A 111,854-nucleotide genomic window follows, 5' to 3' on the forward strand; every position below is an offset into this window, starting at 1 on the left:
TGGCTCGACAAATGTCGGAGACTCTGGAAAAACTGCGAACGTAAATTACAGAACTCTTTTCAAATGTTTTCTCTTGCCTTTATTCGTCTGCTCTTAAATAGATGCTAAACAGATTCTAAAGCCAGTATGCTTGTAGGCGTTTCCGGCTATGTACTCATCTCCCAGCCGCAGTATACGCTCATCGGCCCGGAGCGCCTGCAGGCCCTTACTGACCTCCCGGCGCACGTCTGAGGCGCTGCCGCCAATCTCAGCGGCAATCTGTTGGTACTGCTGGGACTTGTAAAAGCGTCCCCTTATTACGGCCTCCTGCAATGGTGGTAAGGCCTCAAGCCCCACCTCAAGTTCAGTGTGGTAATACTCCCTTTCGGCAGTGGTGTCGATGTTCTCAAGCTCTCCCGCCGCTTGCGGATCTGGTATCAGATCTCCGGTTTCTACCGGGCTTTCTCCATCTTCCAGGACGGGCGCGTTCATGCTGTCGGCTATGTCCAGGGGATTAACCTTCCGCAGCCCCGTAGCGGCCTTGAAACGGTTCTCTGAGGCGCGTGTAAGGTAGGTGGTAAACTGATACCCTGCTGTGGGCTTAAAGCTCCTTACAGCGTCCAGGAGCGCTAGAAAACACTCTTGCTCAAGGTCTGCCATAGTAACCCCGCGCCGGGTACAGCAGTCTACCCCATAGCGCTTATAAAAGCGGCGGGCAAGCTGGTACAGCAGCCGCTTGACCTGTTCCCACAAGGCCGATATGGCCTCCCGGTTGCCCTGCTGGGCCAATACTGCCAATTCCTCATTCCTCATTGCTCATTGACTAGCACCCTCCATTCTGGTATCATGATAGAGGGCTGCCCTGCTTTCATTCCACTTTTGCTACACCGTTCTCTAACAGATGACAGCGCCATTTTGCGCCGTCCGCATAGGCCCTGCACCCCAGTTGGTATATGAGCCTTACCCCAGGTGTGTCCAGCACCTGCTCCAAAGGCCCACCGGCTTTCGCGCTCAGTTCCCTAACCTCTGCGTCAAAATCTACCGCAAATGGGCTTGGCTCCCCAGCGGTTCCCATTCGGTAGCACTCGCAAAGGAATTGGCCCACTTCTCTTGCAAAATCCTGTTCACTGGGCAAATTGTATTGGCGTAGTTTTCCCCGCCGCTTGCGCACTACTCGTGCATAGTGGGCCAAAATCCTCCGCATAGCGGCGTGGTACTGCCGGGGCGGCAATGCCAGCTTTAGGACAGCCTGCCACAACTTGGCCCGGTCTGCCCACCCCCCCCGCTTTCTGGGACAAAGGTCAAGGCGCGCTGTATCACCTCGGGAAAGACCGCAAACACCGCGCTTACCGCTTTTGCCAGTTCGCCCTCCAGCAGCCAGGTCTCCATTGTGAATGTCCAGCAACCGATGTGCATTACCGGGACAGGGTATAGTTCTCGAACCTGTGTTTCGTCTAGCTCTATGATTCTCTGGTTTTCCATACGTTCCCCCTTCAACTCCTTTCGCTCCGGGAAAGCCCGGAATTGTATGCGTCCATGTAATAATCCTGCATCAACTCTGCTATCTCCCCGGCATCCTGCCGCCCGAACTGCTTGACCGACCAGGCCAGAAAACACTCCCAGTCTGCCGCTGGACGTCCGGCCTTGCGGTCCTCTCTGCCTTTTCTGTCAAAGGCAGAGGCCATGTCATCAAACAGCGCCGCCCATCTGTGGGCTTCAGGGGACAGCTTTTCCCCGGTCGCTTCCGTATACTCGCTAAGGATTTCCGAGGGGTACACGAACATAATAGGGCCGTTGTCTAATCTTTCCATTGCGTTTTCCTCCATTTTTCTGTTGACTTCCCCCTCTCTGGGCTGGTATACTCTACTTACCAGCCCATTTAAGGGGGACTGCGGGCCTTTATGCAGCGCTTTTGACCGGGCGGCGGCATAAAGGCTTTTTCTTATGCCCAAACTTAGGCAAATTACGGATAGAAGACCATGTGGTTTTCCTACTCGCCTATGTTAGAGGTATAATTTCCCTCTGGCGATGGTGCGTGTTCTATTCCCCCGATAGTTATCGAGGATTTTTTACTTAAAATAGCTTTCCGCATAGATTGACTGCGCCACTCTCTTTCCGCCTCGCTAAGTATGCGGTTGGGGGTAATCTTCACCCATCGTTTTGGGATGGTGCAGACCAACGCCCCGCTATAGTCGCGGGTTTCATCTAAGACGCACTCTCGGGGACGTTCCTGGGCCAGTTGGCTAAGTTTCCGCCGTAAGGCCGGGTTGTACGTGTAAACACTGGCGGTGGCATCTTCCTCGTTAAAGTTTATGATGGTTTCTTGCTCGTACCTTGTAAGACGTGCCATAATTTTAACGCTCCTCTCTTCGAGTTTGATGGCGTATTGCCTGGATTCATGCCCACACTGGGGGCTATCGCCTCCTTTTCAAGTCCAGCCTCTAAAAGCGGCAGGGCTTGGTAGAATCCCCATCCCGCCCATATTCCCGCCGCTTCCCCCGGGCTGTGAGTATAGTATAGCATATCGAATGCGATATATCAGCACGGTATATTTGCTAAATATCGAATGCAATATATATGCAACCTGTATATTGCATTCAATATAGAACTGTGGTATAATAGGGACAAAGAAAGGAGGGCGGCAATCATGACGGCAAAAGAAGTTCTGAATTTAATTGACTGGCTGCGCAAACAGGGGTTTGACAATGACAAGATTGTAGAGTGCCTGGAGAGTGTGGAGGGAAGAACACGGATCACCTTCGCAGAAGAAAGCAAAGAGCAGGAGTAAGGCATAAGGGGGCGGGGTGTTCCCGGCCCCTTTTTGCGGCATAATGGGGACAATAGAAGGGAGGCTAAATAAATGCCAGCGTCAAAAGCGCAGCAGAGAGCCGTAAGCAAGTACATGAAAGAAAATTATGACGTTTTTCAGATACGAATGCCCAAAGGCCGCAAGGCCGTGATACAAGCCCACGCCCAGGCTCAGGGCGAAAGCGTCAACGGCTTTGTGAACCGGGCTATAGACGAAACGATGGACCGTGATAAAGGAGGTACAGACCATGAGTAACAAAGAACAGTGTGTAGCCCTGCTGGACGATTTCACAGAGGCCCAGCTTGTCAATGTGGCAGCTATGCTAAAGACCATGAGGCAGGCCATAGCAGACGCGCTGGACGGTGAGACCCCCAACGCCACAACCATAGCCGCCCTGATGGAGGGGGACGAGATGCTCAAGAAAGGCACCGGCCAGCATTTCCAGGGGAGCGCCGAGGAGTTCTTTGCCATGCTGGACGGGGAGTCGGACGATGCTGACGATTAACGCCACCGCCCAGTTCAAGCGCGACCGCCGCCGGTGTATCAAGCGCGGGTACAACATGGGGCTGCTGGCAGCGGCGGTAAATACGCTTATCATTCCTGCCGCTTTGCCTCCCCAGAATCGCGACCACACACTTTCTGGCAACTGGGCAGGCCATCAAGAGTGCCACCTGGCCCCGGACTGGCTGCTTATCTACCGGGTGGAGGGTAACGCGCTCATGCTATACCGTACCGGCACACACTCCGATCTGTTTGGCTGATAGTCTGAGAGGGATGTCTACTGAAATGGACACCTCCTCTCTTTTTGCCTGTAATGGCCCTCTAAGGCGTTTTAGCCTTTTAATGGTAACTTTCCTTGCCTATGACTTGCAAACGCCTTGTAGGCCCTGCTAGAGGCCTCTACAGCGATTCCTGCAAGATTGTAGGATTTGTGTGGGTTGAGCGCATACAGCCCAAAGGAGGGGCGCACCTGAAATGCGAACAGTGATAACCATTTTACCAGTATCGATTTGAAATCGAAGTATTAGCCCCAGCTTGTGGGGACGGGCCCGGAATTCAGTTCCCACCACCTCCACAAGGGGGCCTTTCCCAACTTCTCGGGAAAGCGGCGGGGGCTCAGTCCAAATCTGGGCCCAGCGGTTCAACATTTCTCAACCGTTATTTTCCGTTATCTCCGACCTTACCTTTTGCTAACAACCTCAAGTTTTCCCAAGTAGTTCCCCAGCGAAGCGAAGTGGCTTTTTTCCAAAATTTTCTCATGCAAAAGAAACATGGGTCTCTTTTGCCCCGCAGTGGGTACCGGGGCCGGGTAGTACCTACGACCGGGGGCCTCTATCTCCTGCCGCTTGCGCTACCTGTCCAGCTGGGCCTCAAACCACTGCTTATCCATCCACAGCTGCCTTAGCTCTCCACCTGGCTCGGTCTCCGGCATCTCCCACAGCGCTGTTAGCTTGTAGCCGCGCTGGGAGAGTTTCTGCTGAATGTCTGCCAGCAGCACATCATCCCCGGCCTCGGGGTTGTGCCAAACGGTCACTTCCTCGTTAAAATCCTCCCCGGCGGCATCGTGATAATCTGTCCACAACCGCCTCTTTACATGGTCTATAGGGGCCATCATTTTGTCTATCACTTTCTCCCTCTTTTTGTATGCGCAATTCATGAAAAGCCTCCATTTTTTGAGTTTTCCCCCACAGTGGGGGGAGGCTGAAAAGCCAGTGTTTTCTAGGTGTGGTCCGACGTGGTCCGGGTTTTACCGTTACCCTCTACGCGAAGAACGATTTTTTTACCACTGGTACAAGTCGGACCACGCCGGACCACACCCGGTCAATCACTCTAATTCTTCAAAATCTTTTACGATAAGTCTATATCCGCAAATCATTGCCAGCTTAGAGGAATCCCTGCCCGAACCTTGTGGACGTTTCTTCCTGATTGTAGCGAAACCCTCAAGCCCCCGCTTGAAGTTCGTCATACTCTCATACTGCTGGCCGTTGTCCCGGCACCAGTCCTGGTATGCGCTGTATACCGCCGTTGTGGTCGCCTCTGCGCGCGGGTCTGCCTCCAGGCAGTCCTCCACAAATCGGGTCAGCTTGTCGCTGTCGTGGCGGTACTCTGCCGTAGCCGCAAGCACGGCCTCCGGCGGGTCAAAACCTGTTTCCTGCATGAGCCAAAGGCCCTCTAAACACCAGTTCAGAACCCCGGAAAGCTCCTTTAACAGGCGCTTTTTGAGGGTTTTGTCCTGTTCCTCAGGCTTAAAACGCCGGTTAAAGGGAATAACTTTCACCCGTCCGGAGTTAAAAATGGTAACATCGTTTGCCCGGGGCAGGTAGTTGGTGTTGATGAATAGCTTGAACTGGGGCTTATACTCAAAGCTGTTCTCATGGAGATACCGGGCCGTAATGGTATCGTTCCCGGTGAGGGTCTTCACCCGGGCGGCGTTCAATACCATGCCCTTGTCCGGCTCCGACACATTTACCGCTCTGGCTCCCGCCAGTTTTGCCAAATCCTCACTGGGGGCCCCGCTGTCCCATCTCTGCTTTAGGGCGAAGGTATCGGCCCCTGCCGCTTTGCCATAGCCGCCCATCAGGGCCATGAAGGTCTCTATCACCGTAGACTTGCCGTTTCTGGTGGTGGGGCCGTATAAGAGGAAAAGGCATTCCTCGGACGTGTCGCCGGTCAGGGCGTAGCCCAGGGCCTTTTGCAGGTAGGCGATAAGGTCCTTATCTCCCTGCATGACCTCTGCCACAGTCCGCTCCCACAACTCTGCTCGGGCCTCAGGGTCGTACTCTACCCCGGCAATGGTCGAGAGCATATCAGCAGGAGTGTGGGCATGGAAAGACCGGGTAAGCAAGTCCAGTGTGCCGTTTTTGCAGTTGAACAGGTAGGGGTCGCTGTCGAAGTCAGAAAGCTGTACCGGGTACACGCTCTGGGCGTCTTTCAGCACCGTTTCCCGATAGTGCCGAGACTGCCATTTATAGGCGAATTTATGGTACTCGTCCCGCTTGGTCCCCTCGGGCAGGCTCAGGGAGTAGTCAAGCAGTCCGTCTGCCAGCCGCTTGCAGTACTCCATCACCTTGACATTGCCGGTGTCCGGCTCCCAGAGCTTGCCGGTATAGACGTACCAGAGCTTCCGCTCAGGCGAGTACCGGGCCACGGCCTTATACCAGTCCGCAAACAGATTGCCGTTGCCCAGGTCCGTCCAGGCATAGCGGTCGTTGTCCTCGGGGTGAAGGTCTGCCAAAGAAAAACCTTGTGGGCTTTCCTCTGGCGCGTCCGCGAAGTCAATGGCCGCCGGTTGCCTAAACCCTGCCGCTTTTTCCGCGATTTCGCGGGAGCGAATATCGAAGTATGCCCGGGGGTTATAGCTGTCCCGGCAACCCCTTATGGCCTGCTCTATGGTAAGCCTCCCGTAGGTGCTTCCCGCGGTGGGCCTGTCCCACTTCTCCCGCATAAGCCCGGACTGCCTAAAAAGGCTGTCCATGCGCTGGGGGTCTTTGCCCGTCCAGAACGCCAACATATTGCAAAGTGCTAGGTCGGCCTCCGAGCGGGACTGGTAGGCGCGGATGTCCCCCGCCCATAGGGCGGAGAATAACCTGCCGCTTTTGCTCTGCTGGATTTTGGCTATCAGCTCTGCGTCCTCGATGTCCACAAGGGTGGGGCTTGAAAGCGGCAGGGGGCCGTTAGGGTCTTTAGCCCGCTCCCTTACCATGTACTTTTCCAGCACCCGGGTAAGCTGTTCGCTCCTGTCCTCCAGGCCCTTGCCGGGGGTCAGGGTATCGCCGGTGACGGTGACATACTTGTTGGTTGCCCCGGCTATGTAGCACTCAAGGCCCAGCTTTTGGTTGTTTATGTAATACCGGGCCTTGTCGTACTGAAAGCCGGGGGCATAGAACAGAATCCGCAGCCCCCGCCCGCTGGGAGAGCGTTCGGTATAGCTGTCCACCATGCCCACAATGTCCTCTGCCATTGGAGAGAGCGCCCCGGCCTCGTCTATGCAATGGTCGATGTCTAGAGCGCCCAGGTCCCCGAAAACGCCCACGCCCAGGCCCCGGTACTTGGGCAGGGCCGCAAGGGCAGTGTGGAAGTCGGAGAAGGTGCCCGGGTCGGTAGACTTGACCCCCCGGCCTGTTTTGGGGTCGTATGGTATCTTTGCACCCTTGCCCTCTCCTTTGGGGCCAATGAGCCCCCGGCAGCAGAACAGGCAACTTTCCCGCAGCGCAAGCGGCAGGTTTTCAGCTATTATCTTGTCTTCCATGATACTCCCCCTCTATTATTCCTGCCTCTCTCTCGATCTCCTTCTTGCCCACATGGAGAAAGGCAGAAATTGTAACTTGTACCCCAGCCGCTTTTGTGGTACAATCTTTGGTAGAAATAGCTGACCCCTGAAAGCTTGCTGTTTCTTTTGCCTGTCCAGGTGTTCCAGCACCCGGATGGGCTTTCTTTTTGTCACTCATCTTCTTTCCCTCCCTGTTCCAGCGCGTCCAGCTTTTCCAGCAGCCGGGGGATGTTCACAAGGTATACTGTCCCCGACTTCACGTGCGGGACGCTCCCATCTTTGCAGCCGTTGCGCAGGTAGTACATGGAGAGGCCGGTCACTTTCGCGGCGTCCTTGATTTTCATGAACGGGGTATGTTCCATTACTCCGCCTCCTTTCTCAAACGCTCAATGATTGCCAGCGCCTGCCGCCGGGTTTCCTCTGGCAGCTCGTGGTGCAATTTACGGGAAAATGAGCAGTCGTTTATCCCCAAACCTTCGGCTACCTGCCACAATTTGACCCCTGCCGCTTTTGCAGCCTGTCTTACCTCTTGATTTGCCATAGCTGGTTACCTCCTTGAAAATTGTTGTTGACCTATGTCTAAATTCGTGGTATACTTCTATTGTAAACAACAAATGCAATAATGTCAATGTTTATGGGCACATAATTTTTATATTCAACAAATATATGCACAGGAGGGCTGATATGGGAACTCTGTCAACATTCGCGGGTCGTTTCCGGGAATTACGAGAGGAATATGGGTTCAAGCAGGCGGAAATGGGAGAAGAACTGGGGGTGAGCCGGGGCACGATAAGTTTCTATGAGAATACCGACCGGACCCCTGATATTGAATTTGCGGCCCGGGCAGCAAAATTCTTTGGCGTATCTGCCGATTATCTTTTAGGCTTAACTGATATTCGTAGTGTAGATTCTGATATTCGGGCGGCAGGCGACTACACTGGGCTCAATGATAAAAACCTGGAGTGGCTCCATATCTGGGCGGGATATGACAACCTCACGGCCAACTGCTTATTTGGCAGCGCCAATTTTCAATCAGCATTGGCCGAATGGAGGGAGTGGCGAAATCTAACCTTCTTGAGCCACAATGCAAAGGACAGCTCAGCAGCGGCCAAGCTGGAAAGAGACGCCGATGTAGCATGGGCAAGGGCACGGCGCTTTTTTGACAAAGTAATGACGGATGAAGAATCTATCATTATGCGGGTAACTGCTGAAAATATGGATGAACTGGAAAAGGCAGCTATAGAAATTCTCGGTTTAATGAAAAAGGAGGATTCATAATGCCCAACATTAAGGAAATGCTGACAAAAGACGGCAGACGGTTCTACAAAATCCGGGTGAGCCGTGGCCGGGAAAAGGGCTATCTCTCCACCCGCTGGTACCCGCCTGAGGGATGGAGCCGGAAAGCCATAGAGCGGGAGCTTGCCAAGCAAGCCGCAGAGTTTGAGCGCAAAGCCCAGGCCGGTGAGGTAATCAGCCGGGAAGAACAGGCCAGAATAGACCGCCAGCAGGCCATAGAGGCGGCGAAGATAAAGACCTTCAGGCAGTACGGCGAGGGGGTATTTATGCCCACAAAGGCCGTTACCATGAGCGAGAATGGCCGCAGCACCTACCAGGGCATACTTGACCGCTGGATATACCCGGCCCTGGGAGAGCTGAAACTGCCTGAGATTACCCCGGCAGAGATAAGCGCCCTGCTGCTCTCTATGCAAGCGGCAGGCAAGGCCCAGGCCACTTGTGTTAAGGCGTACACAGTGCTCAAGTCTCTTTTCAAAATGGCCCATCTCGCAGACCTCATAGACCGCAACCCGATGGACAAAGTAGAGCGGCCCAAGCCCCGCAAGGATGAGATGAAAAAGCCCGCCGAGGCAGAGAGCTACACGGCGGGGGAGTTAAAGTATATTCTTGACTGTTTGGAGCACGAGCCGCTCAAGTGGCGGGCCTATATGTCGCTGCTGATAGATACCGGGCTACGCCGGGGGGAGGCGTGTGGGCTTAAATGGGAGTGTGTAGACCTAGACGCTGGAAAGCTTACCATAGCTGGAAACCTCTGTTACACGCCCGCTAAAGGGGTTTACATGGACACTCCCAAAAGCGGCAAGACACGGACTGTGGATATAGCGCCAGGCGTAGCGGTTCTCTTACGAGAGTTACGACAAGAGCAGGCGGCAAAGGGGCTCTCCCACTTTGTCTTTAACCGAGACGGCAGCCCTGAACCAATGCATCCACAAACGCCTACCCGTTACATGAAGAAGTTTGCCCAACGATATGGCATAGAGGGGCTGCACCCTCATAAACTTCGTCACAGCTTTGCGTCCGTAGCCATCACCAACGGCGCAGATGTGGCAAGCGTCAGTGAAAAGCTGGGCCATAGTGATAAGGCTGTCACGCTGCGGATGTACACCCACGCTGACGAGGAAAGCATCAAGCGGGCGGGAGATATCTTCCAAAGCGCTTTGGAGGCAGCAGAAAATGGAAAATAGGCAATCGGTATCTGGAGAGCGTATGGGTTTTGGTATGGGTTTCTTGGTCTGCATCAAAAGCAGTGATAAAAAGAAAACCCCCAGAAACCTTACAGTTTCTAGGGATTCTTCTGGAGCTGCTATCCAGATTCGAACTGGAGACCTCATCCTTACCAAGGATGTGCTCTACCACCTGAGCCATAGCAGCATGAAAGTTCGCCACAGACCTCAACGGCCTAGAACGAACTATTTGGCGACCCGGAACGGGCTCGAACCGTCGACCTCTAGCGTGACAGGCTAGCGTTCTAACCAACTGAACTACCGGGCCTTCCCGCGCCTAAATCACTTCAAGCGACGATCATAATTATACGACATTTTCCCCTATTTGTCAAGGGGGTTTTCAAGAAATTTTCGAAACCCCAGCACAGGCGCTGGACCATTTATCGCGAGGTCTCCGCTGCCGACTCGGTCGGGGCAGAACAATCGCCACTGGCAACCTTCCCCGGCAAAGCTACGCCCCCGCCAGTGCAAACCCTTCACCCAGCCAACACATTCTTCCGCCTGCTTCCGCCCAACGCCAACGATGCACTTTTTAGCCGCGGAGTCATTTTCCCCCAGCTCACTCGCCAGTGTAAACCATTCGCTTAGCCAATACGGGCAGGGCAACGCCAGCATCACCCAGAGAGACGCGCTGGCTCGGCTAAACGCTGCCACCGGCAAGTGAGCCCAACCCCCCGCAACGAATCCTGCATAGCGCCAAAGTTAAATAATGGCGTTTTCGCCCTCTTTTTTCAGGTACTTCTGAATCGAGATCACGCCCCCCATAATGCCGAACAAGGCCCCTGCCAGAATATAAACCCCATACAGGGCAAGGGTATAGGGGTATATGTCAATGATGTCCAAGAACGCGACAATACCATATACAGCCTCCACGGCCTTATCATATCCCAAATACAGCACTGTGGCCGAAATCGCCCCAGAAAACACACCGATCAGGACGCCCTCTACAATAAAGGGAATGCGCACAAAGCCGTTGGTGGCCCCGACAGATTTCATAATATTAATCTCCATCCGACGGGAAAATATCGTTACCTTTAAGGTGTTTGAAATGATAAACAGAGACACTACCCCCAGCACCACCAGAATGCCCAGGCTACAGTACCGTACCAGCCGGTCCAGGTTGCTAAGCATGCCAGCCACCTTCCGCAGGTCGTCGGTTTTGGCCACGCCCTCTACGTTGTGCAGGGCAGCAATGGTCTCGTCATAACGGCTAAGGTCCTGCATGGAAATTTTGTACACATCCGGCAGGGGGTTGTCCTGGCCCTGCAAGGCCTGAAACAGGTTGCCGTCTCCGCCCATGTCCGAAATGGTCTCCCGCAGGCCCTCTTCTTTGGGCACAAAGGTGCACTCTGTAATATTGTCCAGGCGGCGCAGCTCCTCCCCCACCTTCACAGCGGTCAGGGCAGGCAGGCTCTCGTCCAGGTACACGTTAATCACGTTGTTTCCCTCTATTGAGCGCATGGTGGAGGTAAGGTTTAGGGAGAGCAGACCCGCGATGCCGGTCATCAGCAGGCAAGAAATTAGCACGCACACCGAGGCAAAGCTCATGGTGCGGTTCTTCCACAGGCCCTTCACGCCCTCTTTAAACAGGTATCCCATACTGTGCAGGCCCATCTCATTTTCCCTCCTTTTCATCCCGGCTGCGACCCTCTAAAAGCTCCTGGGGCAGGTCCTCCGCCGCGTCAATATCCATCAGCTCCTCTTCGTCCTCGTCGTAATAGGGCTCGGGGGTAAGGGCCTCCAGCAGGGTGGGCTCGTCGTCCTCTTGGTATTCTTGTCGATACGGGCCCTCTGGCCCAGGCTCCTGCTCCTGGGGAGGCGCTTCCTCAGGGAAAGCCTCTTGGAACTCCTCCAGCACCTCCTGCTCCTGGGGGGCCTCCTCGTAGCCGGGCTCTTGGCCATCGTATTCAGCATAATCGTCATCCGCTTCCGCTGCCTGGCGGGCGGCGTATTCTTCCGGCGGGGCGTAGCTATCGGCCATATCGTTGGTGTCCGCCACAATTTGACCGCTGTGGATTTGGATAATCCGCTTGTGAAAATGCTTTACCAACGAGTGCTCGTGGGTCACCATCAGCACCGTGGTGCCCCGGCGGTTGATTTCGTTAAGCAGGTCCACAATCTCAAAGGACAGGGCAGGGTCTATGTTCCCTGTGGGCTCGTCCGCAATGATCATCTCTGGGTTGTTTACCAGAGCCCGGGCCAGTCCCACCCGCTGGCGCTCGCCGCCAGAGAGCTCGGTGGGGTAGTGCTTCGCCTTGTGTTGCAGCCCCACCAGGCTTAGGATATAGGGCACCCGCTTTTTGATGGACCGGGGCGAAGCCCCCACCACACGCATAGCAAAGGCCACGTTGTCATATACCGTCATGTGGTCAATCAGGCGGAAGTCCTGGAACACCATGCCCATTTTCCGGCGCACATAGGGAATCTTACCCTTGCGGATGCGGGAAATATCCATACCGTCCAGGATAATCTGCCCAGAGCTGGGGCGCTCTTCGCAGGTAATGAGCTTTAAAAAGGTACTTTTGCCCGCACCGGAGGACCCAACGATGAACACGAACTCGCCCTTCTCCACCTTTAGGTCAATGCTGTGAAGAGCCTCGGTCCCGTTGTTGTAAACTTTGGAAACATTCTGGAACTGTATCAAAAAATCACCTCTTGTGGGCCATGGGACCCTATCCCACCCCCTGCTTAGGGGACTTTTTGAACCCCTAAGCACCTTCAAAAACTTTTCCTCCGATTTTTTTCGGAGTCCAACTACAAAGCCCCTGTCCTGAAACCGTCAGCGGAACAGGCGCTTTTGGAGCCCAGAGCTAGGCCGCCCCGGGTCCTTATTTCATGGCACTGTTGGTGAGGTAGCGCTTTACCATCAGAGCTACCTTAAACACAATGGCGTCCTCAAACTCTCGCAGGTCCAGGCCAGTGATCTTCTTGATCTTCTCCAGCCGGTAAACCAGGGTGTTCCGGTGCACAAACAGCTTGCGGGAGGTTTCGGACACATTTAGGCTATTCTCAAAAAACCTCTGGATGGTAAATAGGGTCTCATGATCCAGAGAATCAATGCTGCCCCGCTTGAACACCTCTTTTAGGAACATCTCACACAGGGTGGTGGGCAACTGGTAGATCAGCCGGGCAATGCCCAGGTTGTTGTAGCTGACAATGTCCGTGGCCGTGTCAAACACCTTGCCCACTTCCAGGGCCGTTTGGGCCTCTTTAAAAGACCGGGCCAGGTCCTTAATGTTGTACACCACAGTGCCAATGCCCACCGAGCAGTGGGCGTAGAACTCGCCGGTAAGGGTATCTACAATGGACCGGGCCAGCTTGTCAATATCCCGCTCCTCAATATTCCCTCGAATCTCCTTGACCAGGGCAATATCGCTCTCGTTGATATTGATGACAAAATCCTTGTTTTTGTCCGGGAATAGGTTTTGCAGCACCTCAAAGGCAGAGACATCGTTTTTATCGCTGACCTTAATGAGCATGCAAACCCGGCTAACGTCCGCGTCAAAATGGAGCTCGTGGCTCTTTAAATAAATATCTCCAGGCAGAATATTATCCAGAATTACATTTTTAATAAAATTTCCCCGGTCATATTTTTCGTCGTAGTACTGTTTAATATTACTAAGAGCCACTGCTAAAATGCGCACATAGCGGCGGGCGTCGGGGTCTCCGCCCGAGACAAAGGCCGCATAGCCTGGCCGCAGGCGGCTGCCGAAAGCCTTGAAGGTATAGTTATTCACCACACAAATTTCGTCTGTGGTCATAGCCTCCATAGCGGCCTCGTCATAAACGTCCCCCACAGTGGACAGATCACTGGAGGCAATGATGATTGAGGACTCGTCTATTACGCCAATAGTGCGGTCGATGGCGTCGCTCATCTGATGAATGACGCCTTGAAACAGTCTGTTAGACATACTCTTCCCCCTTTAAGTTTATGGGTGCTCATCCTATTTTACATAATTCTAAGCAATATTTCAACCTTTTTGACGGATTTTTTTCAAAAAAACCTGAATTCATCCGCGGCCCTATCAAGGCCTTATGGGAGGAATTAATGCGCTTTTAGACATATCCAGGCAGATTTTCCCTCCCCATAGCGCTTTTCTCGGATGCGCCCCCTAGCAGGGCCTCTTCGGCCGGGGGCAAATGCACCCCTATATACCAGGCCAAAACCCCAGGCTTTTCCCACCCCACGGAGTCAGGAGACGGGCCTAAAACTTCGCCCATCATCCTTTAAAGGCCAAACTAAAAAAACCGGGGACTCCCAGCCGCTAATATGCAGCTGACAGCCCCCAAAATATGGCAAGTTAGTTTTTAGTTCAGAACAGTGACTTCGGTCTCTTTGTCGAAAATGTGCATCTTGTTCAAGTCGAAAGCAACCTTGCACTTATCGCCAGGCTTGGCGGTGGAGGTGGGCTCCACGCGGGCGGTTACGGCACTGCCCTCACAGTTCAAGTACAGGTAGGTCTCCGCACCCATTAGCTCGGTCACTTCCACGTCACAGGTAACATGGGCACCGCCCACCTTCTGGATGAAGTCCGGCTCGTCATGTACGTCCTCGGGACGGATGCCAAACACAATATCCTTGCCCACATAGTTGGCCAGGGTGGTGCCCTCGGCCTTCTTGGCGGGAACCGTAATGGTGCAATTGCCAAAGGTAACGGTAAAGTCGTTGCCGTTCTTGCCCAGCTTGGCGTCGATAAAGTTCATCTGGGGAGAGCCCATGAACCCGGCTACGAACTCGTTAACAGGATACTCGTACAGGTTCTGAGGCGTGTCCACCTGCTGGATGAAGCCGTCTTTCATAACCACAATGCGGTCGCCCATGGTCATAGCCTCGGTCTGGTCATGGGTAACATAGATAAAGGTGGTGCCCAGCTTGGTGTGCAGCTTGGCAATCTCGGTACGCATCTGGGCGCGCAGCTTGGCGTCCAAGTTGGACAGGGGCTCGTCAAGCAGGAACACCTTGGGGTCACGGACAATGGCGCGGCCCAGAGCCACGCGCTGACGCTGGCCGCCGGACAGAGCCTTGGGCTTGCGGTCCAGCAAATGGGCAATGTCCAAAATGCGGGCGGCTTCTTCCACGCGGCGCTTAATCTCATCCTTGGGGGTCTTGCGCAGCTTTAGACCGAAAGCCATGTTATCAAAAACAGTCATGTGGGGGTACAAAGCGTAGTTCTGGAACACCATGGCGATGTCGCGGTCCTTGGGGGCGATGTCGTTGGAAAGGGTGTCGCCAATGTACAGCTCGCCTTTGCTGATCTCCTCCAGACCGGCGATCATGCGCAGGGTGGTGGACTTGCCGCAGCCAGAGGGGCCAACCAGAATAATAAACTCTTTGTCGGCGATCTCCAGGTTAAAGTCCGTAACAGCCGTAACTCCTCCCGCGTAGATCTTATAAATATTTCTTAAACTCAAGCTTGCCATATAGCTTTCCTCCTGTTTCAGACTCCACCCCCCCCAGAAGCCCGCTTTCGCCTGTGTGCCGTCATCCTTTCATCCACGCCGCCCTCCATAAGAGAACTTGAGCGGCCAGGGAAACAGCTGATATGTAGCGCTAAGCATTGGGAGTGGGTCTAAATTGATTTACCAATATTATAACAGAAAATAGTGCTGGAGGATAGTCTTGAATTACCCAAATATTTTCCCCCATATTTATTAGCATTTACCAAAAGTAAAAATCTGATTGGTGATTCTGTGCAGTTTTTTGGATAATCTCTCATGGCGCATAGGTAGTAGCGGCGTCCCTTTCCACCCCCCTATCTTGTATTTTCCGCCTCAGGGCCCTCTGCCGCCTGGCCCAAAAAAGTCTTTGGCCTTTTAGGCGGCAGGGCTGCGGCGTAAAAGTTTCTGTCAACTTGGTTTACCCATAATTTCTTATGCTGTTTTTCACATTATCCCCAGAGTTTTCCACATCAATCGGTGGGGAATTGGTCCAAAACCTCCCCGGCGGTACTTTCCGCCCCGGTTTCTGGGGCGGAACTCTCCACAGTTTCCACCGGATTTTCCACATTGCTAACCTCCGCGCCTGTCTCGGCCTGGCTGCTTTGGGGCGCGCCACTGTTTACATAATCACTTTCTTCTCCGCTTTTGGGTTCGCTGGCGGCGGGCTGGGTGGCCTCTGGCTGGGGGGTAGCCTCTCCATAGCGGGCGCTGTCCCGGGCAAAGCCGTGCATAAAGCCGTCCACCTCGGCGCAGGCCAAGTCGCCGCCAATGACCAGCCGCCCATATACCAGCAGAGTGGCGTATACCTCGGTCTCCCCAGGATAGTTGGTAATATGGTACTTATACTGGGTGCAGACCTCCCCGGCATAGGGGGCCAGGTCAAAGCCCTGGGCCTGCTGCATGGCGTTATAGTTCTGGTACACGTCGTTAAACTGGGCGGGGATCATCACTTCCCGGGTCTCGGCAGGCTGGGGGTCTGCCTGCCAGCCAAAGGATTGCAGGTAGGCCAGGCGCTCTTCGTTGGTCTCGCCAAAAACCTGGGCCGGGGCGGGCTCTTCTCCCCCGTCTTTGCCCCAGCGCAAAAAGACACAGGCGCCCACCACAGCGGCGGCTAGTACTAAGAAAGCCAGCATTCGTTTTTTGTTTGCTTTTAATGATACGAACATAGTCATCGTTCCTCCCCTGTAGGTTCCTGGGACATATATATGAAAGAAACGGGATGGCTATGTTTTTTTCTCAAAAAGGCGCCGGGGCCCTTGGTCTTTCTGCTTTTTTAGCCCTCTATAAACTCTGTTTCCAGGACAAAATCCTCCTCACAACATTCTGTTAACCAGAAGTCTTGCCCTCCATGCTCTAGTTTTTGGCTATGAAAAAAGCAGGGCCCCGGGGCCTTTGCCAGCCGCGGCTCTGGCCAAAGAGCGCAAAAGGCCGTTTGGGTAATGCCCTGGGCCATGCCCATGCCGGTCAGCTTCATATGGCTCTCCTTGGCAGTCCACAGCCGGGTTAGGGCGCTGTCCCGGTCTGTCCGCTCCGCAATCAGGGCCGTCTCCTCTGCCGTGCAGATACGCTGGGTCAGGGCGGCCGAAAACACCCGGCAACGCTCCACGTCCACCCCCACGGGGCTGTCCTCTACCGCGCAAACCGCCAGGCCCCGGGAGTGGGAGATATTAAAGCAGAACGCGCCGCTCTTTAAAAACGGCTTGCCGTGGGGGCCAAGGGCTAGGGCCTCTTTTATGTCCAGGGGAAGCGCTATCCCCCGCCGCCGGGCCGCCAGGCGCAAAAGCTCCCAGCCGGCCCTTCGTTCCGCAGCGGGGCGGGCCTTTCGGTCCAGGTCCTCGGGCAGGCGCTGGATGTACACCAAGCAGACCACTCCTTTCCTTGGTATGGATGCTATTTTAACACATCTTCCGCCTCCGCGCAAGGCCAGAAACCAGAGGACAAGGAACCCACACCGCAGAATCAACATAATTTCCCTTTATATCACTTACATTTTTCATATAAGCATTCGTCATATCCGCTATTTTATTCCCATTAATTTCGTCACCCGCTCTTCTTGACTTTAAGCTCACTCTAAATAGTATAATCAGCCTTAAAGAAACCACCAGGAGGGAATGGGTTTGACCATTAAAGAAGTAAGTGAGAAATACCACATTAGCCAGGACACCCTGAGGTACTACGAGCGAGTGGGCATGATTCCCCGGGTTACCCGGTCCTCGTCCGGCCACAGGGACTATCAGAGCGGAGACCTAGGCTGGGTGGAGCTGGCCAAGTGCCTGCGCAACGCCGGGCTGACTGTGGAGGCTATTGTGGACTATGTGCATCTCTCTCAACAGGGGGAGGACACCATTCCGGCCCGGCTGGAGCTTTTGAAGCACCAGCGTCAGGCCCTGCTGGACCAGCGGGGGCAGATTGAAACCGCCCTAGAGCGGCTGGACCGGAAGATTGACATTTATGAGAAGAAGATTTGAGCGCTCCCTGGCTTTGCCGTCCCATTGCTTTTTTCTTCGGGATTCGCTATAATGAGAAAAAAGTCTTTTGGGGAGGAACCATGAAGAAACTTGTCATATTTATTTACGCCGTCCTGGCCGGGGTGGCCATCTCCATTGGCGGGGCGGTCTTTCTCTCGGTAGAGGACCGGGCCGTGGGCGCGGCGCTGTTCTCTGTGGGCCTGTTCGCGGTGTGCACCCTGGGCCTGAACCTCTTTACCGGCAAGGTCTGCTATGTATTTCAGAACCCGCCCGGCTATGCCCTGGACTGCGGGCTCATCTGGCTGGGCAATCTGGCGGGCACGGTACTGGCGGGGGGCGCCCTGCGCCTGACCCGGCTGGCCGCCCTAGTAGACCGGGCCCAGGCCCTAAGCCAAGCCAAGCTGGCGGACGGACCCCTAAGCGTGTTTATCTTGGCGGTATTCTGTAACATCCTCATCTACCTAGCGGTCGAGAGCTACAAAAGCAGCCCCCACCCTTTGGGCAAGTTTTTAGGCCTGTTCCTAGGGGTGGCCGTGTTTGTGGCAGCGGGGTTTGAGCACTGCGTGGCCAACATGTTCTACTTCACCGCCGGGGGCGCGTGGAGCCCCCACGCCCTTTTATGGGTGCTAATTATGACCGCCGGCAACACGGCGGGCGGGGTGCTGTTTCCCCTGTGCGGCAAGCTGAAGGAAAAACTGGAAAAGCGGCATCCTTAGGAACAGCCCCCATTGGCGGCTCAACACAAAAAGCGAGGCAGGGAACCCACCCTTGTCTCGCTTTTTATAAGCCGAGAGGTCTATACACCCCAAAGTTTTTACAGCTCGCGCCCCATATTTCGCCAAATTGTCAATTGGTTTTACTCCTGTAAATTGTTACAATGAGGTTCCTCGAGGGAAATCCCACAGGAAAGGAACTTGCCTTATGACAGAACAGGAACGCCTATTGCGCGACCTGCAAGCCCTGGGAGTATGCCCCGGCGACGCGGTACTGGTTCATTCTTCTATGAAAGCTTTGGGAACGGATTTGACCCCTTGGGAGGTCCTTGACTGCCTACAGGAGGCCCTGGGCCCAGAGGGAACCCTGCTGCTGCCCGCCCTGACCTTTGACAACGTAACCCCCGAGTCCCCGGTTTTCGACTCCTCATCCACCGAACCCTGTGTAGGGCTTCTCCCCCGGACCTTCTGGCAAATGCCCGGGGTGCTGCGCAGCCGAAACCCCACCCACTCGGTTTGCGCCCGGGGGCGGCTGGCCCATATCCTCACCCATCCGCACGCTATGGATAACCGGGCCATAGGGCCCCACTCGCCCTTTATGCTGCTGCCTGTGCACAGGGGCAAGCTGCTATTTATTGGCCCGGTGCTGCACGCCTGTACCTTTATGCACGGGGTAGAGGACATTGTGCGCCCACCCTATCTGCAAGAGAAACAGCAGGCCTTTTGGGTAGACGGCCAAGAGCGCGGCTACTGGGTGGCAGACAACTTTGGCTGGGGCTCGGAGTTCCAGCGGATTGAGCATATTTTGCAGGAGCCAGACCTGAGCCGGGGAAAGCTTTTGGCAGCGGACAGCTACCTGCTGGACAGCCGGGCCCTGCTGGCGTCGGCTCTGGCAGAGATGCGAAGCAACCCCTATGCCTTTGTAACGGATATTTCCAAGTGGATTTAGCCGGGGCCGTTCCGGCTCCCCTTTGCTGGCAGCAGGCATGAAGGATTTTTAGCCGGAAGAGATCCCTTACGCAAGGAAAAAGCCGTGAGCGTGGCTGATTTTTGATCGGGAAAGGGCCGCCCATGTCCAAGCAGACGGCGTTTCCCATTTTTTAAGCAAGCCGTAGGCTTCATTCTATGTTTGAGGAAAAACAAGGCGGAGACCTCGTCTCCGCCTCACTTTTTTGGGGAGTTCTCACTCCGCCCTCACCCAGCAGCCTGGGTTCGCCGCCGCCTTGATGGCCGCCTCCCGGGCCGAGATCACCGCAATGGTGTCCTGGTGGCCGACCACCTCTGGCCCGCCGTCAAAGAACGCCAGCATGGCCTTCATGAACCCTCCAAAGTAGTCGGAGTTGACTTCGTGGCGCAGGCAGCCGCCCCCTGCCAAGTCTACGGTCATGGCAAAGGGACAGTCCCAGCCGTGGTGGGAAAAGTGGGCCCGCCGCCCGTCCTTAAACTCCAGCACCGCCCCGGGCAGGGCCTGGGTGCCTGTAAACTGCACCCGGGCCACCTCTGGGCCCATCAGGTAGATAATGGGCTCGATCTGGTGGATGGAATAGTTGCTCAGCAGCCCCGGCCCCACGCTGACCAGACCCGTGACCTGGCTCTTATCCACCGCGTCCAGTTCGCTGGCAAAGCGCAGGGCAGACGCGGAGAAGCAGGGGGTACCGTGGCTCTCGGCAATCTGAAAAATTTTCTCCGCCGAGGCGCGGGTTTCGGCAAAGGTCTTGTCCACATATACGGGCTTGCCGCTTTTCAGGGGCAGCTCACACAGCTCCTCGTGCATCTCCGGGTTATCTGGAGACAGCACGTTGATGCAGTCGCACTTTTCAATGAGTTCCTCGATGGAGCCCACCTGCTGGATTCCCTCCTCTTGGCACCACTGCTGGGTGGTACGGCCCCCAGGCAGAGGAGAATCTATCTTGCCGTAGGCGTACTTTACCTGCATCTCCCCGCCAGATGCCTCGCAAATCCGCTTGGGGTAGTTGTTGGCATGCCACTCGTCCAGATAGTAGTCAATGAACCCGATGATTTTCATAAAAAACACCTCTTTCTTATTCTATGATGATTTCCTGCCGCCGGCCTTCATAGGGCAGCGCCTGTACATTCTCCAGCATCAGCCCCCCCGCGTCTTTGACGTATACCGCGCAGTCTGGGGGCACCTCCACCGTCTCGGGCGAGGGGGCAATATCAAAGGTGGAGCCCTTAAGGGCCAGGTTTTCCGAAGGCTTCTTCTCCACCGTAATATTCCGCAGGACCACGGCTTCAAAGTTGTTCCCAGTGCCCACCGCGCCAATGGCGTTTTCCGTTTTGCAGCCAACGCCCTCGATCTCGATGTTCCGGAAGTTCACCGGGGTGTCCCGGTGGGGGTCCTGCTCCGGCGGAATCGTCCTATCATGGCGCAGGGCCATAAAGAAGATGGCCTCGCCGTTGCCCCACCAGTTCCCGGCCCGCACCCGGGTCTCGATCAGCATATTTTTCACCCGGACGTTTTCCACCAGGCCCCCGTTGTCACTGGACATAAAGGTAAGCCCCCGGTTGCTCCCGTAAATGATGACGTTGTCAATGAGTACGTTACGCACGTGGCTATAGACGTACCCCAGCACAATGGCCTTGGAGCAGGACCGCAGCACGCAGTTGGTGATCACAATGTTCTCGCAGGGCTTGGCCCAGTTGGTGATGCCGGAGATAGCGATGCAGTCATCCCCACTGGAAATATTGCAGTCGGATATGGTCACGCCGTCGCAGCCGCACAGGTGGACCCCGTCATCATTGGGCACCCGCAGGTGGGTGTCAATGGTCAGGCCGTGCAGCTTTACGTCCGTACACTCGCTAAAGGTCAGGGTCCAGCAGGGGGCGTCCAGCACCCGCACACCCCGGACCGTGACCCCCTTCACCTGGTTAAAAAACACCGATAAGGTCGGCCGCCAGTCCCGCTCCACGGTGCACTCCGCCACTTGCTGGGGGGTGAAGGGCGTCCGGCTTTTGGGCACAATAGGGCGGTCAAAGTCAAAGAAAGAGGCGCCGTTTAGGTCAATGGTCCCCGCGCCTTCAATAGACACGTCCTCCCCGCCCAGACAGACGATAAGGGCTTGCAGGTCCCCCAGCTCGTTATGGTGAAAGGGCATAACCGGGTAATCCGCCCGGTTGGGGGAGCCCTTGATGACCGCGCCCTTTTCCAAATAGAGGGACACGCCTTGCAGGTCAATCGTACCGGTTAAGAACACCCCGGGGGGCACCAGCACCGCCCCGCCCTGGGCCTTAGCCCTGGCAATAGCCTGGCGGAAACACTGTGTGTTAAGAAAAACTCCGTCCCCCACCGCGTCAAAATCTAGAATATTAACCATCCATAAACTCCTTGTTACACTATTTTATTAAAGATTTTATCGAAAGTGGCGCAGCGTCCCAAAGCCCGCCCCTGCCCCATGCCGGCAGCTGCTTTGGGAAGAACGCAGGCGGGAGCGCCAAATCCCCCCAGAGAAAAAGCCTCGTGAGCCTTTTCAGCAAGCGCGGGGGCAATCGTCTCGCCGGTGGGCCCGGCCGGTTCCCAGCTTGCTGGCAGAGGCTTATCCCAAGCCTGCCAATAGCGAACAGGCCCCATGGTTTTCCTGACATGGAGGAAATAAAGAAAGGGCGCGGACCCTCTGGCCCGCGTCCTCTTGGGTAGGCTTAACGCCTAAAATCTGCTTTACAAAAACTTAGCCCGCAGTGGTGCCCTTGGCCATCTCCAGCACATTGGGGTTGGCGTCCAGGTAAGCCTTAAACTGGGTGCGGTACTCTTCCAGGTAAGTGTCCAAACCAGCGGCCTTCAGCTTCTCGATGGCAGGCCCAATGTTCTCTTCATAGGACACCATGCCAATCTTGATGGGATAGATGGAGGCGATAATCTCGGTTTGCAGGTTGGTCAGCTCGCTGGTTACATTGCTGGAATCAAACAGGAAGCCGGCAACGGGAGAAATCACATAGTTTTCGGAGCGGTAGTTCTGGTAGCTCAGATACTCGTCGGTAACAATGGCGGAATCGTAGCGCATGAAGGGCATGTAGCCAGTCATCCAAGTGTCCATGTAATACAGGGCGTCGCCGTTCTCATTCTTCATGGAGTCTTCCCGGGACAGCATGCCCTCGCCTTCGTCCGTGAAGTACTTGCCGGGGGTGCCATAGTGGAACAGGTCGTGGTTCTCCTGGCTGGCATACAGCCACTGGAGGAACTTCAGGCCAGACTCGGGGTCCTCAGAGGTAGAGGAGATAGCGTTTAGATTCTGCACAAAGGTGTAGATCATGTCCGGTTTATCGGGGCACATCTTAAACCAGTCGGCGGTTACGTCCTTCAGTTCGGTCTTTTCCATGATGGTCTTAGACACGCTGGGGTCAAAGGTCTGGGAGGGCAGGAACGCGCCCAGGTTGGCCTGGTCGTATTTTACCTGAGAGTCCATATTTAGGATATCGGGGTTAATTAGGCCCTGCTGGAACATCTTCTGGTACACTTCGCAGTCCTGCTTAAACTCGTCGGACTCATAGAAGCTGTCAATGGTGCCGTCCTGGCGGGCGATGATCAGGCCCAGGCTGTTCTCAACATAGAAGGGGTAGGTATCATAGGTCCTGTGCAGCCAGTGGGCGGTATCCTGGTTCTGGTGGAACCAGTTGTAGGCCTTCACGTTGGTTTCCTCCAGCATGTCATCCTGGCTCTTCTTCATCAGGTCCAGCACGTCATCCACGCTCTCGGCGGGGAACTCCTCGTAGCCCACTTTCTTCATGGTGTCGGTACGCACGGTCATATAGGCCATGGTATTGTCAAAACTATGCCAAGAGCAAGGCACCGCATAGTGGTCGCCGTTGTACACAGCGCCCAGCCACTCGTTTTCGGTGAAGTTGGCCACCAGGTCCGGGTACTTCTCCAGCAGAGAATCCAGGGGCATAAGGGCATCCATGCCGGCAATGGCGGAAAGGTTTTTCACGTCCTGCATTACATGCAGCAGCTCAAATTCTTCGCCCGTAACCAACATTACGTTCAACTTTTCAGCATAAGAGTCCCAGGGAATACGCTGTACGCTGACCTCAATATTCACGCCATCGGCGGCCAGCTTAGCGTTTACGTCGGCAATGCCCTGCTCATACTCGTCGGACAAAATGCCGGGCTGGACAATACGCATGGGATGCACCGTACCGTCATCCTGGGCGTTGCTGCCGGTCTCGCTGCTTTCGGTCTCGCTGCTGCTCTCTTGGGCAGAGCTGCCGCTGCTCTCTTCCTGCGTACTGCTCTCAGGGGTACTGCTTCCACTGTCGCTGCCACAGGCCGCAAACAGGGACAGAACCAAAGCCAGAGCCAGCAGCAAAGCCGCGATCTTCTTGACTTTCTTCATAATGTTTCGTCTCCTTCACATATAGAGATTTGTATTTGTTTCTCGGGAGGGGAATTAGGCTCCCGGGGAAACCGAAGTAAATATAGGTTGTGGGAAGCGCTTGGCCTGCGGCGGCTGGGGCTTATTCGCTCTGGCCAGCCTCTGCCTCGAAGCCGTGGCGCTTTTATCCCTTTACGGCGCCAATGACCATGCCCTTGATAAAGTACTTTTGCAGGAAGGGATACAAGAGGATAATGGGGCCCATGGTGACCACCGAGGTGGCCATTTTAAAGCTCTCCTTGGGGGGGTTGATCTTCTGGGCCGCGCCGCTGGCCACCTTCTGCATGGCGGTGATTTCAGACTGTATCTTAAATAGAAGCATCTGTAAAGAATACATCTTCTGGTCATTAACTAGCATCACGGAGTTAAAGTAGTTGTTCCAATAGCCGATGGCGTAGAACAGGGCAATGGTGGCCAGCACCGGGGTGCACAGGGGCAGATAGATGGTAAAGGCAATGCGCACCTCCCCCGCGCCGTCGATACGGGCCGATTCATTTAAGGCGTCAGGTATCTCCCGCACAAAATTGCGCACCAAAAACATATTAAAAGGGGAAAACATTAGGGAGGGAACAATGAGAGCCCAAATATTGTCAAAGCAGCCGATCATCTTGGAAATCATGTACCAGGGCACCAGACCGGCCGAGAACACCATGGTAATGTAAAAGTACAAAGACAAGCCGTTGCGGTAACGGCACTGTTTGTTCGCCAGGGTGTAGCCCGCGCCAAAGGTAATCAACGTGGCAACCAACGTACCCACCACTGTGGCGATTACCGTAACTTTATAGGCTTGGGGCACGTTAGAAGAAGAGGAAAACAGCAGCCGGTAGGCCGAAGCGGACCACTCTGCCGGAAGGAAAGAGTAACCGTTGATGGTAATAGACTTTTCCTCTGTAAAAGACACGATAATAACCAGTACAAAGGGAATGAGGCAGGCCAGGGCAAAAATAGTTACAACGGCATATACTAAGCCGGTAAAAAATTTTTCGGCCGGGGTTGTTTTTATTTTATTTTTCCCAGTAGGGAGTTTCGCGGTATTTTCCAAAGCTTAGCAGCTCCTTTCTTTACAGTCTTTAAAACAGCGCGCCCTCTGGGAAATTGCGGCGGACAATCCAGTTGGAGGTAAACACCAGAATAAAGCCCACAATGGACTGGTACAGGCCAATGGCCATGGAAAGGCTGGGATCGCCGGTGTTTTTAAAGGTGCGGTACACATAGGTGTCAATGACTTCCGCAATGGGCATTAGGGAGCTGTTGTCCCGGACAATGGCGTAAAGCATACCAAAATCACCGTAGAAAATGCGGCCAATGGACATAAGCGTAAGAATGCAGATGGTGGGCATAAGCAGGGGCAGGGTAATGTAGCGGATGCGTTTGCTCCGAGAGGCTCCGTCAATATAGGCCGCCTCGTAAAGGCCCTCGTCAATGCCCGTAATGGCTGCCAGATAGACAATGGCATTATACCCCGTGGTTTTCCAGATGTTCAAAATCAGCAAGATTGGGTACCAGTACTTAGCCTCGGCATAAAAATTAATGCGGTTTCCCCCGCTTGAAGTAATAATGTTGTTAATCAAGCCATTGTCTGTGCCCAAAATACCCTGGAGCATATAGCTGACAATCACCCAGGAAATAAAGTATGGGAACAGCATGGCGGACTGGGAGACCTTTAAAAACCTTTTGGCGTGTACCTCGTTTAGCACAATAGCCAGCGCCACGGCGCACACCGTGCCCACCACCAGGAAGAGAATATTTATCACCAGGGTGTTGCGGGTTACGGTCCAGGCCCAGCTGGACTTAAAGAAATACTCAAAGTTCTTTAGGCCCACAAAATCGCTGAACAGGCCTTTTTTGTAGTTGAACTTCTCAAACGCAATGGCTATGTAGGGCAGGGACATGTAGCAGTAGACGAACGTATAAATTACCGCGGGCAAGGCCAGCAGGTAAAGAAATTTGTTCCTCCACAGCTCCACAAAGGGATTGACCCGGCGGTGGGGTTCCGCCGCTGTGCGTTTACTCATCCGACTCATCATCCTTTCATACAGGGGCAAAATGATAAAACAAGCTGCCGCCGTCCTCTTTACCCATTTAAAATAACTCTTCAAACCCTATTTGTAAACTATGAATTTTTGCAATTCTCTAATTTTTTGCATTGAGGGCCATATTTTTGCACTATTTAGCAGCTACAACAACTTAAACAAACTCTGAAAATTTGCTTTGTGCAGGTTTTACTGTAAATAAAAGTCACTTTTTTGAAATACTCTTGATTTTTGGGTTCACACAGTATAAAATCTATCTATATAAGCGCAATTTTTGGAGTTTCGGCCCATGTGGACCCAGATAAAGGGAGGTTAAGGGGATGTCCAGGCAGCCTCTGCAATTGAAACAAAGATATAAATGGTCACTATTTATCGTAGTACTGGCCGTAGACCTGCTGCTTACTCTGACCCTGTTTGTAGTGTATACCAGCTCACGCATCCGTATGACCAGTAATTATTCCACCGCCCAGCTGGAACAAGCGTGCGCCTCCTTGGACATTCTATATGAGTCCCTGCGCAGCAAAGTGGACCAGATTATGGTGGACCGGGATGCGATTGCCTTTCTCTACGCTTCCGGCACAGATCGCCTGCAAGAGGCCAGCGTGGGCATTAAGCTGCGTACCCTGCGTACCTCGGACCCTTATTTAAGGCATATTACCCTGTATAATTCCACCAGCCTGCGCTTTGTCTCCACCTCCTGCGCTGGAGACATTCTGGAGCCAGACCTGGCGGAGTTTTTCCAGCTGGTAGACAACGCCCCTGGCTCTTATAGCTGCCTGCTGCGCCGGGTGGGGGCCGCCTATACTACCCAGCCCGCTAAAGACGCCCTAACCTATACCTTTATATTTCCGGTTCAGCTGCAAGGCAGCCGGGCCACCAACCTGGTGGTTATTGATGTAAACGATAGCTATTTTAATAGTATCCTGGCCCCGGTGCGTACCAACAGCGGAGAACAGCAGATCCTTTTTACCCACCAGGGTAACCGGGTGGTTTCTTCCCTAACAGCCCAGCCCGGACAGCAGCGCTTTAGCATCTCGTCAGAAACCACCCTCTTGAACCATCTGCCCGACAAGAAAACGGACGGCGCAGGGTATTTTACTTACCAGGACCAAGACATGCGGCGGTTTGTCACCTACGCGTGGGCCCCTAAAGCCGGCTGGACAATTTACAACATAATGCCCTACAGCACTTTGCTGGAGGGCATTGCCAGTGCCATGGCACTGACGTTGATCTTAACTCTGGGTACCCTGGCCTTTGGCTATGTGCTTTCTCGCCGGGTAAGTTCTTCCCTATACGAACCCATCAAAGCCCTGTATGAAAGCTATGTTTCCCGGGCTCCTGGCCAGCACACTGGCACCGAGCTGGAGCAGCTGGGCCAGGCTTTTTCTGATCTATATCAGAAAGCCGACAACCTGGAGAAAGGTCTGCTGGCCTCTTACCACGAGTCGAAAAGTATGTACTTGCGCTACCTGTTTCATGGGGATGAGCGCAGGGTTCAGTCGTCCCTGGCCACATACCAGCGTCTGGGTATTGACCTGGCCGCCCCCGCTTACCAGGTAATCCTAATGGAGTGCGTTCCTCAGCGGCCTGACGTTGAAGCCAGCCTTTTTATCTGTTACTATGCCCTGGAAAATATTACCCGAGAGCTGCTGGCCACACCCCGGGGCATGGAGTTTATGCGCATGGACGACAACCGCTTTGCTGTGCTGCTGTATCTGGATGACCCCCAGCTGACCCCGGACCTTCAGCAGGGGCTGGCTACCATTGCCGAGACCATGGGCCGGGAATTTGCCCTGGACACCACCATCTGTGTGGGAGACGTGGCCAATGCTTGGGAAAATATCAACCTGGACTATGAGCAGACCCGTATTGCCCTAGACTCCTATTCCGCCAGCCACTACGGCAAGGTGTTCCGCTCCTGCGACTCACCAGGCAGGATGAACAGCGAGCTCTACTTTAACAGCATTCACTCCAAGCTGGCAGAACAGGTGCGGGCAGGGAATCTGGAGGACTGCGCCAAGGAGTTCGACGCGGCTCTGGGAGCCATGCGGGGCATTTCCTTTAAAACAGCCAAGACCTACGCCCGCCATGTGCTCATGTCTGTTTTGGACGATTTCCCTGGGTTCTTTGACGGAAACGAGAGAGACTTTGCTGGGCTAATGGAGCAGCTGGGGCAGATTGACCACTGCCAAAACGTACAGTCCATGAAAGCGGTGTTTTTGGAATTTTTAAACAGCGTCAGCTTGCGCCTGACCGCCAATCGGAAAAGCAGTAACGAAGAGGCCGCCCTGCGGGCCAAAGAGTACATTGACCGGAACTATGCCAACCCAGACCTTTCTATGCGGCTGCTGGCAGAGAACACCGGGCTTTCTCCCTCCTATCTGGGGCGGGTGTTCACAGCAGTGACCGCCTATACCTTTAACGACTATTTGACCAACACCCGGCTGGCCCAAGCGGCACAGCTGCTGTGCACCACAGACCTGGCGGTGAGCAAAATTAGCGAACAGGTAGGCATTCTTAACACAAACTATTTTTATTCCCTATTTAAGAAGCGGTATGGGAGAACCCCCACCGCCTACCGTAAAGAAAACAAACCGGAAAAATAGCAAAAGGGAGGCAGCCAAGGCCTCCCTCTTACTTTTTTTAATGGGACTGGATGTCCGGGACCCACGAGGCCACCACCACCCACCGGGTGGAATATCCCCAGCCCGTGCAGGTGGAAAGAGTGATCAGCCTGCCATCTGCTTGGGGGTCCACACCCAGGTCAATCACCGAGTGCTCTTTGCAGAAGTCAATGAGTTTCTGCTGCATATTCTCTTCCTCGATGTCCAGCCGGTAGATCAGGTCCCGCACCCCTACCTCAAAGGCGGCGAAAATCTGGTATTTCTCTACCACACCGTCGTCCCGGGCTATGTAGACATAGGGCCGCTCCTGGGCATAGGCCTGGTCCGAAAATTTTTGCAGCCCACCGAACATGGAGCCATCCATCATCTGGTGGCCATAGATAATGGTGTTGAAATCGCTGAAATCGGGCTGGCAAGAGGTTTCCAAAAAAATGGCCCCTACCCCACTATTCTCATTTTTCCAGGTGTAGTTCAGGTAATGCGTATTATTATCTGTATACATCACGGGATAAAACACATTTGTGCCGGGTATGGCAATCCAGCCGGTTACCTGGGGGTTCACCTGGCGCAGGGCGTTCAGGTCCACCTGGGCCAGCTCTTGGGCGTAGGGGTCTGGGGTAGGCGCGGCTTTAGGGGGTGCTTCCGGGCCTAATGGTTCCGAATCCTCTTCTAAAAGCTGAGAGGCCTGGGAGCCGCTGGTGGGTTGTGGCTGGACACTGGGTTTAGAAATACCCGCCAGCTGGGCTGCCTCGGTATAGTCCATGGCGCCCTTGTGATAATCCATCAGCTTCCAGGTAATAGCCGAACCACCCACCACTACCATCAGAAGCGCCAGGAGCTTTATAATAATTCTTATGTTTTTTTTCATAGAGACTTTCCTCCCACCAGCGGCCAAAAACCTGCTAGTTTTTTCCATTTCCATTATAGACTACCCGGTCCGGTTCGTCAATAACTAGAAGGGCCGGGACCCTTTTACGAGTCCCGGCCCTTGTTGCGTTCGGTTTCAGAAGGCCGCCAGGCGCTAGTGCTTAGCGAACACTCTTCTTTTTTCTTTTTCCTGTCAGCTTTAAGGCCAGCAGGCTGCCACCAGAAACCACCAGCATGGCATACCAGAAAGTAGGCTCATCGCTAGTCCTAGGAACATCGGCCAGCGGAGGTGTGTCCTCCGGCAGATCCTCCTCGGGCTCATCGGGGCTTAAAGGAGGCGTGGGGTCGGGCAGATCCTCCTCAGGCTCATCGGGGCTTAAAGGAGGCGTGGGGTCGGGCAGATCCTCCTCGGGCTCATCGGGGCTTAGAGGAGGCGTGGGGTCGGGCAGTTCTTCCTCTTCAGGCGGAGTGGGTTCGGGCGTTTCCACTGGGGCCAGAGGAGGCGTGGGGTCGGGCAGCTCTTCCTCTTCTGGAGGAGTGGGCTGCGGGGTGGGAATTTCCGGTGTGGGAGTAGGCTCCTCGCGCTCCTCGGTGTAGGTGTTCGTCACACCCACGGTGGTATTCCCATTCTGTACCACTGTGGCGGTGCCGCCTCCGGTAACCGACAGGCTATAGAAGGGAATGGAGGCATCCGCAAAGGACTCGGCTACCGTGTAGTCACCGGTAAGCAGATTCTCCAGGGTCACGCTTCCGGCACCCGTAATGCTTACATCTTGGCGATAACCCTCGGGACCGGTTACGGTGAAGCGGAACACCTTGCTAACACTGGCGTCCGCCGGGCCGCCCACCACGGTTTTGTCTATGGTTAGGCTGCCGCGGTCGCGGGCATAGGTATTTGTAACAGCAACAGACGCTGTCTCACCCTTGGTCACTGCCTGGGTGCCTACGCCGGTCACGCTGACAAAGTGATAATTCTCAATCTCCGGACGGCCGTCTACCACTTCTGTAATGGTATAGTCGCCGGTGGGAATGTTGGTCAGCTGCGCGGTGCCGCCAGCCGTTACAGAAATCGTTTGAGAGGTAAAATCATCAGGGCCAGTGACTTGGAAATTAAATACCAGGCCGTTGGCGCCTTCCGGAATCGAGTCGGTTCCGAAAGACAGATTCTTGCTGATCTCCAGGTTGCCCCGCTTCCGGGTGTAGGTGTTGGTAACCGTCACGGCCGCGGTCTGGTCCTTCTCCACAGTAGCAGTGCCTAGGCCGGTAACATTCACATCGTAATGGTCCGTTCCGCCTGGGTACACTTCGGCCACTTGGTATTGGCCAAGGGGCAGGTCACTGAAAGTACGGCTCTCTCCAGCAACTAAGGCAAACTGCTGGGAATAGCCATCCGGGCCAGTGACGATAAAGGTATATGAGCCTTTAATCTCGTCCCGGTAGCCCTCACCATTAATAACCACATTCTTGGTAACCGTCAGGCTGCCGGTGGGTTTGTACTCGTTCTCAAACTCCACTTTGTCTTTCTGGTCAGCACCCTGCACCACAGTGTAGATGCCAGCCGCGACCAGAGAGAGCTCTGTGCGGGTGACGCTGTCCACTTTGTAATTGGTTATATGAACCTTACGCTCACCGTACTTGTACGTGTAGCCTGTTATATTGCCATTAGCATCTTTAATAGGCGTATGAGACCCAAAACTCTCTGTAGTCTCTGTCTTAGAAATGGTGATTTCTACCCGGTACATTTTGGTATCGTACTGGATAGTAGGATCATCCCCAGGCTGCTCCCTAACATAGAACACATGAGTCTTTTGGTCGGGATTATCGCCGAAAGCATCCATAGGGATATTGATGTTTGCGGTACCTTTGTTTTCATTGACAGTATCGATGACAGCAGTACTTACCTTATTTAGAGAGCTATCCAGCAGTTCAAAGGTGAATTCGCCCTTCTGAATGCCCTCCTCGCGGTTACCGGTCAGTTCCTTATTGACAGGAACCTCTACAGTGGCAAGACCTTTTATCTCTTCTTCTTTGGAACCAATGATGAGTATACCATTGTTGCCGATACCGCCGCCGTGCATGTTGGAGTGGTTTCCGCTGATATTCACGGTAGCCTTATCTTTAGCTTTCTCCTTGTCCTCATCAGAGACATTAGCGGTTAGGCCAATCTGCTCCTTACTGCTAACAACACCGTTGTTGGTCGCGTTAACTTTGTTGCCATCCGAAACGCCGGTCCAGTTAGCCTGGCCGCCGCCCAGCATGGTATTGCCTACAACAGTCATTGCGTCATCCTTGCCGTACTGGTCATGGCCATTGCTGAAAATGTCCTTCGCACCATTTATCATGTCCTCGGTCCACTTTTCGTTGCCGTCAACAACATTGACATTATTCTTATCCAACGGCAAGCGGTTGGGACCTTCAGGCCCATCGACAGGATTGCCGTCCTGATCCTTCCAAACGCCTGTCTCGTTATCAAAGACAGCCGCGCCGTTCTCCGCGCCCAAAATGGACGTAGCGCCGTGGACGCACCCGGCAATACCACCGCCGATACCGGCAGCGGTGTTTTCGGTAATAATGGCATTTTCCAGCTCCAGCCGGCCGCTGTTCTCAATATAGATACCGCCGCCGCCCAAGTCGGACCCTGTCATGGTAATATTATTTGTAATATTACCCGCAGTGATCTTGCCTGTGCCCTGAATATAGATACCGCCGCCTTCGCCTACTAGCGCCAGGTTTCCGTCAACAGTACCACCATTCATGATAAACTGGCTGCCTTCTTGAGCGGTAAAGGTATTGCTATTATACTGATTAGCGATAAAGATACCTCCACCTTCATCTGCGGTGTTGTTGGAAATTTCACCGCCACTCAAAGTGAACTTACCATCATTCTCTGTTTTCCAGCCGTCCTTTTTGGTGTATTTATATTGATCATCAACATAAACACCACCGCCTTGGCCTTGGCCATGATACCCGTCTTTTTGATTGGTAGAACCCCATTCAGCGTATTTATTATTCGTCGGATCTTTATCCGTGCCCGTACTTGCGGTGTTATTGGAGATGGTGCCGCCGCTCATGGTGAACTCGCCGCCCGAAACGTAAACACCGCCGCCATTGTAGTGGGTGTCAGAACCAGCTTTGTTGCCAGAGATCTCGCCGCCGGTCATCTCGAACTTACCCTTCTCGTCAACCTTCACGCCGCTGCCGGTTGTATCTGCCTTGCCGTCTCCATTTTGGTCATGGGTCAGCTTGGTTTCACCTTCCAGCTTCAGCGTGCCGTTGCCTTGGACTTCTACAACAGCTTGGTTATTCGTAGTACCCACCAGGGTACCGCCGACGATTTCGCCGTCCAGAATGACTAGGGTCTTACCGCCTACCACGATGATACCGGTAGAAAGCTCCAGCGTGTAGCCGTTGAGGACCAGCTTGATGGTTTTCTCGTCGTCGCCTTCGCCTTCACCCTCATTTGCAGAGACATACTCACTGTTCCTATCAACCTCGCCCTTTAGAGCATTGTTAATGGTCTCGGTCAGCTCCTCGTCTTTGGCTTTCTTTTCCTCGGGCGTAAGCTCTTTGGGCTTATAGCATTCCGCAGCGTGCGTGTGCTCCTCAGAACCACAGTGGGTGTTCGTAGGGTCCTTATAGCACTCATTCGTATGCTCATGCTGCCCAGGGGCGCCGTCACAGGAAGTATAGACCGTTTCTGTCCCTATCACCTTATAGCAACCCTCGGTGTGGGGTTCAGCTTTGGTCTCACAGGGAACCTCAACCTGCTTGGTTATGGTCTCTTCCTTAACAGTCTGAGTCATAACCGGGTTGCCCTCTTCATCAAGCACCGGGTTCCCTTCCTCGTCCAGCACAGGCACATCTACAGGCACCTGAATGGTTTCTTTGACCTCCGTGTATTGCGGCACATCGGTCGTGTGGTCGTGGTGAGTAGAGTCAGTACAAACCAATTCCTTGATTTCCTTCCACTCCTCGCCACATGCCGCGGTGTGAACATGAGGAATTTCCGCGCCCGCTTCTAAACCACAGAAGGTTTGCGGGGTTTCAACGCCTTCTTTATTGGTGAAGTAACACGTTTCATTATGAGTATGCTCCGTTTTAGTACACACCAGCTCCATCTCATCTTTCTGCGCGGCCGTGATGGTCCACGCAGAAGCGTTGAGCTGTAGCACACTGACACACATCATTACGGACATGAAAATCGCAAGGGCCCGTCTTGTCAGATTTCTCGTGCGTTTTTTCATTCAAATCCATCCTTTCTTTGCATAGTGCATTTACGGATGCAAAGTATCCGGCGGCCGGGCTGGCATCGCCGTTGCGTTTGCGGCCTTTGGGCCGCGCCTGCCTACCCAGTCTGTTCCTTACCTTCTCCGGGATCCGGCATTAGCCCCCATAGCTTTGCGTCCCGCCGTTTCCAACGGTTTGCTGATAGAATCAGCAACCGGCTAACATGACGGAGCGTTTCCTTCTCCTCCGCTTTAGTCCCTATGGCTTTGCGTCCCACCGTTTCCGGCGGTTTGCCAAAAATGTTCGTCATCGTTGCACGGGCCCAAACACTGCCCTAATCTCTCCCCGCTGTCATCGATGTACATGACAGCGGGGCGCTACCACGGTGGCATCGCTTGATTCTTTATCATACGCGCACCTCCTTTCCATAGGTACCTAAGTTTACTGCACGGCTTCACTGAACACGGGAAAGGATTGTTTGGCCAGTTTTGGCCAAACAACAGAAAGCTAGCTTTCTGTATGTTGAATTCGCACGATCGGTCTGTATTTTATTTCCATATTTAATTTTCAGTGTTACGCTATATGTTGTGTTCATCCCGCCTCCCTTCTAAGGCATATTCTACTTCAATATAATATGTCGACGGAAATTTCTGGAAAATAAGAGAAAGAGAAAAATTATTTTCGATTAACAAATAATTTTTTCTCTCCCCCATTTTGCTATTTTATTTACCCCAGCCGCCGGCGCAGCTGATCTGGATTATCTGAATAATTCAGGGCTATTTCCTTGGTAATCATCCCCTGCTGGTACAGCTTCAAAATAGACTGGTCCATGGTCACCATACCCTCGGCGCTGCCTGCCGCTATGGCGCTGTCGATCTGGTGGGTCTTGCTGTCCCGTATCAGGCTGCGGATCGCGCTATTCATATGCATCACCTCAAAAGCCGGCACCAGCCCGCCCTGGGTGTCTGGCAGCAGCTGCTGGCTAACCACCGCGCTAAGCACCATAGAAAGCTGCACCCGAACCTGGCCCTGCTGCCCGCTGGGGAAGCTGTCTACAATACGGTCAATGGTATTCACCGTGCCCTTGGTGTGCAGGGTAGCAATGAGCAGGTGGCCGGTCTCCGCGGCGGTCATGGCCGTGCGGATGGTCTCGTGGTCCCGCATCTCCCCCACCAGCATCACGTCCGGGGCCTGGCGCAGGCAGGCCCGCAGGGCAGAAAGGTAGTCCTGGGTGTCAATGGCCACTTCCCGCTGGCTAACAATGCTCTTCTGGTTTCGGTGCAGATACTCAATGGGATCCTCCAGCGTGATAATATGGGCCTCTCGGGTCTGATTGATCCGGTCGATAATACATGCCTGGGTGGTAGACTTGCCGCTGCCTGCTGTGCCGGTGACCAGCACCATGCCATGCTGAAGCTCCGCCAGGTCCATCACCTGCGGGGGAATTTGCAGGGCTTGCCAGTTTGGAATGTCAAAGGCCACCACCCGCACCACTGCGGCCATAGAACCCCGCTGCTTGTAGGTGTTAATGCGAAACCGGGCCAGCCCCCGCACCGCACAGGAGAAATCATCGTCCCCCTGGGCCTCAAATCGGTCCATAGGGCGTTTGGCCAGCTCGTATAATTGGCTGATCAGGGCATAGGTGTCATCGGGAAAAAGCTGGTTTTCGTCAATACGCACCAGGCGCTTTTCCAGCTTTTCACAGACCGGACTCCCGCCGATGATAAAAAGATCCGAAGCGCCATCATCCACAGCGCGCTTTAAATATTCCGTAACAGATGTTGACATAGGGTGTCTCCTTTTCTGATAGATTTTTTTCCTCTAAATAAAAAACACGCAGTCCAAGTACATTCGGCACCTGGACTGCGCAGCGGGCCACTTATCCAAGCCCTGATCCATCCCCCTCATACAGTTCTACATGGTCTCGAGGCGTCCACTCTTCCGTGGAAACCGCCTGCCACTTCAACACCTGCCAGCGGGTTTCGGTCAGCGTAACCTCCACTTCCAGCCGCTGGCCCTCTGAAATGGGGCAGCTATAGCGGTATATCCCGCCGCTTTCCTCCACGCCTTCAGGTACCTGGCCCGCCCGCAGCTGGGCAAGAATCTCTTCCGCTTGGCTATCGGCAGCATAGTATCCTGCCACTGCCTGGGCTGCGGTATCCCCCAGGCGGCTGTCTGCCCGGACGGTGCTAAGGCTTAGCAGGGCGAACACCGTCAAGCACAGAACCGCAAATACCACCAGCAGAGAACTGCCCCCCAGCGCCGGCGGCGAAAACCGGACTTTCTCTTTCTTTGCCATCGCCTAGCCCCCTTTAGTAGTAGTCCTTTGTCTGTTTCTGCCAGGAGAATTCTAGGCTGTACAGCTCCTTGCCCTCCGGGTTGGTCACCGTTACCCGGCTCTCCCCCAGATAGGGCAGGCGCTCTGGCAGGCGGGTCAGCTCCACGGTATAAAAGCTGGGCTCAAAACTGGGCTTACCCTCATCGTCAAAATAATAGGTACCCTCGCCTGTAGGATACTTTTTATCCACCAGAGGACCATCGGTCTTTGCCGCAAATTTCTCCGACTCCACCGTGTTCTGGCACAGCACCACCGCCATATCCCGCTGGCGGGCCTCCTCCGAAAGCCGGTCCGACAGCACAAAGGCCTGTAGGCACAGGGCCGCCGCCAGGGCGAACACCAGAATCATCACTATCTGTTCCATCATCACCAGGGGCGCTTTGCTCTTCATGACAGACCGCCCTCCATTTCGCCGCGCAGGGTGAGGTAGAGGTCCGGGCAGCCCTCTATCTTGACCCGCACCCCGCCGTTATCAATGGACAGCTCCATGCCCTCCGCCTCCATAACGCGCTCGCCGTCCTCAGGCTCCAGCATTAAGTCTTCGGCACAATACAGCTCCATCAGCCAGCCATCATAACAGTACACCCGGGTAATATAGCCCTCTTCATCCCGCAGTTCCAGGGCGTCCATGCCGTTAAACCGGCCGGCCCCTACGCCCCCCTGGCCATCCGCCTGACGTACCCGCTGGGCTATGTACTGTAGACAGGTACGCTGTTGATAGGCCCCCTGATCCCGCTGGGTCAACCGCTGGTAAACCCCCGCGCCGGTAAGCAGCACCGTTAGAATGCATACCGCGAACACCGCGAACAGCAGCAGAGCCACCAGACCGTCTATATGATGCTTTACCGTTAATTTCTTCATGGTCTCTCCAGCACTGTGATATCAGGCATCAGGTTTTCCGCGCAGGGCACGAAGTGGACCATATACCGGTCCTCATCCACCTGAATCCCATAGTGCTCCTCCAAATATTCCAAACTAGGGGGATAGCTTCCCTCGCTGGCAAAGCAGGCCACGCAGCCCCGCCGCAGGGCCTGCTCCAGCTGGTCTACGCCCTTCTCCGCCTGGCCCCGGTCCAGGTTGTCCAGGGCCGCGGCAAAAAACACCACCCCTGCCGCCAGCCCCAGGGGCAGCAGCAGGCCCCGAAAAACCCGAATCCACCTATGTTCTATTTTCCCCATGGCGTCACCCAATGGCCGCCATAATGTTCATCAGCGGCAACATAACAGACAACAGAATCAGTCCCACCAGCATCGAGCAAACCAGCACCAGGGCTGGTTCAGCCCTGCTAACCTTCTCTTCCAGGGCGGCCTCGCTCTCCTCGGCCAGGTCCTGGGCAATCTTCTCCATAGCCGCATCCCCCGCGCCGCTGCGCTGGCCCAGCTCTAATAAGCGGCACTGGGCCGCCGGCAGCAAGCCGCTCTCCCGCATCGCGGAGGAAAGGGCCTCGCCCTCATCCAGCCTGGCGCGGCAATCCTGGCAACGCTGCTGGGCTGTGGGGGTACCAGCCATTACATCCCGGGCCAAGTCCAGGGCATCCTCCATAGGCAGGCCACTGGCCATGCCCATAGCCAGGGCTTGGGCCACCCGGGCGGTATTCATCCGGCGGGAAACGCCCTTATCCCCCCGGGTTTTTTTCCACCAGCCGGTCACTCTTTCCCGAAAGCTCCCCACAGCGGCAAACAAAATAAAGAAGATCACCACCAGGGCTAAAACGGCCAGCAGCACCGGCATGGCGCCATCCAGCCAGCGGCCAATGGACAAAAGCCCTCCGGCCACTCCGCTGAGCCGCCCGCCCAAAGAGGCATACACTTCGTCAAAAATGGGAAGTACCTTCACCAGCAGCACTGTGATGACCACCAGCATCAGGGCCAACATCACCGCTGGGTACAAAAGGGCGCTGCGCACCCGCCGGTCCAGCCGGGCCCGGTCCTCATAAAAGGTAGAAAGGGCCCGCAGGGCCTCTTCCAGCTTGCCGGACTGTTCGCCCACCTGCACCAGCCCGCACACATAGGCCGGAAAACCCCCGGCCTCCTTCATCGCGTCCGAGAGGGTCCCGCCCTCATCCAGGCGCAGCGCCATGCCGTTTAGCATTTTCTCGTTGGCCTGGTCCTCCTGGGCCATCAGGGCCAGCCCGTCTCCTGTACCCACACCGGCATGCATCAGCATGGCCAGCTCCAGGCACAGGGCAGCAATGCTTTGATTTGTCAAATCTTTTTTCACGTCAAGACCTCCGTTACAGCGGCCGAAAAGACCCCGGCCGGTGAATCAATGGCAAGAATGTCCTCCCCTACCATTTTACCCTAATTGGCCGGTTTTGTAAAGTCCGATTCTCTTTCGGCCAACACCCGCACCTTTCCCTCAGCGTCGGCCACAGCCCGCAGCACTTCCCGGCGGCGTTGAAGGGACAGCGCCAGGGTAAGGGCTAGGTTCACGGTGGTGACCAGTGCCAGGAAGATCCTCCCTTTCATGCCAGGCTTTCTGCGAGCAGTACTTTTCTTTTTGCTCATGATAATAGGCCTCCTATTTTAAAATAATTTGCACAAGCAGCGGGCGGTTCCGCTCTTTTTATGCTTCTTTCTACCGGCGGGAGCTCTCTTCTAACGTATCCGGCGGCTTTGCTTTTCTGCCGCTTCACGGCTCCTTTTGCGCCATCTCCCGCGCGATTCGTTCCATCGCCTCTTTGGTCCCGGTCCGTTCCTGTTCTATATCCTGTTGGCCATATTCCCCGCCGCACACCGCCCCGTAGGGGCAGTACTGGCAGGTATTTTGATTTTTAAGGTTGGGCTTTGCCTCTGCCGCGCCCCGGGCCAGCTCCCGGCCCATAGAAGCTACCAGCCGCTGGGCGTATCCCAGCACCTGTTCCAGCTCTTCCTGGCTAAGCACCTGACTTCTGCTGTCCGGGGTTCCGTCCTTTTTCAGGCTCACAGGGATAAATTCTCCCCGGGCCCCAGCCTCCATTGCCTCTATAATCTCCCCGTCATTAAGCACCAGCCCGCTCATGCGCAGCTGCCGGTCCGCCGCTTTTTTGACCTCCTCCGGGCTGTCTCCCCGTTGAGCCGCCACACTAGGCTCTGCCGCCGGCATATAGAGAATACCCGCTGGATGCAACCGGCCATCCTGGGCCAGGGCGGCCAGGTAAATCAGCATTTGCATATTTAGCCCATAGAGCACGTCCCCCAGCCGGAAGGACTTTCCCCCTGTCTTATAGTCAATAACCCGCACAAAGTCTTTTCCGTCCGGCCGGTGATAGACGTCTACCCGGTCAATGGTGCCCCCCACCGTAACCATCAGGCCATTTGGGTCCTGGATCTTCAACGCGGGCATGTCATTCCCGCCCAGCTTTACCTCCAGACCGCTGGGCTCAAACCTGCTTTGCGCCAGCTCTGCTTCCACATGGACAATAAGCTTGCAGGCAGAGCGGACCATACGCTCCAGCCGGTAGCGCTCCCGGCCAGAAAGAGCCTCTGCCCCGCCCATATTCTCTTCCGCATATTTCTGAATATGCCCCCGAACCACCGCTTCCAGCTCTTCCTGGGTCCAGGCGGTGCGCTCCTCCTTGGCCACCCGAAAGATCTTCTCAAAAAGATAATGCATCATGGTGCCATATTGTAGCACATCCACCTCGGCGGGCCGGCGCTCCCGGGCATTCAGGCCATACCGGCAGAAATATTTAAAGGGGCAGCTGTGGAAGGTCTCTATCTGAGAGGGCGATAGAAACAGCCGCTCCCCATACACCTGCCGGGCCAGTTCCGGGTCCTCCACACGCCGGGGCCTCTGCCCCGCCGCCCGTTCCAGGGCCAGCACACGGCCCGCAAATTCCTGGTCCTCCATAACAAAACGCCGCAGTGCCGCTGCCTGGGGGCTGTTCTCCTGCCAGCGGGCCGCCATGCGGGAAAAAGCCGCCTGGCGGGAATTGGCAAAATATTCGTCTGGCAGGTCCCGCCGGGGCCGCAGGTTTGGAAACGCCCCCAGCACCCCCTCCACCAGCTCACTGGGTTCCTTGTCCTCTCCCCCTACGGCGGAAGGCCAGGATATGTATAGCCGCTCCGCCGCTAGGCTGGCCACCGAGTAGGCCAGGTAGCGCTCCTCAACAGCTTTCTTTTCCAATGGGTCCCCCAGGGGCAGGTCCAGCTGAATCAGCTCCCTGCGCTCCGCGTCGGAGAACACCCCCGAGGACCGGGGAGTCAGGGGAAAGTCCCCCTGGGTGACGCCGATTAAAAACACTGCCCTGGGCGTGCTCTGCCGCACCTGCTCCGCTGTGCCAAAGATCACCTGGTCCAGGGTCTGAGGAATCTCAGAGACGTCCTCCGCGGCCAGCACCTCTTTTAGCAGCCGGTAGAACTTATCTCTAGCCACCCTTTGCTCTCCCAAAAGCACGTACATCTGGTCCAATAGTTCCATCAGCAGATCCCATACCCGCAGCTGTCTGGCGGAAATAGCGTCCTCCCCATCCATTTCCAGCCTCCGGCAATATTCCGGCAGGCTCTCCTCCAAACCGAAATCCATCAATAGATCATAGGCCGCCTGGGCAATCTCTTTTCCCGAGGCGTCCGCCGTGCGCTTCTCAAATCGCTCTAAAGAGGGAATTACCTTCTCCCGCAGCTCATTGAGCCGGCCAAGCAGAGCCGCGTCTTCTTCTGTCAGTTCCCGGCCAAAGCCCTGGGGATGCCGGGTAAAGGGGATGCGCCAGTCCTTGCCACGAATGTGCCAGAGGAAGGCGTAATTTTCCAAATCAGAAATTTCTTCTGTGCTAAGGCCCGTTACCCCGGTCTTTAGCATCTCTAGCAGGGCCCCGGTGTCCAGTCCCTCCTGCACCACCTCAAAAGCCCCCAGCAGAAACCTACACACAGGCTCCCCGTCCACCCGTATGGGCTGGGACATAAAGCAGGGCGCCCCCCGTTTCTCCAGGGCCACGTCCAGGCTTCCGTAGTACTGGCTCGGGTTCCGACAGATCACGGTGATGTCCCGGTAGCGCATTCCCCCTGCTGCCAGCCGCCGGATGGTGGCGGCCACATACTCTGCCTCTTCAAATACGTCCCGGGCCTGGAACATCTCTATCCCACTGTGGTCCTGGCTGGTCATGGCCTGGTCCGGACAAAAAAGCTGGGTCTCCAATAACTTTAGGTTCTCATTCTTATACCGGGGAGCACCCGTGAGCACCACTGGGGGCAGCACCTTTATCCCCAGGTCTCCGGCCAGCCGCTCCAGCCGGTAGCGGGTCCTGTCCACCAGGGCAAACAAGCCGCAGTCGTCCAGCCCCAGGCCGTCCGTGCACAGGGACACTAACATGGTATCCGCCTGGCGCAGCAGCTGCCCCAGCACCCGCATTTCTTGGACCGTAAATCCCTCAAAAGAATCCACTGCCACTGTATACCCCTTGAAGATGTCGCTTCCCTCCAGGGTCTGGGCCAAGCGGGTCAGGTCGTCTCGGCTGTCCAGGTAGCTGGCCCCCACCAGTGCCTCATAGGCGGCATAGACCAAGCCCAGCTCCCGCAGCTTTTGGCTAAGCCCCGCGGGCACCGGCAGGCCGGCGGCCTCCGTTACCTGGGCTGGGGCCAGGCCGCACATTTTCAGCTCGTCCACAGCGGTAAGCATCAGGTCGGTGACTCTCCCGGTGCGGGCGGCGTTTTTGTACACCTCCAGGTGGTCCTGGCAAGTTTCAATGGCGGCGGACATCAAAATGCGCCGCCCCCCATCACGAAGCCTGCGGCCCGCCGCGCCCCCTTCCTTGCGAAACACGGTCTCCGCCAGCCGGGTAAAGCTGTATATGCCAATGGTGTTGGCCCGCTGGGGCCCAGCCAGGCGCAGCACAGCTTTTTCCGTCTCAAAGCTGAACTGCTCAGGCACAATCATCATGCACCGGCTGTCCCCGCAGCGGTCATGATCATTTAAGCTTCGGTCCGACAGGACCCTGCGCATGTACTCGGTCTTGCCGCTTCCCGCGCGGCCCAAGACAAATTGCAGCATAGCTGCCTCCTCTCTACTTTGCCCCGCTCACCCACTCCCGCAGGGCCTCGTACCACTCCACCAGTTTCAGCTCCACCCGGTAGCCCTCTGGGTTTTCGGCCACCTCCCGCTGGTCCTGGGGCAGCTGTGCCAGGGGGTCGCCGCTGGCGGCAGGCAGACACAGGGCCGGGAACACCACGCACCACCAGTTTTGCCCCTCGCCCTCCCCCAGAGTGACCCGCAGGGCCCGGTACCGCCCGGCGGGCAGGGTAAAGCCCTGGTAGTCCTTTTCAGGAAAAGCCAGCTCTGTCACCTGGGCGTTCACCCGCTGAGAAGAGCCCTCTGCTTCCACCCTGCGACGGGCAGCGGCGGTAATGGCCTCCAGGTGGGTGCACACCTGGAAGTTGGCCTCTTCCAGGGTCTCGGCTCCCGCGCACCAGCGGTCCGCCTCGGCCAGCACCGCGTCCCGCACCTTCAGTTTTAGGGCCTGATCCTGGGGAGAGTCGGAATTGGCCACCACATGCAGCCGCAGAACGCTTTCCGGCAGCTGCTGAGAGGATGCCGCCACCCGGAACCAGCCAGCCAAAACCGTCAATAAAAACCCGGCGGCCAAAACCCGCAGGGCTGTTTTCTTAGTGAAAATGCTCATATAGCCACGCCTCTTTCCATATTTTGGGAAAAGTATGGGTAAAAAAGGACGCGGCTATACAGCGGGTAATAAAATTGTAGATGGATTCCAAGGAAACAAGCGCCTATTGGCAAAAAATTTCCCCCATACCTGACGCAACATATCCGCACTTTTCAGCTTCCTCCAACAATGAGTTGAATCTCACCGATGAATGTGCTATAATACAGTCTCAAATCTTTCCAAATAGAAAGGTCCTTTGTATGAAAGAAATTCTCTTGGACGCCCTATTAGACGCCCTAAAAACCCTGCCTTTTCTCTTTGGCGCATACCTGTTCATTGAATTTCTAGAGCACCGCGCCAGCCATAAGCTGACCCATGCTCTCTCAAAAATGGGTCCTCTGGGGCCTGTGGGCGGGGCGGTACTGGGCTGTGTACCCCAATGCGGCTTTTCGGTAGCCGCCGCCAATTTCTACGCTGGGCGGCTGATCAGCCCCGGCACGCTGCTGGCTGTATTCTTGGCCACCTCCGACGAAGCGCTTCCCATCCTTCTCAGCCGGCCTGGGTCCATGGGCAGCCTGGGCCGGCTTTTGGCCGTCAAGCTTGTTGCCGCCGGATGCTTTGGCCTACTAACCGACTTTCTTCTGAACCGCCGCGACCCAGAGGGAGCGGGCTTACACGATTTGTGCCAAAACTGCGGCTGCAAGGAAAAGGGGCTGCTGCGGCCCGCTTTGATTCACACAGGAAAGATCTTTCTATTCCTGTTCCTGGTGAACCTAGCTCTGAACAGCGCTATTTCCCTGGTGGGTGAGGAGAATATTTCCCGGCTTCTGCTCACCGGCAGCGTATTCCAGCCCTTGCTGGCAGCCCTCATCGGCTTTATTCCAAACTGCGCCGCCTCCATCATCTTAACCGAGCTGTACCTGGGGGGCTCCCTCAGCTTTGGCGCGGCGGTGGCTGGGCTGTGCACCGGGGCCGGACTGGGACTGGCGGTTCTGTTCCGGGTCAACCAAAACACCAAAGAAAATTTTGTACTGGCCGGTCTCCTTTATGTGGCCGCTGTGGTCACTGGCTGCCTGTGCCAAGTACTTTTCTAAAAAGTACCGCACTTTTCTAAAAAGTACCGCACTTTTCTAAAAAGCACCGCACTTTTCTAAAGCACTACCCCCTGGTTGGTAGGCCGCACCAGGAACACCCTGCCCTGGCCCTCCAGCTGCTTCATAGCCCAGCGGGCCTGCTGCTCCCCCTCAAAAATACCGTACACCCCCGACCCGCTGCCAGTCATCATGGCCCCCAGGGCCCCGGCCTCGGTCATGGCCCGCTTCAGCGCCCGCACTGGAGCCAGCCGGATCGTCTCGTCAAATCGGTTTCCCACACACCGGGCAATGCGCCGCAGGTTGCCCACCGCTAGGGCCTCCAGCATTTTCGGGGTGGCCTGGGTGCTGGAAAGAGGATACTGGTCCAGCAACGAATAGGCCCGGGGGGTGCTCATACCCGTGGGGGGCTTGCACACCACCAGCCAGCACTGGGGCATTTGGGGCACAGCCTCCACCTGGGTGCCAATGCCTGTGCACCGGGCCGCGCCCCCCACCACGCAAAAGGGCACGTCCGAACCCACCCGGGCGCCCAGCTCCATGAGCTTTTCCACCTTCAGGTTGGCGGAGAACATGTAATTCAGTCCCCACAGCACCGCCGCCGCATCGGCGCTACCGCCCCCCATGCCCGACCGGGCGGGGATATGCTTGCGGATAAAGATATAGACCCCCTGGTCTCCCAGGCCCTGATCCTCTAAGAAAAATTTCGCGGCCCGAAAGGCCGTATTTTTAGTGTCTACCGGCAGGCTCTCCCGGCTGCACTGCAAGTGCACCCCTGGCTCATGGCTGCGCTGAATTTCCAGCTCATCCCACACCGTTACACTCTGCATTACGGTATCCAGCAGGTGGAAGCCATCCTCCCGGCGGCCAGTCACATCTAAAGTCAGGTTGATTTTACCAAACGCTTTTACTTTCATCTTCTATCACATTCCTTGCGCCCCAGGGCTAAGGCCAGGGCGGGCAGATTTTTTCTTTTAAAACTAAGCAACGAGCCAAAGTGGACCATATTGCGCAGTCCAGGGGCGGGGAGGACCATTGCTCCGACTCCGCAGTACAGGCCTTTGGCAGAATATGGGATGGAGGTCTCGCCTGCCGATGAAACCGACCGGACCCACCCCCTGCTGGGGGGCACCGCTGGGACCGCCCCCCTGCCGTCCTGTCGAAATGGGCGACCTTTGCATAGGGAGGCCATCATACGCATAACCACCCGCAGGGCAATGGACCGATCCAAGAAACCCTCCATATTTGGGGCCAGAAAGCTCACTCATGGGTTGGTGCTCTTGGGCATTCCACTACACAAAGCGCCCCATTTCCATGTTTACCCTCACAGCTTTAGTATTGCCAGACGGCGCAGCTTCACCACATGCTTTGGGCACATCTCATGGCAGCAGAAACAGCGAATACAATTTTTATAGTCAATACGGGCCCTGCCCCCTGTCAGGGCAATGGTATGCTGGGGGCAGCTCTCGGCACATTTCCCGCAGCCCACACAGCGTTTTTGGTCGATCTTTGGATACGGGGTCGCGAACTTTTTCGCCGCTGGCCGCAAAAATCCTGGCAACCGGTCGATAAAGTCCGTGCTGCTGGCCTGGGCGGGCTTAAAATCTGCCGCGATATGCCCTTCTATAGCCTCCCCCAAAGCTTCCACTTCATCCAGGCGGCAGGGTCCCAGCCCTCGCTGGGCCGCCAAGCGCAACACATCCAGGTCCTCTGGGTTCATACCGGCCACAGCTGCCCCCACTACGTCGGCGGCATAGGGACTGTTTGAGGCAATGAACACCCCCAGGTCCCGGCGCTGGCCCCCAGTGGGGCCGTTGCCCTCCATTGCCCATATACCGTCCATCAGGCAGAGATCCGGTTTCAAAAAGGCGCACAGGTCTACCAGCATCTCACAAAAATTCTCTTTTTCCGGGAACCTGGCGTGAAGCTCTGGCTTTTGCAGCCCCGGCACCGCGCCAAACAGGTTCTTTACCCCGCCAGAGTATTTTACCATGCCGTGGGTCTTGAGCTTGGGCAGGTCAATGAGAAAGTCCCGATCCAAAAGCGGCTCTATAATATTGGCCTGGCGGCATCTCTTGCCCTCTGGCAAGTGCACCGGCCGGTATTTGCACTGGGTATACAGTTCCACGCCCGTCTCCTCGGCCATCCGCTGATAGCCGCAGGCCCTATACACTGCCCTCATCACGGCGGGTGTGTAGGGCCCCCCTGGGCTTTCCGCCACTAGAGCCCGGGCCCCGGTTTGCAGCACACAGCGGCCCACTGCCGCTGTAAACGCCGGGTGGGTAATAATGGCTTCCTCCGGCTTAGACGCCAGAATCAGGTTTGGCTTCAGCACCACAGTCATGCCGGGGCGCAGCCTATCATACACTGAAAACTCCTGGAATGCCCGGTCCACCAGGGCTTTCAGCTCCTGGGGGTCATAGGCTTTACAGCCCAGCAGCAACGCCCGCTCTCTCATAATTCAACCAGGAAAGCCCGGATGCGCTCTAGCGCCTCGGTAATGTGTTTGATGGAATATGAGTAGGAGATGCGCACAAATCCCTCGCCGCTGGCTCCAAAAGCATCTCCGGGCACCACGGCCACCTTTTTGCCATAGATCAGCTTCTCACTAAACTCCATAGACGTCAGCCCCGTGCTGCGCACCGAAGGAAATACATAGAACGCGCCCTCGGGCTCAAAACAATGCAGACCCATGTCGTTCAGGGCGTCCACCATCAGCCGCCGGCGCATATCGTACTGGCCCCGCATATACTGAATGTCCTCGTCGCCGTTTTTCAAAGCCTCAATGGCCGCAAACTGGCTGGTGGTAGGGGCGCTCATTATGGCGAACTGGTGCAGCTTGGTCATCACAGAAATCAGTTCCGTGGGCCCTGCCGCATAGCCCAGCCGCCAGCCGGTCATGGAATGCGCCTTGGAAAATCCGTTCACCACCACTGTGCGCTCCCACATACCGGGCAGGCTGGCAAAGGACACGTGTCCCTCTTCTGTATAGGTAAGGGCAGCGTAAATCTCGTCAGACATAACCATCAGGTTATGCCGTTCCACCACCCGGGCAATGGCTTCCAGGTCCTCCCGGCCCATCACCGCTCCGGTGGGGTTGTTGGGGTAGGGTAGAATCAGCAGTTTGGTTCTTTCAGTAATCTTTTCTTCCAGCTGCTCCGCTGTCAGCTTAAAGCCGTTCTCGGCCCGGGTCTCAATAATCACTGGCTCGCCCCCGGCCATTTGGGTAATGGGCACATAGCACACAAAGCTGGGCTCGGGAATCAGCACCTGGTCGCCGGGGTTAATCAGGCTGCGCACACACAGGTCAATGGCCTCGGAGCCCCCCACTGTAATAAGCACCTGCTTTTCCGGCTGATACTCCAGCCCGTAGTGACGCAGGAGAAACTTGGCCACCTCTTCCCGCAGAGACATAAAGCCCCGGTTAGGGGTATAGCGGGTGCGGCCCTTTTCCAGGCTGGCAATGCCCGCCTCTCGAATGTGCCAGGGGGTGTGAAAGTCCGGCTCACCCACAGACAAAGAGATCACATTGTCCATCTCGCTGGCAATATCGAAAAAGCGGCGGATCCCAGAGGGCTTGATCTGCTTGGCCATTGTATTCAACAATTTATCATAATCAATCACAAAGGTTGCTCCCTCTCTCGTCAATTTCCTCATAATCGCTGTTAAAGACCACGCCGCCGTCCTTATATTTGGTCAGTAGGAAGTGGGTGGCGGTGGACAGTACGCCATCAATGGTAGAGAGCCTTTTTGCAACGAACATAGCCACATCCTGCATGGTACGCCCGGTCACCGTTACAGCCAGATCATAGCCGCCGGACATGAGATAGACGCTTTTCACCTCGGGAAAGTTCATGACTCTGCCGGCAATCTCGTCAAAGCCCGTGTCCTTTTGGGGCGAGACCCGAAGCTCTATAAGGGCAGTGGCCTTTTGGGTTTCGGCACGTTCCCAGTTAATCAAGGCGTGGTAGCCCTTAATAACCCCGTCCCGCTCGTAGGCAGCAATGGCTTTCGCCACGTCCTCTTCCTTCTCATTCAGCATCACCGCCAGCTGTTTTGCGGTTAGCTTTGCCTCGTCCTGCAAAAGCTCTAATAATTGCTCCATTGCCATCTTTCCAGCGCTCCTCTCAGTACGCAAGATTTTTTAGGATTATTCCCAAATCACTCTAGCTCATTATATACAAAATGCACGAGTTCCTTTTTCTCTAAATTCCCCAGAAGCTGGGGTGGATAAATTTTCACTGTCCCCTGCCGGATCGCTTCCACCGGTACCCAATAAAAGCCCAGGTCCGTCCGCTGTCCACCCACTTCATCCCAGCCAAAACGCGGGCCCTCCCAGGGCTCTATCCCTGGCAGCTCCGCCCGGTAGTAGAGTCCGATCTGCTGGCAAGGCTTGCCCCACAGAAAACGGATCTCCCCCACCGCAGCCAACGAGCCCACTTGTAACTTTAGCCCCAGTTCCTCCTGGAACTCCCTGGTCAGGGCCTGGGCCCCGGTCTCACCAAACGCCACATGGCCCCCTATAAAGGCAAAACCGTCGTCATCCTCCGGCTTTTGCAATAAGAGCTTACCATCTTTTATTACAATAGCCGCTACCCGGTAGGAAAATTTCCACTCTGCCGTATCAAACAAAATATCCAAATTTCCCACCTTCTTTTTGTGCAATATTTTGTTACGCTAAGGGCAGCTGGACAGGCTTTCTCTGTTCATATACCGTGAATTCTGTAAACCCAGCCTCTTTCAACAGCTCCATGCACGGGTCGATGCCTTTCCCCAGGTCTGCGGTCTGGTGGGCGTCTGATCCCAGCGTCACCAGCCGCCCACCCAGCGCATGGTAACGGCGCAGCAGGGCCAGGCTGGGCATGGTCTCCCCTAGTTTTTGCCGCAAACCGGAAGTGTTAAGCTCTAAGGCTATCTCTTTTTCCACCAGGGCAGCCAAAATTTCGTCAATCTTTCCCTGATGCTGGGCCAAGTCCACAGAAACGCCCTGCTCCCCTTGGATGTACCGCAAGGGATAGGTCAGGTGGCCAAGAGCGTCAAAACTCCCCCAGTCTATCATTTCCAGCAGTTCTTCCCAATACGCATTTAGTTTTTGGGCAATCTGCCCATCACTCATTTTAGTGTAATCTATATAATAAAAGTCTTTTTCATCAGCAAGATTGTGCAAAGATCCAATCACAAAGTCATAAGGAAAACGATTCACCACTTCTTCCGCAGCGGTTAAGTCCTGCAAAGGCTGGCCCAGCTCGACTCCCCGCAGCAGCCGTATCTCCCCTGTTTCCAGCTTTTCCATGGCCTGCCAGGCCTGTTCGGTCCGCTGCCGGTACGTCTCCCAATATTCGTGGCATTCGCAGTGGTCTGTCAGCGTATAGGCATACAAACCCAAATGAACCGCTTGCGCGGCCATCTCCCCAGGGGTATTCTTCCCGTCTGGAGAACAGATAGAGTGGGTGTGGCAGTCGCTGGCATATTTGTGCTCCATATCTGTAGCTCCTTCTATGTTGATTTCAAATGACTCGCAAGTAGATTGCCTGGAACGTTTACTCTCTACATTCTTTGCCGTATCTCTTATTATACCACAATTTGCCGGAAAATGGAAGCCAAATATTACAAAGACATTACAAAATCCTACGCTATTTCTTGGCCTCTATCTTTTTACCTCTTTGCTGTTGGCCGTTATCGCCATACGGAAAGGCGGCAGATTCCTCCGCCGCCTTTCTATTATTTATGAAATTACCCTCATAGTTTTGAAAAAACTTAGTTCTCTAAAATCTGCTTATAAAGCCGAATGTACTCATTCGCTGACTTTGTCCAGCTGTTGTCGCAGCTCATTGCTCTGTCAACCAAAATGCCCCAGCCTTCTTTATCAGAGTTATAGGCATAAATAGCCCTGTGCAGACTGTGCAGCATATCGCCCGCATTATAGGTCATAAAGGTAAAGCCGTTGCCCTCGCCATCTCCACTATCAGTGATAGAGTCTTTCAAGCCGCCCGTCTCCCGTACCACGGGAATGGTACCATAACGAAGAGCGATCATCTGGGAAAGCCCGCAAGGCTCCGACTTACTGGGCATTAAGAAAATGTCCGCGCCCGCGTAAATCTTCCGGGAAAGTTCAGGCACAAAGCCCAGGCACAGCACAAACCGGCCAGGGTACTTTTCTTGCATCCACTTGAAGTAGTTTTCATACTCCAGGTCTCCGCTGCCCAAAATCACGATCTGGGCGTTGGAGTACTGCATCACATTGTCCACCGCATCCTTCACCAGGTCCAGGCCCTTGTGTGAAACCAGCCGGGTGACCATGCCGATAACCGGCACGTCTGGGTCTACCTCGATGCACAGCCGCTCCTGCAACTTCTGCTTATTGACCGCTTTCCCAGACTTATCCGCCTGGGTATAATTGGCATAAAGGTTCGGGTCCGTCTCTGGGTCATAGTTTACGGTATCAATCCCGTTGAGAATCCCCGAAAGCTTCCAAGAACGCTCCCGCAGAATGGGGTCCAGCTTATGAGAGAACCAGGAGTCCAGAATCTCCTGGGCATAGGTGGGGCTAACAGTAGAGACCCAGTTGGCACATTCAATCGCGCCCTTCATCAGGTTCACATCCCGATTAAACTCCAGCAGCTGGCTCTCATGCACAGGGATACCAAACACATCCTCCAGAATATCCTTACCATACTGGCCCTGATACTGGATATTGTGGATGGTAAACAATGTTTTAATACCAGCGTACCACTCATTGTTGGCATAAAATAGCCGGTAATATACTGGCACTAGGGCAGTCTGCCAATCGTTGGCATGGATAATGTCCGGTTTGTAGTCTATGTAGGGCAGCATCTCCAAAATAGCCCGAGAGAAGAAAGCAAAGCGCTCCGCGTCATCAAAATGGCCATACAGGCCGCCGCGCTTGAAGTAGTACTGGTTGTCAATCAGATAGTAGGTCACATTGCCCACCTTAGCCTCGAAAATGCCACAGTACTGCCTCCGCCAGGCCACCGGTACGCTAATGCTCGTGATAAACTTCATCTTATCCCGCAGTTCCTGGGGCACATTGTCATACAGGGGAATTACAATGCGGCATCCCACCATGCGAGCCCGCAAAGCCTGGGGCAAAGATCCCGCCACGTCCGCCAAACCGCCTGTAGCGGAAAAGGGTAGGGCTTCACTGGCACAATATAAAATTTTCATAGGATGATTTTCCTTTCCGGTCTTCTGTGTTTTTAAATATAATACAGAATGGTCTTTCCAGCCGGTTTGGCCGGGTCAAAAAACACACATTCTATGCACCCATTTTCCCTTACAGCGAGACATGGAAACAGTCCTCCAAGCCCCGCCCGGGACGAAAGGTCCCCCAGGCCCACGCAAGCTTTCGCGGCCTTTGTTACACCTTGCTGCCCTTTGCCACGTACACCGGATAGCTCTGGTAGCCGGACATGGTGCGGTTTGCCTCGAACTCCACATTCTTGTCCGTGACCACATAGTCCAGTTTGGTATGTTCGCCAATCACGCAGTCCTGCATAATTACGCAGTTCTTCAGCTTGGCGCCCTTTTTCACCTTTACGCCGCGGAACAGGACGCAGTTTTCTACCTCGCCGTCAATAACACAGCCGTCGGCCACAATAGAGTTGGTTACCGAAGAGCCCAAGCCATACTTGGCAGGCATATCGTCCCGCACCTTGGTGTAAATAGGCCGGTCCGCTGGAAACAGCTGGCCGCGCACCTTGGGATCCATCAGGGCCATGTTAGCGTCGAAAAAGCTGCTAAGAGATGAAATAGTATAGGCCGCGCCGGTGGCCTCATAGCCATACACCCGCAAATCCTTAATGTTCCGCTGCAAGAGGTCCCGGTCAAAGTCGTACAGGTTGCGGCTCATGCAGTCATCCACCAGCTCTATCAGCTTCTTACGGCGGATGATGCACTTACCAAAGCCATAGTTTACGTTAGCCTCTCCCCCCCGCTTGATCAGCACATCCCGCACCGCGCCCTCGGGATCCACCGTGTAGATTACGTTACGGTCCGTATCCGGAGAGGTGCCATGACGGTAAATAATGGTCATGTCCGCGTCCTTCTCCGCGTGGAAACGGAACACATCATTGTAGTCAATGTTGGAGACTGTGTCACAGTTGGAAAACAGTACGTACTCTTCCTTAGAATTTCTCAAAAATCTATGGATGGAGGCCAGGCTGGTCACCAGGCCATCCGTGCGGGAAATGTCCGCGCCAAAGGGAGGTAACAGGAACAGGCCCTCACGCTTGCGGGAGAGGTTCCAGGTCTTGCCAGAGCCCAGGTGGTCCATTAAGGACTGATAATTCTGCTCTGTAATAACGCCCACCTTCTTTACCCCGGAATTCACCAGGTTTGAGAGGGCAAAATCTACCAGCCGGTAGCGGCCGCCATAGGGTATGGAGGCCATCACCCGGTTTTCTGTCAGTTCTCTTACACGCTCCTCATGCACATAGGCAAAGAGAATGCCCATAACATCGTTGCCGCGCATCATATCGACCATCTACCTTTCATTTCTGTTAATTTTTCGGGCATGCTCTTATTTCTCTCCATCTTCCGCGTCCAGCATTTCTTTAGGAGCAACATAGCCGCCAGCAGGGACCTTGCAGCCGGGGCCCACCACGGCCACGCCCCACTCGTCCTTATTTTCCACATCCTCGGGCCGCTGGCCTACCACCGCGCCCGCTCCTACTACAGCGTCCTCAGCCACAATCGCGTACTGGACCTTTGCACCCTCTTCAATGCGCGCACCAGGCATGATGATAGAAGAGGACACTTCCGCGCCTGGGGCTACATATACCCCGGCAAAGAGAATGGAAAATTCTAACTCTCCATAGACATTGCAGCCTTCGGCAATAGTGGAGTTCTGCACGTGAGCGCCCTTGGCAATATAGTGGGGAGGCATTACCGGGTTGCGGGAATAAATGCGCCAGTCCGGGTCCCCCAAATCCAGAGGAATGTTGGGGTCCAGAATGTCCATATTGCTCTCCCACAAGCTGTCGATGGTGCCTACGTCCTTCCAGTAGCCCTCAAAACGATAAGCAAACATTTTCTCGCCAGAATTCAGCATAGCGGGCAGCACGTTTTTACCAAAGTCGTTGGAACTCTTAGGATCCTCCTCGTCGGCCAGAAGGAACTTCTTCAGCTTTTCCCAGGTGAACACGTAAATACCCATATTGGCCAGATCGTTCTTGGGCTTTTTGGGCTTCTCGTCAAACTCGTAGATGGAATTATCCTCATTGGTATTCAGGATACCGAAGCGGCTGGCCTCGGCCATGGGCACCTGCTGCACGGCAATCGTGCAGGCGGCGTCCTTTTCCTTATGGTACGCAATCATCTTCGAATAGTCCATCTTATAAATATGGTCGCCGGAAAGCACCAGAACATAGTCGGGATTATAACGCTCAATAAAGGGAATATTCTGGGTAATGGCATTGGCCGTGCCTTTATACCAGTCGGTCTTTTTCCGCTTCTCATATGGAGAAAGCACATGTACGCCGGCATTCATACTGTCCAGGTCCCAGGGCTGGCCGGAACCAATATATTCGTTCAGCTCCAGGGGCTGGTACTGGGTGAGCACACCCACCGTCTCAACACCGGAATTTACGCAGTTGGAAAGGGGAAAGTCAATAATTCGGTACTTCCCCCCGAAGGGTACGGCGGGCTTGGCGATGTTTTTGGTCAGCACGCCCAGCCGGCTGCCCTGGCCGCCCGCAAGCAGCATAGCCACGACCTCTTGTTTGGGTAACATTGTTTGTCCTCCTATGTGATTACTTTGGTATTGATATATTACTTTTAAAGCAACCGCCGGTAGAAAAACGGCGCTTTTTTGACAACAGAAAATCTTTCCCCCGCAAGCTCACGGCTTTTTAGCTGGCCCGCTGGGCCTGTTTTGCCATTTTCGCCTCTGGCTTTGGCACAGGCATGGCCTTCACCTTGGGCTTAGGCTTTTCTCCGCGCTTTACACATTCCAGGAAAAACACCGTGTTCCCCGGCAGGGTCAGGCTAATGCTCTGTTCACAGCCATGCATAGGCTCGTCCTCAGCCAAAATGCGCTTACCATTGGTAACGCCTTGTCCACCGAAGCTTTTGTCATCCGAGGTGAACACCTCGGCCCAGGTGCCCCAATAGGGCACGCCGATCCGGTAGTTCTCCCGCTGCACAGGTACGAAGTTACACACAGCCACCAGCTCTTTGCCCTCCTTGGACTTACGCCGAAAGGCAATTACGCTCTGAGTGTAGTCATCGTTAGAGATCCACTCAAAGCCCTCCCAGGAGAAGTCGATTTCCCACAGTTCCGGCCGGTCGAGGTAGAAGTGGTTTACTGCTTTAAAGAAATTCTGGGCATCCTTATGCTCCTTATATTGCAGCAGGCCCCATTCCAGCTCCTTCTCAAAGTTCCACTCGTCCTTCTGGGCAAACTCGGTGCCCATAAATTGCAGCTTCTTCCCCGGATGTCCCATCATGTAGGTGACAAAGGCCCGCATTTGGGCTGCTTTCATCTGGTCGTCTCCAGGCATTTTATTGATTAACGAGCCCTTGCCATATACCACCTCGTCGTGAGAGATGGGCAGGATAAAGTTCTCTGAGAAAGCATAGAAAAACGAGAAAGTTAGGCTATTGTGGTTGCCGCTGCGGAACAGGGGGTCCATAGACATATAGCGAAGCATGTCGTTCATCCAGCCCATATTCCACTTATAATTGAAGCCCAGCCCGCCGATAAAGGTAGGCTTGCTGACCATAGGCCAGGCCGTGGACTCCTCCGCGATCATCAAAGGCTCTTTCACTTCGGCAAAGATCGCCTCGTTCAACGCCTGCAAAAAGGCCACCGCCTCCAGGTTCTCCTTGCCGCCATCCTTGTTGGGCACCCACTCGCCATCCCGGCGGTTATAGTCTAGGTACAGCATAGAGGCCACCGCGTCTACCCGCAGGCCATCCACATGGTACTCTTTTAGCCAGAACACCGCGCTAGACATCAGAAAACTCACGACCTCGGGTTTGGCATAGTCGAATACTAGGGTGCCCCACTCTTTATGTTCACCCTTGCGGGGATCCGCATACTCGTAACAAGGCGTGCCGTCAAATTTAGCCAGGCCCGCCGCGTCTTTGGGAAAATGAGAGGGCACCCAGTCCATAATTACACCAATGCCCGCTTGGTGGCAGCGATCCACAAAGCGCATAAAGTCGCTGGGCTGGCCATAACGGGAGGTGGGGGCAAAATAACCCATCACCTGGTATCCCCAGGAGCCATCATATGGATACTCGGTGAGCGGCATGAACTCAATATGGGTAAAACCCATATCCTTTACATAAGGAATCAACTCATCCCCCAGCTTATCATAAGAAAACACGCTGCCATCGGCATACTTCCGCCAAGAACCGGCGTGGACCTCATAAATATTAATCGGTTGACTGTAGGAAGGGTTTTCCTCCTTCTTTTTCTGCCAAGCCGCGTCCTGCCAGGCATAATTATCCAGCTCATACCAACGGGAAGCGGTGCCCGGACGGGTTTCGGTATGGCGGGCAAAAGGGTCTGCCTTGTAAGAGTTCTCGCCAGAGGCATCCTTAATATAAAACTTGTACATCTCGAAGGGCTCAAACTCGAAATCAGTGTAACCCTCCCAAACACTGTCATCGATCTTCTTTAAAGGGTATTTGGCGTTGTCCCAATTGCAAAAATTCCCCACCAGAGACACTGCCTTTGCATGGGGGGCCCAAAGCCGGGCCACCATACATTTTTTTCCCTGATAAATGGCTTTATGCACGCCTAAGTACTCATACGCACGGCGGTTTTTGCCCCTGTGGAACAGGTCTAGAGGAACCTGGCCGGGATCGCCGACCGGCTTCGAACCAGCCTGCACTGCTTTTTCCATATCTGACGTACCGGTGTTCATGGTTATCGATCTCCTTGTCCTGTTTAGATTGAAACCCATGCTATTATAATACCATACTTCTGGAAAATTTCAAGTGGTTTTTAGCTATTTATTTTAAAGATTAGGTTTAAAACGCCCAAACTTTGTGTGTTATAACAAAATCCAACGGCATTCTCTGTGTATTTCCACCCATAGAGGCTTTTTGGCCCGACTGTCGGGAATGAATTCCACACTAGAAAAAAGCCGTACCACAAGGCAACGGCTTTCAACTTTATTTCGTAATAAACGCAGTCCCTTTCAAGCGCACCCAGCACATATTTGCCAGGTCTACCGTCTACTTTTAAAAAGTACGTACCTGCTGGAATCTATCACTTCCAAAAAGGTTCACGCCATTCCCCCCGACTCTTCCAGAACCGGCCGACAGGGTGCGGAAAACGCCCCCCCTTATGCCGGTGTCCCCCATACGGGCGATGGATATAGGCCCTGCTCTGTCATACCAGCTATGGCGTCTACCACCGCTTGACGGTCCACCTTATAGGTAATACCATGCCATTTATCACCCGTGGAAAGCACGGTCACCTGGGCGCGTCCCTGTTGCAACAAAGAATTCACCGCAAAAGGCAGGAAGAACTCCCCTTTCAAAGGATTTTTATCCAAATCCTCCTTAAAAAACCTTAAAAATTCCTCCTCCAGTCCTGCGGTAAAGCCCGGTGTAAAGCCCCAAAGGGACATAGAGACCGGTGTATCCGGCGGCAGCGTAACCCAGCTGGCCCCATTGTCCTCGGTATAGGCAATTTCGCCGCTTTCCAGCTTCTCGATACGGGTACGCTCCACCACTTTTACCAGCATGCCATTCTCCACCTGGCACACACCCCGGGCTACAGAGCCGTGCTGGGAAATGGTGTTTTTCACCTGATAGCCCACCATCGCCAAATCCAGTTTTGGATGGTCCTGGGCATTTTTCAGAAAATCGTAGATTTTCTGAAAAGCCTCTCTCCCATAGAAGTCATCGGCATTGATCACCGCATACGGAGCCTCCCCTACCAACCGCGCCCCGGCCAGAGCCGCATGCCCTGTGCCCCAGGGCTTTTCTCTATCCTTTGGAACACAAAAGCCGGCAGGAATGTCCTCCTGCTTCTGAAAAGCAAATTCCACCTGCATATAGGGCGCGATAGCGTTCGTAATCTCCTGTTGGAACTCCTCCAGCATAGTCTCCTTGACGACGCACACCACCTTGCGGAAGCCCGCTTTCCAGGCGTCGTATATGGAATAGTCAATAATGCATTCGCCGCAAGGACCCACATGCTCCACCTGCTTTAGCCCGCCTCCGCCATAACGGCTTCCCAGACCCGCCGCCATAATGACCAATACCGGTTCGCTCATAATTCTGTCCCCTTTGAAAAATTTTATTATTTATCTCTTGCGAATGATTCCGTTACACCATGAAGAGGCACATACCCTGCCGCGCCTAATTTTGCGTTTCGTCTCCATATCCGTGCTTGACTTATTCTCCATACAGGAAATCTCGCAGATGCTCCCCCATTAACTGGCCGTCATAGCGCAGCACCCACGAATCGTATTCGTTCCAGGCGCCGTAGGCGCCCTCCTCCTCTCCGGGCAGGGTAATACTCTCTGTTTGGATCTTCCCCAGGGCAAAGGGCGCCAGCTGGGCTATATCCCCCAGGCTAAGAGAGGTCTCACAGTTGGGCATCATCCCATGCGCAATCCCCGGATAACTAAACAGTGTCTTTTTTCTCGCCCCGTCCACCAGGCCGGCCAGTACCCGGTGCTGCCGGCCTGTGCGGCTCTCGTCGCCATCCAGCTCTCGAATACGGGAATAGGCCACTGCCTGATTGCCGTTTAAGGTTACCCGGCCGCCTATATACTCTCCATCAATCATATTATGGGTGCCATCTGTGGCAGTGAAATAATCCTTGTCTCGAATTCCCGAGTCTCCTCCTTCCCGCAGAACCTCCTGGCTCAGGTTCCACAGGTTGCGGTTCACCTCCCGCATCTCGTCGCCGCTCAGTTCCAGCTCCACCCCGCCAAAAGCATCCACAATGCGGGCCATATTATAAAAGTTTACGGTCATATAGTCCTCAATGTCCAGACCAAAGTTCTCATTTAGGGTCCGTATAGCCAGTTCCGGCCCACCATAGGCATAGGCGTGGGTCAGCTTATCATAGCCATATTCCGGGATATACACCTCTGAATCCCGCATCAGCGAGGCCATTTTCAAGGTGTGGCTGCGGCTATCCACCGCCATAACCATCAGCGCGTCCGAGCGCCCCTGGTTTTCGCCCTCCCGGCTATCTACGCCAAACAGGGCAATGGTTTTTACCCCTAGGGTTCTGGCGGACGTGTCCACACTTAGGCTTCCCTCCAAAGGGCGCACCTTCAGCCCGCCGAACATATACACCCCCAGCCCCGCCAAGGCGCACACCAGCAGAATTAGCACAAGAAAAATTTTTGTCCCAAGTTTCATGCGCCGTTTGGGCCGTTTGGGCTGCTTTTTTCCGGCCATCTCCCGGCGGCCAGCCCTGCGAGCCTGTTCGGAAGAGTAGCTAGAAATATCTTCGAACTCTCCCGGCCCCTGGTAGTCGTCATAATAGTAATTGTCCCTCAGGGGCTCCCGGCGGGTGCGGGGGGCCTGGGCGCTGGGTCTTTGGGGCCTTCCGCCTTTGGGGGCGCTGTGCCGGCCCGCAGGCTTTTTTTCATATCTCGGCATGGTTTCTTTTTACTCTCCCTCTTCCGATTCCCCATCTTCCCCGGCAGCGCTGCTCCCATTATATTCATTCCAATAGGGAGACTGTTCCTCATAGATAAAAGCGCTCATGCGCTTGGCCGCGCTCTCAATATCATAGACAATGTCGCTGCGCATGTCTTCGATCAAATCATAATCAACATCCGGCACCGAAATAGATTCTATTTCAATGTCTTTGGTCAAAATTGGCAATATGCCCAAAATGTCGTCCAGCTCCAGATTGGTCAGACAATAGGGCATCAGCTTTTTCACCAGCTGGGGATAGTCGGTAACACTTAGCAGCTTTACCCGCTGAATAAGCCCGACCAGCACCTTCTGCTGGCGCTCTACCCGTCCAAAATCGTCGCCAATATAACGGATGCGCCCATAGGCCACCGCCTGATTGCCGTTAAGCAGATAGGTGGCCATCTCGGCGGTGGCAGACATATAGTCACCGTCGGAGATTTCTGGATACTTGCGGTCGTCATACACGCCCTCGGCCATATCGATATTCTTTTGACTTTCCACCTCCCGGCTCAAGTTGGAGAGGTTGGTGTTGATCTCTTCGATCTCGCCGGCGCTCACATCCATCTCCACTCCGCCGAAAGCATCCACAATGGCCGCCATGTTTACAAAGTTGATCGTCACATAGTCCTCAATACGCAGACCGAAATTTCGGTTCAGGGTGCGTACCGCCAGTTCGGGGCCGCCCCAGGCATACGCCGCGTTGATTTTTGTATATTCGTCATAATGCGCACCAAAGCCCTCGCCCTCGATGTGCACCTGACTATCCCGCAGAATTGAACTCATCTTAATGGAGCCGTGGCGGTTATCCACCGTTACCACCATTAGCAGGTCTGAACGGCCTACAAACTGGTCATTTCGGGCGTCCAAGCCAAAAACGGCGATATTTTTTATACTGCTGTCCGAGACCGCCCCTCCCGGCAGCTTGTTGTCATTAATCCCCAGCTTTTCCGGGTCCTTGGTAATGGCCCCAGTGGTCAGCTCTCCAATCAAGTCGGTGGATATGTAGACGAGCACAGAGCCGAAAAGAATCAGCACTACGCACACTACCGCCGCGATAGATTGCAACACAACACGGCCCCGCTGGCCCTTGCGGCGCTTCTTTTTTTCCTGAACCGAGTAGCTGGAAACGTCCTCAAAGCCTTGTCCCTTTGCTTTTCTTGCCATAAAACATCCTCCCTGCAATGGAAACATTTTGTCTTTTTACAAGCGGCCGTCCTTGTGTTCCGCTGGCTTTCCACGGAACACAAACAGCTTGCTGAAAATATAATTGGCTATCACAATTAAAACACTGGCAAACACTTTCATAACTTTATCGTTCATATGCAAAAGATCCACGCCCACAAACATGCACCCCATGTCCAGCAGCAGCGAGACACCCCGGGCCCCAAAAAATTTGGCCATTTCCAGGGCAATGCCCCGGGCCCCATGGACCTTGCTCTCAAACACCCACGTTCGGTTCGTCACATAGGCAAAAAGAATCGCCAGCAGCTGGGAGACCACCGTGGAGGCCATATAGTGCACGTGGAGAAGATCCGTTAGCAACCAGTAAGCAGCCCAGTTCACCAAAGTAGTAAGCACTCCAAAAAACAGATACAGGATCATCTCCCGGTATTTTACAAAAAGTGTTTTCAGCATAAAAAAGATGCTCCTTCCTCCGGCTGTTCCTAAGACCCACATATATATTTTACGAATCCTCCACACTACACTAAAGAAAACAATCTTTATGTATTTTCAAAGACTCAATGGGTATATTTTGCTGTCCAACTATTTCCTGATGTTATAGTATACCTCAAAATCTCCATAAATGCAAGGCAAAAGAAAAAGCCGCCGGAAATTTGGCGGCAAAGTGCGGTTTTTCAAACCGCCTCAGCTTTTGGTAAGCACTTTCCTGAAAGCCTGGGGTAAGGGCTTTTTCTCTTAAAAAATTCGTATACCGAGCAGCCCTTATCTACCAGGGTGACCACTGCCCCTTCTCGATACCGGGGCGGACGCAAGGTCAGCGGGAACATATGGGTTCGAATGATGTCTGCCTCTATGCCAGTAAGCTCCAGCTCTTTGGCCGCATTTTGCCAAGCAATCTCCGGGTGGCGGGCCCAGTGGCCCTTACGGGTAGGGTCGCCGTCTTGGGCGTCATAAAAAAAGTAATCGTGAAGCAGCGCCCCAATGGCCATATCCCTCATATGAAAGCGCACCCCTAAAAAGGAGGCCAGCCGGCAGCTGTAATAGGCCACAGCCACACTATGCAGCAGCCGGCAGGTATTGCCGTGCTGCGGATATTCAGCCATACTAACCAGGTTAGATGCTTCAATTAATTCGTTATAACAATTCCAAAACGCCTCGGCGTCCCAATATCTTGACATGCATTTTACTCCCTTTCTTAAATAAAAAAACAGACTCTAGGCTTTGGTTAAAAGATCCCCAAAGCACTAAAAAACTATGTAATACATAAAAACAGCCCTATTCTCAATTAGAAGCGATACCATGATCTCGATCTTAACGAATCCAGGCAAATCACATTTTTATTATAATCTAAAAACACCACTTATGCAAGGTCTATTATCTGGCAATTTATATGATAAACCAAGACAGAAAATGACAGATAAACTTTAAGAAAAAACGCGAAAAGGCCTCCAAGTATTGCCCTGGAGGCCTTTATTATGCAAAAAATCCAGCTTCTTCAGCTTACTGCGAAAATATTCTACAGCCCATGGGCGCAAAACTCCTTTAACTTGGCACATCAGTACTCTTTCGCTGCCCCGCTGTAATCATTTCATTTCGGTAAGCTTTTAGAAGCTTCTAAACTAGCGGCGCCAAAACAGGTCCGTGCCAAATTGACTTGCTGTCACCCTATACTTTTGCAGCATAGTGACCGCCTTTCGTAATTTAGGATCATTCGCATTTATATCTATTTTGCGGACCATGAGTCCGCAAGCTCGTGCTGTGTTTCACTTAAGTCCATTGGACTCACCCGCCTTTCCGTCTTTGTTTTTTAGTTCCGCCTCTCTTGTAAGCGCTGGTCTTGGGCCTCCCTTTCACGCAATCCTGCGTACCGTATCTTTACGGCTGTCTTCTCAAGACTACCCAATTTTTACAACTTCCACTGGGTGTATACGCAAAAGCGCTTACTTCCACTTAAATTACCACTCCGCCGTTTTCGCTCCGGCCTTTAGGAAACAATTCTTTTTAAGCTTCCCAATTCTACCGTCTACTTCCGGCTTTAGCGGAACAATCTATTAATTACTTAGACTCTCACAAGCTCGTTCTCTCTTGTGATGGTTGTATTATAAACCATCGCGCGGCGTTTGTCAATAGGTTTTTTAAAAAAATCTGAAAAACTTTCAGCAATTTCCTATAGTTCCAGGTTTTACTCCCCTACCGTCTGTTTTTCCGCGATTTTTCGGGCAAAAATAGAAAATGACTGAACACCCCCTTGACTTTCCCGCCGGTTTTAGGTAAAATAAGACCATGTGAGCGGGCCGGTTGCCCGCAGCCGAAAGGAGCGAGCAATTTGGACAATGGTTATGAAGCTGACCTGATCACCCTGATCGATGACGAGGGGCAGGAGCATGAATTTGAAATTATTGATGAGCTGGAAAACGACGAGGGGCATTTTATGGCTCTGGTTCCCACTCGTCCCGATCCAGATGACCTTGCCTCCGATGCGGAGACCTATTATATTTTTGAGGTAATTGAGGAGGACGGCGAGGAACAGCTGCAAGAAGTGGAGGATGACGCTCTGCTGGACCGGCTGGCAGAACTTTTTGAAACCCGGTTTAATGAAGCCTTTTACGAAGGCGGCGAGGAATAAGTATACGCACTGAAATACATTCTCTGTCTGCCCGATACGCGGACTGTGCACATATAACCCTACACTCAAATTATTGGGAGCCCGTCTCCGCCTGCGGATTGCAGACCTCCCGGCCCAGCACGACTGTGGTTGGACGAAGGGAGCGTGAACCATGTGGGAGGGCACCCACCTGTTCCTCTTGTAGGCAGGTTATTGAGATGCACATTACGGTCGGGCGGGCTACCATGAACATCATGCCGCTGGGAAAGTTTCCCAGCGGCTTTTGGTTTTGGTGAGCTTGTTTTGACATTTTGGGCAGCACCACCATTTTGGGGTTCCTTCCACCCAGGCATAGAATTATGTGAAAAGAATGTACCTAAAAAAACGAAAGGCCGCCATCCATCTTTGGACAGCGGCCTTTCATTATGCGTTTCGCAGTTTCTCGAACAGGTCCGTGAACAGCGCGTCCCGGTGGATGTGGTACACATACCGCATCAGCGGCCCCTGGGGGTCTGCTGGCTGGTACTGATGGTCATATCCTGGCAGGGTCACTGGCCGCACCTGAGAATTCATAAACCGCTCCCCTTCATTCAGCAGCCAAGCCACCGCCGTTACATCCCATACCACTCGGGTCCAGGCTTTGCCAGCAGCATAGCTTTCGGCAGCAGTAATGGTGTTCTCCGCCAAATAGTCCGCCAAGGGATTCTGCCCCTTCAGCCAGTGTTCCAGCTCTGGCCGGCTGGTGGTAAAGGAACTGACCACCCCCATGCAGGGCAGCTGCACAAAGGGCACCCCACTGCCCATTACCACCCGGGCAGCCGCCACATCCTGAGCCATATTAAACTCTTTGGTGTCATGGTAATGCAGCGCGTTGCCTCCCAGCCACACCACCACGGTGTTTTCTGCCACCTGGGGATTTAACAGAATGGCCGAGGCCACGTTGGTAATGGCTCCAATGGCCACCACATACAGAGGCTTCTCTGGGGTATACTCCCCTGCCCGCCGGGCCAGATCTTCCGCCGCCGGAGAGAATACAGGAGTATGCTCGTCCCGCAGATACTGGGGTGAGCCCTTATAGACCGGCACGCTCTCCCCCAGCAGGCCCAAGAGCTTGTGGATTTCGTCATAGCTTTTCATCATCCCGTCCTCAGGGCCCGACGAATTTTCGTTGTGAAAAGGCGCTGCGTATAGGGCTGTGGTGGTCAGCCGGTCCTTATTCAGCAGCAGATAAGACAGGGCAAACTGGTCGTCTATTTCATTATAGGTATCGGTATCCAGTGCCACATCTACGGGGCCAGCAGGAACCGACAGGTTCTTCCGTCGCTGTTCAGGGGTCATAGAAATGCACCTCAGTTAAAATTTCACCACAGTGTTCTTCTCGGCGGACTCAAAAATAGCCTCCATCAACCGCATCAGTTCCCGCTGCTGGTCGTGGGTGACAATCTGCTTCTCCTCGCCGTTCACCACCTTGGCAATGTTCCGGTAGTAGTCGCAAATATCCTGGGGGACCCGGGGCAGAGGCAGCTCCTTGATGGTATCGTCTGTGCGGGGGGCCATGGTCTTGGTCAAGCCGGCCGCCGTAATGATGGGCACCGCGTCATGCTTCTCGTCGCTGGTGGCCACCACAATTTTTCCGTTTACCGCGAAATCATCAATAACGGCGGTACCATTCAGGCCCTCGATATACCACCGGGGCAGGTTGATAAAGTTGCTGGTCCCCACCTCTACGGTGAACACAATGCCCCCCTGGTCGTCATCAAAGGTAAAGGTAGCGGTAAAGCCATCGTCCACCTCTTCGTTGGTCACGTTGGAGAGAGTCGCATAGACCGAGTTGGGCATACGGCCCATCATCATGTTCATCTGGTCCAGCAGATGAACCCCCCAGTCCAGCACCATGCCGCCGCCGTGCTCCTTGGTGTTGCGCCAGTCCCCAGGAATTCCCCGGCTGCCGTGGACCCGGCTTTGAATGGCGAACACCCGGCCCAGGTCGCCGGACTTAACGATCTTTTCCGCCACCCGGAAGTCCTCGTCCCAACGGCGGTTCTGGTGTACGGTGAATACGGAACCCGTACGATTGCTGGCAGCGATCATCTCCTCCAAAACCTCTGTGGACATTGTAACGGGCTTTTCACACACCACAGCCTTGCCGGCCTCCATAGCCTTCACACACACCTCTTTGTGGGCGTCGTTGGGAATTGCCACGGTGACCACGTCAATGGCGGGGTCTGCCAGCAGCTCTTCCAGGCTGGCGTAGGCCTTAATCCCCTTCTCTTCCGCGGCCTTGTTGCGCTCTGGCAGAATGTCGTACACGCCCTGAAGATGTACCTCCGGAATTTCCTGGAGCTTGCGGGTGTGCCAGCCGCCCATTCCGCCGTAGCCCACCACAGCCACATTTACAATTTTTCCCATCTGTTAAAGTACCTCCATATATACTGATAAGTTCCGGCAGACCTTTTGTCTGCTTTAGGGCTAGTATAGCATGTAATCTAGCCCCATGCAATTGTTTTTTTCTCGAAATTTATCACAATTTTTTACCCCGTGAACTCTTATATGAAGAGCGTTCCGTACATCCCCAGATGATGGTTTGAACCTGTGGAGTCCAGGCGCCAGGCGCCGCTTTGTCAGAAGCTTCGCTATATCCCCAGCACCAGTTTGGCAATATTAAAATAAATCATCAGCGCCACCGCGTCCACGATGGTAGTGATCAGCGGGCTGGCCGTTACCGTAGGGTCCAGGCCCAGGCGTTTGGCCAGCACCGGCAGGCTGCTGCCCACCAGATTGGCCACCATCACCGCCGCTACCAGGGTAAAGCAGACCACCAGTGCCACCGGCAGGCCCACCCGGTCCCAAAACATCAGCTTGATAAAGTTCGCCGCTGCCAGGGTGCCTCCACACAGCAGCGCCACGCTGCACTCCTTTACCAGTACCCGGGGCACATCCCGGTACTGGATCTCCCCTAAAGACAGCCCCCGGATAATGGTGGCTGAGGTCTGGCCTCCAGAGTTGCCGCCCGTGTCCATCAGCATGGGGATAAAACTGGTGAGCACCACGCTGGCCGCCAGGGCATCCTCAAAAGAAGAGATAATCCCACTGGTAAAGGTAGCGGAAATCATTAGAAACAGCAGCCAGGGCACCCGCTTGCGCCAGGTCTGCCACACGTTGGTTTTCAGATAGGGTTTATCCGAGGGGGCCATAGCCGCCATGCGCTCAATGTCCTCGGTGGCCTCCTCTTGAATAACGTCAATGGCGTCATCCACTGTAACAATGCCCACCAGACGCTCTTCGGCATCCACCACCGGCAGAGCCAAAAAGTCATAAAGGCTCAGCTCCCGGGCAGCCTCTTCCTGGTCTGCGTGGGTGCTCACAAATTTCACGTTGGTCTCCATAATATTACGGATTACCTGGTCCTTGGGGGCCAGCAGCAGGTCTTTTACTGTGACAATGCCCTCCAGCTTCCGGCGGCTGTCTGTAACATAGCAGGTGTAAACGGTCTCCTTCTCCACCCCGGTGCGGCGGATGCGCTCAAAGGCCTGCTCCACAGTCATGCTGCGCTTTAGGTCCACATACTCCATGGTCATGATACTGCCCGCGCTGTCCTTCGGGTAGTTGAGCACCTGGTTGATCATCTTCCGGGTCTCGGGGTCCACGTGGCGTAAGACGCGCTTTACCACATTTGCGGGCATTTCTTCGATCATGTCTACTGTGTCGTCCAAAAACTGCTGGCCCATTACCTCGTCCAGTTCCCGGTCACTAAAGCCCTGCACCAGCAGCTCTTGGCTTTCCGGTGACATATAGGCAAACACATCCGCCGCCAGCTCCTTGGGCAGCAGGCGGAACAGCAGGGGCATTTTCTGCTGAGGAAGCTCCTCCAGCACCAGGGCCGCGTCGGCGGGGTTCATGTCCTTTACCAGGGCCCCCGCCTGGGAATACTGCCGCTCCTCAAACAAGAGCAGGAGACGCCCTACCATTTCTTCTATCCAATTCTTGTCCATATCGTGTACCTCCTTTTGAATCTTTATCAAAATATTGAGAAGTACACAACACGAAACCCCAGGAGCCTGCCGTGACAAAAGGAGGCTCCCCCACTCCGGATTACCAAAAAGACAACCGCGCCGGCCCGAGGCCAAAAACAGGATTGCCCCCACAGCCAAAAAGAGCGCGCCAGTCATCTATACTATAGTAAACACCGTTGAGAATCTCTGGAATTTTCAAGCAGCCGGCTGCGCCGCTGGTTCAGAAGAGATTTCTTATTTTCTAAAGCTTTATCTCTTTGAAACTGCGTTGACTATCCAATCCCCTTCAACAGAGCGGGCCAAAAACCGCCTGGCCCGCCAAAAAGGCAAGCCAAAAGCGCCGTTCTCGGGGTTCCGTGCTGTCGTTACTTCGAGGGACGCTCACTCTGCTCACCTCTCCTTTACACTTCATTTGGGAATTCTCCCATACTATATAGAGTAGCCTTTTTTGTCCAGTTTGTCAAGAAAAAACGGAGGCCTGCCAAAATATGGAAGCCTCCGCAAATGTCTATATTTACTTGATCCGCTTTGCCAATTAGGCCTTGTCGCATCTCTCAGTGCCAACGCCCAGCCATGGCCACACAGCGCTCCAGGGCTTTCCGCAAAGGCCAATAGAGCACGATCATCAGTAAAAAATTCCCTATACAGTGGCTGATGTCAAAAGGGAACCCACTGGCGATCCACCCCAATACCATGGGAACCCCCCCTGCCGGCAGGTACACCAGCGAGCACAAGGCCCCAAAACTTAGCCCAAACAAACCGGACAAAACCGCCCATTGCCAAGCGTGCCTCATCCATCGAAAGAGCCAGGCAAGCAAAAATAATAAGGGCCATACATAGAGATACATCACCCACCAAATGCCAAAGCCATACAGCAGCCCCTCCAGAGCTAAAAACACCGCCACCGCCCCCAGGGCCAGTATGCCAAAGGACTGAGTGAACAGCACGATAAACAGAGAGACCACTTCAAAATTAGGCAAAAAGGCCAAGGCCTCCTTAGAAACCACCAGCAGTACGCCCATTAAAGCCATCAGGCATAGAGAAACCAGCCGCCGCATTTAGTATCCAGTCGTCAAAACCAGCTCATAGGTGGCGCCATCCTCTACCGGCGTGCTGTCTATGCCAGTATTCACCTGCTCGCCGCCTTTGGTCAGGCACCACCACTCCTGGGCGCCATCGTCGGCCTTTTCCCCATCCACGGTGGTAATAAACAAGCCGTACTGGCCATCCTCTCCCTCAATAAGCTTCTCGTCCTGTAGGGCCGCGCCCAGCATCTCTTGGGTTGTCTCAATGCTGAACTCTTTGGTGGAGCCGTCCCGGTGGGTTACCGAAAGGGTAACGCTTTTCTTCTCTCCATTCCCCTGGTCCGAACTCTGGCCCTGGCTCTGGCAGCCGGCGGCTACCAAAAGGGTCATCATCACGGCCAAAAGTACGCACGCCACCCGACTGCAATTCTTTGTGTGTTCTACCAATTTTTGCACTGCTAAAAATCCTCCTAATAGGTTTGGAGGGGTTGGCCATCTCATTTGCTATAAAAACCCGTACACAAATAAGATAAAGAAAGCCTAAATATTTGCTTCCCAGCACAAATCGCCAAGAACCCGTGGCTATTGCACGGCCCTCCGGGCAAGTCTTTCGGCTTAGACGTTCAGGGCTGGCAATGAGAGGCCGCCCTAAACGCGGTCTCTTGCCCAGCGCTTCCTCCTGTCTTCCCAGCCGGCATTGCCAACCAGTGACGTTTGCGGGGCTTTCGTTAACACGGTGTTCCTAGCGTGGCTGCACTCTCTCTTGAAGCGGCGGCACTTCCTGAAACATTGGACCATACCGACTTTCCAGTGTGTTAACTATATGCCCTGTGGAGGTCGCTTCGTCATCACGGCGACGGGTTCGCCCAGGATTTTCACCCGGTTCCTGTCGGAAAACCGGTCAAGACCGGTCCCCGGCGGCCGTTTTCAGGCGGCCGCAGCCTCGGAGTCCCAACAGGGAAAAATTTTAACACAAAAGAGTGGGCCTGTCAATGGGTTCTTCTATCTGCGGGCCTCAAAGAAGGACCTTAGCAGCGCCCTACTCTCTGCTTCCATAAAGCCTCGGTATACCTTTGGGCGCCCTCCAGACATAGCAACAAGACCGCCCCAGTTCCAGGCGGTCTCGCTGTCCGCGCCATATATAATCCGCTCCACCCGGGCGTTTACCGCAGCCCCCAGGCACATGGGACATGGCTCTAGCGTTACATAGAGCTGGCACCCGGTCAGCCGCCAGTCTCCCAGCCTCTGGCAGGCCTGGTGCAGGGCCTCCACCTCTGCATGGGCCAGGGCGCTGTGGGCGGCCTCCCGGCGGTTGCGCCCCTGGCCAAGGATTTCTTCCCCCCGCACCACCAGGGCCCCCACCGGTACCTCACCCTGGGTCCCTGCCTCCCGGGCCAACGCCAGAGCCTGAAGCATCCATTTTTTTTGAGGCAAAAATTCTAATTCCATGGATTACAGGAACATGCTGACCAACATGATGCCCACTGCGGCCACCATACACCAAAAGGACGGCGCATGGGCTAGGCAGCCTAAGGACTCACCAGCGCCCAAAGGAGATAGCGGGGCCTCTTCCTGCGTCTTTGCTGGGCACCACTCCTCCTGGCGCCACAAGGGCGGCGTTTCCTGCCCCATCGCATATTCACCTTGCTGGCTTGCTCCCTGCTGGGCCGCCAAAGCCTTGCGCCTTTCACGGCTCCCCTTTGTCAGACGTAAAATTAGCAGAAGCACCAGTGCCACAAGGCCCAGCCCCAGGGGGATGAACATCAACAGATTCCGCAGCAGAAGCATCTGGTCTGGGCCCACCAGCAGCTCCGCGTACTCGTCCACCACTGCCAGCCCGTTGTTTAAAGCGTGTATAGACACTGTTACCCACAGATTCCGGGTCTTGGCATAGGCCAGGCCCATTACCAGCCCCGCCACAGTGGCGAAAACCACTGAGCTGATGTTTAGGTGTGCCATACCAAAAATCAGCGCAGAACCAAAAACAGCAAATCCGGTACCAAACCGCTCCAGCGAGGAAAAAACAACCCCGCGGAACACGAACTCCTCTACCACAGGCACCATAACCGCAATGCCTACCAGCTCTACCCAGAAAGCGGGGAAGCTTTGGGGCATATTCAGCAAATTTTCGGTGGGGTCCGCGGCTCCCAGGTTCTTTAGCAGCTGCATTAAGGCATTGGCGGGAAAATTCGCGGCCAAACTTATCCCCAAACCCGCCAGAACCATCAGCAGGCTGGTGAACTCCCCTTTATTCTCAAAACGAAAATACTGGTTCCAGTCCTTCTTCCCAGCCAACATATAGCACAAGAATGGTGGCAAAAGCCCTGCCGGAGACATTGCCACCGTGTAAAGCGCCATCCCCAGCTCGTCGGTTTGAATGTTGAATCCCAAAGCTAGGGTGGCGGCCACCAGCACGGTGCCCACCAAAAAGCTAATTACAATTTGGATCAACACCAGCAGGCACATCCAGTTTACCACCCGGGCCCCGCCGGTTTTGCGGGGATCCTTAGGAGGCGTTATGGCAAAGCCGGGCGCCGCCTGTCCCTGGGCATAGGCCGGGTAGTAGGCGGCAGGCTGATAATAGTTGGGCTGAGGGTAGGGCGGGTATCCCGCCGGCTGCACATGCGCAGTTTGCACATGCGCAATTTGCACAGGCGCAGTTTGCACAGGCGCAGTTTGCACAGGCGCAGTTTGCACAGGCACGGTCTGTACTGGCATGGCCTGCGCAGGCTGCCCTGGGTAAGGCTGGGGATACCCCACCGGCTGGGGCTGGCCCTGCACAAGGGGCTGGCCGGGCTGGGGGGGCTGACCGTAGACGGCAGGATAATAAAACGCGGGATTATTGATTGGTTGATTCATTCCCTAACTCTCCCAATGGTTTGATTCAATAATTTTTAGACTGGCTCCATGGGCCAAGCCACCGGTCTTTCCGGGCTAGAGTACCAAACATACCTTTCGGGCAAAGTCCGCGGGATCTTCTAGGGCCACCCCCTCAATGAGCAGCGCCTGGCCGTAGAGGATCTCCGCGTACAGCGCCAGTTTTTCCTGGTCTCCGGCCAAAGAACACAGCTTTTCAAACACCGGATGGTCCGGGTTCAGCTCCAGCACCCGCTGGGCCTGAACCTTCTCTCCCGCGGGCATAGCATTCAGCACCTTCTCCATCTCGGTGGAGATCATCCCCTCAGTCGAGATGCAGGCCGCGTGGCTCTTTAGTCCCCCAGAAAGCTTTACCGCCTTCACCTTGCCCTCTAAAGCCTTGCCCATGGCCTCCAGCAGATCCTTGCGGCTTTCGCTTAGCTCCTTGGTGCGCTCCTTCTCCTCGTCGGTCTCCAGGTCCAGGCCCTCGGCGGAGATGTTCTTAAACTCCTTTTCTCCATACTTACCCAGTACCCGCAGGGCGAACTCATCCACATTGTCCGTCAGGCACAGGATCTCCCAGCCCTTTTCAGCCACGGCCTCGGCCTGGGGCAGGGCCAAAATGCGCTCGGGGGTCTGGCCACAGCCATAGTAAATGGCCTGCTGGTCCTCCTTCATCCGGTCCACGTATTCCTTTAAGGTGGTCAACTTTTTATCCATGGAGCTGGTAAACAGTACCAGGTCTTGCAGCTCTTCCTTCTTGGCCCCGTAGTTGTCGTACATACCGTACTTTATTTGCAGGCCAAAGCTCTTCCAGAATTCCTCATACTTCTCCCGGTGGTTTTCCAACATGGACTTTAGCTCGCTGGCAATTTTCTTTTCCAGCCGGCCGGCGATAAGCTTCAGCTGGCGGTCATGCTGCAACATTTCCCGGGAAATGTTCAGAGACAGGTCCTGGCTGTCCACCAGGCCCCGCACAAAACTAAAGCAATCTGGCAGCAGATCTGCGCATTTGTCCATAATCAGTACCCCGCTGGCAAAAAGCTGAAGGCCTTTTTCAAACTCACGGGTATAGTAGTCGTAGGGGGCGGTCTTGGGGATAAACAGCAGGGCGGTATAGGTGGCCGCGCCCTCGGTAGAGGTGCGGATGACGCCCAAGGGGTCCTGCCAGTCGAAAAACTTTTCCTTATAGAAGCTATTCAGCTCCTCGTCCTTTACCTCACTCTTGGCCTTTTTCCAGATGGGCACCATACTGTTTAGGGTCTCTATCTCGGTAAAGGTGTCATACTCCGGGTCCTTGCCGTCCACGCCAGTGCCCTCTTTCAGGCGGCTCTTCTTCATCTCCATACGGATGGGGTAGCGGATGTAGTCGGAATATTTTTTAATAAGCTGGCTAATTCTATACTGCTCCAAAAAGTCGCTGTAATTCTCATCCTCAGTGTCCTCTTTGATGGTCAGGGTAATTTTGGTACCCCGCTCCGCTTTTTCGCAGGGAGAGACCTCATACCCCTCCAGCCCGGCGGACTCCCAGGCCCAGGCCTCGTTGCCGCCAAAGGCACGGCTTTCCACCACCACCCGGCTGCTAACCATAAACGCGGAGTAAAATCCCACGCCAAACTGGCCAATAATATCTACATCGTCTTTTTTCTCGTTTTCATTTTTAAATTGCAGCGAGCCGCTCTTGGCAATAACGCCCAGGTTATTTTCCAGCTCTTCTTTGGTCATGCCAATCCCGTTATCGGTAATCACGATGGTGCGGGCGTCCTTATCCAGGTCCACCCGGATGAAGAAATCTTCCCGGGAAAGGCCGGTCTGGCCCTCTTCAAAGCTGCGGTAGTAGAGCTTATCAATCGCATCGCTGGCATTGGAGATCAGTTCACGAAGAAAGATCTCTTTGTGGGTATAAATAGAGTTGATCATCAAATCCATCAAGCGTTTGGACTCCGCCTGAAATTCTTTTAATGCCATAGCTGGGCAATACTTCCTTTCTTTACCGGCTGCACGCCGGTTAAACTATTTACCTTATAGTATAGCAAATGTGCAGAGAGATGTCAACTAGTGCACACTTCCCGGGAGCGCCGAAATCTTCATTATGTCCTTGCATTTCTAAATGAAAGGCAGTATAATTATATTGACGAAATAACAGCCCATTTTAAGGAGGGTGGACGTATGATCTATTTATGGCTGGGTATCACGGTGGCGGCCGCTATTATTGAGGCCGCTGTGCCTGCGCTGGTCTCTATCTGGTTCGTGCCGGGGGGCCTGGCCGCGCTGCTTGCCAGCCTGCTGGGCGGGGCCCCTTGGCTACAAATTATTCTGTTCGTGGTGTTCACCACGCTGGCCGCTGTGTTTACCCGTCCCCTGGCCCGGCGTCTGCAAAAGGACGGTCCTACCTCTACCAACGCGGACCGGGTTCTGGGCGCCGAGGCTGTGGTGACCCAGGAGGTTAACAACCTGCTGGGCGCGGGCCGGGTTTCAGTGATGGGGAACAGCTGGGCCGCGCGTTCTGTGGTTCCCGAACAGACCATCCCCGCCGGTCAGGTGGTTACTGTTTCACGCATTGAGGGCGTTAAACTAATGGTTTCACCCTCTCAGAAGAAAGGAGAAACTCTATGAATCTCGCGCTGATTCCCGCCTTTATCTTCGGCAGTGCCGAGGTGGCGATTATTCTTGCAATCGCTGTAATTATTCTATTGCTGGCTGCCATCGTTTCCAATTTCAAAATCGTCCCCCAGGCTCATGCCTACGTCATCGAGCGCTTGGGCACCTTCCATGCCACCTGGGGCACCGGCCTGCATTTTAAAATTCCCTTCATAGACCGTGTTGCCAAAAAAGTGAGCATGAAGGAGCAGGTCATTGACTTCCCGCCCCAGCCAGTGATTACAAAAGACAACGTGACCATGCAGATAGACACCGTGGTTTATTTCCAGATCACGGACCCCAAGCTGTACGCTTATGGAGTGGAAAACCCCATCTCCGCTATTGAGAACCTCTCGGCCACCACCCTGCGGAACATCATCGGCGAGATGGAGCTGGACCACACTCTCACCTCCCGGGATGTGATCAACTCAAAAATTCGGGTGATTCTGGACGAGGCCACCGACCCCTGGGGTATTAAAGTAAACCGGGTGGAACTGAAAAATATTATCCCACCCCGGGAAATTCAGGATTCCATGGAGAAACAGATGAAAGCCGAGCGGGAGCGCCGGGCCAAGATTTTGGACGCAGAAGGCGAAAAGCGCAGCGCTATCCTTATTGCCGAGGGTGAAAAAGAGTCCGCTGTACTTCGGGCCGAGGCTGTGAAGGAGACAAAAATTCGCGAGGCCCAGGGCGAGGCCGAGGCCATTCTCTCAGTGCAGCGGGCTATGGCCGACGCTATTAAGCTGATGAACGAGGCAAACCCCAGCGAACAGGTTATCGCCCTGAAGAGCCTGGAGGCTTTCCAGACAGCTGCGGACGGGCGGGCCACCAAGATCATTGTGCCCTCTAACCTGCAGGGCCTGGCGGGACTGGCCACCTCGGTGAAGGAGATCTTCGACGTCTCCACGCCGGAAAAGTAGAGAAAACCCCTTCCTATTCCCCAGGAAAAATTGGGGAAACATCGCGTGACCTGGGTGCGGGAAAACCACCCGTGGCGATTTTCCCCGCCAAAGGAGAAAAGCACTTAAACAATCCGTTGGTTCCTGGGTGACACAGTTCCACTTAGTTTTATCCCACATAGGTACCATATTACGAACGAATAAACACAGCGGGACTTTGTTAAGTTTCGCTGTGTTTTTATTCCCGGGTCTCAAAAGAGAGCAGAAATAGGAAAAGCCTTGAATGCCCTTGCCTCTGTAATATACCTTAATTGGCAGCCAATAAGGTACGGCCACTTAAAACCCGCTTTAATGCTATGTGCTATTGCGCATCGACCCGGCCGCGAGAACCCGGCTTATGAAATTAGAAGAAATCGCTAACCGTTTTGGCCTGCCCTTAAAAGCCCTGCATGGACCTTTTACGCTTGCCACACATACCGGCAACGAGGAGAAGCGGTTCATTTCATCCCGCAAGGAAATTTTGTCCGGCCATAAACAATCCCCCCGTGTTATCGCGAAATCCAGGCATGGACCGCCGCTCTGGCACCCGATCCAGGCATTGTGGCCGTGCCGCGCCAGGAAAGCGTCCCCACCACAAATAACAGTTGAATAATCTTCCCAAATATGGTAAACTCATAAGAATAATGAGGTTTTTTCCAGTTTGGCCCCATTGGGACGTTTGGTCTGATGACTGCTGTAATGTCTTTGGGCGCAAAATGTCTGGCGCTACGATTCGTTTCTAGGGTTTCATCTGGACAAAAGGAAATTTATAACAACTTTTTTGGGGGCAAGACATGATCACCTACGACCAGATCCGCCACGATGGCGCTATAAAAACTTATATTGCCCAGGCTGACGCCTCTATGGCCGCCCTGGGCTTCACTGAACACAGCTTCGCCCATGTGAGCCGGGTGGCGGAAACTGCCGGGTACATTCTGCGAGAGCTGGGTTATCCGCAGCGCCAGGTGGAACTGACCAAGATCGCGGGCTACCTCCACGACATCGGCAACCTGGTGAACCGGGTGGACCACAGCCAAAGCGGCGCGGTAATGGCTTTCCGGCTTTTGGACAATATGGGCTTTCCCCCAGAAGAGATTGCCCTAATCTCCACAGCGATTGGCAATCACGACGAGGGCACCGGTGTGCCGGTAAACGCCGAGTCCGCCGCCCTAATCCTCGCGGACAAGTCCGACGTGCGCCGTACCCGGGTACGAGAAAAGGACCCCCATCGCTTCGACATTCATGACCGGGTCAATTATTCGGTAACCCGGTCCCAGATGGAGGTGGACCGTCCCCATGCCGCCGTATGGCTGCGGCTGGAGGTAGACCCCAGCTTTAGTTCTGTTATGGAATATTTCGAGATCTTCATGGAGCGCATGAAACTTTGCCGTAAAGCCGCCCAGCGGTTAGACCTGGAATTTAAACTGACCATTAACGGTATTCAGCTGTGTTAGGAGAGGACGCAAATGCTTTACTGCACCAAATGTCAAGCTGTCACCGAGGACGCTGCCAAGCGTTGTCCTGGCTGTCACAGCGCTAAGCTTCGCCCCGCCGGAGAGAGGGATATGGTTTTGCTGCAAGGGGCAGATATGTATACCGCCCAACAGGTAGCCCAGCGATTGATGGAACAGGACATACCCTGTGAAACAAAGTCCGCCGGCCATGCCTACTTTTCCTTCGACAATCAATCCCTGCCTACGGACCAAAACCTGTATGTGCCTTTTGCTCATCTATCAGCCGCCCAAGAGCTGGCCGCCCAGGTAGGCCAAGAGCTGGAGCAGGAGCGGAACCAGCCCCAGGAGGACCCTGGACCAGCCAGCGCAAAACATATTTTTATAGAGGTGCTTTCAGTGGCCGCTTTTTTGGCGCTAATTGCCCTGGCTTCTCTGGGAACCGACGCGCTGACCAGTTGGCTGAAAACTTTACTTTAAAAAAGACCTCTCCCAGTGCAACTACGCCGCCGCTGGGGGACTTCTTATAGGTGAAAAAGGTAGTTATCTCTTTTGCTTAGCTAATGCCTTTGGGCGGACGGTATTCTGTATGAGGCAAGAAAAATGTCCACGCCGACACAGGTTCCAAGACGCTACCCTGCGCTGGGTTTCCTGGCGGGGCAAAAGAAATAACCATATTGAAAATATGAAAGGCGGTGCCACTGTGAAATTTACCAAAAAATTACTGACCTCCGCCCTATGTGCCGGGCTAACCCTGGCGCTGGCCCTGACCGGCTGTGGGGGCCAAACTCTGAACACCACCGGCGACCTGATGGCCGGTGTGCGCAAAAGTTCCCAAACGGCAGAGGCTGATCTAGCCGGCCCCGGGGCCCAGGCTTTTACCGGCTTCGGGCTGGAGCTCTTCCGGCGCTCGATGAAAGCCACCCCGGAAGAGAACGTGCTGGTCTCGCCCCTGTCCGTGCTCAGCGCTATGGCCATGACCGCCAACGGCGCCGGGGGGCAAACCCTATCCCAAATGGAGGAGGTTCTGGGCCTGCCCATTGACCAGCTGCGGGCGTATTTGGCCGCCTACACGGATTCTCTTCCCTCTGGAGAAAAGGCACAGTTCCACACTGCCAATTCCCTATGGGTTCGGGACGGCGTGATGCGGGTAGAAAAGGACTTCCTTCAACTAAACGCCGACTATTTTGGGGCAGGGGTGTATCAGGAGCCCTTTAACACTTCCACCCTGGAAAAGATTAACAGCTGGGTCAATCAGCATACCCATGAGATGATCCCCACTATCCTCGACGAGATTGACTCCCAGGCGGTGCTCTATCTGATCAACGCTCTGGCCTTTGAGGCCCAGTGGGAGGAAGTCTATGAGGATCTTGATGTGCGGGAGCAGGTCTTTACCTGCCAGGACGGCCAAGAGCTGAACGTGGACATGATGCACTCTTGGGAGCGCACCTATTTGGAGGACAGCGAGGCTACGGGCTTTTTGAAATATTATTCCGGCAGCCAGTACGCTTTTGCCGCCCTGCTGCCCAATCAGGGAATCACCCTGGCGGAGTATGTGGAAGGCCTTACCGCTGAAAAGCTGCGGCAGGTGCTAACCAACAGCTCTCAACAGGATGTAACAGCTGGTATTCCCAAGTTTCAACAGGACTATAGCGCCTCATTAAAGGACTTGTTCGCCCAGTGGGGCATGACGGACGCCTTTGAACCCGGTTTGGCAGACTTTTCCCCCATGGGCAATACTGGCTCCAACGGCGAGCCGCTGTATATTGGCGATGTGCTGCACAAAACCTATATTTCCGTATTTGAGCAAGGCACCCGGGCCGGAGCCGTTACCGCAGTGGTCATGGAGAGCGGAGGCGCTATGATGAATGAGCCCAAGCAGGTGGTGCTAGACAGGCCCTTCCTCTATATGATTGTGGACACCGAGACCTTCCTGCCCATCTTTATGGGCGCGGCCTATACCCCCCTGGGGGAAGCCGGCTAATCCCTTTAGCAAAATGAAAAGCGCCTTTGGACCGGTTTTCCGGCCTAAAGGCGCTTTCTATTCCTAGTGCAAATTCAAAAAAGAACAACGTTTCCACCAAAAGTCTGGCCCAGCCAAATTGTTAATCCGTTTATTTATATAGATCGTCTACGTTCAGCTGGCTAAGCTTTTTCAGAATGTCCCTTTCCAGTTCCTGCTCGTGCCGCAGCGCCGCTTGCCTTGCTTCTTCCTGCTGCACCGCCTCTTCGATCACTCCGGCGGGCACAGCGGCCAGCACCATCCGCCGCACCGGCGGAATCCAGGCACAAGCCGCGGACATTAGCCCCAAGCCCAGGAACAGGCTTATATTACAGCGGATTATTCCCAGCCCAAAACCCAGGACATAGGTGCACAGCACCCCACAGGCCGCTAGGGCCATCTTCTCCCCACGGGTCAGTTCATCCAAAAGCCCCCGGTTAAACAGACAGATTGCCCAGGCCGCACCTAACAGTCCCATAGCCCCACTGGAAGCCCCCGCTGTGAACGCCATAGGGCTATCGAACATATAGGGCGGATGCAGAAAGGTGTAAAGCGGAACGGAGACCCAGCTCTCCAGAAAGCCAGACAGCAGAAAAACCCCCACCACTGCCGCCGAACCCCCGTGGCTCTCCACAAAGCTCCCCGCCAGGTATAGCAAAGCCAGGGCAGCCAGCAGGTGGAAGAGGTTCTCTTGGGGAAACAAAAATGTAAAATGCCGGTAAAAGGCCCACCCTCCTGGGGTTAGTGCGTCGCCGCACAGAGCCAATAGATTGGTCAACTGTCCGCCGCAATACCCCAGAGGGACCGCCACCCAGCCAGGCAGGCCCTCCCATCCGTTGGACGCTCCTGCATAGCCTTCCGGCAGGGGGATCAGGCGGTCCAGTATGTAGATAAACACAATCAAGGCCATCAGGATATAGGTGGCAATACAGTCTCTCTTTCGCATATACCTTGTTCACTCCGTCATTATTATGATGAAAAACTTACCGGCCCAGGAACAGCCTATGCTTTACGGCTGAAAAACATCCCTTCTATCCATAGGTTCCCATAACCAGTTCCATCAAATGAACTGGCCGTCCTCCGCCCAGCCGGATACCTGCCGTACAGCGGTTACAATAGCAAAGGACCCGCCGCCCCTGGTGCTTTTCAGCCTGTTCCCTCATGAGCGCCTGTTGTTCTGGCTCCGGCAGTTCATAAAGCGGCTGGTTCCGATAAGCGGCCAGCCGCGCGGTATTTTCCGGTGATTGCGGCTCAAAATGCAGATTACCGCAAAAGGTGGATCTCTCCCGATTCTCTTGAATTTCCCAGACCTCCACCCCCATTTTAGCCAAAAGCCTCCGTACCGCCCCCCAGATCTCCGGGTGCTCCCGGTCCCGCCAGCAGTCTTGTATACTCACCTGTAGACCACGGTAGTCCGGCCAAGGAAAATCTGTCCGGCCCGCCAGCCAGACAAACAGATTTTCTGGCCTCAACTGGGGAAGCCTCTCCTCCATGGTTTCTCTGCACGCCTGACAGAAATATAGGGCTGTGTCTCCAATTGGATACTGTTTTTTATCTATGCGGCAGCAGCCTGCCACGGGCATTTGTTCCAAAAGATAGCTTCTCAGCTTGTTTGCCGCCTCTGGGCTGGCTTTCGTAAAATTACAGCTGGGGAAAAAGATGGTTCCCATTTCATTCACATCCTTTTTAAAGGGAAAAGTAAAGTTTTTGAACCCCCCTGGCCAACTGCCGGCCTCTTCTCCACTTGTCTCCAAACAGCCGGCTTAGCCCTTGCTTCTAATAGATTCCATCAGCCCGCCGCTGGCAATGATATTCTGCAAAAATTCGGGATAGGGCTGGGCCTGGTAGGTCTTGCCAGTGGTCTCGTCGGTGATCAGGCCCGTGTCAAAATCCACCGCTACCACGTCCCCAGGGGCAATCTCTTCCGCGGCCTCCGGGCACTCCAAAATCGGGAAGCCGATATTGATGGAGTTTCGGTAGAAAATGCGGGCGAAAGTTTTGGCAATCACACAGGATACTTCAGAGGCTTTCAAGGCAATGGGCGCATGTTCCCGGGAGGAACCGCAGCCAAAGTTTTTGCCAGCCACCACCACGTCGCCGGGCTTTACATTTTTCACAAAATCTTTGTCAATATCCTCCATACAGTGGCTGGCCAGCTCCGCATGAGAGGCGGTGTTCAGATACCGGGCGGGGATGATCACGTCTGTGTTCACATCGTCCCCGTACTTGTGTACCCTTCCTTTTGCGTTCATCGCTTTATCGCTCCTTTTTCTTAAAATTATAGTTTATTGGGTTTGGCCCCAGCAGGGAAGTGTTGGCTTTACCAATCTTGGGCTTTGTATCTGCTCCGCCGACAGTCCTTTTATTCCCCAGCGTAATAGTCCACCGCGTCCTCTTCCAAGAAAACCCGGTTGATTCCCCGGCCCCACACGCCAATTTTGTGGGAGTCCGGGTAAACCGCAACGTCCAGGGCGTTTTGGGGGGCAAAATCAACATAGACCAGAGACTCTTCACTGGAATTAGTGCGTTGATGGGCTCCGCCAGGTTCAGCTGGAAAAAACAGCAGGTCCCCGGCCGCTGACAATGAAGAATACTTCCTCATTTTTTACGTGAAAATGGTAGGGATACGCGGCCTTTCCCGGCGGTATTTCGTACACGCTCACCACACACTGGTTGGCTCCGCCCAATGGCACAAACTTCCGGCGGTTGTATTCGTATTGGTCCGGGCCGGTTTTGTGCTGGGCCTCCAGCTGGGTCAGGTTTTTGTGGATAACGCTCTCCGCTGGCTTCATAGCTCTTTCCTCCTATTTTCCCCCGGCCATATACTCTGCTTTGATCTCTCCAATATCCCTGCCGCCGATGCCGAAGTTCTCGTCCGGCAGCTCCTTAATAGTGACGGTGAAGAACCCGGCGGGAATATGGGTGACCTCCGCCGCCGTGGCGGTGAGACGCTCAATCAGCTCCGCCTTTTGCTCTCTGGCCAGCGCGCCGCACTCAATGGAAATATAAGGCATCGTTCTCCCTCACATCCTTATCTCTATATGGTAATATTGCTCTACAAACCAGACGGCGGATTTAATCTCTTCCTTAGTAAAACACATCCCCTCTGGAGCCAGCACCCACTTTTCCTCCACGTCATCCAAGCGGTGGATGACAGCAATCAGCCGGCCTGTGAAGGTCTCCAGGGGCACGTCCACCCCCAACACGTAGGCGTCTTGCTCCGCGCCGTCGGGAGCTATAACCCCAGGCACGTATCCATAGTTGACGGAGTAAACAATATCTGGGTGCCGGGGGTGCGCCGTGCCCAGAGGGCGGTCTATTTTGATGGCGACCCGGTCCCCCAGCTTGGGAAAGCTCTCAGGACGGCGCAGCGCCCACTCTTCTCGAAGCAGGGAGAACAGGGCGTCGTCGAAGCATTTGTCCTCATAGGTACGCACCCCCCGGCGCAGGGTCCCCTCCCGGGTAAAGCCCAGCTTTTCCAAGATTCCCAGGGAGGCGGCGTTTTCCGTAAACGCCCGGGCGGAAACAAGCTCCGCGCCCCGCTGGGCAAATAAGTAGTCCAGCACCCGTTCCAGGGCCTCGGTCATATAGCCCTGCCGGGCCCAGGCCTCCCCCAAGTAGTAGTCCAGGGAAAAGGACTTGACACGAAAGCGCAGGCGGTCGCTCTCTATGCCCACGCGCCCAACCACCACGCCGCCGTCTTTCTGGACCAGAGCCAACTGGCCGCCCGGGTTCTGGGTCAGAATATCCTCCGCCTCTTCCAGGCTGGGCAGCTTGCCAAAGACGTTATATCTGCGCACAAAGTCCTGCTGCCACAGGGCCAAAAAGGCGGGAGCGTCCGCTTTTTCTGGCGCCCGCAGAATCAGCCGCCGGGTCTCCAGCAGCGGAAAGCGCTTCTCTTCTTTACTCATGGGGGATTCTCCTTACAGCTTAGCGGGGTCGGTGAGATAACCGGTGAGGGCGCTGGCCGCGGCCACGGCGGGGCTAGCGAGCACCACCTCGGACTCTACATGGCCCATGCGGCCCACAAAGTTCCGGTTGGTGGTGGAAACCGCCCGTTCGCCCTGGGCCAAAATGCCCATATATCCCCCCAGGCAGGGCCCGCAGGTGGGGGTGCTGAATACAGCCCCGGCCTCGATGAAGATTTCGGCCAGGCCCTCGCGGATGCACTGGAGGTACACCTCCTGGGTGGCGGGAATTACAATGCAGCGCACGCCCTTGGCCACCTTTTTACCCTTCATAATCTGGGCGGCTACGCGCATATCGCTGATACGACCGTTGGTGCAGGAGCCAATGACGCTCTGGTCAATCTTTACGTCGCTGACCTCCTCAATCAGTCGGGTGTTCTCCGGCAGGTGGGGCATGGAGACCGTGGGCCGCAGGGTACTAAGGTCAATGGTCACGGTGCGCTCATACACTGCGTCGGCATCCGCTTCATACGCCTTGCTCTCCCCTTGGTAGCGGTTCTTGCAGTACTCTAAGGTCTTCTCGTCCACTGGGAAAATGCCGTTTTTGGCCCCGGCCTCAATGGCCATATTGGCAATGGTAAACCGGTCGTCCATGCTCAAAGAGGCTATCCCCTCGCCAGTAAACTCCAGGGACTGGTATAGGGCGCCGTCCACACCAATTTCCCCGATGAGGTGCAAAATTACATCCTTACCGCTGACATGCCCATGCAGCTGGCCCTTAAGCTCCACCTGAATGGCAGAGGGAATCTTAAACCATAGCTTGCCCGTAATCATGGCCGCAGCCATATCCGTGGAGCCCACGCCTGTGGAGAAAGCCCCCAAGGCCCCATAAGTACAGGTGTGGGAGTCAGCTCCCACACAGGCACAGCCCGGGCCCACCAGGCCCTTTTCAGGCAGCAGGGCATGCTCAATGCCCATTTGGCCCACGTCGAAGAAATTGGTGATGTTATATTTGTCCGCGAACTGCCGGGTCTGCTTGCACTGCTGGGCGGCCTTAATGTCCTTATTGGGCACAAAATGGTCCAACACCAGGGCAATCTTGTCTTTGTGGAACACCCCGGTGGCCCCGCACTTTTCAAACTCGTTGATAGCCACTGGCGAGGTGATGTCATTGCCCAGCACCATGTCCAGGCTGGCCTCTACCAGCTGGCCGGGCTGTACAGAGTCCAGTCCGGCGTGGGCTGCTAAAATTTTTTGCGTCATTGTCATTCCCATGTTTTTGGTCACATTCCTTTCAAAATTTTTAAGTCAGGCTTCATAAAGACCACCGACGCGAAAAGGGGCAAAGGCGGAAATTGCCAGGTACTTGGGCACTTCCCTGGACCGCGCAATATATCCCTCTTTTATTGGTCCTCTGGGGTCTCCTGGTTCTGCGGTTCGTCCCTTATCAGCCGGTCTAAAAGGGCCACCGAATCCTCATAGTAGGCCACTTTCTTCTCGTCCTTGGCAAAGCCGCTGCCCTCCATGGCCCGCACCGAAATTCGCAGCCGGCCACACAGCTCTTCCAGTACCTCGGGGGTCCAGCCGCCTACAGTTTCCATCTCGGCTGCCTGAAAGTTCTGAAAAGCCGACACCTCGTTCCAGGCGTACATGGCCTTGTCATAGTCCGTGGCGTCCTCCGGCATGGGGGTTCCGTCATTATATTGAAAAAAGCTTTGGAACTGGGGCTGCATCTGGCCAAAGGCCTCGGCGTCATGAAGGTAAAGCATGCACTCGTTCAGCGAAGCATCCCCCGCAAAGCGGGTCATAGACGCCTGAATCATCTGCACATCTGTCTCACCACTGTTCATCACGTAGTTATTCAGCTGTACCACCACCTTACCGTCGCCATTACGGTCCTCGGCATATCGCTCAATATAGCCGCTAATCTGCTCCTGAGCCTCTGAGGGCATAGAATAGGAGGTGAGCAGACCAATGGAATAGTCTGGCTCCACCTGGGACACGATGGAGTAGATGAGGCTTGCCACCCCTACCACCGCTAGAATTCCCACCATCAAGTGAACCTTATGATAAAACCACCAGTTTTGCCGCTTGTCCTTTGCCGTCCTTAATTCTATGACGTTGGAGTGGATGGTATCCTCTCCCGCGTGTACCAAATATCTTTCTCTGGCCAATGAACCGTGCACCTCCGCAAAATGTAGATATTGCAATTATAGACCATTTTTTTTGTTTTATCAAGGCTTCCCCAGGGTTATTAACAGAAAGTTTGCAGGGGTTTCAAAGACACGGGGTCCAGGAGGACCTGCCTCCTGGACTCCTTGGTATGGCGCTTATTCTTTTTACGGTGCGTGGAGGGATGATTTATTCCACCACCGGCAGCTTAGAGAGCGCCTGGGCAATCTCTTCATCACTGGGCACATAGTCTTTCATCTGCCCATTATGGAACTTCTCGTAGGCCACCAGGTCAAAGTAGCCCGTACCCGTCAGGCCGAAGAGGATGGTCTTTTCCTCGCCGGTCTCCTTGCACTTCATGGCCTCGTTTATCGCAGCCAAAATGGCATGGCTGCTCTCGGGCGCAGGCAGGATGCCCTCGATACGGGCAAAATCCTCCGCCGCCTGGAACACGTCGGTCTGCTTCACGGACACCGCTTCCATCAGGCCATCGGCGTACAGCTGGCTAAGCACCGAGCTCATACCGTGGAAGCGCAGGCCCCCCGCGTGATCCGCCGAGGGAATAAATCCGCTGCCCAGGGTATACATTTTGGATAAAGGACAGACCTTGCCCGTATCACAGAAGTCATAGCGGTACTGGCCCCGGGTAAAGGAAGGGCAGCTGGCGGGCTCTACGGCGATAAAACGGTAATCCGCCTCTCCCCGCAGCTTCTGGCCCATAAAGGGGGCGATCAGACCGCCCAAATTACTGCCGCCGCCCGCGCATCCAATGATAATGTCCGGTTTCACGCCATACTTGTCCAGGGCGGTCTTTGCCTCCAGACCAATCACGGACTGGTGCAGCAACACCTGGTTCAGCACGCTGCCCAGCACGTAGCGGTATCCTGGGGTGGAGGTAGCCACCTCCACCGCCTCGCTGATGGCGCAGCCCAGGGAACCGGTGGTGCCGGGAAACTCCTGCAAAATCTTTCGGCCTACCTGGGTATTCTCCGAGGGAGAGGGGGTTACATCGGCCCCGTATACCTTCATCACCTCCCGGCGGAAGGGCTTCTGCTCGTAAGAACACTTTACCATATACACCTTGCAGTCCAAGCCCAAGTAAGAGCACGCCATGGAGAGGGCCGTGCCCCACTGGCCCGCGCCGGTCTCGGTGGTCACGCCCTTTAGGCCCTGCTCTTTTGCATAGTAGGCCTGGGCAATGGCGGAGTTCAGTTTGTGGGAGCCAGAGGTGTTGTTCCCCTCAAACTTATAGTAAATTTTCGCGGGCGTTCCCAGTTTTTTCTCCAGACAGTAGGCCCGCACCAGGGGAGAAGGCCGGTACATCTTATAGAAGTCCCGAATCTCCTGGGGAATTTCAAAGTAGGGGGTGTCGTTATCCAGCTCCTGGCGCACTAGCTCGTCGCAGAACACGCCTCCCAGCTCTTGGGCGGTCATGGGCTGGTGTGTGCCAGGGTTCAGCAGGGGCGCGGGCTTGTTTTTCATATCGGCCCGCAGATTATACCAAGTGGCAGGCATCTCAGTTTCGGAAAGATAGATTTTGTACGGGATGGTTTTTTCACTCATTTTAGTCACAATCCTTTCACAAATTAAATATAGAATATCCTGCCAGGAACGCAAAAACCCCCTGTCCCCGGCATATACTTATGCTGGGACAGGGGGAAAACTTCACGGTTTTACTCCTGCGGTGCCACCCGGCTTGACGTATCAAACGTCCTCTCAACGCGTACTACCATACGCTGGCTTTGGTAACGGAGCGCCGCTCCGGCTCCCCTACTCGACAGCCGCTGGTATAAAACTGCACTATATTTCTCCACAATTTCCCAGCTGTCCTTTCGGATCGCCCTCAAAAGCCCATTCAGCTAAACATTCCCCGCCCCGGTCCCACCAAATCCGCAGCTCTCTGACGACACCATATCTGGTCTCTCTGAGTACCTGTATAGCCTACTTACACTTTCTCAAAGGTTTATGAGAGTAATTATACAGGCTAGGCGGAGAATTGTCAAGAGGAACTTGAATTTTTTTGAGGAAGCCACTGTGTCTATCCCTTTTTCTATTGATTTTTCCAAAAAACTGGTTATAATATAGTTACTAGTATGCAATACAGAGGTGTTTTTGATGATTAGTCCCATTTCCTTCTCCTCTAGAGTAAACCCCATCTACAACAATGGATATAATCTAAATGTCCAGGCTGCTGGCCGCACTTTGGGAGTGGCCCAGGGGCGTGCCGCTATGCCCGAAACACCTGTTACCCCTGTACACCCCACCCCGGTGGTCAGCATTAACACCGCTCAGCCGCGCACAGACCTCTCTTCTCCCATGTGGGTGGATTCCTACCCCCGGGAACAGGCCAACCGCTCTCGGGTGCAGTACCTTTTGCCCCAGGCCTACCAAGAAACCAGTGCGCAGCCTAACACGCCGGGGCAGGATCTTTCTCCTTTCCAGTGGCCCACTTTGCCCAGCGCGGCTCCTGCGGAACTGGCCGCACGAATGCGCGTCCAGTTTCCAGAGGAATCGGCTAATACTCCAGAAGTATCCCCGCAGGCCGGAGACTCTTTGTCTATAGGAGCCGAAGGCGCCCAGCGGGCTGCTGAAGAAGGCCGCTGCCAGACCTGCGAAGAGCGCAAGTACCAAGACGGTTCGGATGACAGCAGTGTTTCCTATCAGACGCCCACCCACATTGATCCAGATGCCGCCCCAGCCGCTGTGCGGGGACATGAGATGGAGCATGTTTCTCACGAGCAGGCCAAGGCCCAGCAGGAGGGCCGCAAGGTGGTAAGCCAAACCGTGACCATGCATACGGATATCTGTCCCGAGTGCGGCCGGGTGTATGTATCCGGCGGCACCACACAAACCGTAACAAAGGCTGATAGCCAGCAGCGTGCTCAGGAAGAGGAGCAGGAGGCCGAGATAAATTCGGGTACTGTGCAGGCACTGATGTGAAGGTTGAAGGGGAACCCGCCAGCATTTCTATAAAATCGTTGACATGCCGATGCCCTCGGACTCGCCGCGTAAAAATATTTTATAGTTTTTCCGCGTAAATTACTTGACATTTGCCAAAACGGGGCGCATGGCCCCAGTGTTTCTATACCTAATGAAAAAACCGAGGCCCTTCCGGGCCCCGGTTTTTTTCATGCGCTGGCCTTTAACGGCCATTATATTCAGAATATTGCAGTAGGTTGCGGCACAGGAACATTACCAGCAACGCCACAGGTATGTTGCCCAGCGTAATGCCTGCCAGCACCCCCACCACGCCAGGCAGCAGCTCTATGGCCATTACTGCAATCCCCAGGCCTACGCCGGGCAGCGCCAGAATGATCATGGCCAAAAAGTAGAAGAGCAGCATCAGCCCCTTAGACCGTACCGAGCCGAACACGCGCTCTACCAGCATATTGCCGGAAATAAACAGCAGGGCAAAAGACACCCGCGCCACTATACACATTAGCATATCCACTGGACCGAGGCCAATGATCAGCGCCACCGGCACATAAATAACCACTGCCTCGCACACGTCCGCCACCAGGTTCTCCCCAATGGCCCACAGCAGCTTCTTCAGGGGCGGCTCGGGAATCAGATAAATATAGGGCTTTGTTAGTTCCCAGTTAAAGCGGCCCGCACTTTCTGAAAAGATTTGCATATAAGTACTCATGGCGAACACGGCTACCAGTACCGCCGAAGGTTCCTCTGCCTCAAACAGGGTGTTATAAAGCATGGAACAGCCAATGATAACCAGCATAAAGATGATGGAGGTTTTGGAGAACATAAGCACCCCTGAGCGGCGGTTTTCCATCTGATGCTTGAAGAAAATCGCGCTGGCTCCCCGGCCTCTTTCCAGTCCGGTCTTTCCCAGGCGCACCTTCTTTGGGGTCATCTCGGCGGGCAGCCCCTCTTTTTTCGCGGTGATGGCGGACTGGGCCACCTCGGCGGTTTGCAGCACGTCCTCATAATAGTTATTTTTATTTTTTACCACCAAGAGCAGAGCCACCAGAAAAGCGGCGGCAATCAGCAGTGCGCAAAGCCCGGCGGTCAGCCATTCTTGGGCAAATACGCCCCCGATCAGGCCTGCCGCCCAGCCGGACACCGGGAAGAATATCCCTATGGTGGCCAAAAAGTTCGTGCCCTCTTCCAGCAAACCAGTAAACTCTGTTGTTAGCAAAAAGCCCCCTTCTTCCGACAGAGAGCCCGAAGCGCTTACCGCCAGCACCCCCGGCAGGCAGCGGGCCAACATCCAGACTACAAAACCCAAGGTGACGCCATACACGCAGTATTTCACCACGCGTCGTGCATTGTCGTTTCCGCTGCTGCGCACATAGGCCGCCATGGCACAGACTTGCCCTAAAAACAGGCTAAGCCCATAGCCCAAAACAATGAATATCAGGTGCCCATATTCCACCCCATAGAGCCCATGCATCCAGTTGTACTGGAACAGCAGGAAGAATCCCAGCAGCAGCGAGAGCCCCAGCTGCCGGAACAGCCCATAGAACAGCACTTTGTTGGGCCGCAGGGGGGACGGAAACAATACGCTTACATCCGAAAGGGTAAACATGGGGTAGTTCCCCGCGCCACCGTTGACGCCGTTTATAAAAGTTATCAAAAACATCAAGCTATAGAACAACACCATAATAGCCGTCAGCTCCTGAAGCGGCCGCAGCTCTAAGTGTTCCGCATTGGTCTGTCCCCCAATGGTAGAGAGAACCAGCGCGGCGGCGATAAATATTATGTAAATCAGTTTGGCCGGATGCTTTACCGCCTCTTTTAGCTGGTTCTTCAGCTTCACAGCCGTTAGGTACATCAGCGGGCTCTTCATGCCCCCACCCCGCCTTCTGTAATCTGGAAGAACAGCTCTTCCAAAGACTGCCCCTCGCTGCCGTCGTTGATCTTGGTCGCCGCAAAACGGCCGTTCATCATGATATTGGCCACATCCCAATAGTCCTCTACGCTATCAATCATATGGGTACTGATCAAAACAGACGCCCCGTCATCCTTCAGCTCCCGAAAAATATTCTTTAACTCCTTAATGGCGTGGGGGTCCAGGCCCACCAAGGGTTCATCAAACACAGCCACCCGGGGCCTGTGGCACAGAGCACAGCAGATGGACAGCTTCTGCTGCATGCCTTTGGACAGTTCTTTGCCCAGCTTATCCTTTTTATCCCACAGCTCCAGGCGTTCTAAAAGCTGTTGGGAATAGGCCTCATCGTACATCTTATAGGCACGGCGGATGAACTCCAGGTGTTCTGAGACCGTCAGCAGGTCATACACCGCTGGCATCTCCGGAATATACCCCAACTGGCGCTTGGCCTCTTGGCTGGTGTTTTCCGCGCCATTGATCTCAATACGCCCGGTAAAGCGCAGCAGACCGGTGATACATTTGATAATGGTGGATTTTCCCGCGCCGTTGGGACCTAAAAGAATACCGATCTGTCCGTCTCCCACCGCAAAGCTGATATTATCGTTGGCCAAATTCTTGCCATACTTTTTCGTCACGCCGCTAATTGAAAGCATCGCATCATTCTCCCTTTTCTCAAAAAATAATCCACGTATGATATTATTATAATATCATACAACTATCCTGTCAAGCGCAATCTGCATTCCATTTCCCATTTTACGAGAAAAGCAGCCTGTGTACAAGGCCTCCACAAAAATTGTAAGAGAATCGACAGGAATGGAAACTCTTCTGCGCCACAGTGCCGCTTAGACATAATAACACATAAAACGACTTGTGTCAATCGCGTAACGTGATTGACACAAGGTTTATTCTTTTCTCCATCTCCCTACAATAGATGAGAGGGAGTGATACATTCTATGAAAGCGGAATACAAAGAACTCTATGAAAAATTTGGCCTCAATGTGGTCTACTACCGCAAACGCAAAAAGTTGACCCAATTACAGCTGGCGGAGCTGACAGACATTGACCGCAGCCATGTAAGCGCTATAGAATTGGGCAAGGTAGGGGTCTCTTTTGACGTCATTTTTAAGCTATGCCAGGTACTGGACGTCAAACCCCGGGATTTATTTGATTTCCGAGAATAGGCATAAAGAAAAAAGCCCTGCTTAAGCAAGGCTTTTTAAAACAACAAACCAATATGCAAAAATGTAGGTGTAGAGGCTATGGATGATTGGACCGATTTCGCCCGTTGGCCCAAGGCCTTTAAACCGCGCTACTCTTCTTCCTGCGCCTGCTTTTCCTTTACAATTAGCAGCCGTGCCAGCCGCTGGTCATCAATTTCCAGCACCGTGATATTCAGGCCTTCCACCAGCACCTGGGGATGCTCCCCTTCTTTTGGAATACGCCCCAGCCGGTCGGTTACCAGACCCGCTATGGTGTCATAGCCGCCTTCGGGCAGCTCCACGCCAGTTAAATTAGAAATTTCGTCAATAGAGGCGGTGCCCTCCACCGTAAACTCCGTCTCGCTTACCCTGTGAATCTCCTCCTCTTCATGGTCGTACTCGTCCTGAATATTACCCACGATGGACTCCACTAAATCTTCCAGGGTGATCAGCCCTGCGGTACCGCCATACTCGTCCACCACAATGGCGATCTGCACCTTGCGCTCGGTCATCTCTGTAAAAAGCTGGCTGCATTTTTTCGTCTCGGGAATAAAATAAGCCGGGCGCATCAGCTGGGTCATCAGGGTGCCTTGGGGCACTGGGCGGCCCACAAAGGGCAGCAGGTCCTTAACATAGCAGATTCCCACCACAGAGTCAATGTCCTCGTGATATACCGGCACCCGGGAGCAGCCGTGCTCTACCGAAAGCTCTACCACCTGCTGGGGCCCCGCGTCATCCGGTACCGCCAGAATATCCGTACGATGGGTCATGGTCTCACCGGCTGTGGTATCATTAAAGTCCAGAATATTGGCAATCATGTCCTTTTCCGTCTCCTCAATGACGCCTTTTTCCTCACCCTCGCCCACAATCTGCAAAATTTCCTCCTCAGTAACAGCATCCTCCAAGGAATGAGGATCAATGCGGAACAGGCGCAGAATGCAGTTGGCTGTAAAGTTGGCAAAGCCCAAAAAGGGCAAAACCATTCGGGTCATGGCAAAGATCAGCCGCGCGTTGCGGTAAGCAAAACGCTCAGGAGCATGACGCACCCCTTTTTTAGGCAGTAAGTCCGCAAACAGAAAAAAAACCACCAGATATGCCACCGCCGCCAAAAAACAGGCAAACGCCCCCCGCAGGCTGGAACTTTTCAGCCCGGGAAACGCGGCGTACAGCGGCCCATAAAAGGCGGCCACACAAAAGGCCAAACCAAAAATACCGCAAAACAGCAGACCGTACTGCATGGGCGATACCGCGCCAACACGGGCTTTCATGGCCTTATGCAACCGGCGGGCGCTTTTGCTGCCAGAATCCGCGTCCTTTTTCACCTGGGAAAGGGACAGGCTGTCCACAGCGGACTCTCCCGCAGCATACAACGCGGAAATTCCAAGGAATAAGATCGTCAAAAGAATCGGAACAACGGTTAAACCGTCCGGGTCGTCAGGCATAGATTTGCCTCTCCTTTCAAAATTATTGCATACTATTGTACTAGAAAACCCTGTGCTTGTCAATCATCATATCCTCAAGCCAAAGTTACCGGCCTTAAAGATGAAATGATTTTTCAGCAAACTTTTATCAAAATTGAATAGACGGCGGCCGTGCCACAGAAACCCGCGATTTTTCTATATATGCCCGTGATATGCCCGTGGAAATTTCGCAAAAGAGTCATTTTTGCCTTTACACCGCCTAAAAAAAATGGTAGAATGATATGGTAAGGGCGCAGGCGACCTCTGCGTTCATCCGTTGTGTATTTAATTTTCCCATGCATGTACACGGAGCCCCGCCGCCCGGCCCGATCACCCCAAAAGGAGGAATATCGTTAAAATGCCAAGAAAAATGAAGACCATGGATGGCAACACCGCCGCCGCGCACGTTTCCTATGCGTTCACCGACGTTGCGGCCATCTACCCCATCACCCCCTCTTCCGTGATGGCCGACGAGACCGATAAGTACGCCGCCGCCGGCCGCAAGAACCTGTTTGGCCGCGAGGTGCGCGTCACCGAGATGCAGTCTGAGGCCGGCGCTGCCGGCGCTGTGCACGGCTCTTTGGCGGCTGGCGCTCTTACCACTACCTACACCGCCTCTCAGGGCCTGTTGCTGATGATCCCTAACATGTACAAGATCGCCGGCGAACTGCTGCCCAGCGTCATCCACGTTTCCGCCCGTACCCTGGCCACCCACGCCTTGAACATCTTCGGCGACCACTCCGACGTGTACGCCTGCCGCCAGACCGGCTACGCCATGCTGTGCTCCAACTCCCCTCAGGAGGTTATGGACCTGGGCGCTGTAGCCCATCTGGCCGCTATTAAGGGAAAGGTGCCTTTCCTGCACTTCTTCGACGGTTTCCGCACTTCCCATGAGATCCAAAAGATTGAAACCTGGGACTATGAGGACCTGGGCGAAATGCTGGACTGGGACGCTGTGAACGCGTTCCGCCGCCATGCCCTGAACCCCGAGCACCCCGTGCTACGCGGCCAGGCCCAAAACGGCGACATCTTCTTCCAAGCCCGCGAGGCCTGCAACAAGTACTACGACGCTGTGCCCGAGGTGGCCGTTGAGTACATGAACAAAGTAAACGCCAAGCTGGGCACTGACTACAAGCCCTTTAACTACTACGGCGCACCTGACGCAGATAAGGTCATCATTGCTATGGGCTCCGCTTGCGAGACCATTGAAGAAGTCATTGACTACCTGATGGCCGCTGGCGAGAAGGTGGGCCTGGTGAAAGTGCACCTGTACCGTCCCTTTGTGGCCAAGTACCTCTTGGATGTGCTGCCGGAGACTGTAAAGACCATCTCCGTGCTGGACCGCACCAAGGAGCCTGGATCCATCGGCGAGCCCCTGTACCTGGACGTATTGGCCGCTATCAATGGCACCAGCTTTGGCGCCTGCCCTGTGTACACCGGCCGCTACGGGCTGGGCAGCAAGGACACCAAGCCCAGCGACATTATTGCCGTATACCGCAACATGGAGAGCGCCGAACCCAAAAAGCGCTTCACCATTGGCATTGTGGACGATGTGACCCACCTGTCTTTGGAAGTCAAGGAAGATCCCGATACCGCTCCCGCTGGCACCACTTCCTGTAAGTTCTGGGGCCTGGGCTCCGACGGTACTGTGGGCGCCAACAAGAACTCCATCAAGATCATTGGCGACCATACCGACATGTATGCTCAGGGCTACTTTGACTATGATTCCAAGAAGTCCGGCGGCCTGACCATCTCTCACCTGCGCTTTGGCCACACACCCATTAAGTCCACCTACTATATCTCTAAGGCGGACTTCGTGGCCTGCTCCAACCCCGCGTACCTGGACACCTACGATATGGTTCAGGACTTGAAAAAGGGCGGCAGCTTCCTGCTGAACTGCGCCTGGGACGACGCCGAGCTGAACGAGCGCCTGCCCGGCAAGGTGAAGAAGTTCATTGCCGAGAACGACATCAATCTCTACACCATCGACGGCTTCAAGATTGGCAAAGAGATTGGCCTGGGTACCCGCATCAATACCGTGCTTCAGTCCGCTTTCTTCTCCATTGCCAAGATTATCCCCGAAGAGGACGCTATCCAATATATGAAGGACGCCGCCACCAAATCCTATAGCAGGAAGGGCGACGCCATTGTTAAGATGAACCACGACGCCATTGACCGGGGCGCTACCGGCTATGTAAAGGTCAACGTGCCCGAAGCCTGGAAGAGCGCCGAGGACAACTCTGTGAAGAAGGTGGCCACCGGCAGCCGTCAGGATCTGGTGGATTACGTGAACAACGTGGTATTCCCTGTGAACACCTTCCACGGCAAGGACCTGCCCGTTTCCACCTTTGAGCAGTATGCCGACGGCACCTCTCCCCAGGGTACCGCCGCCTACGAGAAGCGCGGCGTTGCTGTGGACGTTCCCGAGTGGATTCCCGAGAACTGCATCCAGTGCAACCAGTGTTCCTATGTGTGCCCCCACGCGGTAATCCGTCCCATCGCTATGACCGACGAAGAACTGGCCGCCGCCCCAGAGGGCACCAAGAGCAAGCCCATGACCGGCGTGCCCGGCATGCACTTTGCCATGGTCATCTCTACTTTGGACTGCACCGGATGCGGCAGCTGCGTAAGTACCTGCCCTGCCAAGACCAAGGCTTTGCAGATGGCCCCCATCGACTCTCAGCGTCCCCAGCAGGCTGTATTTAATTATGGCATCGACCTGCCCGCCAAGGAGGCTGTGGCCGAGAAGTTTAAGGAGACCTCTGTCAAGGGCAGCCAGTTCAAGCAGCCCCTGCTTGAGTTCTCCGGCGCCTGCGGCGGCTGCGGCGAGACTCCTTACGCCAAGCTGGCCACCCAGCTCTTTGGCGACAAGATGTTCATCGCCAACGCCACCGGCTGCTCCTCTATCTGGGGCGGCTCCGCGCCCGCCACTCCCTACACCGTCAACAAGAAAGGCCACGGTCCTGCCTGGGAGAACTCCCTGTTTGAGGACAACGCCGAGTTTGGCCTGGGCATGTGCCTGGCCCAGAACGCGGTGCGCGGCCGTCTGGCTGAGCTCACCGAGAAGCTCATTGCCGTAGACTATGTGGAGCAGGAAGTGAAGGACACCGGTAAAGCCTGGTTGGAAACCATGCAGGACAGCAAGACCAACGGGCCTGCCGCCCAGGCGTTTATTGCCGCCCTGGAATACAGCCGCGCCTCTATTGACTGGACCATTAACTTCTGTAAGTCCGAGGACGCCGTCAAGGCGTTCGGCAGCAAGGAAGCCGCTGACAAGATGTTGGCCCATCATGAGGCCCGCAAGGCTGCCGGCGACCAGTATTGCGACTGCGAGGCCTGCACCCTGTGCAACGAGATTCTGAAGGATAAAGACTATCTGGCCAAGAAGTCCGTCTGGATTCTGGGCGGCGACGGCTGGGCCTATGACATCGGCTTCGGCGGTCTGGACCATGCCCTGGCCTCCGGCGAGAACATCAACGTGCTGGTATTCGACACCGAGGTGTACTCCAACACCGGCGGGCAGGCCAGCAAGTCCACCCCCTGCGGCTCTGTTGCTCAGTTTGCCGCCACTGGCAAGGCCCAGAAGAAGAAGGACCTGGCCGCTATTGCCATGAGCTACGGCTATGTATATGTAGCTCAGGTGGCCATGGGCGCAGACATGAACCAGTGCATCAAGGCCTTCCACGAGGCCGAGAGCTACAACGGCCCCTCTATCATCCTGGCTTATGCTCCCTGCATCAACCATGGTATCAAGGGCGGCATGGGAATTTCTCAGCTTGAGGAGAAGAAAGCTGTGGCCGCTGGTTACTGGCACAACTTCCGCTTTGACCCCCGTCGGGCCGACGCGGGCGAGAATCCCTTCCAGCTGGACAGCAAGGAGCCTTCCGCCTCTTACCGCGACTTCATTATGGGCGAAGTGCGCTATAACAGCCTGACCCGTGCTTTCCCAGAGCGCGCCGAGAAGCTGTTTGCCAACGCCGAGAAGTATGCCGAGGAGAAATACGCCAAGCTGAAGAAGATGGCTGAGTAATTCGGCTTAGAACGATTTGTAATATTTGCAAGGTCCGGCGCGGCATCTGGCTACGCCGGACCTTGTTTTTAGAAAGCGGAAGCGCCCTACAGGAGGCGGCCTAGGCCGATGGTTCGCTGAAAAGTGCGTAAGTAAAAGTTTTGTCAACCTTTTCAAAGGTTGTGGGGGGGCAAAGTCCCCAAGGTCTTGCTAAAGACCTAAACTTAGTTTAAATGCCCGAAGGGCCTAGGGCTTGTTTGAAAATAGAGGAAATGACGAATTTTGGGCCAGAAGGGGACAATTTCAAGGAGAAGAACCGCTGTAGTTAGCTGCGCTAACTACGGCACTCTGGCGATTGACGAGGATTTTCGACGTAGAAAGTGGCCTCTTCTGGCAAAAAAGACGACGTTTTCGATTTTTCAAACAAGCCCTAAGAGCATTTTCTTTAAAAATGCTCTTAAAGGCTATATGCACGTTTTGGCCTCCGGCGCTGAGGGCGCTGCCCCCGTCCCCTGCCACCTTTGAAAAGGTGGACGAAACTTCTGCTTACGTACCTGAAAGCTTATCGGGCGTTTTCAGCATTTGGAGGGGCTTATGGTTTTCGCTTTCTCCTGTTCTGCCTATTTTTTTGAAAGGTCGTACTTCAATGAAACTCTTCTCAAAATCCGAAATGCAGGCCCTGGAGTCCGCCGCCGAAGCCGCTGGGGTCTCCCTCTTTCAAATGATGGAGTCCGCCGGTTCCGCTTTGGCGGACTTGGCTCAAGAAGTCTTTCCCCTCCTCCCCCAGCCTGTGGTACTGCTGTGCGGCAAAGGCAACAACGGCGGAGATGGCTTTGTGTGTGCCCGCCGCTTATGCCAAGACGGGATTGCCTGCATGGTCGTGCTGGTCCAAGGCCCACCCGCCACGGACCTAGCCCGGGCCGCCTTTTCAGCCCTGCCCAATAAGATTCCTGTCTTAACCCAGCCGAACCAGGCAGAAGCCGCTCTCTCTACCGCTGGTTTGGTGATAGACTGCGTCTACGGCTTTGGCTTTCGGGGTGAGCTGGACCCTGCTGCTGCCCGGCTTCTCTCCTACGCCAACGGCGTTCCCTGTCCCCGCCTTTCCGCCGACCTGCCCAGCGGCGTGGAATGCGACACCGGCCGGGCCTCTCCTCACAGCTTCCGCGCGGACATAACTCTGGCCTTTACAGCCCAAAAAATTGCCCATCAAAGCTATCCCGCTAAAGAATTCTGCGGCCAGGTAAAAGTTTGCCAGGTGGGTGTACCAGGGGCTCTGCTGTGTTCTGCCAAAACCCGCGCTTGCCTGACCAACGCCCTGTTGGCCAAGAACACCTTAAAACCTCCGGGGATCCAGGCTAATAAGGGCAGCCAGGGCCGGCTGCTGCTGGTGGCTGGCAGCTATGGCATGGCCGGGGCCTGTATGATGGCGGCACGGGCCGCGCTGCGCTGTGGGGTGGGCCTCTTGGACATTGCCGTGGAGCAAAGCTTATATCCCGTCCTAGCCGCCGCCATACCAGAGGCCGTGTTCACCGTATACACCCGGGAAAACGCCAGGGAGCAGCTCATTGCCGCCCTGGGCCGCTGCACCGCCTGTGTCGTGGGCTGTGGTCTGGGGGAACTGGCGGCCCTGGTGTGCCCCATTATTTTCGGCGCCTGTACCAAGCCCCTTCTCATCGACGCCGATGGACTGAACTACTGCGCCCAGGCTGGCCTGACCAGGCTCTCGTCCCCCATTGTGCTCACGCCCCACCCCGGAGAGATGGCCAGGCTGTGCAAAAGTACGGTTCCAGAGGTTCAGGCACAGCGTATTCCCATTGCTCAATCCCTATCTAAAGAGAGCGGGGCCGTTGTGCTGCTAAAGGGCGCGGCCACAGTAATAGCCGGACCAGATAGCCAACTGGCCCTGAATTCCACCGGAAATCCCGGAATGGCCAAAGGCGGCAGCGGCGACGTACTATCGGGCATCATTGGTTCGCTGCTGGCCCAGGGGGTCCACAGTTTTCAGGCCGCGGCAGTGGGCGCGTGGCTTCACGGCAAAGCGGGAGATCTATGCCAAAAGAGCCTTTCCCCCCGAGCCATGCTGCCCACCGATCTAATTGAAATGTTGCCAGAAATATTTAAGAAAACTGAAAGGCTATAGAACTTTACTTTACTGCCCCCTTCTGATAAAATAGCATTCATAAAGAAAGTTACCACCTGATTTAAGGAGTTGTATCATTTAGCATGGCTTACACATATTTATGGTGCTTTTTTATCTACGCCTTTTTGGGCTGGTGCGGCGAGGTTCTCTACGCGGCGGCCATTGAACGGCGCTTTGTCAACCGCGGCTTCCTCAGCGGCCCGGTCTGCCCCATCTACGGGCTGGGCGTAGTACTCATTTCTTATGTGATGAGGCCCTTTGGCGGTAACCTGGCGGCCCTGATGCTGGGCTCCATTGTGTTGGGTTCCGCGCTTGAATGGCTGGCCGGATACCTACTGGAAAAAATTTTCCGTCAAAAATGGTGGGACTACTCTGACGAGCCCCATAACCTTAACGGCTATATTTGTCTTAAATTCTCCATGTTATGGGGAGTGGCCGGAGCCATTGTGGTACGGTTTGTCACCCCGGCCACTGGGCGGATGGTCAGCCATATCCCGCTTACGGTGGGATGGGTCATTCTGGCTGTGCTTTTGGCTCTGCTCACCGCCGACTTAGCTGTGACTGTGGTATCCATTATCGGCTTAAATTGTAAGCTGCGTATGCTGGAGTATGTCTCCGCCCGGCTGAAAGAGGGCTCTGATAAGCTGGGCGAGTCCCTGTTCCAGCATGCCTCCGCCACCCAGGGAGCTACCGCCGCCATCTCAAAAAGGACTGCCAAATGGCAGCTTGATCCCGAGCATTTGCGGGAGAAATATGAGCAGTATCTGCGGTCTAACATCCTGCACCGCCGGCTCTTAAAGGCCTTTCCAAATCTGCGCTCTCTTCGTCATAACGAACAGCTGACCGCCCTACAGGAGAGTATCGACGTGTTCCGCCGCAAATCGAAAGATGCCCAGCGCCGCCGGAACGAGGCCGCCATTGCCGCCTATGAGGACCACCTGCCGGAAGGAGCGGAAAAGCCTTTTGCTTATAAAATCTGTTATGAAAAGCTTTTCTGGATCTTCATGGCGGGCAATGTGGTCGGCTGCGTACTGGAGACTATCTATGCCCTGATCGTTCCGCCCCACCAGTTCGAGCTGCGAGTGAGTGTGGTGATTGGTCCCTTTATTCTGGTATACGGCTTTGGGGCGGTGGCTATCACCCTATTCCTGCGGCGGATGTATAACCAGCGTGATGTGCTGATCTTTTTTGCCAGCATGGTCATTGGGGCCAGTTTTGAATATTTTTGCAGCTTTGTGCAGCAAGCGGCCTTTGGCACGGTATCTTGGGAGTACAGCGACTCCTTCTTAAACCTGGGTGGCCGCACCAACCTGATGTACTCTTTTTTCTGGGGAATTCTCGGCATGGTTTGGGTAAAAGACCTGTACCCAGTGGTCTCGCGCAGCTTAGAGAAGATCCCCAAAAAGCTGGGCCGCGGCCTTACCATTTTCTTCACGATTTTTATGGTTGCTGATATGGCCCTGTCTGCGGCAGCTGTGCTTCGCCAGCAGGCCCGAGCCCAAGGCAGACCCGCCGGAAACCCGGTGGAAATCATGTTGGACCGGATCTTTTCAGACGATGTAATGGAGTTGATCTACCCTCACATGCAGTATGTAGGCAAGCCCAAACCCCCGGAAGAGGTTTTCAAGGAGAAAAATCTTCTATTTGAAGTTCCAGGAAATCACCCCGCGCTGGCAGCGCAAAAAAGCCAAGAGTTTTTTGGCAGTTTGGAGCTGGAATTTCTTCCATAATCCAGCTGTCCTCGCCAGAATTATAGAAAATAGGAAAGAAGGTGTTCGTATGATTTCATGCCCTGTCTGCAAAACTGTAAATCCAGACCAGTCTGCCACCTGCCAGCAGTGTGGCGCTCCCCTGACCGCCCCGCCGCCCCAAGGTGCCCCTTTGCCCTACCCGTATAGTCCCCAGCCCCAGCCCCAGCCCCAGTATTTTCAAAGCGGACCCCCAGCTTTTATCCCCTCTGCCCAGCCGCCCCAGCCGCCTCTTTACTTTCGTCAGAAACGTCCTTTCACCTGGACAGACGTGGCCACTGTGTTGGGCTTTGTATCCTCCATTATGGGATTCTTCTGGGCCAGCGTAGTATTGCTGCCTTTGGGGCTGGTGGCCTCCATGTTCGGATTTCGCGGAGACAAGACCCGGGGGCTGGCTGTAGCCGGTATCGTTATTTCTGCCATTGGCCTGCTAATTAAACTCATGATCATTCTTCGTCAAGCGGCGCTTCTGCCGGACTGGTTTACAAGCGGCATCTGGTAATACCGTTTGGTATCTGACAATTTGAGCTTTTCTCTTCTCCTACATAGCTCTCTCTGTAAGTGGAAAAATCAAAAATATTTTTAAAAAAAATCATTTTTTATGAAGTTTTACTTACATTCTCCTCTTAAATGTGGTATAATAGCAGTTAGATGAAGTGTGCAGGCCGCTGGTTATGCTGGCGGCAGCCATAAGAGGAACTATGGAGGACCTTTTTTCGGTCAGAGAGGAAAATCATGTATCAAATTGGCGAACTCGTGCAATACGGCAGTACAGGAGTATGCAGGATTAGCGAGATCAAACCGCAAACACTGCCCAATTCAGAAGAAGAGCGGCTTTACTATGTGTTGGTGCCTCTTTATAAGGCCTGTGTTATCTCAGTGCCCGTTGACTCAGATAAGGTCTTTATGCGGCCCATCATCACCCGAGAGGAGGCTGAACGGTTGATCCGCCTTATCCCCACCCTACAGTTTCCAGCTTATCACAACCGTGCCGCCAAAGAGCTGGCGGGACATTATGATACCCTTCTGAAAAGCCATAGCTGTGAGGACTGGATTCAGCTGACCATGTCCATTTACTCCAAAAAGCAGGATCAGCTTAGCAAAAAGCGCCGGTTTGGCAGTGTAGACGAACGTTTTTTAAAGCAGGCGGAGGACCTGCTTTTCGGCGAGTTCGCCGCTGCGCTGGAGATTCCAAGAGAAGAGGTGCAGGGCTACATTGCCTCTAAAGTAGAGAGTCTAAAACAGGCTGGTTAGAGGCAGCGCCTTGGCCCTGAAAAATTGGCCGGCAGTTTGACGTACGCTTTGTAAGACCGAGCTTGTGAAACCATGAATTATTTCTTAAATTTTTACCAGCCTGCTACTTTTAGCGGGCTGGCTTTGTATCATAAAATTTATAGGAGGCATTTTTATGCTGCAACAAGTGATGACCGCTCCCGGCGCCATTACGTTTCAGGAAGTTCCTATCCCGCAGCCCCAGGAAGGACAGGTTCTTATCAAAATCATGGAAATCGGCGTATGTGGTTCCGACATCCACGTGTACCATGGCGAACATCCATTTACCAGTTATCCGGTCACCCAAGGCCACGAGGTCTCTGGTCTGGTAGAAAAACTGGGCCCTGGTGTTACCGGTCTTTCCCTGGGCCAAAAGGTCACCATCCAGCCTCAGGTGGTCTGCGGCCAGTGCTGGCCCTGCCGTAACGGCAAATACAATCTCTGCGAAAACCTAAAGGTCATGGGTTTCCAAACTACCGGTATGGCCTCTCATTACTTCGCGGTGGATGCGGAAAAGATCACCCCGCTGCCCGACAGCATGAGTCTGGAAGAGGGCGCTATGATCGAACCCCTGGCCGTGGCCGTTCACGCGGTGCGCCGGGCCGGGGACATTGCCGGCAAGGACGTCTGTGTGCTGGGCGCGGGGCCTATTGGTCTCTTGGTGGCCCAGGCCGCCAAAGGCATGGGCGCGGGCCGGGTGATGATTACAGACATAAGCGCCCTGCGGCTAGAAAAGGCCAAAGAATGCGGCATAGACTTTCCTGTTAACACGAAAGAAACCGGTTTTGGCGAAGCCTTAGTCCAGTATTTTGGCCCGGACAAGTGTGACGTGATCTACGACTGCGCCGGAAACAATATCACTATGGGCCAGGCCATCGCCCACGCCCGCAAGGGCAGTACTCTCATTTTGGTGGCCGTGTTTGCCGGCATGGCCACGGTGGACCTAGCTGTGCTTAACGACCATGAGCTGGACCTGAACACCAGCATGATGTATCGCAGCGAGGACTATGAAACCGCCATCCAACTGGCCAGCCAGGGCAAGGTCCGGCTGCTGCCCCTGCTCAGCAGGCGCTTCCCCTTTGCCCAGTACTTAGAGGCTTATCAGTACATAGACTCCCACCGGGAGTCTACCATGAAGGTGCTCATTGATGTACAAGAATAATCGAGTGCATGATATTTTTAGCCAGGACGCGGATTTTCAGAAATTTCAAGTCCTCAAGACCAATCGTAACAAGCGCCACCGATACGGCGAATTCTTTGTGGAAGGGGTACGGAACCTGAACCAGGCGGTAGAAAATGGCTGGCAAGTTGCCTCCTTTCTCTACGCTTGGGACCGGCAGCTCTCTGGGTGGGCAAAAGACATGCTGGCCCGTGTGCCCACCCAGCAGAATTTCCGGCTAAGTGGGCCCCTGCTGGACCAGCTTAGCAGTAAGGAGGACAGCTCGGAGCTGATGGCGGTGGTGAAGATGCGTCCCGCCGACTTGAGCCTGTTCAAGCCCACCCGGCCCAATCCCCTGTGGGTGCTGTTTGACCGCCCCTCCAACCGGGGAAACCTTGGCACTCTGCTGCGCTCCATGGACGGCTTTGGGGCAGACGGGCTCATCCTCACCGGCCACGGCGTGGACCTGTACGACCCGGATGTAGTCTCGGCTACCATGGGCTCCTTTTTCCGGGTCCCGGCGGTGCAGGCAGAGAACGCCGATGTAATGGCTTTTATCGCCCAAATGCGGGAGTCCTGCCCGGGGTTCGCTACCATCGGTACCACGGCCCACAGGGAACATCCCATCTATCAGGCCAACCTAACAGGCCCACTGCTGTTGATGCTGGGCAACGAGACCGACGGCCTGAGCTACGCCTATAAGCAGAGCTGCGACCATCTGTGCACCATCCCCATGGCGGAGAAGAGCTCGGCCAGTTCCTTCAATGTAGCTTGCGCGGGGACGGTACTGCTGTATGAGGCGGCACGGCAGCGTCTGATATAGTTTAGTTGAATTTCAGCTTTGTCAAGCACCAACTGTGTTTACTGCACAGCGCATGTAATTAAGGAAGAGCCCCCTCACCGGTGAGGGGGCTCTTTTCACAGGACCTACAGCAGCATGATGCCTGCCGTTGTCCACACTTAATATCCACCAACTCCACAGGTGCTTTGTGATAGAGATGATGATTTATGTTCCAGGATAAAAATACTTAAAGTCCTTTTATTTGGAACCGCCTAGATAAAACTAGAAGCTTTTATTAATTATATTTCCTTTTTAGAATTGATTTTTCTCCCTATTTGTTATATAATCAACTTAAGATCATAGGCATAGTGGAAAGGAGAAATTTTCATGAAGAAATTGGTTTCAATGATGCTTGCCCTAACCTTTGCCGCGTCATGTGCCGCGCCGGCTTTTGCAGCGCCAGCGCCTTTGCTTTCCGAAACAGAAACTGTACCGGAATACGCGACTCAGGCCGCTGTGGGCATGACAGAGGCCGAAATTCAGGAATATGCCCACATGGACATAGACACCGCTGTGAATGAGCTGAAAGCAAAGATTCTCTCTGCCAGAAACAGCTTTATTTGGAGCACGGATTGGTATGATGAGAGATATTGCGGCGGGGCCTCTTATGGCTCTATCGACGACCCAGAGGGCACAGCAGTGGCTCTTCCAGCTTTTCATGACCTTTTCCCTGCTGATTGGGTTAACCCTGGACCAGAAGAACGTGCTATTCTAGAATCAGCTAAGGAGGCCATTCTTCCTAAAACCCAAGCTGAAAAACGGTACTATGCTTATCTCAATCAAGATAAGGCTGTGCAAAGTTTAAAAGACAAAATTATCACTGCTCGAAATGAATTGATTTACCGCCAGGACTGGGCCGCAGACGGCTATACCGTTTACTGTGTTGACCCTACCACAGGGTGAATCTGAACTACTTCCAGCATTTAGCGATTTGTTCCCTGGCTGGGATTTGCCAGTAGAACCCATTTCTAACGAAATTCCTGTAGATAATGAGGGGATTTCTCCGCAATCCATTACAAGAATTCTATACGGGAGATTAAATATTCCTCCTGCTAGAAACGGCGTTACAGTTTCCCCTATCGGACAGGCCATTCCTACCTATGGGTACAGATGGATAAGAATATATGGCACGAATTATGAAAACACCGATCTGATTAATCTCGGTTTTTCACATCCAAATGGCACTTCACTTTGTCATAGAAGAAATGCCACTGAGCGCCAGTATTTAGACTATCAAGTCCCTCCTGTTTCCACGACCACCCCTTCCTCTATCCGTACACGCTTTAGCCATTATCAAATGAGTAACAATGTGTACGCTAGAATCTATCTTGAAACAGAACCTGTGTAAATAAATCCACATTATGCCTGTGATCCCAAAGAGCCCCCTCACCGGCGAGAGGGCTCTTTAAAAAGCACCTAGAAAAGTACACCTGTTTTAAGGGGAATATAGATGAAAAAGAAAATTTCTCTGCTAATCATTGTTCTTTGCCTGGCGTTAGCCGCCTCCGCCCTCTACCTCTTCACCCCCTCCACCCGAAAGTACGACTGCGTCCTGGCCGTCAACGGCCGGGACTACAAGGCCAGCGTCCGGCTGAAGGTCCCCCGGTACAAGCTTATCATGGGTAACCCAGAGGGAACTTTAGAGGTAAAGCCCGCCGAGGCCATAGAGGGCTGGGCCGCCGCTTCTTCCGGTACGAAGGGCAGCTTTTTCAACAAACTGTTCGGTGATAATAATTTTTATCAGTTTGACATTTCTATGGCTTTCTATGACGGCCAGGATGAGCTATACAAACTCTCCACTGTGGGAGCGATCTTTCTCAATCACGAGGCCGGCTTCGCCCCTTGTTACGGCGTAACGGTGCTGCCCCGCGGCTTAGACCGCCTGGCCCTGGCCTTGGAGTTGACCCTGGACCAGGATGATCCGCCGGTCATCATGGAAATATGCTCGGCAGAAGGCGGCAAAGAGCTGCTGCCCTACACACATGATACATGACTGAAGAAGAGCCCCCTCACCGCCGAGGGGGCTCTTTTTATGATTTACAGCAGCACAATGCCCGCAGCCTTGCAGGCGGCCCTGGTCTCCTGGTCCCACAGGGAGGCCTGGACCTCGCCGATGTGGGCCTTGCCCAGCAGCAGCATGCACAGGCGGCTTTGGCCAATGCCTCCGCCGATGGTAAGGGGCAGCTCTCCATGAAGCAACATCTTGTGGAAGGGCAGCGTCCGCCGGGCATCGCAGCCGGTCTCCCTAAGCTGCCGGTCCAGGGACTCAGGGTCCACGCGAATACCCATACTGCTGATCTCCAGCGCAAGCCCCAGCGGTTCATGCCAAAATAGCAGGTCGCCATTCAAGGACCAATCGTCATAGTCCGGAGCGCGGCCGTCGTGAGGCTTACCGCTCTTCAGCTTTCCGCCAATTTGCTGAATAAATACAGTTTTATGTTCTTTTGTAAAGGCATTTTCTCTTTCTTTCGGCGACAAACCGGGCCATAAATCTTCCAGTTCCTGCGCAGTGATAAAGGTCACATCCCGACAGAGGGAAATTGCAAGATCAGAGAACTGCCATTGCAGCTCGTCTAAAGTACCGCAGATAGCACTTACAATTTTTCGGACTGTCTCTTGCAAAAATTGCAAAGTACGTTCCTCTTTGCAAATAACCTTTTCCCAGTCCCACTGGTCCACATAAATTGAATGGAGATTATCCAGTTCTTCATCCCGACGGATGGCGTTCATATCGGCCACTAAGCCATTTCCCACAAAAAAGTCATAGTCATGCAGGGCCAGACGCTTCCACTTAGCCAAAGAATGCACCACCTGGCCGTTTCCATTCACAGCGGGAATATCAAAGCCTACTGGGCGCTCCACTCCATTTAAGTCGTCGTTCAGGCCGGTAGCGGGGTCCACAAACAGCGGCGCTGTTACACGTTTCAGATGAAGGGCCGCACACAGCTTTACCTGAAAAATATTTTTGATAAGTCCTATCGCCTTTTGGGTGTCATAAAGGCCTAACGCGGGAGAATAATCTTGAGGAAGAATGGTCATACCCGGTCACTTTCCTTTCGTTATATGAAAGACATTATGATAGAAGCCTGCAAATTCTCTTTGTTTAATCATTTGCGGTTTTTTTATTATAGCACAAAAAGGACGGATTGTCTACAATAAGCTGCAAAATAAGCGGCAGTCTCCTTCTTCCCTCACTCTGCTTTTTCTGATTTCAAGCTGCTTGTGCTCTTTTCTTTCCCTACAAAGCCAGAGGTAATTGCCTTTGTAGGACAAATTTCTTTACACTTTCCGCAGCGGATACACTCTGGGCTATTGATATTTTTTGTAACCTCTACCGCCATAGGGCAAGCACGCTGGCACTTTTGACAACCCACACATTTATTTTTATCAAGCTGCATCTGATAGAAGCCGAAGCGGTTAAAGAGGGAATAGAAAGCGCCCAGTGGGCAGAGATAACGGCAAAAAGGGCGCTGAATAAACATGCATGCCGCTAGGATGAATACAAGAACCAGTACTTTCCAGCTAAAAAGCACACCTACGACCGCCCGTAAGGAGGGATTAGCCAGCAGCAGCGGAATACCGCCCTCAAGAGTCCCAGCGGGACATAGATATTTGCAAAAATAAGGTGAGGTGACCCCTATATCCGTAATAGCAAAAGCTGGAAGCAGAATTACCATTACCAGCAGAATGATGTACTTAAGCCAACGAGCTGGCCGGTCTACTTTTTTCGGCACCTTCCACTTGGGCACTGGTATTTTGTACAGCAGATCCTGCACCAGCCCAAAAGGGCACAGGAGCCCGCATACTAGGCGTCCCAGCACCACGCCGAATAACATCAGCAAACCTAATACGTAAAATGGAAAGTGGTGATTGCCACCGCCCAAAGCCGCCTGTAATGCCCCAATGGGACAAGCTCCCAGCGCACCGGGACAGGAATAGCAGTTCAGCACTGGCACACAAAGCGCCTTTGTACTGCCAGTAAAAATTTTTCCCTTTGCAAAGCCCAGCAGGTAGCCGTTTACTAACACAGCGGCAGCTAGCTGGACCTTTCGCTGAAAGCCCATCTTCCCCTTTTTCAACCGATTCCAATGCACTCTAGGCATATCATCACCGCCTTTTGCAGCACTTCTACTTGCTCTCTACCCAGCAAGCCAATGGCGATAAATATTAGCGCTATAGCTAAAAGACCATATCGCGCGGCCAAAATCCGCTTACTTTTCAAGGCTAATTTCCGCCTTTCCACTGGCTTTTAGCGCTTTATTCACAGCCTTAAGAAAAACGCCTTCAAAGTCCTGGAATCCGCCTCCAACGATCGGGTCGCATACCTGACCTCCCGTTGAATCCAGAAAAATAGTGGTGGGTACGCCCTGGACTTCTTTTAATAGCGCTTTAAAACTATCATTCCCGCTAACTAAGGTGATCCCCTCATACTCGGCCCATTGCAATAATTCCCTTGCATTATCTTCATTCTTTTCTCCATCAACACAGATGGTAATAAGCTGCACGTTCTCTGGCAGGGCTTTTTCGAACGCGGCGAGGTCCGGCATTTCCGCAATGCATGGGGCGCAGTAAGTTCCCCAAAAGTTAATAAGCGTCAAATCCTTTGCTTCAATGTCTTTTTGGCTAAACGTACCACCATCTAGTGTGTCGGCAGTAAAGGAACCACTCTCTCTGGCAGAGCAGCCAGAAATCAGCAAACTGATAAGCAAGAAAACAAGCAAGACAGGTGCCGCAACTCTTTTACATTTCATATAAATAACCTCTTTTCTAAATTTTTCATAGCTACTTCAATCCAGCAGCCCGGATAATAAACAACACCCAAATTTTTCAGATAGAATAAAACGCATTTTTAAATATTCAGGAGCAGTTCACCACTCTCACTCAACAAATGAAGATTTTACTCCAGTGGGAATATAGGAGGCCCTATACTTGCTAAACTTTATTTTACCAGATTACGGTTGGATATGCAATCCGTTTTTAAGCTAAGTTCGTACGATTTTTGTTCCCGACATAAATATTGTTTATAATTTTCACATTTGCAAATACAATTATAATTTGTATATATATAAATCAAATAAAATAGAAAAAATTGAAATTGGGACTTTACAAGCTGTTCTTTTTGTGGTAAAATAATACTGTTCTGAAATGAGCAGGTTCATTCTACTATTTCCTTAAATTGAGATTCTTAGTTTTAAGCTTTGGAGCACAGGTCATGATGGTTTTATGACCTGTTTTTAGAAGGTAGATCTTGAAGTGATTAGTTTGTTATCTTAAGATAGCTGGCAATGCAGTTCATTATTAAGGAATCACTTTTATTATACTTTACTATTTGGGCCCGTAGCTCAACTGGGAGAGCGCCAGGTTCGCAATCTGGAGGTCGAGGGTTCGATCCCCTTCGGGTCCACCAAAAGAGAGCCAGGCGAACCCAAGACCGATCATCACAATAGTCGGCGGGGTATTCGCTCTGGCTTGTCCATTGGATTTGCTGATGGACAGATAGAATAAAGCCACTTGGAAAAACCAAGCGGCTTTATTTTTGGAAAATACATATCGAAAATCGATATTATCTAACAAATCACTGAAATCTATTCCGATATATGCTAGACTCTACCATAAAGGAGACTGGCTATGATACGGATTCTACTGTCCACCCGGCTTGGTGAACTGAGGTGGACGCAAGCGGACCTTGCGCGTAAAACGGGCATACGGCCCAACACGATCAGCGAGTTGTACCACGAAGTGGCAACCCGCGTGAGCCTGGAGCAGCTGGACAAAATCTGCGAGGTGCTGGGCTGTGATTTGACGGAGCTGATTGTCCGTGTGCCAAATGAGCCGGGAGCGAAAACATTTTCCGGCCATAGAAAACGAATGTACAGGGGTCCCTCTCCTGAGAGCCTGAGTGTGTCGCTTGGGCTCTTTCTTTATCTCCAAAACGAAAAGGCGCTGTCTCCCTAAAGAGGGACAGCGCCTTTTTCACACTTCGTCGCCGTTGGGGAATTTGAACGAGCACACAAACTCCGCGCCCAGTGCTTCCGCGATCCTATTCAGCTCAGCCGAGGAGAACTTCCCGGTTTTCATCCGTTGGCCAAATGCTTGGGACGAAGAACCCAGCCGCCGGGCCAGCTCCGCCTCACTGATGCCGGCGTAGGTGGTAGCCAGTTTGATTTTCTTTGGAATGTCCATCTTAATCCCTCCTGCTTGCTATTATAAAGATTTACATTTCTCATGTCAAGCTTAAGATTTGATAGCAAAAGGAAAATGTTTCAACAAACCCTTGACGACTGAAAGGCTATCGTTTATAATAGACTTGCAACGAAACAGCAATGGAGTAATTAAAAATGACAATCCGCGAATTGAGGCAGGCGCTCACCGAAATCGACAATCAAAATCTAACCGTGCGGGAACTGAGGGCAATCCTTTTTGAACAGGAGGAACAAGACCGGGAACTTCACGAAAACGACCTTTTCAAACTTGCTTATGGCAAATAAAGTGCCGAAACGCCCCGCCAGGGGCGTCCACCGAGGAACGGCCTCCCGGTGCTGAAGATGGCAGGCCAGAAAGGATAAATACCATGACAATATATGAGAAAATCACGAAAATTTGTGAGCACAAAGAGGCTTCCGAGACGGCGACTAAAATGCTCCAAAACGCGATTGAGCGTGGCCAGAGGAATTGCTATAATGAAATAGCCGAGGCCGTGTACAGCACCTACTTTGAGAAATAGCCCCGGAAAACAAAAAGCCCCCAGCCCTCCCAGCCGAAACATCGGCCCGGGAAAGCCGGGGGCTTTCGTATGCGTTTACGCGCTCAACGTCAAGGTACCCACACCCATTTTCTGGTTGCGCACCTCTGCCTCGATGCGGCTCTTGAGGTACTCATTCAGGTCACCATAGGCAGTTTGCAGATACGTGATGGCCTCGGCGGTGAGCAGATTCTTGGCCTGGGCCACGGCGATCCCCAGGGCCTCCTGCTGGTTCTCTTTGGTGAACTGCCCGTTCTCCTTCAGCTTGTCCACATACACCTGGCTGGTGTACGTTACGGCGGTGGAGATAGCGTCGGCAGCGGCCTCCAGGTATTTCCGGGCCGCATCGCTCTCGGACTTCTGGCCCAGATAAGCGGCCAGAGCCTTGAGCCCCTTTCCGATGAACGCCGCGCACACGGGCACGGCGGCCACCAGAACGGCCTGCAGTAAAGTTGTCAGAAATTCATTCATGTCTTTTTCCTTCCTAGCCCATCGGGCCGTCAGTGTTGTTTTCGTCAGTCGTGAAACTATTTGCCTTTGCGCTCTCAAAGGTAATGCCGCCCTCCCGGTGGTCGGACTTTGCCATGTTCAGGTAGAACGAACACACCACCCCATGCGCCGTCCAGGGCAGGCCCACCATCGCCGAGAGCCAGGGCAGCGACCCCGCATAGCCCTTGTAGATGCAGTACGCCGCCAGCAGCAGGCCCCCGAGGGTCACGGCCCAAAGGAGCCAGCGAATGTCAGAGATGAGCTGCTTGGAAAAGTCCGGGCGGGTTTTCACCTTGATGGTCTGCTCCTTCATGTGGGCGGGCATTACAGCTTCTCCTTGATACGCTTGGCAAGCACAGCGGCTTTGCAGTCGCTATGGGTCAGGCCCAGCTTGCCGCCGCCCACGCCGCTGATGATCCCCTTGTCCACCAGCTCCTTGATGTCTTTGCGCCAGTAGCCGGGCACTTCCTCAATGGTGTTGTAGGTGGGATTGATTTCATCGTACATCTTCTTGAAGGTCTTGCCGTCCATGATAGAATCCTCCTTTGCCGCCGGGTCTTTTGCCGACGCGATTTTGTTGATGTAATCAAGGCATACCCAGCCCTGACCGCAGTAGCCCCAGTTTCCGTCCTCTTTGGTGATGGTGAGCACCGTGCCGTCTGGGAAGGTCTTGAGCACCTGGCCGCTGACAGGCTCTTTGCGGCAGTTGAGGCCGTCGTCTGCATTGACCTGCCCCTGATAAGGCTTAAAGGGCTCGACGGGTACGTTCAGTTTCTGGTTGACCTCTTTGGCAATCTGGCCCAGGCGGCCATAGATGTAATCGCCGGGGCAGGACTTGTTTTCGTAGTCCCGGTGCACCGTCAAATTGCAGCCATTCAGATGGTTCATGCGGGTGCTTTTGTCTGTAGACCACACCAGTTTTTGAATACCATTGCGCCTGCAAATGTCCGCGCACAGCGCAATTAAAGACTTCCAGACGTTGGCGTTAATGGCGTATGGGTAGAAGGCGTCGCTGGCGCATTCGATGGTGATGGCCCGGTGGTCATTCTCTCAGCTGGACGTACACCAGGAACGGTCCCCCTCGTCCACCACAGTGCAGATGCGGCCGTCGTAGCCGATGCCGTAGTTGCAGCTAGCCCCTTTGGATTCCCTGCTGAACTCGCTGCACAGAGCGTCAATGCCCATCTGCCCCACTACGCAGTGTATGGTGATGGTGTCGATTTTGTGATTGCGCGGGCTGTTGCGGTTGGGGCTTATCAACCGCTTGCAGCTTAAGGCGCTGTTACTCATATTTGCCGCTCCTTTCACTCCTTGATTGCGAAGTTCTCCCACTTCTTGTACACGTCCACATACATCTCGCGCTTATCTCCGTTGTAGGTAACCTCGTAGTACATCCCGTCGGGAACCGTGGTACTCAGCAGGGCCTTGTTGTTCTGCAAAGCTTTACACAGCCAGACCACATACACATCGTCCATGCTGATTAAGACGTTATCGGTCTTCTCGGCATGGCTGTTGAAGTAATCTTGAACTGCTGCCTTACATTTTGCTACGAACTGGTCATTCATGATGAACCTCTCCTTCCTGTAAAAAATCATGCTTCTTTAGACGTTCTTTGTAGTTCTCCCGGATGTTCTCAATGGCCAATACGGCCCGGTTGTTGGGGTAATCCGGGTGATCGTTACAGAACCGCTCATAGGCGTCTATCTCAGCTAACGCCTCAATAAATTCCTCTTTTGTGTGGTCAATGGAGCGCAAAAGTTCATTGTTGAAGCGCAGAATTTCCATTCTATGCTTATCCGCGTCCCGCTTATCATCCGCGTCGATGTGCTCATCCAGACGTACTTCCAGTGTATCCAGCTTTTTCTGGGCTTCCTGCTGGGCCAGTGTCACTTCGTCCAGCTTCTCAAGCACGTCACTGTTTGCGGCCCGGCCCAAGTGCCCCAGCAGCCGCTTGAAGAATTTCCCCAGCGCCGACCAGGGGCTTATCTTTATGGGGGAAATCTGCACCAGAAGCATGGCAACGGCCAAAACACTGCCCCCGGCGAAAAGGTTTCCGAGTGTCAAATTATATCACCTGCCTTACTTCCAAATGTAACTTGACGCCACGCCCATTTGGACATATAATGACGCTATTACGGCCAATTGGCCGCAAAAAAAGAGGTGCAATATGTACAACGACACACTGCTGGTTGACGAAAATCCACCAGTTGGGGAGACAGGTTACGTGTATGTTATTCCCGAGCACCGCTACCTGTTCTACCAGCGCGAGGCTCTTGGGCTTACCCAACAGGCCGTAGCAAACGCCGCCGGAATCAACATCAGGCAGTACCAACGGCTGGAAAGCGGTGAACGCTCCATGTCCTCCACCAGTTTGCGGATTGGGCTGGCTGTTTGTGATGTCCTACAGCTTGACCCGCATCGTTTTGTCCTTCCACCAAAGACATAAAGCAAAGGGCCGCCCAATCGGACGGCCCTTTGCTTTTCGAAGCGTTTACACCTCCACTTCCAGATCGGCGAGGATTTCTTTCACCTGCTCCCGGATGAGAGCGGGTACCTGTTCCAAGGTTTTGCGGCCCTTAATGATCAAAGTCGCGTACACAACCGCCATGATTTCCACCTCCTTCCGCAGCAAAAATCTTAATATTCTCTTCCGGAGTCTACTCATTATTTTGCCTCCAACAGAACCTCAACCTCCGCCCGAAGATGGGCCGGAACATCCTCTAAAGTTTTCCGGCCACGGCGAATCAAGTTAGCGTAGATTGCCGCCATTACACATCACCCCCTAACATAGCTTCATAGACATCACAAAGGGCTAACTGCGTATCCTCCAGCTGATTCTCCAGGGCTGTCACTTTAGCCTGTAACGCCTGATTTTCAGCGGCTAGCTGCTCGTTGGTCTTGCGCTTTTGCAGCTCTCTAATTGAGTCCTTTCTATGCACAATCACGCCCATTATTTGGAATCTTGATGTGTACGTCCTCCACAGTCTCCCAAACCGGCCCGCTGGGGCTGGTAACACGGGTGTCCTTTGCCACCAAAATGGCGCTGAGTTGGGGCTCAGAAATATGGAAGCGCTGGGTGCACACCGCCGCCTGGGCCTGGGGCCGCTTAGGCAGATACATGAGCTGGGCCAGGGCGTCCAGGTTTTCCCCCTCCGCCCGGCTGGGGATGTTCTGGT

At 54.1% G+C, this 111,854-nt stretch carries 116 protein-coding genes, 3 tRNA genes, 2 other RNA genes, 2 pseudogenes and 2 riboswitches (1 of these 125 running past the window's edge); of the genes and pseudogenes, 37 read left to right on the forward strand and 86 right to left on the reverse strand.

All coding sequences use genetic code 11. From position 1 onward, the window contains the following. A pseudogene (locus U8U68_RS02300) lies at window positions 1–108 on the forward strand (IS5/IS1182 family transposase); the annotation flags it as partial. Here the strand turns inward: U8U68_RS02300 and U8U68_RS02305 are convergent. The 5 genes from U8U68_RS02305 to U8U68_RS02325 form a co-directional block, all read right to left on the reverse strand. Beyond that, window positions 94–792 carry an RNA polymerase sigma factor gene (locus tag U8U68_RS02305; protein WP_322199245.1) on the reverse strand — a complete coding sequence of 233 codons (699 nt, stop codon included), beginning with the start codon at window positions 790–792 and terminating at the stop codon, window positions 94–96. The pseudogene U8U68_RS02300 and the gene U8U68_RS02305 overlap by 15 nt on opposite strands. Window positions 793–847: 55 nt before the next feature. Continuing rightward, complete coding sequence (locus tag U8U68_RS02310) at window positions 848–1,237, reverse strand: hypothetical protein (RefSeq protein WP_322199246.1); 390 nt, start codon at window positions 1,235–1,237, stop codon at window positions 848–850. Further along, window positions 1,219–1,461, reverse strand: coding sequence for a hypothetical protein (locus tag U8U68_RS02315; protein ID WP_322199247.1), 243 nt, complete (start codon window positions 1,459–1,461; stop codon window positions 1,219–1,221). Before U8U68_RS02315 ends, U8U68_RS02310 begins: the two co-directional genes overlap by 19 nt. Window positions 1,462–1,472: 11 nt before the next feature. Beyond that, complete coding sequence (locus U8U68_RS02320) at window positions 1,473–1,790, reverse strand: hypothetical protein (protein ID WP_322199248.1); 318 nt, start codon at window positions 1,788–1,790, stop codon at window positions 1,473–1,475. 179 nt (window positions 1,791–1,969) lie between these two features. After that, window positions 1,970–2,329, reverse strand: coding sequence for a hypothetical protein (locus U8U68_RS02325; protein WP_322199249.1), 360 nt, complete (start codon window positions 2,327–2,329; stop codon window positions 1,970–1,972). Between the two features lie 297 nt (window positions 2,330–2,626). Here U8U68_RS02325 and U8U68_RS02330 point away from each other — a divergent pair, with 297 nt between their 5' ends. From U8U68_RS02330 to U8U68_RS02345, 4 genes are all read left to right on the forward strand, one after another. Beyond that, on the forward strand, window positions 2,627–2,767 hold the full coding sequence (locus tag U8U68_RS02330) for a hypothetical protein (RefSeq protein WP_158591075.1): 141 nt from the start codon (window positions 2,627–2,629) through the stop codon (window positions 2,765–2,767). Window positions 2,768–2,839: 72 nt separating this feature from the next. Beyond that, window positions 2,840–3,043, forward strand: coding sequence for a hypothetical protein (locus U8U68_RS02335; protein WP_300684482.1), 204 nt, complete (start codon window positions 2,840–2,842; stop codon window positions 3,041–3,043). Further along, a complete protein-coding gene (locus tag U8U68_RS02340; protein WP_322199250.1) occupies window positions 3,036–3,293 on the forward strand; it encodes a hypothetical protein in 258 nt (85 codons plus the stop codon). The genes U8U68_RS02335 and U8U68_RS02340 overlap by 8 nt, the downstream gene beginning before the upstream one ends. Next, window positions 3,280–3,549: a type II toxin-antitoxin system YafQ family toxin gene (locus tag U8U68_RS02345; protein WP_322199251.1), complete on the forward strand. Its 270-nt coding sequence runs from the start codon at window positions 3,280–3,282 to the stop codon at window positions 3,547–3,549. Before U8U68_RS02340 ends, U8U68_RS02345 begins: the two co-directional genes overlap by 14 nt. Window positions 3,550–4,139: 590 nt before the next feature. Here the strand turns inward: U8U68_RS02345 and U8U68_RS02350 are convergent. From U8U68_RS02350 to U8U68_RS02370, 5 genes are all read right to left on the reverse strand, one after another. Continuing rightward, a complete protein-coding gene (locus U8U68_RS02350) occupies window positions 4,140–4,445 on the reverse strand; it encodes a hypothetical protein (protein ID WP_322199252.1) in 306 nt (101 codons plus the stop codon). A gap of 168 nt (window positions 4,446–4,613) precedes the next feature. Continuing rightward, complete coding sequence (locus U8U68_RS02355; protein ID WP_322199253.1) at window positions 4,614–7,037, reverse strand: phage/plasmid primase, P4 family; 2,424 nt, start codon at window positions 7,035–7,037, stop codon at window positions 4,614–4,616. Further along, a complete protein-coding gene (locus U8U68_RS02360; RefSeq protein ID WP_322199254.1) occupies window positions 7,015–7,236 on the reverse strand; it encodes a hypothetical protein in 222 nt (73 codons plus the stop codon). The genes U8U68_RS02355 and U8U68_RS02360 overlap by 23 nt, the downstream gene beginning before the upstream one ends. After that, the gene (locus U8U68_RS02365; protein ID WP_322199255.1) at window positions 7,229–7,420 is read right to left on the reverse strand and encodes a hypothetical protein; all 192 of its coding nucleotides are present in this window, start codon (window positions 7,418–7,420) and stop codon (window positions 7,229–7,231) included. The genes U8U68_RS02360 and U8U68_RS02365 overlap by 8 nt, the downstream gene beginning before the upstream one ends. After that, on the reverse strand, window positions 7,420–7,599 hold the full coding sequence (locus tag U8U68_RS02370) for a hypothetical protein (protein ID WP_322199256.1): 180 nt from the start codon (window positions 7,597–7,599) through the stop codon (window positions 7,420–7,422). Before U8U68_RS02370 ends, U8U68_RS02365 begins: the two co-directional genes overlap by 1 nt. A gap of 143 nt (window positions 7,600–7,742) precedes the next feature. Between U8U68_RS02370 and U8U68_RS02375 the strand changes: the two genes are divergently transcribed. Both U8U68_RS02375 and U8U68_RS02380 read left to right on the forward strand, forming a co-directional pair. Beyond that, the gene (locus U8U68_RS02375; protein ID WP_322199257.1) at window positions 7,743–8,336 is read left to right on the forward strand and encodes a helix-turn-helix domain-containing protein; all 594 of its coding nucleotides are present in this window, start codon (window positions 7,743–7,745) and stop codon (window positions 8,334–8,336) included. Next, a complete protein-coding gene (locus U8U68_RS02380; RefSeq protein WP_322199258.1) occupies window positions 8,336–9,538 on the forward strand; it encodes a tyrosine-type recombinase/integrase in 1,203 nt (400 codons plus the stop codon). Before U8U68_RS02375 ends, U8U68_RS02380 begins: the two co-directional genes overlap by 1 nt. 111 nt (window positions 9,539–9,649) lie before the next feature. On the opposite strand, the gene U8U68_RS02385 is transcribed toward U8U68_RS02380, so the two are convergent. The 8 genes and pseudogenes from U8U68_RS02385 to U8U68_RS02420 form a co-directional block, all read right to left on the reverse strand. Continuing rightward, a tRNA-Thr gene (locus U8U68_RS02385) sits at window positions 9,650–9,725 on the reverse strand. 43 nt (window positions 9,726–9,768) lie between these two features. After that, window positions 9,769–9,845, reverse strand: a tRNA-Asp gene (locus U8U68_RS02390). 434 nt (window positions 9,846–10,279) lie between these two features. Further along, window positions 10,280–11,212: a permease-like cell division protein FtsX gene (ftsX, locus tag U8U68_RS02395; protein WP_322199259.1), complete on the reverse strand. Its 933-nt coding sequence runs from the start codon at window positions 11,210–11,212 to the stop codon at window positions 10,280–10,282. Window positions 11,213–11,567: 355 nt separating this feature from the next. Further along, window positions 11,568–12,221, reverse strand: a pseudogene (gene ftsE / locus U8U68_RS02400) (cell division ATP-binding protein FtsE); the annotation flags it as partial. Window positions 12,222–12,405: 184 nt separating this feature from the next. Beyond that, complete coding sequence (locus U8U68_RS02405; protein WP_322199260.1) at window positions 12,406–13,488, reverse strand: helix-turn-helix domain-containing protein; 1,083 nt, start codon at window positions 13,486–13,488, stop codon at window positions 12,406–12,408. Between the two features lie 397 nt (window positions 13,489–13,885). Then, on the reverse strand, window positions 13,886–14,998 hold the full coding sequence (locus tag U8U68_RS02410; RefSeq protein WP_322199261.1) for an ABC transporter ATP-binding protein: 1,113 nt from the start codon (window positions 14,996–14,998) through the stop codon (window positions 13,886–13,888). A gap of 488 nt (window positions 14,999–15,486) precedes the next feature. Next, the gene (locus U8U68_RS02415) at window positions 15,487–16,182 is read right to left on the reverse strand and encodes a DUF4830 domain-containing protein (protein WP_322199262.1); all 696 of its coding nucleotides are present in this window, start codon (window positions 16,180–16,182) and stop codon (window positions 15,487–15,489) included. Between the two features lie 107 nt (window positions 16,183–16,289). Next, window positions 16,290–16,874, reverse strand: a complete 585-nt coding sequence (locus tag U8U68_RS02420; RefSeq protein ID WP_322199633.1) for a 4'-phosphopantetheinyl transferase family protein — start codon at window positions 16,872–16,874, stop codon at window positions 16,290–16,292. Window positions 16,875–17,133: 259 nt separating this feature from the next. Here U8U68_RS02420 and U8U68_RS02425 point away from each other — a divergent pair, with 259 nt between their 5' ends. The 3 genes from U8U68_RS02425 to U8U68_RS02435 all read left to right on the forward strand — a co-directional run bounded on the left by U8U68_RS02425 (window position 17,134) and on the right by U8U68_RS02435 (window position 19,146). Continuing rightward, window positions 17,134–17,484, forward strand: coding sequence for a MerR family transcriptional regulator (locus tag U8U68_RS02425; RefSeq protein ID WP_322199263.1), 351 nt, complete (start codon window positions 17,134–17,136; stop codon window positions 17,482–17,484). Between the two features lie 80 nt (window positions 17,485–17,564). Further along, complete coding sequence (locus U8U68_RS02430) at window positions 17,565–18,200, forward strand: formate/nitrite transporter family protein (RefSeq protein ID WP_322199264.1); 636 nt, start codon at window positions 17,565–17,567, stop codon at window positions 18,198–18,200. A gap of 205 nt (window positions 18,201–18,405) precedes the next feature. Next, window positions 18,406–19,146, forward strand: coding sequence for an AAC(3) family N-acetyltransferase (locus U8U68_RS02435; RefSeq protein WP_322199265.1), 741 nt, complete (start codon window positions 18,406–18,408; stop codon window positions 19,144–19,146). 234 nt (window positions 19,147–19,380) lie between these two features. Here U8U68_RS02435 and U8U68_RS02440 read toward each other — a convergent pair whose 3' ends face one another. The 5 genes from U8U68_RS02440 to U8U68_RS02460 form a co-directional block, all read right to left on the reverse strand. Beyond that, window positions 19,381–20,223 (reverse strand): Gfo/Idh/MocA family protein, encoded by an 843-nt coding sequence (locus U8U68_RS02440; RefSeq protein ID WP_322199266.1) that lies wholly within the window; start codon window positions 20,221–20,223, stop codon window positions 19,381–19,383. Window positions 20,224–20,239: 16 nt separating this feature from the next. Next, the gene (locus U8U68_RS02445) at window positions 20,240–21,532 is read right to left on the reverse strand and encodes a glycoside hydrolase family 28 protein (RefSeq protein WP_322199267.1); all 1,293 of its coding nucleotides are present in this window, start codon (window positions 21,530–21,532) and stop codon (window positions 20,240–20,242) included. Window positions 21,533–21,883: 351 nt separating this feature from the next. After that, window positions 21,884–23,545, reverse strand: a complete 1,662-nt coding sequence (locus tag U8U68_RS02450) for an extracellular solute-binding protein (RefSeq protein WP_322199268.1) — start codon at window positions 23,543–23,545, stop codon at window positions 21,884–21,886. 163 nt (window positions 23,546–23,708) lie between these two features. Further along, window positions 23,709–24,626, reverse strand: a complete 918-nt coding sequence (locus U8U68_RS02455) for a carbohydrate ABC transporter permease (RefSeq protein ID WP_322199269.1) — start codon at window positions 24,624–24,626, stop codon at window positions 23,709–23,711. A gap of 28 nt (window positions 24,627–24,654) precedes the next feature. Then, window positions 24,655–25,599 carry an ABC transporter permease gene (locus tag U8U68_RS02460; protein ID WP_322199270.1) on the reverse strand — a complete coding sequence of 315 codons (945 nt, stop codon included), beginning with the start codon at window positions 25,597–25,599 and terminating at the stop codon, window positions 24,655–24,657. Window positions 25,600–25,958: 359 nt separating this feature from the next. Here U8U68_RS02460 and U8U68_RS02465 point away from each other — a divergent pair, with 359 nt between their 5' ends. Continuing rightward, window positions 25,959–28,223 carry a helix-turn-helix domain-containing protein gene (locus U8U68_RS02465; RefSeq protein WP_322199271.1) on the forward strand — a complete coding sequence of 755 codons (2,265 nt, stop codon included), beginning with the start codon at window positions 25,959–25,961 and terminating at the stop codon, window positions 28,221–28,223. Between the two features lie 37 nt (window positions 28,224–28,260). Here U8U68_RS02465 and U8U68_RS02470 read toward each other — a convergent pair whose 3' ends face one another. The 11 genes from U8U68_RS02470 to spoIIR all read right to left on the reverse strand — a co-directional run bounded on the left by U8U68_RS02470 (window position 28,261) and on the right by spoIIR (window position 42,268). Beyond that, a complete protein-coding gene (locus U8U68_RS02470; protein ID WP_322199272.1) occupies window positions 28,261–29,109 on the reverse strand; it encodes a class B sortase in 849 nt (282 codons plus the stop codon). Window positions 29,110–29,269: 160 nt separating this feature from the next. Further along, on the reverse strand, window positions 29,270–33,352 hold the full coding sequence (locus U8U68_RS02475; protein ID WP_322199273.1) for a DUF5979 domain-containing protein: 4,083 nt from the start codon (window positions 33,350–33,352) through the stop codon (window positions 29,270–29,272). 46 nt (window positions 33,353–33,398) lie between these two features. Further along, a riboswitch (cyclic di-GMP riboswitch) is annotated at window positions 33,399–33,541 on the reverse strand. After that, window positions 33,542–33,640, reverse strand: a riboswitch (cyclic di-GMP riboswitch). A gap of 421 nt (window positions 33,641–34,061) precedes the next feature. Then, the gene (locus U8U68_RS02480) at window positions 34,062–35,123 is read right to left on the reverse strand and encodes a type IV pilus twitching motility protein PilT (protein WP_322199274.1); all 1,062 of its coding nucleotides are present in this window, start codon (window positions 35,121–35,123) and stop codon (window positions 34,062–34,064) included. Between the two features lie 91 nt (window positions 35,124–35,214). Further along, window positions 35,215–35,634 (reverse strand): hypothetical protein, encoded by a 420-nt coding sequence (locus U8U68_RS02485; protein WP_322199275.1) that lies wholly within the window; start codon window positions 35,632–35,634, stop codon window positions 35,215–35,217. 13 nt (window positions 35,635–35,647) lie between these two features. After that, window positions 35,648–36,064, reverse strand: a complete 417-nt coding sequence (locus tag U8U68_RS02490) for a hypothetical protein (protein WP_322199276.1) — start codon at window positions 36,062–36,064, stop codon at window positions 35,648–35,650. Next, a complete protein-coding gene (locus tag U8U68_RS02495) occupies window positions 36,061–36,534 on the reverse strand; it encodes a DUF4860 domain-containing protein (RefSeq protein WP_322199277.1) in 474 nt (157 codons plus the stop codon). Before U8U68_RS02495 ends, U8U68_RS02490 begins: the two co-directional genes overlap by 4 nt. Beyond that, entirely contained in the window at window positions 36,531–36,851 is a 321-nt protein-coding gene (locus U8U68_RS02500) for a hypothetical protein (RefSeq protein ID WP_322199278.1), read from the reverse strand. Before U8U68_RS02500 ends, U8U68_RS02495 begins: the two co-directional genes overlap by 4 nt. Window positions 36,852–36,855: 4 nt before the next feature. After that, the gene (locus U8U68_RS02505) at window positions 36,856–37,893 is read right to left on the reverse strand and encodes a type II secretion system F family protein (protein ID WP_322199279.1); all 1,038 of its coding nucleotides are present in this window, start codon (window positions 37,891–37,893) and stop codon (window positions 36,856–36,858) included. A gap of 80 nt (window positions 37,894–37,973) precedes the next feature. After that, window positions 37,974–38,180: a hypothetical protein gene (locus U8U68_RS02510; RefSeq protein WP_322199280.1), complete on the reverse strand. Its 207-nt coding sequence runs from the start codon at window positions 38,178–38,180 to the stop codon at window positions 37,974–37,976. Window positions 38,181–38,304: 124 nt separating this feature from the next. Further along, the gene (locus U8U68_RS02515) at window positions 38,305–41,640 is read right to left on the reverse strand and encodes a PD-(D/E)XK nuclease family protein (protein ID WP_322199281.1); all 3,336 of its coding nucleotides are present in this window, start codon (window positions 41,638–41,640) and stop codon (window positions 38,305–38,307) included. A gap of 13 nt (window positions 41,641–41,653) precedes the next feature. Continuing rightward, a complete protein-coding gene (gene spoIIR, locus U8U68_RS02520) occupies window positions 41,654–42,268 on the reverse strand; it encodes a stage II sporulation protein R (RefSeq protein ID WP_322199282.1) in 615 nt (204 codons plus the stop codon). Between the two features lie 239 nt (window positions 42,269–42,507). Here spoIIR and U8U68_RS02525 point away from each other — a divergent pair, with 239 nt between their 5' ends. Next, window positions 42,508–43,341 (forward strand): putative manganese transporter, encoded by an 834-nt coding sequence (locus tag U8U68_RS02525; protein WP_322199283.1) that lies wholly within the window; start codon window positions 42,508–42,510, stop codon window positions 43,339–43,341. 56 nt (window positions 43,342–43,397) lie between these two features. Here the strand turns inward: U8U68_RS02525 and ispE are convergent, their stop codons facing one another. The 16 genes from ispE to U8U68_RS02605 form a co-directional block, all read right to left on the reverse strand. Beyond that, on the reverse strand, window positions 43,398–44,255 hold the full coding sequence (gene ispE / locus U8U68_RS02530; protein ID WP_322199284.1) for a 4-(cytidine 5'-diphospho)-2-C-methyl-D-erythritol kinase: 858 nt from the start codon (window positions 44,253–44,255) through the stop codon (window positions 43,398–43,400). Beyond that, window positions 44,252–44,569, reverse strand: coding sequence for a hypothetical protein (locus U8U68_RS02535; protein ID WP_322199285.1), 318 nt, complete (start codon window positions 44,567–44,569; stop codon window positions 44,252–44,254). Before U8U68_RS02535 ends, ispE begins: the two co-directional genes overlap by 4 nt. Before the next feature lie 93 nt (window positions 44,570–44,662). Beyond that, window positions 44,663–45,796: a DUF362 domain-containing protein gene (locus tag U8U68_RS02540; protein WP_322199286.1), complete on the reverse strand. Its 1,134-nt coding sequence runs from the start codon at window positions 45,794–45,796 to the stop codon at window positions 44,663–44,665. Continuing rightward, entirely contained in the window at window positions 45,793–46,959 is a 1,167-nt protein-coding gene (locus U8U68_RS02545; protein WP_322199634.1) for an aminotransferase class I/II-fold pyridoxal phosphate-dependent enzyme, read from the reverse strand. The genes U8U68_RS02540 and U8U68_RS02545 overlap by 4 nt, the downstream gene beginning before the upstream one ends. Beyond that, a complete protein-coding gene (locus tag U8U68_RS02550) occupies window positions 46,955–47,443 on the reverse strand; it encodes an Lrp/AsnC family transcriptional regulator (RefSeq protein ID WP_322199635.1) in 489 nt (162 codons plus the stop codon). The genes U8U68_RS02545 and U8U68_RS02550 overlap by 5 nt, the downstream gene beginning before the upstream one ends. Before the next feature lie 56 nt (window positions 47,444–47,499). After that, the gene (locus tag U8U68_RS02555) at window positions 47,500–47,979 is read right to left on the reverse strand and encodes an NUDIX hydrolase (RefSeq protein ID WP_322199288.1); all 480 of its coding nucleotides are present in this window, start codon (window positions 47,977–47,979) and stop codon (window positions 47,500–47,502) included. 31 nt (window positions 47,980–48,010) lie between these two features. Further along, window positions 48,011–48,820: a histidinol-phosphatase HisJ family protein gene (locus U8U68_RS02560; RefSeq protein WP_322199289.1), complete on the reverse strand. Its 810-nt coding sequence runs from the start codon at window positions 48,818–48,820 to the stop codon at window positions 48,011–48,013. A gap of 275 nt (window positions 48,821–49,095) precedes the next feature. Beyond that, window positions 49,096–50,523 (reverse strand): glycogen synthase GlgA, encoded by a 1,428-nt coding sequence (gene glgA / locus U8U68_RS02565; RefSeq protein WP_322199290.1) that lies wholly within the window; start codon window positions 50,521–50,523, stop codon window positions 49,096–49,098. Window positions 50,524–50,716: 193 nt separating this feature from the next. Further along, window positions 50,717–51,832 carry a glucose-1-phosphate adenylyltransferase subunit GlgD gene (gene glgD / locus U8U68_RS02570; RefSeq protein WP_322199291.1) on the reverse strand — a complete coding sequence of 372 codons (1,116 nt, stop codon included), beginning with the start codon at window positions 51,830–51,832 and terminating at the stop codon, window positions 50,717–50,719. A gap of 45 nt (window positions 51,833–51,877) precedes the next feature. Next, window positions 51,878–53,089, reverse strand: coding sequence for a glucose-1-phosphate adenylyltransferase (locus U8U68_RS02575; RefSeq protein ID WP_322199292.1), 1,212 nt, complete (start codon window positions 53,087–53,089; stop codon window positions 51,878–51,880). 118 nt (window positions 53,090–53,207) lie between these two features. Then, window positions 53,208–55,232: a 1,4-alpha-glucan branching protein GlgB gene (glgB, locus tag U8U68_RS02580; RefSeq protein ID WP_322199293.1), complete on the reverse strand. Its 2,025-nt coding sequence runs from the start codon at window positions 55,230–55,232 to the stop codon at window positions 53,208–53,210. Between the two features lie 423 nt (window positions 55,233–55,655). Further along, window positions 55,656–56,594, reverse strand: coding sequence for a sugar phosphate nucleotidyltransferase (locus U8U68_RS02585; protein WP_322199294.1), 939 nt, complete (start codon window positions 56,592–56,594; stop codon window positions 55,656–55,658). A gap of 121 nt (window positions 56,595–56,715) precedes the next feature. Then, window positions 56,716–57,939 carry an LCP family protein gene (locus U8U68_RS02590; protein WP_322199295.1) on the reverse strand — a complete coding sequence of 408 codons (1,224 nt, stop codon included), beginning with the start codon at window positions 57,937–57,939 and terminating at the stop codon, window positions 56,716–56,718. A gap of 9 nt (window positions 57,940–57,948) precedes the next feature. Beyond that, window positions 57,949–59,145 (reverse strand): LCP family protein, encoded by a 1,197-nt coding sequence (locus U8U68_RS02595; RefSeq protein ID WP_322199296.1) that lies wholly within the window; start codon window positions 59,143–59,145, stop codon window positions 57,949–57,951. Between the two features lie 36 nt (window positions 59,146–59,181). Continuing rightward, on the reverse strand, window positions 59,182–59,616 hold the full coding sequence (locus U8U68_RS02600; protein ID WP_322199297.1) for a GtrA family protein: 435 nt from the start codon (window positions 59,614–59,616) through the stop codon (window positions 59,182–59,184). Between the two features lie 221 nt (window positions 59,617–59,837). Then, on the reverse strand, window positions 59,838–60,341 hold the full coding sequence (locus U8U68_RS02605; RefSeq protein ID WP_322199298.1) for an HD domain-containing protein: 504 nt from the start codon (window positions 60,339–60,341) through the stop codon (window positions 59,838–59,840). A gap of 1,148 nt (window positions 60,342–61,489) precedes the next feature. On the opposite strand from U8U68_RS02605, the gene U8U68_RS02610 reads away from it, so the two are divergent. Continuing rightward, window positions 61,490–61,789: a DUF1292 domain-containing protein gene (locus U8U68_RS02610; protein ID WP_322199299.1), complete on the forward strand. Its 300-nt coding sequence runs from the start codon at window positions 61,490–61,492 to the stop codon at window positions 61,787–61,789. 21 nt (window positions 61,790–61,810) lie between these two features. Continuing rightward, a non-coding RNA gene (gene ssrS, locus U8U68_RS02615) (6S RNA) lies at window positions 61,811–62,014 on the forward strand. A gap of 177 nt (window positions 62,015–62,191) precedes the next feature. Here the strand turns inward: ssrS and U8U68_RS02620 are convergent. From U8U68_RS02620 to htpG, 8 genes are all read right to left on the reverse strand, one after another. Next, entirely contained in the window at window positions 62,192–63,106 is a 915-nt protein-coding gene (locus tag U8U68_RS02620; protein ID WP_322199300.1) for a nucleoside hydrolase, read from the reverse strand. Window positions 63,107–63,121: 15 nt separating this feature from the next. Further along, window positions 63,122–64,177, reverse strand: a complete 1,056-nt coding sequence (locus U8U68_RS02625; RefSeq protein WP_322199301.1) for a Gfo/Idh/MocA family protein — start codon at window positions 64,175–64,177, stop codon at window positions 63,122–63,124. A 224-nt stretch (window positions 64,178–64,401) separates the two neighbouring features. Continuing rightward, window positions 64,402–65,760 (reverse strand): magnesium transporter, encoded by a 1,359-nt coding sequence (mgtE, locus tag U8U68_RS02630; protein WP_322199302.1) that lies wholly within the window; start codon window positions 65,758–65,760, stop codon window positions 64,402–64,404. A 575-nt stretch (window positions 65,761–66,335) separates the two neighbouring features. After that, entirely contained in the window at window positions 66,336–66,761 is a 426-nt protein-coding gene (locus U8U68_RS02635) for a hypothetical protein (RefSeq protein ID WP_322199303.1), read from the reverse strand. 78 nt (window positions 66,762–66,839) lie between these two features. Then, window positions 66,840–67,262 (reverse strand): DUF4430 domain-containing protein, encoded by a 423-nt coding sequence (locus U8U68_RS02640; RefSeq protein WP_322199304.1) that lies wholly within the window; start codon window positions 67,260–67,262, stop codon window positions 66,840–66,842. A gap of 546 nt (window positions 67,263–67,808) precedes the next feature. Further along, window positions 67,809–68,240: a nucleoside deaminase gene (locus U8U68_RS02645; protein WP_322199305.1), complete on the reverse strand. Its 432-nt coding sequence runs from the start codon at window positions 68,238–68,240 to the stop codon at window positions 67,809–67,811. 18 nt (window positions 68,241–68,258) lie between these two features. Further along, window positions 68,259–69,665 (reverse strand): CPBP family glutamic-type intramembrane protease, encoded by a 1,407-nt coding sequence (locus tag U8U68_RS02650; protein WP_322199306.1) that lies wholly within the window; start codon window positions 69,663–69,665, stop codon window positions 68,259–68,261. Between the two features lie 75 nt (window positions 69,666–69,740). Then, a complete protein-coding gene (htpG, locus tag U8U68_RS02655) occupies window positions 69,741–71,630 on the reverse strand; it encodes a molecular chaperone HtpG (protein ID WP_322199307.1) in 1,890 nt (629 codons plus the stop codon). A 201-nt stretch (window positions 71,631–71,831) separates the two neighbouring features. Here htpG and U8U68_RS02660 point away from each other — a divergent pair, with 201 nt between their 5' ends. From U8U68_RS02660 to U8U68_RS02685, 6 genes are all read left to right on the forward strand, one after another. After that, on the forward strand, window positions 71,832–72,278 hold the full coding sequence (locus tag U8U68_RS02660; protein WP_322199308.1) for an NfeD family protein: 447 nt from the start codon (window positions 71,832–71,834) through the stop codon (window positions 72,276–72,278). Continuing rightward, window positions 72,275–73,222, forward strand: coding sequence for an SPFH domain-containing protein (locus tag U8U68_RS02665; protein WP_322199309.1), 948 nt, complete (start codon window positions 72,275–72,277; stop codon window positions 73,220–73,222). Before U8U68_RS02660 ends, U8U68_RS02665 begins: the two co-directional genes overlap by 4 nt. A gap of 376 nt (window positions 73,223–73,598) precedes the next feature. Further along, window positions 73,599–73,853, forward strand: a complete 255-nt coding sequence (locus U8U68_RS02670; RefSeq protein ID WP_322199310.1) for a hypothetical protein — start codon at window positions 73,599–73,601, stop codon at window positions 73,851–73,853. A gap of 181 nt (window positions 73,854–74,034) precedes the next feature. After that, window positions 74,035–74,694, forward strand: coding sequence for an HD domain-containing protein (locus U8U68_RS02675; protein ID WP_322199311.1), 660 nt, complete (start codon window positions 74,035–74,037; stop codon window positions 74,692–74,694). A gap of 12 nt (window positions 74,695–74,706) precedes the next feature. Further along, window positions 74,707–75,171, forward strand: coding sequence for a hypothetical protein (locus tag U8U68_RS02680; RefSeq protein ID WP_322199312.1), 465 nt, complete (start codon window positions 74,707–74,709; stop codon window positions 75,169–75,171). 223 nt (window positions 75,172–75,394) lie between these two features. Next, entirely contained in the window at window positions 75,395–76,675 is a 1,281-nt protein-coding gene (locus U8U68_RS02685; RefSeq protein WP_322199313.1) for a serpin family protein, read from the forward strand. Between the two features lie 130 nt (window positions 76,676–76,805). On the opposite strand, the gene U8U68_RS02690 is transcribed toward U8U68_RS02685, so the two are convergent. The 10 genes from U8U68_RS02690 to U8U68_RS02735 form a co-directional block, all read right to left on the reverse strand. After that, the gene (locus tag U8U68_RS02690) at window positions 76,806–77,639 is read right to left on the reverse strand and encodes a rhomboid family intramembrane serine protease (protein ID WP_322199314.1); all 834 of its coding nucleotides are present in this window, start codon (window positions 77,637–77,639) and stop codon (window positions 76,806–76,808) included. Window positions 77,640–77,724: 85 nt separating this feature from the next. Beyond that, complete coding sequence (locus tag U8U68_RS02695) at window positions 77,725–78,363, reverse strand: hypothetical protein (protein WP_322199315.1); 639 nt, start codon at window positions 78,361–78,363, stop codon at window positions 77,725–77,727. 93 nt (window positions 78,364–78,456) lie between these two features. Continuing rightward, window positions 78,457–78,945 carry a 3-isopropylmalate dehydratase small subunit gene (gene leuD, locus U8U68_RS02700; protein ID WP_322199316.1) on the reverse strand — a complete coding sequence of 163 codons (489 nt, stop codon included), beginning with the start codon at window positions 78,943–78,945 and terminating at the stop codon, window positions 78,457–78,459. Window positions 78,946–79,055: 110 nt separating this feature from the next. Beyond that, window positions 79,056–79,277: a cupin domain-containing protein gene (locus tag U8U68_RS02705; protein ID WP_322199317.1), complete on the reverse strand. Its 222-nt coding sequence runs from the start codon at window positions 79,275–79,277 to the stop codon at window positions 79,056–79,058. Continuing rightward, the gene (locus U8U68_RS02710) at window positions 79,240–79,485 is read right to left on the reverse strand and encodes a hypothetical protein (RefSeq protein ID WP_322199318.1); all 246 of its coding nucleotides are present in this window, start codon (window positions 79,483–79,485) and stop codon (window positions 79,240–79,242) included. Before U8U68_RS02710 ends, U8U68_RS02705 begins: the two co-directional genes overlap by 38 nt. Before the next feature lie 12 nt (window positions 79,486–79,497). Then, window positions 79,498–79,707, reverse strand: a complete 210-nt coding sequence (dmpI, locus tag U8U68_RS02715; protein ID WP_322199319.1) for a 4-oxalocrotonate tautomerase DmpI — start codon at window positions 79,705–79,707, stop codon at window positions 79,498–79,500. A gap of 9 nt (window positions 79,708–79,716) precedes the next feature. Further along, window positions 79,717–80,604, reverse strand: a complete 888-nt coding sequence (locus U8U68_RS02720; RefSeq protein ID WP_322199320.1) for a GNAT family N-acetyltransferase — start codon at window positions 80,602–80,604, stop codon at window positions 79,717–79,719. A gap of 12 nt (window positions 80,605–80,616) precedes the next feature. Next, a complete protein-coding gene (gene leuC, locus U8U68_RS02725; RefSeq protein WP_322199321.1) occupies window positions 80,617–81,876 on the reverse strand; it encodes a 3-isopropylmalate dehydratase large subunit in 1,260 nt (419 codons plus the stop codon). Between the two features lie 128 nt (window positions 81,877–82,004). Continuing rightward, on the reverse strand, window positions 82,005–82,775 hold the full coding sequence (locus tag U8U68_RS02730; protein ID WP_322199322.1) for a hypothetical protein: 771 nt from the start codon (window positions 82,773–82,775) through the stop codon (window positions 82,005–82,007). A 187-nt stretch (window positions 82,776–82,962) separates the two neighbouring features. Then, the gene (locus U8U68_RS02735) at window positions 82,963–84,336 is read right to left on the reverse strand and encodes a TrpB-like pyridoxal phosphate-dependent enzyme (RefSeq protein WP_322199323.1); all 1,374 of its coding nucleotides are present in this window, start codon (window positions 84,334–84,336) and stop codon (window positions 82,963–82,965) included. A 552-nt stretch (window positions 84,337–84,888) separates the two neighbouring features. Here U8U68_RS02735 and U8U68_RS02740 point away from each other — a divergent pair. Further along, window positions 84,889–85,713: a hypothetical protein gene (locus U8U68_RS02740; protein ID WP_322199324.1), complete on the forward strand. Its 825-nt coding sequence runs from the start codon at window positions 84,889–84,891 to the stop codon at window positions 85,711–85,713. Window positions 85,714–85,915: 202 nt separating this feature from the next. Here the strand turns inward: U8U68_RS02740 and U8U68_RS02745 are convergent, their stop codons facing one another. Both U8U68_RS02745 and U8U68_RS02750 read right to left on the reverse strand, forming a co-directional pair. Further along, window positions 85,916–87,577 carry a putative ABC exporter domain-containing protein gene (locus tag U8U68_RS02745; RefSeq protein ID WP_322199325.1) on the reverse strand — a complete coding sequence of 554 codons (1,662 nt, stop codon included), beginning with the start codon at window positions 87,575–87,577 and terminating at the stop codon, window positions 85,916–85,918. Next, window positions 87,574–88,272 (reverse strand): ABC transporter ATP-binding protein, encoded by a 699-nt coding sequence (locus tag U8U68_RS02750; RefSeq protein WP_322199326.1) that lies wholly within the window; start codon window positions 88,270–88,272, stop codon window positions 87,574–87,576. Before U8U68_RS02750 ends, U8U68_RS02745 begins: the two co-directional genes overlap by 4 nt. A 300-nt stretch (window positions 88,273–88,572) precedes the next feature. On the opposite strand from U8U68_RS02750, the gene U8U68_RS02755 reads away from it, so the two are divergent. Continuing rightward, complete coding sequence (locus U8U68_RS02755) at window positions 88,573–88,800, forward strand: helix-turn-helix domain-containing protein (RefSeq protein WP_322199327.1); 228 nt, start codon at window positions 88,573–88,575, stop codon at window positions 88,798–88,800. A gap of 128 nt (window positions 88,801–88,928) precedes the next feature. Here the strand turns inward: U8U68_RS02755 and U8U68_RS02760 are convergent, their stop codons facing one another. Next, window positions 88,929–90,260, reverse strand: a complete 1,332-nt coding sequence (locus tag U8U68_RS02760) for a hemolysin family protein (RefSeq protein WP_322199328.1) — start codon at window positions 90,258–90,260, stop codon at window positions 88,929–88,931. 376 nt (window positions 90,261–90,636) lie between these two features. Here U8U68_RS02760 and nifJ point away from each other — a divergent pair, with 376 nt between their 5' ends. The 9 genes from nifJ to U8U68_RS02805 all read left to right on the forward strand — a co-directional run bounded on the left by nifJ (window position 90,637) and on the right by U8U68_RS02805 (window position 103,440). Beyond that, window positions 90,637–94,308 carry a pyruvate:ferredoxin (flavodoxin) oxidoreductase gene (nifJ, locus tag U8U68_RS02765; protein ID WP_322199329.1) on the forward strand — a complete coding sequence of 1,224 codons (3,672 nt, stop codon included), beginning with the start codon at window positions 90,637–90,639 and terminating at the stop codon, window positions 94,306–94,308. 625 nt (window positions 94,309–94,933) lie between these two features. Next, complete coding sequence (locus U8U68_RS02770) at window positions 94,934–96,427, forward strand: NAD(P)H-hydrate dehydratase (protein ID WP_322199330.1); 1,494 nt, start codon at window positions 94,934–94,936, stop codon at window positions 96,425–96,427. Between the two features lie 83 nt (window positions 96,428–96,510). After that, entirely contained in the window at window positions 96,511–98,157 is a 1,647-nt protein-coding gene (locus tag U8U68_RS02775; RefSeq protein ID WP_322199331.1) for a putative ABC transporter permease, read from the forward strand. A 49-nt stretch (window positions 98,158–98,206) separates the two neighbouring features. Beyond that, window positions 98,207–98,677, forward strand: a complete 471-nt coding sequence (locus U8U68_RS02780; RefSeq protein ID WP_322199332.1) for a hypothetical protein — start codon at window positions 98,207–98,209, stop codon at window positions 98,675–98,677. Between the two features lie 233 nt (window positions 98,678–98,910). Then, the gene (locus U8U68_RS02785; RefSeq protein WP_322199333.1) at window positions 98,911–99,429 is read left to right on the forward strand and encodes a CarD family transcriptional regulator; all 519 of its coding nucleotides are present in this window, start codon (window positions 98,911–98,913) and stop codon (window positions 99,427–99,429) included. Between the two features lie 154 nt (window positions 99,430–99,583). Next, the gene (locus tag U8U68_RS02790) at window positions 99,584–100,609 is read left to right on the forward strand and encodes a zinc-dependent alcohol dehydrogenase (protein ID WP_322199334.1); all 1,026 of its coding nucleotides are present in this window, start codon (window positions 99,584–99,586) and stop codon (window positions 100,607–100,609) included. After that, complete coding sequence (locus U8U68_RS02795) at window positions 100,596–101,429, forward strand: TrmH family RNA methyltransferase (protein ID WP_322199335.1); 834 nt, start codon at window positions 100,596–100,598, stop codon at window positions 101,427–101,429. Before U8U68_RS02790 ends, U8U68_RS02795 begins: the two co-directional genes overlap by 14 nt. A 345-nt stretch (window positions 101,430–101,774) precedes the next feature. Next, window positions 101,775–102,350 (forward strand): hypothetical protein, encoded by a 576-nt coding sequence (locus U8U68_RS02800; protein ID WP_322199336.1) that lies wholly within the window; start codon window positions 101,775–101,777, stop codon window positions 102,348–102,350. A 547-nt stretch (window positions 102,351–102,897) separates the two neighbouring features. After that, a complete protein-coding gene (locus tag U8U68_RS02805; RefSeq protein ID WP_322199337.1) occupies window positions 102,898–103,440 on the forward strand; it encodes a hypothetical protein in 543 nt (180 codons plus the stop codon). Between the two features lie 44 nt (window positions 103,441–103,484). On the opposite strand, the gene asnA is transcribed toward U8U68_RS02805, so the two are convergent. The 4 genes from asnA to U8U68_RS02820 form a co-directional block, all read right to left on the reverse strand. Next, window positions 103,485–104,486, reverse strand: coding sequence for an aspartate--ammonia ligase (asnA, locus tag U8U68_RS02810; RefSeq protein WP_322199338.1), 1,002 nt, complete (start codon window positions 104,484–104,486; stop codon window positions 103,485–103,487). Window positions 104,487–104,638: 152 nt separating this feature from the next. Next, a complete protein-coding gene (locus U8U68_RS02815; RefSeq protein ID WP_322199339.1) occupies window positions 104,639–105,550 on the reverse strand; it encodes a 4Fe-4S binding protein in 912 nt (303 codons plus the stop codon). Then, entirely contained in the window at window positions 105,523–105,690 is a 168-nt protein-coding gene (locus U8U68_RS22280) for a CD1871A family CXXC motif-containing protein (RefSeq protein WP_367575778.1), read from the reverse strand. Before U8U68_RS22280 ends, U8U68_RS02815 begins: the two co-directional genes overlap by 28 nt. Then, the gene (locus U8U68_RS02820; RefSeq protein ID WP_322199340.1) at window positions 105,659–106,198 is read right to left on the reverse strand and encodes a TlpA family protein disulfide reductase; all 540 of its coding nucleotides are present in this window, start codon (window positions 106,196–106,198) and stop codon (window positions 105,659–105,661) included. Before U8U68_RS02820 ends, U8U68_RS22280 begins: the two co-directional genes overlap by 32 nt. Window positions 106,199–106,778: 580 nt before the next feature. Between U8U68_RS02820 and U8U68_RS02825 the strand changes: the two genes are divergently transcribed. Next, a tRNA-Ala gene (locus U8U68_RS02825) sits at window positions 106,779–106,854 on the forward strand. Between the two features lie 221 nt (window positions 106,855–107,075). Then, window positions 107,076–107,402 carry a helix-turn-helix domain-containing protein gene (locus U8U68_RS22285; RefSeq protein ID WP_367575779.1) on the forward strand — a complete coding sequence of 109 codons (327 nt, stop codon included), beginning with the start codon at window positions 107,076–107,078 and terminating at the stop codon, window positions 107,400–107,402. An 18-nt stretch (window positions 107,403–107,420) separates the two neighbouring features. On the opposite strand, the gene U8U68_RS02835 is transcribed toward U8U68_RS22285, so the two are convergent. Next, a complete protein-coding gene (locus U8U68_RS02835) occupies window positions 107,421–107,630 on the reverse strand; it encodes an XRE family transcriptional regulator (protein ID WP_322199341.1) in 210 nt (69 codons plus the stop codon). A 155-nt stretch (window positions 107,631–107,785) separates the two neighbouring features. On the opposite strand from U8U68_RS02835, the gene U8U68_RS02840 reads away from it, so the two are divergent. The 3 genes from U8U68_RS02840 to U8U68_RS02850 all read left to right on the forward strand — a co-directional run bounded on the left by U8U68_RS02840 (window position 107,786) and on the right by U8U68_RS02850 (window position 108,171). Further along, window positions 107,786–107,935 carry a hypothetical protein gene (locus tag U8U68_RS02840; protein WP_322199342.1) on the forward strand — a complete coding sequence of 50 codons (150 nt, stop codon included), beginning with the start codon at window positions 107,786–107,788 and terminating at the stop codon, window positions 107,933–107,935. A 2-nt stretch (window positions 107,936–107,937) separates the two neighbouring features. Further along, an RNA gene (locus U8U68_RS02845) (hammerhead ribozyme type II) lies at window positions 107,938–108,005 on the forward strand. A gap of 13 nt (window positions 108,006–108,018) precedes the next feature. After that, window positions 108,019–108,171: a hypothetical protein gene (locus tag U8U68_RS02850; RefSeq protein WP_322199343.1), complete on the forward strand. Its 153-nt coding sequence runs from the start codon at window positions 108,019–108,021 to the stop codon at window positions 108,169–108,171. A 75-nt stretch (window positions 108,172–108,246) separates the two neighbouring features. Here the strand turns inward: U8U68_RS02850 and U8U68_RS02855 are convergent, their stop codons facing one another. The 6 genes from U8U68_RS02855 to U8U68_RS02880 form a co-directional block, all read right to left on the reverse strand. Further along, a complete protein-coding gene (locus tag U8U68_RS02855) occupies window positions 108,247–108,660 on the reverse strand; it encodes a hypothetical protein (protein ID WP_322199344.1) in 414 nt (137 codons plus the stop codon). A gap of 13 nt (window positions 108,661–108,673) precedes the next feature. Further along, window positions 108,674–109,003: a hypothetical protein gene (locus tag U8U68_RS02860; protein WP_322199345.1), complete on the reverse strand. Its 330-nt coding sequence runs from the start codon at window positions 109,001–109,003 to the stop codon at window positions 108,674–108,676. After that, the gene (locus U8U68_RS02865; RefSeq protein ID WP_322199346.1) at window positions 109,003–109,566 is read right to left on the reverse strand and encodes an SH3 domain-containing protein; all 564 of its coding nucleotides are present in this window, start codon (window positions 109,564–109,566) and stop codon (window positions 109,003–109,005) included. The genes U8U68_RS02860 and U8U68_RS02865 overlap by 1 nt, the downstream gene beginning before the upstream one ends. Before the next feature lie 162 nt (window positions 109,567–109,728). Further along, window positions 109,729–109,968 carry an N-acetylmuramoyl-L-alanine amidase gene (locus tag U8U68_RS02870; RefSeq protein ID WP_322199347.1) on the reverse strand — a complete coding sequence of 80 codons (240 nt, stop codon included), beginning with the start codon at window positions 109,966–109,968 and terminating at the stop codon, window positions 109,729–109,731. Between the two features lie 14 nt (window positions 109,969–109,982). Further along, the gene (locus U8U68_RS02875; protein ID WP_322199348.1) at window positions 109,983–110,243 is read right to left on the reverse strand and encodes a DUF6275 family protein; all 261 of its coding nucleotides are present in this window, start codon (window positions 110,241–110,243) and stop codon (window positions 109,983–109,985) included. Further along, complete coding sequence (locus tag U8U68_RS02880; RefSeq protein ID WP_322199349.1) at window positions 110,236–110,742, reverse strand: hypothetical protein; 507 nt, start codon at window positions 110,740–110,742, stop codon at window positions 110,236–110,238. Before U8U68_RS02880 ends, U8U68_RS02875 begins: the two co-directional genes overlap by 8 nt. Before the next feature lie 103 nt (window positions 110,743–110,845). On the opposite strand from U8U68_RS02880, the gene U8U68_RS02885 reads away from it, so the two are divergent. Beyond that, window positions 110,846–111,124, forward strand: a complete 279-nt coding sequence (locus U8U68_RS02885; protein WP_322199350.1) for a helix-turn-helix domain-containing protein — start codon at window positions 110,846–110,848, stop codon at window positions 111,122–111,124. A 45-nt stretch (window positions 111,125–111,169) separates the two neighbouring features. On the opposite strand, the gene U8U68_RS02890 is transcribed toward U8U68_RS02885, so the two are convergent. The 4 genes in view from U8U68_RS02890 to U8U68_RS02905 are tightly spaced (at most 56 nt apart) and all read right to left on the reverse strand, a layout consistent with a single transcriptional unit that may run on beyond the window. Next, a complete protein-coding gene (locus U8U68_RS02890; RefSeq protein ID WP_367575780.1) occupies window positions 111,170–111,286 on the reverse strand; it encodes a CD1375 family protein in 117 nt (38 codons plus the stop codon). Window positions 111,287–111,342: 56 nt separating this feature from the next. After that, window positions 111,343–111,447 (reverse strand): CD1375 family protein, encoded by a 105-nt coding sequence (locus U8U68_RS02895; RefSeq protein WP_322199352.1) that lies wholly within the window; start codon window positions 111,445–111,447, stop codon window positions 111,343–111,345. Next, a complete protein-coding gene (locus U8U68_RS02900; protein ID WP_322199353.1) occupies window positions 111,447–111,629 on the reverse strand; it encodes a hypothetical protein in 183 nt (60 codons plus the stop codon). The genes U8U68_RS02895 and U8U68_RS02900 overlap by 1 nt, the downstream gene beginning before the upstream one ends. After that, a protein-coding gene (locus tag U8U68_RS02905) for a hypothetical protein (protein WP_322199354.1) crosses the window boundary here: on the reverse strand, window positions 111,610–111,854 show its 3' portion. 181 nt of this gene lie beyond the right edge of the window; only the last 245 of its 426 coding nucleotides appear in the window; the start codon falls outside the window, past its right edge; the stop codon is at window positions 111,610–111,612. Before U8U68_RS02905 ends, U8U68_RS02900 begins: the two co-directional genes overlap by 20 nt.

It is taken from the genome of Acutalibacter intestini (genome assembly GCF_034334985.1).
Taxonomy (GTDB): Bacteria; Bacillota; Clostridia; order Oscillospirales; family Acutalibacteraceae; genus Acutalibacter; species Acutalibacter intestini.

Bases quoted from the DNA above. Each gene is read 5' to 3' on its own strand.
- U8U68_RS02840 (WP_322199342.1), top strand. From the start codon at position 107,786: ATGACAATCCGCGAATTGAGGCAGGCGCTCACCGAAATCGACAATCAA.
- U8U68_RS02470 (WP_322199272.1), bottom strand. From the start codon at position 29,109: ATGAAAAAAAACATAAGAATTATTATAAAGCTCCTGGCGCTTCTGATG.
- U8U68_RS22285 (WP_367575779.1), top strand. From the start codon at position 107,076: ATGATACGGATTCTACTGTCCACCCGGCTTGGTGAACTGAGGTGGACG.
- U8U68_RS02315 (WP_322199247.1), bottom strand. From the start codon at position 1,461: ATGGAAAACCAGAGAATCATAGAGCTAGACGAAACACAGGTTCGAGAA.
- U8U68_RS02430 (WP_322199264.1), top strand. From the start codon at position 17,565: ATGAAGAAACTTGTCATATTTATTTACGCCGTCCTGGCCGGGGTGGCC.
- U8U68_RS02365 (WP_322199255.1), bottom strand. From the start codon at position 7,420: ATGGAACATACCCCGTTCATGAAAATCAAGGACGCCGCGAAAGTGACC.
- U8U68_RS02370 (WP_322199256.1), bottom strand. From the start codon at position 7,599: ATGGCAAATCAAGAGGTAAGACAGGCTGCAAAAGCGGCAGGGGTCAAA.
- U8U68_RS02620 (WP_322199300.1), bottom strand. From the start codon at position 63,106: ATGACCCCTGAACAGCGACGGAAGAACCTGTCGGTTCCTGCTGGCCCC.
- dmpI (WP_322199319.1), bottom strand. From the start codon at position 79,707: ATGCCTTATATTTCCATTGAGTGCGGCGCGCTGGCCAGAGAGCAAAAG.
- leuD (WP_322199316.1), bottom strand. From the start codon at position 78,945: ATGAACGCAAAAGGAAGGGTACACAAGTACGGGGACGATGTGAACACA.
- U8U68_RS02695 (WP_322199315.1), bottom strand. From the start codon at position 78,363: ATGGGAACCATCTTTTTCCCCAGCTGTAATTTTACGAAAGCCAGCCCA.
- U8U68_RS02735 (WP_322199323.1), bottom strand. From the start codon at position 84,336: ATGAGTGAAAAAACCATCCCGTACAAAATCTATCTTTCCGAAACTGAG.
- U8U68_RS02890 (WP_367575780.1), bottom strand. From the start codon at position 111,286: ATGGCGGTTGTGTACGCGACTTTGATCATTAAGGGCCGCAAAACCTTG.
- U8U68_RS02410 (WP_322199261.1), bottom strand. From the start codon at position 14,998: ATGGCAAGCTTGAGTTTAAGAAATATTTATAAGATCTACGCGGGAGGA.
- U8U68_RS02460 (WP_322199270.1), bottom strand. From the start codon at position 25,599: ATGAGTAAACGCACAGCGGCGGAACCCCACCGCCGGGTCAATCCCTTT.
- U8U68_RS02850 (WP_322199343.1), top strand. From the start codon at position 108,019: ATGACAATATATGAGAAAATCACGAAAATTTGTGAGCACAAAGAGGCT.
- glgB (WP_322199293.1), bottom strand. From the start codon at position 55,232: ATGAACACCGGTACGTCAGATATGGAAAAAGCAGTGCAGGCTGGTTCG.
- U8U68_RS02350 (WP_322199252.1), bottom strand. From the start codon at position 4,445: ATGAATTGCGCATACAAAAAGAGGGAGAAAGTGATAGACAAAATGATG.
- U8U68_RS02485 (WP_322199275.1), bottom strand. From the start codon at position 35,634: ATGGCAAAGAAAGAGAAAGTCCGGTTTTCGCCGCCGGCGCTGGGGGGC.
- U8U68_RS02325 (WP_322199249.1), bottom strand. From the start codon at position 2,329: ATGGCACGTCTTACAAGGTACGAGCAAGAAACCATCATAAACTTTAAC.
- asnA (WP_322199338.1), bottom strand. From the start codon at position 104,486: ATGACCATTCTTCCTCAAGATTATTCTCCCGCGTTAGGCCTTTATGAC.
- U8U68_RS02330 (WP_158591075.1), top strand. From the start codon at position 2,627: ATGACGGCAAAAGAAGTTCTGAATTTAATTGACTGGCTGCGCAAACAG.
- U8U68_RS02585 (WP_322199294.1), bottom strand. From the start codon at position 56,594: ATGAGCGAACCGGTATTGGTCATTATGGCGGCGGGTCTGGGAAGCCGT.
- U8U68_RS02790 (WP_322199334.1), top strand. From the start codon at position 99,584: ATGCTGCAACAAGTGATGACCGCTCCCGGCGCCATTACGTTTCAGGAA.
- U8U68_RS02405 (WP_322199260.1), bottom strand. From the start codon at position 13,488: ATGTCTAACAGACTGTTTCAAGGCGTCATTCATCAGATGAGCGACGCC.
- U8U68_RS02865 (WP_322199346.1), bottom strand. From the start codon at position 109,566: ATGAACCATCTGAATGGCTGCAATTTGACGGTGCACCGGGACTACGAA.
- U8U68_RS02525 (WP_322199283.1), top strand. From the start codon at position 42,508: ATGAAAGAAATTCTCTTGGACGCCCTATTAGACGCCCTAAAAACCCTG.
- U8U68_RS02760 (WP_322199328.1), bottom strand. From the start codon at position 90,260: ATGCCTGACGACCCGGACGGTTTAACCGTTGTTCCGATTCTTTTGACG.
- U8U68_RS02770 (WP_322199330.1), top strand. From the start codon at position 94,934: ATGAAACTCTTCTCAAAATCCGAAATGCAGGCCCTGGAGTCCGCCGCC.
- U8U68_RS02675 (WP_322199311.1), top strand. From the start codon at position 74,035: ATGATCACCTACGACCAGATCCGCCACGATGGCGCTATAAAAACTTAT.
- U8U68_RS02755 (WP_322199327.1), top strand. From the start codon at position 88,573: ATGAAAGCGGAATACAAAGAACTCTATGAAAAATTTGGCCTCAATGTG.
- U8U68_RS02690 (WP_322199314.1), bottom strand. From the start codon at position 77,639: ATGCGAAAGAGAGACTGTATTGCCACCTATATCCTGATGGCCTTGATT.
- U8U68_RS02495 (WP_322199277.1), bottom strand. From the start codon at position 36,534: ATGAAGAAATTAACGGTAAAGCATCATATAGACGGTCTGGTGGCTCTG.
- U8U68_RS02855 (WP_322199344.1), bottom strand. From the start codon at position 108,660: ATGAATGAATTTCTGACAACTTTACTGCAGGCCGTTCTGGTGGCCGCC.
- U8U68_RS02875 (WP_322199348.1), bottom strand. From the start codon at position 110,243: ATGAATGACCAGTTCGTAGCAAAATGTAAGGCAGCAGTTCAAGATTAC.
- U8U68_RS02490 (WP_322199276.1), bottom strand. From the start codon at position 36,064: ATGAAGAGCAAAGCGCCCCTGGTGATGATGGAACAGATAGTGATGATT.
- U8U68_RS02900 (WP_322199353.1), bottom strand. From the start codon at position 111,629: ATGGGCGTGATTGTGCATAGAAAGGACTCAATTAGAGAGCTGCAAAAG.
- glgA (WP_322199290.1), bottom strand. From the start codon at position 50,523: ATGAAAATTTTATATTGTGCCAGTGAAGCCCTACCCTTTTCCGCTACA.
- U8U68_RS02720 (WP_322199320.1), bottom strand. From the start codon at position 80,604: ATGAGTAAAGAAGAGAAGCGCTTTCCGCTGCTGGAGACCCGGCGGCTG.
- U8U68_RS02540 (WP_322199286.1), bottom strand. From the start codon at position 45,796: ATGAGAGAGCGGGCGTTGCTGCTGGGCTGTAAAGCCTATGACCCCCAG.
- U8U68_RS02305 (WP_322199245.1), bottom strand. From the start codon at position 792: ATGAGGAATGAGGAATTGGCAGTATTGGCCCAGCAGGGCAACCGGGAG.
- U8U68_RS02340 (WP_322199250.1), top strand. From the start codon at position 3,036: ATGAGTAACAAAGAACAGTGTGTAGCCCTGCTGGACGATTTCACAGAG.
- U8U68_RS02650 (WP_322199306.1), bottom strand. From the start codon at position 69,665: ATGAATCAACCAATCAATAATCCCGCGTTTTATTATCCTGCCGTCTAC.
- U8U68_RS02575 (WP_322199292.1), bottom strand. From the start codon at position 53,089: ATGTTACCCAAACAAGAGGTCGTGGCTATGCTGCTTGCGGGCGGCCAG.
- nifJ (WP_322199329.1), top strand. From the start codon at position 90,637: ATGCCAAGAAAAATGAAGACCATGGATGGCAACACCGCCGCCGCGCAC.
- U8U68_RS02605 (WP_322199298.1), bottom strand. From the start codon at position 60,341: ATGTCAAGATATTGGGACGCCGAGGCGTTTTGGAATTGTTATAACGAA.
- U8U68_RS02740 (WP_322199324.1), top strand. From the start codon at position 84,889: ATGATTAGTCCCATTTCCTTCTCCTCTAGAGTAAACCCCATCTACAAC.
- U8U68_RS02590 (WP_322199295.1), bottom strand. From the start codon at position 57,939: ATGCCGAGATATGAAAAAAAGCCTGCGGGCCGGCACAGCGCCCCCAAA.
- U8U68_RS02320 (WP_322199248.1), bottom strand. From the start codon at position 1,790: ATGGAAAGATTAGACAACGGCCCTATTATGTTCGTGTACCCCTCGGAA.
- U8U68_RS02885 (WP_322199350.1), top strand. From the start codon at position 110,846: ATGTACAACGACACACTGCTGGTTGACGAAAATCCACCAGTTGGGGAG.
- U8U68_RS02355 (WP_322199253.1), bottom strand. From the start codon at position 7,037: ATGGAAGACAAGATAATAGCTGAAAACCTGCCGCTTGCGCTGCGGGAA.
- U8U68_RS02795 (WP_322199335.1), top strand. From the start codon at position 100,596: ATGTACAAGAATAATCGAGTGCATGATATTTTTAGCCAGGACGCGGAT.
- U8U68_RS02870 (WP_322199347.1), bottom strand. From the start codon at position 109,968: ATGAGTAACAGCGCCTTAAGCTGCAAGCGGTTGATAAGCCCCAACCGC.
- U8U68_RS02820 (WP_322199340.1), bottom strand. From the start codon at position 106,198: ATGAAATGTAAAAGAGTTGCGGCACCTGTCTTGCTTGTTTTCTTGCTT.
- U8U68_RS02560 (WP_322199289.1), bottom strand. From the start codon at position 48,820: ATGGAGCACAAATATGCCAGCGACTGCCACACCCACTCTATCTGTTCT.
- ispE (WP_322199284.1), bottom strand. From the start codon at position 44,255: ATGAAAGTAAAAGCGTTTGGTAAAATCAACCTGACTTTAGATGTGACT.
- U8U68_RS02415 (WP_322199262.1), bottom strand. From the start codon at position 16,182: ATGTTCGTATCATTAAAAGCAAACAAAAAACGAATGCTGGCTTTCTTA.
- U8U68_RS02450 (WP_322199268.1), bottom strand. From the start codon at position 23,545: ATGAAGAAAGTCAAGAAGATCGCGGCTTTGCTGCTGGCTCTGGCTTTG.
- U8U68_RS02600 (WP_322199297.1), bottom strand. From the start codon at position 59,616: ATGCTGAAAACACTTTTTGTAAAATACCGGGAGATGATCCTGTATCTG.
- U8U68_RS02835 (WP_322199341.1), bottom strand. From the start codon at position 107,630: ATGGACATTCCAAAGAAAATCAAACTGGCTACCACCTACGCCGGCATC.
- U8U68_RS02375 (WP_322199257.1), top strand. From the start codon at position 7,743: ATGGGAACTCTGTCAACATTCGCGGGTCGTTTCCGGGAATTACGAGAG.
- U8U68_RS02670 (WP_322199310.1), top strand. From the start codon at position 73,599: ATGAAATTAGAAGAAATCGCTAACCGTTTTGGCCTGCCCTTAAAAGCC.
- U8U68_RS02710 (WP_322199318.1), bottom strand. From the start codon at position 79,485: ATGAAGCCAGCGGAGAGCGTTATCCACAAAAACCTGACCCAGCTGGAG.
- U8U68_RS02440 (WP_322199266.1), bottom strand. From the start codon at position 20,223: ATGAAAATCATCGGGTTCATTGACTACTATCTGGACGAGTGGCATGCC.
- U8U68_RS02805 (WP_322199337.1), top strand. From the start codon at position 102,898: ATGAAAAAGAAAATTTCTCTGCTAATCATTGTTCTTTGCCTGGCGTTA.
- U8U68_RS02435 (WP_322199265.1), top strand. From the start codon at position 18,406: ATGACAGAACAGGAACGCCTATTGCGCGACCTGCAAGCCCTGGGAGTA.
- htpG (WP_322199307.1), bottom strand. From the start codon at position 71,630: ATGGCATTAAAAGAATTTCAGGCGGAGTCCAAACGCTTGATGGATTTG.
- U8U68_RS02780 (WP_322199332.1), top strand. From the start codon at position 98,207: ATGATTTCATGCCCTGTCTGCAAAACTGTAAATCCAGACCAGTCTGCC.
- U8U68_RS02860 (WP_322199345.1), bottom strand. From the start codon at position 109,003: ATGCCCGCCCACATGAAGGAGCAGACCATCAAGGTGAAAACCCGCCCG.
- U8U68_RS02680 (WP_322199312.1), top strand. From the start codon at position 74,707: ATGCTTTACTGCACCAAATGTCAAGCTGTCACCGAGGACGCTGCCAAG.
- U8U68_RS02510 (WP_322199280.1), bottom strand. From the start codon at position 38,180: ATGAGCAAAAAGAAAAGTACTGCTCGCAGAAAGCCTGGCATGAAAGGG.
- U8U68_RS02550 (WP_322199635.1), bottom strand. From the start codon at position 47,443: ATGGAGCAATTATTAGAGCTTTTGCAGGACGAGGCAAAGCTAACCGCA.
- U8U68_RS02360 (WP_322199254.1), bottom strand. From the start codon at position 7,236: ATGAGTGACAAAAAGAAAGCCCATCCGGGTGCTGGAACACCTGGACAG.
- U8U68_RS02660 (WP_322199308.1), top strand. From the start codon at position 71,832: ATGATCTATTTATGGCTGGGTATCACGGTGGCGGCCGCTATTATTGAG.
- U8U68_RS02445 (WP_322199267.1), bottom strand. From the start codon at position 21,532: ATGGTTAATATTCTAGATTTTGACGCGGTGGGGGACGGAGTTTTTCTT.
- U8U68_RS02785 (WP_322199333.1), top strand. From the start codon at position 98,911: ATGTATCAAATTGGCGAACTCGTGCAATACGGCAGTACAGGAGTATGC.
- glgD (WP_322199291.1), bottom strand. From the start codon at position 51,832: ATGATGCGCGGCAACGATGTTATGGGCATTCTCTTTGCCTATGTGCAT.
- U8U68_RS02480 (WP_322199274.1), bottom strand. From the start codon at position 35,123: ATGTCAACATCTGTTACGGAATATTTAAAGCGCGCTGTGGATGATGGC.
- U8U68_RS02750 (WP_322199326.1), bottom strand. From the start codon at position 88,272: ATGCTTTCAATTAGCGGCGTGACGAAAAAGTATGGCAAGAATTTGGCC.
- U8U68_RS02345 (WP_322199251.1), top strand. From the start codon at position 3,280: ATGCTGACGATTAACGCCACCGCCCAGTTCAAGCGCGACCGCCGCCGG.
- U8U68_RS02815 (WP_322199339.1), bottom strand. From the start codon at position 105,550: ATGCCTAGAGTGCATTGGAATCGGTTGAAAAAGGGGAAGATGGGCTTT.
- spoIIR (WP_322199282.1), bottom strand. From the start codon at position 42,268: ATGAGCATTTTCACTAAGAAAACAGCCCTGCGGGTTTTGGCCGCCGGG.
- U8U68_RS02665 (WP_322199309.1), top strand. From the start codon at position 72,275: ATGAATCTCGCGCTGATTCCCGCCTTTATCTTCGGCAGTGCCGAGGTG.
- mgtE (WP_322199302.1), bottom strand. From the start codon at position 65,760: ATGGACAAGAATTGGATAGAAGAAATGGTAGGGCGTCTCCTGCTCTTG.
- U8U68_RS02625 (WP_322199301.1), bottom strand. From the start codon at position 64,177: ATGGGAAAAATTGTAAATGTGGCTGTGGTGGGCTACGGCGGAATGGGC.
- leuC (WP_322199321.1), bottom strand. From the start codon at position 81,876: ATGGGAATGACAATGACGCAAAAAATTTTAGCAGCCCACGCCGGACTG.
- U8U68_RS02335 (WP_300684482.1), top strand. From the start codon at position 2,840: ATGCCAGCGTCAAAAGCGCAGCAGAGAGCCGTAAGCAAGTACATGAAA.
- U8U68_RS02595 (WP_322199296.1), bottom strand. From the start codon at position 59,145: ATGGCAAGAAAAGCAAAGGGACAAGGCTTTGAGGACGTTTCCAGCTAC.
- ftsX (WP_322199259.1), bottom strand. From the start codon at position 11,212: ATGAAAAGGAGGGAAAATGAGATGGGCCTGCACAGTATGGGATACCTG.
- U8U68_RS02515 (WP_322199281.1), bottom strand. From the start codon at position 41,640: ATGCTGCAATTTGTCTTGGGCCGCGCGGGAAGCGGCAAGACCGAGTAC.
- U8U68_RS02895 (WP_322199352.1), bottom strand. From the start codon at position 111,447: ATGGCGGCAATCTACGCTAACTTGATTCGCCGTGGCCGGAAAACTTTA.
- U8U68_RS02500 (WP_322199278.1), bottom strand. From the start codon at position 36,851: ATGGGGAAAATAGAACATAGGTGGATTCGGGTTTTTCGGGGCCTGCTG.
- U8U68_RS02380 (WP_322199258.1), top strand. From the start codon at position 8,336: ATGCCCAACATTAAGGAAATGCTGACAAAAGACGGCAGACGGTTCTAC.
- U8U68_RS02745 (WP_322199325.1), bottom strand. From the start codon at position 87,577: ATGAAGAGCCCGCTGATGTACCTAACGGCTGTGAAGCTGAAGAACCAG.
- U8U68_RS02800 (WP_322199336.1), top strand. From the start codon at position 101,775: ATGAAGAAATTGGTTTCAATGATGCTTGCCCTAACCTTTGCCGCGTCA.
- U8U68_RS02775 (WP_322199331.1), top strand. From the start codon at position 96,511: ATGGCTTACACATATTTATGGTGCTTTTTTATCTACGCCTTTTTGGGC.
- U8U68_RS02475 (WP_322199273.1), bottom strand. From the start codon at position 33,352: ATGAAAAAACGCACGAGAAATCTGACAAGACGGGCCCTTGCGATTTTC.